An 83,078-nucleotide genomic window follows, 5' to 3' on the forward strand; every position below is an offset into this window, starting at 1 on the left:
TGTTTTGTGTCTTGCCAATGATTTAAAATTTAGCAAGCGCACCAAATATGGTGCCTCGAGGCGGAATCGAACCACCGACACGAGGATTTTCAATCCTCTGCTCTACCGACTGAGCTATCGAGGCAAAAGAATGGTGCCGACTACCGGAATCGAACTGGTGACCTACTGATTACAAGTCAGTTGCTCTACCTACTGAGCTAAGTCGGCACACTTTATTCTTTGTGCTTTTGTCCGTGTTATAACATTTCGTTAAGACACCAACAAATCAAATTGTGGTGCCCGGAGGCGGAATCGAACCACCGACACGAGGATTTTCAATCCTCTGCTCTACCGACTGAGCTATCCGGGCGACGGAGCGCTATTAAACGGATTTTCCCGCTTTGCGTCAACCACTTTTTTTAAATAATTTCAAAAAAGTGCTTGTTCGAACGCTTTTTATTCAACTATCACTACAAAGTTTGCTTTGAGTTAAATTCCTTTTTGAAATTTGTAACTTTTTCTAGGTAACGACGTGCTTCTGCGTTCGGATGTTTCTTAGTTAGTGCCCAATAAACTTGGTTGGGTTGCAACGAATTAAGATCTTGCATTGCGCGTTTGCGATCGCTGCGATGGAATGTGTTTAAAACACCTCCAGTACCACCATTGTAAGCGGAAATCATACTGTACTCGAGAGAGGTTGGGTGATGGACTTCTCTTAAATAACGATTTTTTAAGATGTAGAAATACGCAGTACCGGTATCGATGTTGTTTTCTGGATTAAACAAATATTCCGGGCTTGGCTGGCCTGAGCGCTTTTTCACGAGCTTGAATACGTCTCGACCGGCGGTTTTAGGTACAACTTGCATTAAGCCATACGCATTTGCCCAACTTACTGCGTACGGGTTGAAGCTGCTCTCGGTTTTAATAATGGCGTATATCAAATCTTCTGGAATATCGTATTTCTTGGAAGCTCGGCGCACGATATCGGCGTATTGGTAGCTGCGTGTTGAAAAATGGTCTTCAACCATGGGGATTTCGACGTAATACGCTTTCTTGAAATCTACGTCTTTGGTCTTGATCTTGTTTGCGATGAGATACTCCGCAAATCGGTTTGCCCGCCAAGACCACTGAATTGGCTTATTGTCTTGATCGACAACTTGTTTATACAGAAATGGTTGCCCCTCTAACGTGATACCTTTAGAGGAGAATAAGTCGACGTGCGCGGGATCGTCTGGTGTTAATAAGGTGGTGACAATCGCGTCTTTTAGGTGTTTTTGGGGCTCGGTCGGTGATACGGTCTCTATCGTGATCACGCCTTTGCGAAAGTCGACCTCGGCGCGGCTAAGATAGTTATCGATGTACTTAACGTAATTACTTTTGCCAGCGTACTTGATTTCTTTTTTACCCCAGCGCTTTTGAATATTGCCTGAAAAGCTATTGATTAAGGTATCTAGCGCCGCAGTATCTTTTTCAAATTGTCCTGGTAGCTCAGCTAAGTTATTGGCAAAACGGTTTGTTGGCTCGTAGTTGACGTCATAAATCTTTTCGACGAATTCACGGCTACAGCCAGCCATTAAAAGTGCGGCAGCAATAAAGACAATTTTTTTCATAAGTATCAGGGCTATTGAAGGTAATAGAAAAATGACACCACAAGTGGTTGTGATGTCATTGTTTTAACTCAAGCGACTTTATTCGCTCGGCGGTGTGTAACCTTCGATATGAACGTCTTTTCCTTCAAAGAGGAAGTTTACCATTTCTGTTTCGATCAGTTTTCGGTGCTCTGGATCCATCATGTTGAGTTTCTTTTCGTTGATCAACATGGTTTGTTTGTGTTGCCACTGAGCCCACGCTTCTTTCGAGATGTTGTCGAAAATACGTTTACCTAGTTCACCAGGGTAAAGTTGAAAGTCTAGACCTTCGCCTTCTTTTTTTAGTCGAGCACAAAATACAGTGCGGCTCATAATGACTCCTTGTATTCAATTAACGAAGTTCGTGGGGTAGCGCTTCCAGCAAGAGTTTTACTGGCGCGGCTAAACCGACTTCTTCAGGTTTAGATAAGTTATACCAAAGACCTTTGTTGCCTTCCATTATCACGTCCGGTTGCTTTGATAAATCAATCAAAATTGGCGTGATATCGAGGTGGTAATGGCTAAAGGTATGGCGAAAGGTAATCAGTGTTTGCTGCTGCTTGATATTGCTGGCTTGAATGCCACGTTGATCCAGTAGCAATTCAATGTCGCTTTCTACATCCACATGTTCGGTTTGCGGGAAGCAAAATAAGCCACCCCAAATGCCTGTTTGTGGTCTTTGTTCTAACCACACTTCATGACCATTCTCGGTGCTGTGGTGAAGCATTACAAAACGAGTTTGCTTGATTGGCTTGTCTTTTTTCGGTTTTTTACCCGGGTAGTCGAGCACATTGCCTTGTTGTTTTGCCACACACAGATCCGCAACAGGGCAGAGGCTACATTTGGGTTTGCTGCGTGTGCAGACCATTGCGCCCATGTCCATCATTGCCTGGTTATACTTATCTACGTCCGTTTGTGGGGTGTGCGTTTCGGCAATTTCCCACAGCTGGTTTTCAACCTTTTTTTGTCCTGGCCATCCTTCGACTGCGAAACAGCGGGATAGGGTGCGCTTCACGTTGCCATCAAGAATCGCATGTGGTTGTTTATACACAGACGATAAAACGGCGGCTGCGGTAGAGCGGCCAATCCCCGGTAAGGCGTTCATTTTCTCTATATCAAGAGGAAACTCACCATTGTATGTAGAGGCGACCTCTTGTGCTGCTTTGTGAAGGTTACGGGCTCGGGCGTAATACCCTAAGCCAGTCCAAAGGTGCAGGACTTCATCTTGCTCAGCATTGGCAAGATCGATCACGGTTGGAAAACGCTCCAAGAAACGTTGGTAATACGGAATAACCGTAGTGACCTGAGTTTGCTGAAGCATGATTTCAGACAACCAGACACTGTATGCGGTCTTATTTTGTTGCCACGGAAGATCTTTTCTTCCATATGCGTCATACCATTCTAGGATGGCACTGGCGAAAGGTGTCACGACTTGCTCTATATTCTATTATTGGTTAGGTGCAAAATTGCACCACATAATGGGCAAGAAGTACAACGGATAAACAGTAGGGATATAAAGAGGTGTGCTATTGCTTTTGGGCTGCCATAGGCCAAGAGCTCAACAAATACTTGCACCTCAGTAAATTCTTTGGATAATCCCCGCTTTGATTAATCAATGTGCAGGCAAAATCAATGAGTGAAGTAACCACTAACGAATACAACGAAGACGGAAAGCTGATCCGCAAAATCCGCAGCTTTGTGCGCCGTGAAGGGCGTTTGACTAAAGGTCAAGAGAGCGCGATGAATGAATGCTGGCCAACGATGGGTATTGACTTCAAAGCTGAACTTCTCGATTGGAAAGAAGTGTTTGGTAACGACAACCCCGTTGTACTAGAGATCGGTTTTGGTATGGGTGCTTCATTGGTTGAAATGGCAAAGAATGCACCAGAGAAGAACTTCATTGGTATCGAAGTACACAGCCCGGGTGTTGGTGCTTGTCTTGCGGATGCGCGTGAGGCGGGAGTTACTAACCTGCGTGTGATGTGCCATGACGCAGTGGAAGTGTTTGAGCATATGATTCCAAACGGCAGCCTATCGACACTGCAGTTGTTCTTCCCAGACCCTTGGCACAAGAAACGTCACCACAAGCGTCGCATCGTTCAATTAGGTTTTGCTGAAATGGTTCGTGAGAAGCTGATCCCTAATGAAGGTATTTTCCACATGGCGACAGACTGGGAAAACTACGCAGAGCACATGATTGAAGTTATGAACCAAGCGCCAGGTTTCGAAAACATTGCTAAAGATGGTGATTTCGTTCCTCGTCCAGACGACCGTCCTTTAACGAAGTTTGAAGCTCGTGGTCACCGTCTTGGTCACGGTGTGTGGGATATCAAATATAAGCGTATCGCGTAACTAGAGGAGTTCATGGGATGTACCATTACGCGATATTAGCGAATCCGGGTCATAACCGAATTTACTTTGATAGCGCAATGACCATTGCCTGTTCAGAGCTAAAAGCAATTTTAGCTTCACAAGGCGTGGATGTGACAGAAATTGGTAGTAAAGAGGTTGGCTTACCTGCAGCGTTGGTGTTTTCTTGTCAGGAAGCTCTAAGCGATGAGCAGACGCGAAGAATCGCAGCTTCTTCGATTTACTATGCACTATTTGAAGTGCGCGAAGATGGTTTACTTCGACCAATTCACGCGCCAGCGTTCAATACTTTCCCGGAAAGCATGAGTCAGATTCTGCGTTATACCGGGAAAACAAACGAGCAGTTTACTCGCTTGATGGTGAATATCGGCATTAGTGCGTCCAATACGGGAAGTGAGCAGCTGACCTTAATGGATCCAATGTGTGGTAAAGGTACAACCTTGTTTGAAGGCTTGATCCATGGTTTGAACGTGGTGGGGGTAGAGATCAATGCCAAGTGGGTGCAAGAGATCCAGACCTTTATCGTTAAGTTCATGAAGAATGGCCGCTTTAAGCACAAAGTGAGCAAAGAAAAGCGCACAGCGGGTGGCAAGAAAGTAGCGGATGGTTTCGTGGTTGAAGCAGCAGCAAATAAAGAAGATTACAACCAAGGCAATCTTCAGTTTATGAAGCTGTATTCGGCTGATACTCGTATCGCTGATCAAGTCGTGAAAAAGAACTCAGTTGATGTGATGGTGTCTGATCTGCCTTATGGTGTGCAGCACGGCAGCAAAAATGCCAAGGACAGCAAACTGAACCGCAGCCCACTAGAGCTTTTAAAAGAGGCTCTGCCTGCATGGAAAGTGGTAGTGAAAAAACAAGGTTCAGTGGTGTTGTCTTTCAATGAATTTACGTTGAAATGGAAAGACGTCGCGGCATTATTTGAAGAGCAAGGTTGGAAGGTACTTTCAGAAGAGCCTTACATCGGTTATCTTCACCGTGTTGATCAATCTATCAACCGCAATATTATTGTGGCAGTAAAACCATAATCGACTTGAGTCGAACGAACCCTATGGAAAAGCCAACGACACGTTGGCTTTTTTTACCTCTGAGCTCAACGAGTTCTCTTGTAAATAGAAGGTAGAGAATGAAACCGACAGTGGAAATTTTGACAGATATTTTGGCGGAAGTGCGCCCTTTAATCGGCCAAGGCAAAGTGGCTGATTACATTCCTGCTCTGGCAAAAGTACCCAGCAACAAGTTAGGTATTGCGGTATACACCAACGAAGGTGAGGTTATTAAGGCGGGCGATGCCGATGAACCTTTCTCTATCCAATCTATTTCAAAAGCATTGAGCTTGACGTTAGCGATGTGCTTGTACAAGCAAGAAGAAATTTGGTCTCGAGTGGGAAAAGAGCCTTCGGGGCAGGCATTTAATTCGCTAATCCAGCTAGAAATGGAGCAAGGTATTCCTCGCAATCCTTTTATTAATGCTGGAGCGATAGTTGTGGCGGATCTGTTGCAAACTCGCTTATCTGCACCTCGTCAGCGCCTATTGGAATTTGTACGTCAGCTTTCTGGTGATACTCATATTGTGTATGACAAAGTCGTCGCGGCATCCGAAATGATGCATGGTGATCGTAATGCGGCGATTGCATATCTCATGCGCTCGTTTGGCAACTTCGAAAATGAAGTGATTCCAGTGCTGCAAAACTACTTCCACGCTTGTGCGCTGAAGATGAGTTGCGTCGACTTGGCTAAAACGTTTAGCTATTTGGCAAATAAGGGCACATCGGTACAAACGGGTAAGCCCGTTGTTTCTCCCGTGCAAACCAAACAACTTAATGCACTGTTAGCAACGTGTGGCCTGTATGATGGCGCGGGCGAGTTTGCTTATCGTGTTGGCATGCCTGGTAAGTCTGGTGTCGGTGGTGGCATTATCGCGGTAGTACCTGGTGAAATGACCATTGCAGTATGGTCTCCAGAGCTTGACCCTTCAGGTAACTCCCTTGCTGGTACTAAGGCGCTTGAATTGCTATCGGAGCGAATTGGCCGTTCGATTTTCTAATATTGAATGTTCTATATAAAAAGCCTCTCAATTGAGAGGCTTTTTTGTTTTTGGGCTGCGTTACTCTTCGCTTTCTTCGGCCATAAAGGCTTCGAGCAAGTCATTAAGGAAGAGCTTCCCTTTTTCAGTAATTTGCCAATGAGTGGCGGTTTCACTCAAGTAGCCCATTTCTAACGCCCAATCAATAGTTTCTTGAATCGTACTGAGCGGCAAGCCTGTGGTGTCCACGTAATCTTGCTTCGGGCATGCTTCCATTAAGCGGAATCGGTTCATAAAGAACTCGAATGGACGATCTTCATCCGCGACGACATGTTCCGTATGCAGATAAGGTTTGACCATATTTTGATAAGCCGCTAAATAGCCACGCGGGTGTTTTACCTTTGTCGTTCGAATAATACGTCCGTCGGTAAAACTGAGTTTGCCATGAGAGCCACAACCGATACCAAGGTAATCGCCAAAGCGCCAGTAGTTGAGGTTGTGCTGACACTGATAGCCCGGCTTGCTGTAACCCGAGATTTCATATTGCACATAACCCGCGGCTGCAAGTTTTTGGTGTCCGAGCTCGAAAATATCCCACAAATCATCATCATCAGGTAGCGTTGGTGGCTTGTAGTAAAACATGGTGTTTGGCTCGATAGTGAGCTGATACCAAGAAAGATGCGGCGGTGCCAACTCAATCGCTTTGTCCAAATCTGCCAAGGCTTGTTCGATGCTTTGATCAGGTAAGCCGTGCATGAGATCGAGGTTAAAGCTGTTCAAACCGATTTGGTGCGCTAATTTAGCAGCATTGACGGCTTCGTCTTGGCCGTGAATGCGCCCCAAACGCTCAAGCTTCTGTTGCTCAAAGCTTTGCACGCCGATAGAGATACGCGTTACACCAGCTTTGCGGTAGCCAACAAAACGCTCTGCTTCGATGGTGCCTGGGTTAGCTTCCATGGTGATCTCAATTTCTGGCTTAAACGGAATACGCGCTTCAATGCCCTTAAGTAGACGCTCGATGCCTTCTGCCGAAATCAAACTCGGCGTACCACCACCAATGAAGACTGAATGCAGTGGACGTGGCACTTCGTTAAGGCGGTATTTCTGAATGTCAGTATCTAAATCTTCTAGAAGAGCACTGATGTACTCTTCTTCTGGAATCTCGGTTTTGAGCGCGTGAGAGTTAAAGTCGCAATACGGGCACTTTTGTACACACCAAGGGATGTGTACATACAAGCTGAGTGCTGGGGGCGTTAACATGGTCTAATTCGCTCGTGATTACTGAGACACTTGCTCAGACAGTTGAGCAAACAACGACTTGAGCGCTTTACCGCGGTGAGACAGTTGTTTTTTACGTGCAGGTTCAAGTTCGGCTGACGCACAGTTGTTTTCAGGAACAAAGAAGATTGGGTCGTAGCCAAAGCCATTTTCACCGTGCGCTTCAGTTAGAATGCGGCCTTCCCATTTTCCGTGGCAGACGATAGGCGTTGGGTCGTTCTCGTGGCGCATGAGGACTAATACGCAGTGGAAACGTGCTGTACGTTCTGCTTCTGGTACGCCTTCCATTGCCGATAGCAATTTTTCTAGATTCTCTTGATCAGATGCGTTCTCGCCTGCGTAACGTGCAGAGTAAATGCCCGGAGCGCCTTTTAAGAAATCGACTTCTAAGCCAGAGTCGTCTGCAATCGCAGGAAGCCCTGTTTCTTGTGCGGCATGGCGAGCTTTGATGATCGCGTTTTCAATGAAGGTTGTACCCGTTTCTGCTACTTCCGATACATTGAATTCACTTTGCGCTAATACTTCAAAACCGAAGTCAGACAATAAATCTGCCATTTCACGAACTTTGCCTTGGTTACCGGTTGCTAGCACAATTTTTTTCATGGGAATCTCTTTTAATAGTGATAGAGGAGAACAAATCGTTCTCCTCTAGATATTCTTTAACTAATAAATGGTTTTTAGCCTGCTTAGATCCAAAAGCTTTTGGATCATCACAACCCAATTACTCTTCAACATAAAACTTCTGGGTGAATTTAAGCTTACCTGAGCCTTTGTTTCCAGCTTTTACGTCAATATCGAAAGTAAAAGTTTCTTCGTGGGTAATTGGTAGTTCGGCTAAATAGTATATCGCATTGCCTTCTTTGACTTCACGAAAGGACAAGGTCTGAGTTTGGCCGATGAGGTTTTTCGCGCGTCCAGCAATTTTTGCTTCTAATGCAGGTTTACCCAATGAAGCTCTATCTAGCACGCTAATATTAACCACAGCGAGGTATCCATTACGCTTGATATCGTAGCTACGTGCGACTTTCGGTGTTAAGAATGTCGAGTTAAACGCGACATAGTGTACTTCGATATCTTTCATATTTTTAAACTGATCGGCGAAGCTTGGTAACGACAATAGGCTGATCAGTAATGCGGTAATCCATTTGCTCATTGTTACTTCCTCAAAGCACTTGTTATAAAACAACCATAGCTGCAATTTTACCTTGGTCACGGGGTAAAAATGCGAACTCAGTCATTGGTACTAGTAAGTGTGGTACAAAATTGTAAATAAAAAGCCATCATAAGATGGCTTTAATTTCTGTCGGTATCTGGGTAGGTGATTCTATCCGAATTTGTTTGTGCCGTCCTAATTCACCTTTTTCTATGTGAACCAAACCCTTAGCGATTTTAAACTGCTTGGCTAAGAACTTAGTTAGGTGCGCATTAGCTTTGCCATCGACAGGTGGAGCAGTAATGGCGATTTTGAGCTCTTCACCATGCAAGCCAACGATTTTATCGCGGCTTGCTTTAGGTTGAATATAGAGCTTTAGGATGATGTCCTCGCCATCTTGCCAAACTGCGGCTGACATTATAATTGGAACCAAATTGGACCAATGATATCACCCATCAAGAAGTTCGCGAACTGCAAGCCGATAAACAGCACCAGTACGCTCAAATCAAGACCACCAATAGCCGGAATAATACGACGGATTGGTGTGCACATTGGCTCGGTTAATTGATGGAATACGTACTCGATAGGACTGCGACCTTGGCTTACCCAGCTCAAAATTGCACGGATCAATAGTACCCAGAACAGCAGACCTCCAGCGGCTTTGATTAATGATAACAAGCCTAAGAACAAGAAATCAGCGCTGAAAGAGACGGAACCGTTCGAAGCTATCAGGATCAGAACGACAAATTTAAGCACACACAACACGTAGGCAAACAACACGGTTGCTAGGTCAATATTCCCCACGGAAGGGATAATGCGGCGCAGTGGACCAATGACCGGTTGAGTCGCTTTTACTATGAATTGCGAGAATGGGTTGTAGAAGTCTGCGCGTGCAGCTTGCAACCAAATTCGCAAAATTACGACCATGATGTACAGGTCAAATAGGGTTGAGATGAGAAAACTCATTGAATTCATAAGGTACCCTTAACAAGTGATGGATGATACTAAACGGAGTTCATCCAAATAATTAAAACAGTTTTTCCATTTCTTCCGCGCGAGCCACAGCAGCTTGCATGGCTTTAGCAACAATATCTGAAAGTTGATGTTCGTTGAATGTACGCAGTGCTTCTGCCGTTGTCCCACCTTTCGATGTCACGTTCTCACGCAGGGTCGATAGCTCAGTTTCTGGGTTGCTAACCACCATACTGGCCGCGCCCAATGCAGCTTGCTGAACCAATAGTCGAGCGGTGTCTTTATCAAAGCCTTGAGCAATCGCTTCTGCTTGCATCGCCTCCATAAACAGGAAGAAGTATGCCGGAGCACTGCCTGCAGCGGCAATCACATTATTGATGCCAGACTCTTGCTCAACCCAACATACTTTACCGACCGCTTCCATTAACTCTGCAGCAAAAGCTTTGTCTTGCTCAGTTACATGGGCTGGTGCGAATAAACCACTCATGCCCAACCCAAGTTGTGATGGCGTATTTGGCATAACACGAACCAAGTTCAATTTGGTGGCTAGCATATCATCCAATCGTGAACAGTTGATGCCTGCTGCAATAGAAATCACCAGTTTATTAGTGAAATCGATCGCTTGCAGTGGTTTACAAACATCCGCCATCATTTGCGGTTTCACAGACAATACCACCACATCCGCCTCGGTCGCCGCTTGGATGTTATCGCTGGTGGTACGGATGCCAAAATCTTGTTCTAGCGGAAGACGGCGAGCCTCTGAAGGAGCTGTCGCGGTAATGTTTTGCGCTGGGTATCCGTTAGCAACCAAGCCAGAAACAATGGCTCTCACCATGTTGCCAGCACCAATGAAGGCGATTTTTTTATGTTCCATTTGTCTGATTTCCATCATGATATTTAGAGTTTATTGTGCGCTCAGGTGTATAATGGCGCCGCTGTTACTTACTGCTCCTATTGGCGAGTAAGATGATTGCGCGATTTACTCTTTAATTTAACGACGAATTTATGTCGCTAGTGAGCGTTTTGTTGATTTAGCTGTAGTCTCGCACGCCGAAAATAGCGGTTCCAATACGAACCATTGTACTACCAGCTTCGATTGCAGCGGTCATATCACCACTCATTCCCATTGATAATGTATCGATTTCTGGGAACTGTGCTTCGAGTGTTTGCTTCAATGTGGCCAACTTCTGAAACTCATGAAGCTGTGATTCGTAGTCAGACACGTTGGCAGGAATCGACATCAACCCTCTTAAAGTGAGGTTGGGTAGGCGAGAAATCAACTCCGCCAGCTCGAATACTTCCGCCTCGGTGACACCAGACTTAGATGCTTCACCACTGGTGTTAACCTGAATCAGAACTTGTAGCGGTTTAAGTTCACTGGGACGCTGATCATTCAGGCGTTGAGCAATCTTGGTTCGATCGATGGTGTGAACCCAATCGAAATGTTCAGCAACAAGTCGCGATTTATTCGACTGAATCGGGCCAATGAAGTGCCATTCGATTCGATTATCTGGATAATGCTCGGCAAAGTGCTGAACTTTACTGACGCCCTCTTGGACGTAGTTTTCACCAAAGGCGGTTTGTCCCGCTTGGTAGGCTTCGAGAATTGCCTCGACAGGTTTAGTTTTGCTTACCGCTAGAAGTTGCACTGACTCTGGAGTTCGACCACATTTTTGCTCGTCATATCGAATTTGAGAGGTGATATGTTCAATATTTTGTTGAATACTACTCATAGCTGTACTTTAGACTTAAGGATTTTAAATGGATATCACTGAGTTACTGGATTTTAGTGTAAAACATAATGCCTCGGATCTACATCTTTCTGCAGGTGTCCCACCAATGGTTCGTATTGATGGGGATGTGAGAAAACTAGGCATTCCAGCGTTTACACACCAAGAAGTGCATCGTTTGGTTTTCGAAATCATGAACGATGCCCAACGCAGTGAGTTCGAAGAAAAACTCGAAGTCGACTTCTCTTTTGAGTTGCATAACGTTGGTCGTTTCCGTGTCAACGCTTTCAACCAATCTCGTGGCTGTGCGGCAGTATTCCGTACCATTCCAAGTAGCATTCCAACTTTGGAAGAGCTGGAAGCTCCCGAGATCTTCAAAAAAATTGCGAACGCTGAAAAAGGCTTAGTTCTGGTTACTGGCCCAACAGGTTCTGGTAAATCGACGACCTTAGCAGCCATTGTTGACTACATTAATCGTAATCACAACAAGCACGTACTCACAATTGAAGATCCGATTGAATTTGTTCACAACAACAATAAATGTTTGATCAACCAGCGTGAAGTACACCGTGATACGCATAGTTTCCAAAACGCACTGCGCAGCGCATTGCGTGAAGACCCGGATGTCATTCTGGTTGGTGAGATGCGTGACAAAGAAACCATCAGTCTTGCGTTAACGGCGGCGGAAACGGGGCACTTAGTGTTCGGCACGTTACACACCAGCTCGGCGGCAAAAACCATTGACCGTATTATCGATGTGTTCCCTGGTAGTGATAAAGACATGGTGCGCTCGATGCTTTCTGAATCCCTTCGTTCGGTTATCGCACAAAAATTATTGAAACGTAATGGTGGTGGCCGTATTGCATGCCATGAAATCATGATGGCAACGCCTGCGATTCGTAACTTGATCCGTGAAGACAAAGTCGCGCAGATGTATTCGATCATTCAAACTGGTGCGGCTCACGGCATGCAAACCATGGAGCAAAATGCTCGTCAGTTAATGGCACAAGGTATGGTCGCTCGTGAAGAGGTCGATAGTAAGATCGGGTTAGAAGTGCAGCAATTCTCGTAATACGTAGGTGAACACGGAAGATGGATCTAAATAAATTTCTCGAAGGTATGCTGGCGCTGAAAGCGTCGGATCTTTACATCACGGTTGGTGCGCCAATTTTGTTTCGCGTGGATGGCGAATTGCGACCACAGGGTGAAAAACTTACCGAGAGTGATGTGGCGGCATTACTCGACAGCGCTATGGAGCCAGATCGGCGTCAGGAATTTCGTAAAAGTCGTGAGTCGAATTTTGCCATTGTGAGAGATTGTGGCCGCTTCCGTGTTAGTGCCTTTTTTCAACGGGAATTACCGGGTGCGGTGATTCGTCGTATTGAAACCAATATTCCCACCTTTGAGCAATTAAAGTTACCGTTAGTGTTGCAAGATTTAGCGATAGCCAAGCGTGGTTTGGTGCTGGTGGTTGGTGCTACTGGGTCAGGTAAATCCACCACCATGGCGGCAATGACGGGCTATCGAAACAGCAACAAGACGGGACACATTTTGACGGTCGAAGATCCGATCGAATTCGTGCATGAGCACAAGCGCTGTATCGTGACTCAACGCGAAGTTGGGTTAGATACGGAAAGCTATGAAGTTGCGCTTAAAAACTCGCTGCGCCAAGCACCAGATATGATTTTGATTGGTGAGATCCGTAGCCGTGAAACAATGGAATACGCGATGACCTTCGCCGAAACGGGCCATTTGTGTATGGCAACGTTGCACGCCAACAATGCCAACCAAGCTTTAGAGCGCATTCTTCACTTGGTACCGAAAGATCAAAAAGAACAATTCTTGTTTGATTTGTCGATGAACCTAAAAGGTGTGGTTGGTCAGCAGCTGATCCGAGATAAGAATGGGCAGGGGCGCCATGGTGTATTTGAGATCTTGCTAAATAGCCCACGAGTATCTGATTTGATCCGTCGCGGAGATTTGCATGAGTTGAAGTCAACCATGGCTCGCTCAAATGAGTTTGGTATGCTGACGTTCGATCAATCTCTTTATAAGTTGGTGATGCAAGGTAAGATCAGCGAAGAGGATGCGCTGCACAGTGCCGATTCGGCGAATGATTTGCGCTTGATGTTGAAAACACAGCGTGGCGAAGCATTCTCTACGGGCAGTCTTGCTAACGTTAAGATCGATATGGATTAAGCGTGTTTAGACGAAAAAAGGTTGGCACTTGCCAACCTTTTCTTGTTTTGAGTATTGTGTTTTATTCACCCCAGAGGGCTTCAAACCAGCTTTCTAGAATCACCACCGCTGACTGGCAGTCCACATTCCCTTTCGATAGGGCTTTGTAGCCGCCCATGCTGAACAACTCCGCACGAGCTTCTGCTGTAGATAAACGCTCATCATGCAGTTCAACAGGTAAGCCGTATCGGCCTTGCAGACGCTTAGCAAATTTTCGTGCACGAGGGGTTATGGTCTCAAGGTCTTTGCCATGAAGATCAGTTGGTAAACCGACCACTAGCAAATCTGGCTGCCACTCTTTGATTTGCTTTTCGATATCGTCCCAATTTGGAATACCGTCATTGGCTTTAAAGGCTTTTAATGGGGAAGCCGTACCAGTAATTTCTTGGCCAATAGCGCTACCAATGCTTTTGGTTCCAAAGTCAAAAGCCATAATTGTGCGTGACATAAGGTGTCTCTATCTAATGTAACTGTATTTCGGACTAAGCATGTCCAGAGTCTGCTGAAAGGTGACTTGGGTCGATGCCCAGCTTTTCGACCGCTTTCTTCCAACGCTCGTTGATTGGTGTATTAAAGATAATTTCAGGCGTCGCTTCAATGGTGAGCCAAGAGTTTTCGACCAGTTCACTTTCTAATTGACCTGCACTCCAACCTGAATAGCCAAGTGCCACTAAGTAATCACTTGGTTCTGCTTCTGTTCCTAACACCGAAAGAATGTCACGTGAAGTGGTTACTGCGAGGTCATCGGTCATTTGGACGCTGGACTCGTAGTAATCTTTAGGTTTATGCAGAATAAAACCACGATCTTCCGAGATTGGGCCGCCATTGTAGACTGGTCTATCTAAACTGGCTTCAAATAGACGCGGGTGTACCGGCTGAACTTCCACCTGCTTGAGCATGTTGCCGACGGTGATATCAACAGGAGCATTGATCATCAACCCCATAGCGCCGTCTTCGTTGTGCTCACAAACGTAGATCACGCTGTTTTGAAAGTACGGATCTTTCATCCCAGGCATGGCAACTAAAAAGTGATTTGTGAGATTCATACTCATATTGACCCTTAACTCTCGTAAATGCCCCTAAGCAAACATCATACAGTTTACCATCTAGGTATGTGCATGAGTTTGCTTAAGTTAATGTACTACGCTCTCTATTAACTGTAATACAGTTTGAGTTATTCGCCTTTTACTCGACGCTCAATCGCATCCATCAGTTTGCCAGTGATTGAGATGTCAAAAGCCGCTTCAATTTCGCGAATACAGGTTGGGCTGGTGACGTTGATTTCCGTTAGCTTATCGCCAATTACGTCAAGGCCAACAAAGATAAGGCCTTTTTCTTTCAGTGTAGGAGCCACAGTTTGAGCAATCTTAATATCGGTCTCGCTTAGTGGTCGAGCCTCACCTGTGCCACCAGCCGCAAGGTTGCCGCGCGTTTCACCTTTTGCAGGAATACGAGCTAGACAGTAAGGCATTGGTTCACCATCTACGACTAAGATACGTTTGTCACCGTTGCTGATATCTGGCACGAAGGTTTGCGCCATTGCGTAGTTTTGACCGTGGTTGGTCAGTGTCTCGATGATTACAGAGACGTTAGGGTCGTTTTCTTTTACGCGAAAGATAGATGCGCCGCCCATACCATCAAGCGGTTTTAGGATGACATCACCATGTTTTTCACGAAACTCTTTAATTTTTTCTGCTTTTCGCGTCACGATTGTCGTTGGTGTCAGCTCAGGGAACCACGCTGTAAACAGTTTTTCATTACAATCACGTAGACTTTGAGGTTTGTTAACGATCAGTGCACCTTGTTCTTCTGCACGCTCAAGGATGTAAGTCGCGTAGATGTATTCTGTGTCAAACGGAGGATCTTTACGCATTAGTACAGCGTCTAGCTCAGACAGTTCGATCGTTTGCTCTGATTTGAACTCGTACCAACCGTTTGGATCTTCTTTTAGTTCCACCACTTTAGTATCTGCAATGGCAACGCCTTGATCGAGATGCAGATCATTCATTTCCATGTAGTGGATTTCATAGCCGCGTCGTTGCGCTTCAAGCATCATGGCAAAGCTAGAGTCTTTTTTGATGTTAATGGACGAAATTGGGTCCATCACAATGCCGAGTTTGATCATTATTTTTCTCCGTTTAACCAAGATCGCCGAAACGAACTTGTAAGGCTGTAATTGCTGTCAGAGCCGCTGTTTCGGTGCGCAGAACGCGAGGGCCGAGTAGCGTTTCTTCAAATTGATATTCTCGAGTCATCTCGATCTCTTCAGACGATAAACCGCCTTCAGGGCCGATCAGTAGGCGCACTTTCTCAACCGGTGTTGGCAGTGTGTTGATTGAGTAGTTAGCACGAGGATGAAGATTGAGCTTTAAGCCATCGTACTCTTCTTTACACCACTCTTCCAAGCTCATAATTGGACGAATTTCTGGAACGACATTGCGTCCACACTGCTCACAGGCACTGATGGCGATTTTTTGCCATTGCGCGAGTTTTTTCTCAAAGCGCTTTTGGTCAAGCTTGACGCCACAACGTTCGGAAATCAGAGGTGTGATGGTATTGACGCCAAGTTCCACTGACTTTTGGATAGTGAACTCCATCTTATCGCCACGTGAAATAACTTGACCAAGGTGCAGGTCTAAAGGGGATTCAATACTGTTTTCTACACGCTCGGTAATGTTAACCAAAACCGTCTTTTTGCTGACTTCACTGATAACCGCTGGGAATTCTGCGCCGCTGCCGTCAAATAGGAGAACGTCTTGGCCTTCTTTCATGCGAAGAACACGGCCGATATGGCCTGCTGCGTCGTCACTTAAAGCAAGTGAGCCAAGTTGATGAATGGTTTCTGGATGATAAATTCGAGGGATACGCATGAGATTTCCAGCAAGAGAATAAACTTAAACCCTAACATGGATGCTTTAAACCGAAAAAACAAGGGGCAAGAAGCGTTTCAATATCAGTTATTGAAACGCTTCAAGGTAGAGGAGCACTAGAGTGCGCGACAGGCTTTTTGAACAAATGGGTTATGATTGCCTTGTACTTTGGCAATGCGCTCGTCACGCTCACATTCCCATTTATCGACTGGGTAGGTTTTGTTCCAAGCACTCATCAACTGCGTTTGCTGTTTTGATAATTTAAAGCCGTACTCTTTGCTCATGTATAGGTAGGTACGAGCAATCGAACCTCGAGCACGGTCTGGTGGCATGACTTTACGCTGCTTAAAGTTCACTTGCATCTCACAGCGACCATAACTCACGCCATCGATACCGTTCCATTGGCTAAAGTTGTAGTTCGAACGGTCACCGTTTACTTCACCAATGGCAGGGGTTAGGTTGTGCAGGTCTGCTTCCATCAAGCGAAAGGTTTTGTCTTTTTTCTTGCAGTTTTTACGTCCACCATCTTGCCAGCATTGACGCTGGTGGCCAAATTGCCACGCAGGTACCACATGCTCCCATTCGATTCGTGCGGCCCGCTTTTCCTGTTTACGGACTTGGTAACCGCAAGAGGCTAAATCTGGGGAGCCTTTTTTGCCTTGCCATTGAATGTTGCAGCCACAGTAAAAGCTCGTTGGATGGTCTTGATAAATTTTTACCGCCTCACGTTTGGCGGCAGAGAATGAACTTGGTGGCGCGGCAACCGCAGTGCTAGAAAGCGCGATAAGTAACAGAGAGAATAGGTATTTCATGATTAAAGTCTTTATAAAGTATGACTTTATTCATGATAACACGCATAAAATAGCTTTAGTGATGAGTAAGTTAACAATAAATGGCGAAGGGAAGGTTTTGATAAACTCGATCTTTATTTTGGGAACGCAAGTAACACTATGAGATATAGATTACGATAACTGAACGCCCGTGAAGTTAAGTGGTTGGCGGCATTTTTGACAAGAGTACGTCGCCTCTTTGCGCAGCACTTTATTATGACGGCGAATCGATAGAGGGTAGGTCATACAGCCACAACGATACTCAAAGGTTTTACCTTGAACGGATTTTACTTCAAAGCTGTGAGTGGTTTTGGCTGGTACGTTAAATACGGCTTCCATGACGCCTTTCCATTCTTTGCCATGAGGCCTAACTCGCCCGTAAACCTGATAGGTAATCAGGTGCGCTACCTCATGAGGAATGACTTCATCTAAGAATGCTTGGGTGTTTTCACGAAATAAAACAGGGTTTAGGCGTACTTGATTTAATTGAAGGTAGGCTTTTCCTGCCGCTTTCCCACGGACGTCGAAGGTGATTGTTGGAATCGGGAAAGAACGTTTGAAAGCTTGCTCTGCCATCGCGATGCAGTCCGCCATCACTTGCTTGGCTTTATAGCTTAGTTCTATATCCACAATTCACCTCGATAAATCAAATAAAAAAGCCCCCGCATTTGCGAGGGCCAGATCATAGCATCAGTTAATTACGGAGTGTGTTTTTTCTTGATGGTGGCATGGTAAGCATGCCATGTACCGTAGCCTAGAATTGGCATGGTAAACAACATTCCGATCCCGTACGTTGCAAAGCCGATAAGAATACCTCCGCAGATGATCGCCGCCCAAACAATCATCGCTGGAATGTTGGATTTCACCGCATTAAAGCTGGTAAATACAGCGGTCATCATATCCACTCGACGCTCCATCATGAGCGGAATAGAAAAGGCTGAAATGCTAAACACCACACAAGCCAAAACAAAGCCAACTAAAGATCCTATGACAAGGAAGGGTAGGAACTCACTTAAAGGTGCCCCTTGAACAGAAGGGTAGAGCGCATGAAGTAGAGCGGCAATGCGCATCCAAAATATCATACACACTGCGAGTAACACGGCGAATGCCCATTGAGATGTTGAGTTACGACCGATCGCTTTCATGGAATGGAACAAGCTTGCTTTGTGTCCGCGCTCTCTCTCCCAACTGGCATCATACAAGCCGAGCGCGAGAAATGGACCGATTAACATGTAAACAATCAAACTGGGCATGACGACCAAGTGTGTGCCTTGCCACTGTACGAGCAAAACAATGCCTATCGCAGCCGCCATAAAACAGATGCCATAGAAAGCACTGATGAGGGGCATTCGCACGAAATCATGCAGACCTAATGCGAGCCAATGAAAAGGTGCAGAAAGATTGACCGTATTACACGGTATGGTTCTGGCGTATTCGTTATCTGGCACTTCCTTTCGCTTGTTGTGGAAGTCCGATGGATTAACAGTTCGAGGCATAACTCCTCCTTGATTTATTCCCACATTATCCGCTTATACCAACTGACAGCGGTTTTTGTTCAGTCAAACTTGAAGCGACTTTTTCAAGTTTACATCTGAGCATTGGCTTAGTTTGGTATCGGCCATAAAGATGCCTGACTTGTGTCTTTCGTAAGTGTTGTTGCCACAGTCGCCAGCATCCGACGTCTCTATTTAAATTGGAATTAACAATATTTTAACTATTGGCGGAGATGGGATAATTTACAAATAATTGCTGAAAATTTATTCGGTATAAAAGTGAGGGAAAAACACAACTACTTCGTGAGGCGGGGCGGTATTAGTCGAAATGGCTGGATAAAAGTTGCTGAAAATAAAAAGCCCCCGCCATAGGCGAGGGCTTGATTGATTCTTGCTTGGCTTGATTATTTGATGCCAGCGAAATCACGTAGAAGTGCAGCTTTGTCTGTCGCTTCCCACGGGAATTCTTCACGACCGAAGTGACCGTAAGCGGCTGTCTTCTTGTAGATAGGTTGAAGAAGGTTAAGCATTTCTTGTAGACCGTATGGACGTAGGTCGAAGAATTGACGAACCGCTTCAATGATGATGTCGTGAGATACTTTCTCAGTACCGAACGTTTCCACCATGATAGACGTTGGATCAGCAACACCGATTGCGTAAGAAAGTTGGATCTCACAACGGTCAGCCATGCCAGCCGCTACGATGTTTTTCGCTACGTAACGTGCTGCGTATGCTGCACTACGGTCAACTTTTGATGGATCTTTACCAGAGAACGCACCGCCACCGTGACGAGCTGCGCCGCCGTAAGTATCTACGATGATCTTACGACCTGTTAGACCACAGTCACCCATAGGACCACCGATTACGAAGCGACCCGTTGGGTTGATGAAGAAGTTTGTTTCTTTGTTGATCCACTCAGAAGGTAGCACTGGTTTAATGATCTCTTCCATTACCGCTTCACGCAGGTCTGAAGTTGAGATTGAATCACAGTGTTGAGTTGAAAGAACAACCGCGTCGATACCAACGATGTTACCTTGATCGTATTGGAATGTTACCTGAGATTTTGCATCAGGACGCAACCAAGGTAGTGTGCCGTTTTTACGAACTTCTGCTTGCTTTTGAACAAGACGGTGAGAGTAAGTAATTGGCGCTGGCATTAGTACTTCAGTTTCGTTACAAGCGTAACCAAACATGATGCCTTGGTCGCCTGCACCTTGTTCTTTAGGGTCAGCTTTATCAACACCTTGGTTGATATCTGGCGACTGTTTACCGATTGTGTTTAGTACCGCACAAGAATCTGCGTCAAAGCCCATATCTGAATGTACGTAGCCGATTTCACGAACGGTTTCACGAGTTAACTCTTCGATGTCTACCCATGCTGAAGTCGTGATTTCACCACCCACCATTACCATACCGGTTTTAACGTAAGTCTCACATGCAACACGAGCCTTTGGATCTTGCTCTAGAATCGCGTCAAGAACCGCATCAGAAATCTGGTCTGCAATTTTATCTGGATGACCTTCTGATACTGACTCAGAAGTAAACAGGTGCTTAGCCATGTTAGCTCCACTATATCTGGTTTAAAACTGGGGAATGATAAACTCTCCAGCGCAAATTAATACTAATTTTTGTAGGTGTATCTACATCTAGACGTCTATTCTAAATTTGATTGCTCGAATTACAAGCTCTTTTTTGGTTTTTGTTATAACCAAACGTTTGCCTGATTTATTGATAATTTTAAGAACTTCGAACGATTTGGCGCGAAAGGTGCAATATTTGTGAGGTTTTGGACTGGAAAACGTTTGCACACCCAACAGGGCTTTGAGAGAATTATGACCTACTTTTCGTTTCGCTTAATGTACTCAGGAGCAGACATGTCGTCTCGTAAACATCTTGCCAATGCAATTCGTGCTCTAAGCATGGATGGTGTTCAACAAGCTAACTCAGGCCACCCAGGCGCACCAATGGGTATGGCTGATATCGCTGAAGTTCTTTGGCGCTCTCACCTAAACCACAACCCATCAAACCCAGAGTGGGCCGACCGTGACCGCTTCGTGCTGTCAAACGGTCACGGCTCAATGCTAATTTACTCTCTACTGCACTTAAGCGGTTATGAGCTATCTATTGACGATCTGAAAAACTTCCGTCAATTGCACTCAAAAACCCCAGGTCACCCAGAGTACGGCTACGCGCCTGGTATCGAGACAACAACGGGTCCTCTTGGCCAAGGCATCACTAATGCTGTTGGTATGGCTATCGCAGAGAAAGCACTAGCGGCACAGTTCAACAAAGAAGGTCACGACATCGTTGACCACTTTACGTATGTGTTCATGGGTGACGGCTGTCTAATGGAAGGCATCTCGCATGAAGCATGTTCTCTAGCAGGTACGCTAGGTCTAGGCAAACTGATCGCGTTCTGGGATGACAACGGCATTTCTATCGACGGTCACGTTGAAGGTTGGTTCTCTGACGATACACCTAAGCGTTTTGAAGCTTACGGCTGGCACGTAATCCCAGCGGTAGACGGTCACGATCCTGAAGCAATCAACGCAGCGATTGAAGCGGCTAAAGCGGATCCTCGTCCGACTCTAATCTGTACTAAAACAATTATCGGTTTCGGTTCTCCTAACAAGTCTGGTTCGCACGACTGTCACGGTGCGCCATTAGGTCACGATGAGATTCAAGCGGCTCGCGAATACCTAGGTTGGGAGTACGGTCCATTTGAAATCCCTGCAGATGTTTACGCTGAGTGGGACGCAAAAGAAGCAGGTGCAGCGAAAGAAGCGGCTTGGAATGAAAAGTTTGAAGCATACGCAGCAGCTTACCCTGCAGAAGCAGCAGAGCTTAAACGTCGTCTAAACGGCGAACTTCCAGCGGAATGGGAAGAAAAAGCGAACCAAATCATTGCTGATCTTCAAGCAAACCCAGCGAACATTGCATCACGTAAAGCATCGCAAAATGCACTAGAAGCGTTTGGTCAAATGCTTCCTGAGTTTATGGGTGGTTCTGCTGACCTAGCGCCTTCTAACCTGACCATGTGGTCTGGTTCTAAGTCTCTAGAAACGGATGACTTCTCTGGCAACTACATCCACTACGGTGTACGTGAATTCGGTATGACCGCTATCATCAACGGTATCGCATTGCACGGTGGTTTCGTTCCTTACGGCGCAACATTCCTAATGTTCATGGAATACGCTCGTAACGCAATGCGTATGGCTGCGCTGATGAAAATTCAGAACATCCAAGTGTACACGCACGATTCGATTGGTCTTGGCGAAGATGGCCCAACTCACCAACCTGTTGAGCAAATGGCATCTCTACGCGTAACGCCAAACATGAGCACATGGCGTCCGTGTGACCAGGTTGAGTCTGCCGTAGCATGGAAACTAGCGATTGAACGTAAAGATGCACCAACAGCACTTATCTTCTCTCGTCAAAACTTAGCGCAACAAGATCGTACAGCTGAGCAAGTAGCGAACATCGCGAAAGGTGCTTACATCCTGAAAGATTGCGAAGGCAAGCCAGAGCTTATCCTTATCGCAACAGGCTCTGAAGTTGAGCTAGCAGTAGAAGCTGCGACTCAACTAACAGCAGAAGGTAAGAAAGTACGCGTGGTTTCAATGCCATCAACAGATGCATTCGACAAACAAGACGCCGCTTACCGTGAAGCAGTATTGCCATCAGACGTAACGGCACGCATCGCTATCGAAGCAGGTATTGCTGACTTCTGGTACAAGTACGTTGGTTTCGATGGTCGCATCATCGGCATGACGACATTTGGTGAATCTGCACCTGCTGGTCAACTATTCGAGATGTTTGGCTTCACGACTGAAAACGTAGTGAACACAGCAAAAGAATTGCTAGCGTAACTGCTAGATTGTCTCAATAGTCCGAACGTAAAGGACGACTGTTAGATACTAAAGTTGGAAAGGCCATCATTGCGATGGCCTTTTTGTTTTTTGTCAGGTTTTCCAACCTTGTGGAATGCTTTGGTGAATACAGTCTAAAAGTACGGATAAGCGCAGTGGTGGTCTTCCTGCAGGCGTATAGCAGTTAATGGAGATGGGCTCTGAAAGCCAACCTTCTAAGCAAGGTGTGATTCGACCCGGATGATGTTTCTCGTAGCCGCTTGCTGTCCAAGTTGGCAGCAGTCCAATACCATGACCATTCGCGATGCTGTCGATCTGCATTGCGATGTTGTCGCTGTATAAGCGACTCACAAATGGCTCTAAAAAGAACTCACCGTGTTGGGGGTGTGAGAGCATCAATCCATTTTCTTGTACCGAGCCAAAATCGATCCACGGATGCGCTTCAAGCTCTTTGGGGTGCAGGATCGAACCGTGTTGTTCAAGATAAGCTGGAGAGGCAAAGGGCGTGTAACGAAATGAGCCTAATACCTCTTTGCGCCAATCGAGATCTTTACGCTCACCGAGCCAGATGAACAAATCTGGGTCATGGTGCGCTTCAGAAAAGTCACTGGTAAGTTGAACCCTAACGTCAGGATTATCGGCAAGAAAACCGTTGAGCACACCACCTAGCCAACTTCTAACTAATGCTGTGTGACAAACAATATGTAGCGGCCCTGAAACTTGGTTTGTTAAACCTTGAAGCGCGTCATAACTCTCTTCACTTAGCTCAAGAATCTGGCGACTGTAGTGGGCAAAAATTTCTCCCGCTCTTGTCAGAACTAATCGGTTACCTTGTCTTGCGGTTAGAGCCTGACCGAAATCTTCTTCTAATTGTGCTAAGCGACGACTCAGCGTTGATTTAGGCTGGTTGAGGGCCTTGGCAGCGGCGGTCAAACTCTTATGCTGATTGAGCGCATCAAAGGCTCGAATTGATGCTAAGTCGTGCATATTTCATTAACTCCTTACTGCGTTATGCACGGGTTCCATAAATGGGAAGAACCGTTCCATAACTCTCACTATGCATCTCATTCTATTTGTGAATAATTCACTTTCGAAAATAATAATCATTATCAATTATGGAGATGTAGATGTCTACTCTTAGACTGCCAGTTATTACTGCAACTGGTATTTTAGCCTTCGTCAGTGTCCCTCATGTGTTTGCCAATGATGCGGTTTCTAAAATGGAAACAGTGGTTGTAACTGCATCAAGTTATGAGCAATCTCAAGCGGACGCGCCTGCAAGTATTAGTGTGATTTCGCGTGAGGAGTTGGACTCTCGTTATTACCGCGATGTGACTGATGCATTAAAAAGTGTGCCTGGTGTCGTCGTAACAGGTGGTGGTGACACTACCGATATCAGTATCCGTGGTATGGGTTCTAAATACACTTTGATACTGGTCGATGGTAAACGTCAAAGCACACGTGAAACTCGTCCAAATAGTGACGGTCCTGGTATCGAACAAGGTTGGTTGCCTCCTCTTCAAGCGATTGAGCGAATTGAAGTTATCCGTGGTCCAATGTCGACGCTTTATGGCTCTGATGCGATTGGTGGTGTAATTAACGTGATCACGCGAAAAGACGCGATGGAGTGGACAGGTAATGTTCAGCTAGGCACGGTTCTGCAAGAAAACAGTCGCTCGGGCGGAGAGCAGAGCGCGAATTTCTTCGTCAATGGGCCGCTAGCCGAAAATCTATCTCTCCAAGTATACGGTCAGTATACCGCAAGAGAAGAAGACGATATTGAATACGGTTATGAAGATAAAGATATGCAAAGTATCTCTTCAAAACTGACCTACCAGATTAATGACCGCCATTCTGTGCAACTAGAGGGTGGCACATCGGCACAAAGTCGTCGCGGTAACGTTGGCCTTTCCGTACCAACGACGGGTTGCCGAAGAGGTTGTGAGGATTCACTCAACGAATATCGTCGTAATTATGTAACGCTAAGTCACAATGGCGACTGGGACTCGGTTGGCATCTCAGATACTTACTTACAACGTGAAGAGAGCGAAAACAAATCTCGCGAGATGACGATCACCAACACCACATTCAAGTCGAGCTTAGTGACTGGAATTGGAAACCATACGCTGACGACCGGTGTGGATGCTACTCATGCCGAGCTTGAGGATTTCACCTCCAACAAAGCGTCATCGAAGACCGAAACATCGAATACGCAGTGGGCTGTTTTCATTGAAGATGAATGGAGAATCGCCGATCCGTTTAGCGTTACGCTTGGTGGTCGTCTAGATCATGACGAAAACTATGGCGCGCACTTTAGTCCGCGTGTCTATGGTGTATGGCGAGTTGACCCGTCTTGGACTGTGAAAGGCGGTGTGGCAACAGGTTTCCGTTCTCCGCAATTACGTGAAATTACTCCTGGTTGGGCGCAAGTCAGTGGCGGCGGTAATATCTACGGTAACCCAGACCTTGATCCTGAAACGTCGCTAAACAAAGAAATCAGTGTCTTGTATCAAGGTGACTCTGGTTTAGACGTCTCTTTGACTGCGTTCCATAATGAGTTCAAAGACAAGATCACACGTGTTGTTTGCCCAGATACCATCTGTACAGATGGACCAAACCAATGGGGTGCAGATCCAACGTACCGCATTAACGTGGACGAAGCGGTCACACAAGGTATTGAAGCGACCTTAGCATCGCCATTAACGGAAACCATTTACCTCAGCTCGAGCTACACATTTACTGACTCAGAGCAAAAAACAGGTGAATACAAAGGCATGCCGCTGCAGCAGCTACCAAAGCATCTGTTTAATGTGGATGTAACTTGGCAAACAACAACAGATCTAGAAAGTTGGGCTAAAGTAACTTACCGAGGTAAAGAAATGGATCCGGTTACTGGCCCATCAAGAAACAGTATCGTAGAGCCTGCTTATACCTTTGTGGACGCTGGTGTGACATACCAGTTAACCGATAATACTCGTATTAAAGGCGCGATCTATAACTTGCTGGATGAGGAAATCAGTTACGAAGAATACGGATATGTCGAAGATGGTCGTCGCTACTGGTTAGGTTTAGACGTCGCATTTTAATTATTGTTGTAATAAGGCCGAGCATTGTCTCGGCCTTTTTTAATCCTGCTTTACTATGATTCAACAGGTGCGTTTTTCAGCCTGATCAGGTAGTATCTGTGACACGAAATTTTTGGTAGGGCGAAGGATAAATGCTAAAGGTTGCGATCAATGGATTTGGACGTATAGGTCGTAATGTTCTGCGAGCCGTGTATGAAAGCGGAAAACATCAGCAGATCAAGGTTGTGGCGGTGAACGAATTAGCGCAGCCAGAAGCGATGGCGCACCTACTGCAATATGACACTAGCCATGGTCGCTTCGGTAAAAAAATCTCCCACGACCAAGAACACTTGCATGTTCATCATGACAGCGGCGAATATGACTCTATTCGCATTCTTCACCTCTCTGAACTCGAACTACTTCCTTGGCGCGATTTAGAAGTCGATATTGTCTTGGATTGCACTGGCGTGTTTGGTTCACAAGCTGATGGGCAAGCGCATATAGAAGCTGGCGCGAAGAAAGTGCTGTTTTCACACCCGGGCGCAAACGACATAGATAATACGATTATATATGGTGTGAACCACGAAACTCTGAAAGACGAACACCGTGTTGTCTCCAATGGCTCTTGCACCACCAACTGTATCGTTCCTATCATTAAAGTGTTAGACGAAGCCTTCGGTATTGAGTCCGGTACCATTACCACGATTCACTCTTCCATGAACGATCAGCAAGTAATCGATGCGTACCATAACGATCTACGCCGTACCCGCGCAGCGAGCCAATCTATTATTCCGGTTGACACCAAGTTGCATAAGGGGATTGAAAGAATCTTCCCGAAATTTTCCAACAAATTCGAAGCAATTTCTGTTCGTGTCCCAACCGTTAACGTCACCGCAATGGATTTAAGTGTCACAATTAATACAAATGTGAAAGTTAATGACGTAAATCAAACCATTGTTAACGCATCTCAGTGTACATTACGTAACATTGTTGACTATACTGAATCGCCACTCGTTTCCATCGACTTTAACCACGACCCCCATAGTGCGATTGTTGATGGAAGCCAGACTAGAGTGAGTAACGGGCAACTCGTAAAAATGCTCGTTTGGTGCGACAACGAATGGGGCTTTGCTAACCGGATGCTGGATACTGCCTTAGCAATGCAAGCTTCTTCTCAAGTGGAGCAGTAATGACGAAGAAGTAATGGAGAATTTTTATTTCAAGCCTTGAAATAAATCCATGATATCTCCATATCATCTATAACCAGTTTGAAGAATTAACAGGCTTGGCAGGGTTGCCGAGTTTTCAAAAACTTTAATTATCAATATTTGAGAGGACACATCATGTCTGTAATCAAGATGACTGACCTGGATCTTGCAGGTAAACGTGTATTTATCCGTGCTGACCTAAACGTGCCAGTAAAAGACGGTAAAGTAACTTCAGATGCACGTATCATCGCATCTCTTCCAACTATTAAGCACTGCCTAGAAGCAGGCGCTAAAGTAATGGTTACGTCTCACCTAGGTCGCCCAACTGAAGGTGAATACGCTGAAGAGTTCTCTCTACAACCAGTTGTTAACTACCTAAACGACGCACTAGATTGTGAAGTGAAGCTAGCAAAAGACTACCTAGATGGCCTAGAGCTAAACGCTGGTGAACTTGTTGTTCTAGAAAACGTTCGCTTTAACAAAGGCGAAAAGAAAAACGACGAAGAGCTATCTAAGAAATACGCAGCACTATGTGACGTATTCGTAATGGATGCATTCGGTACGGCTCACCGCGCTCAAGCGTCAACTCATGGTGTTGGTATGCACGCACCTATCGCTTGTGCTGGCCCTCTTCTAGCAAACGAGCTTGAAGCGCTAGGTAAAGCAATGGACAACCCAGCTCGTCCAATGGTTGCAATCGTAGGCGGTTCAAAAGTTTCTACTAAGTTAACTGTACTTGAGTCTCTATCTAAAATCGCTGACCAACTTGTTGTTGGTGGTGGTATTGCTAACACATTCATCGCAGCTGCTGGCCACAACGTTGGTAAGTCTCTATACGAAGCGGATCTAGTAGACACTGCTAAGAAACTAATGGATGAGTGTGCAATTCCAGTAGCAACTGACGTTGCATGTGCGAAAGCATTCGACGAAAACGCAGAAGCAGAAATTAAACACGTTTCTGAAGTACAAGACGACGACATGATCTTCGACCTTGGCCCAGATTCAACAGCTGAACTAGCAGAAATCCTTAAGAACGCGAAGACTATCCTATGGAACGGTCCAGTAGGCGTATTCGAATTCAAGAACTTCGAAGCAGGTACTAAAGGTATCTCAGAAGCTATTGCAGCATCTGAAGGCTTCTCTGTTGCAGGTGGTGGTGACACGCTAGCAGCTATCGACAAGTTCGGTATCAAAGCTGACGTTTCTTACATCTCTACAGGTGGCGGCGCTTTCCTTGAATTCGTAGAAGGTAAAGTTCTTCCAGCAGTAGAAATGCTAGAAGCACGCGCTAAGTAATTAAAGCAAAGCGGGGGAGTGATTCTCCCGCTTTCTTGTTTGCTGCAACGTGTGAGGAACTCTGCTAGAATAGCCTCAGTTGTGAGCAAACGTTTGCAAGATTTTCAACTTAACAAGTTTTGTTTAAAAACGACAGATAAATAGGATTACATCCATGTCTAAGATCTTCGACTTCGTAAAACCAGGTGTTATCTCTGGCGATGACGTTCAGAAAGTATTTGAAGTTGCAAAAGAAAACAGCTTTGCACTTCCAGCAGTAAACTGTGTGGGTACTGACTCTGTAAACGCAGTACTTGAAGCAGCTGCAAAAGTTAAAGCTCCAGTTATCGTTCAGTTCTCTAACGGTGGCGCTGCTTTCTTTGCTGGTAAAGGTCTAAAACTTGAAGGTCAAGAAGCTCAAATCCTAGGTGCTGTTGCTGGTGCGAAATACGTTCACGCTGTAGCTGAAGCTTACGGTGTTCCAGTAATCCTACACACTGACCACGCAGCTAAGAAACTACTTCCTTGGATCGACGGTCTACTAGACGCTGGTGAAGAGTACTTCGCGCAAACTGGTAAGCCACTATTCTCTTCTCACATGATCGACCTTTCTGAAGAGTCTCTAGAAGAGAACATCGAAATTTCTGCTAAGTACCTAGAGCGCATGGCTAAAATGAACATGACTCTAGAAATCGAACTAGGTTGTACTGGTGGTGAAGAAGACGGCGTTGACAACTCTGATATGGATGCGTCTGAGCTATACACTTCTCCAGAAGACGTTGCATACGCATACGAGAAACTAAGCGCAATCAGCCACCGTTTCACTATCGCAGCATCTTTCGGTAACGTACACGGCGTGTACAAGCCAGGTAACGTTGTTCTAACTCCAACTATCCTACGTGATTCTCAAGCGCACGTTTCTGAGAAATTCGGTCTTCCAGCGAACTCTCTAAACTTCGTATTCCACGGTGGTTCAGGTTCTTCTCTAGAAGAAATCCGTGAGTCTATCGGTTACGGTGTTATCAAAATGAACATCGATACTGATACACAGTGGGCAACTTGGGATGGTATCCGTAAGTTCGAAGCTGAAAACCACGATTACCTACAAGGTCAAATCGGTAACCCAACTGGTGAAGATGCACCAAACAAGAAGTACTACGATCCACGCGTATGGCTACGTGCTGGTCAAGCTTCAATGGTAGCTCGTCTAGAGCAAGCATTTGCTGACCTAAACGCAGTTGACGTACTATAATCGTTACTGATTAAGTTACTTAAAAACCCGCTTTTTGAGCGGGTTTTTTTATGTCTATCATTTTGCCCCTATGTTTCTTTCCCTGCTTTCCTATTGATATCTTTATGCGTCAGGTTGTATTTTCTGGTGGGATGTTCCCCCTTTAACGTTTTTAAATAAAAACATAGGAATATCAGTCATAGGAGTGGCGAAATAAGAGTGCATTGCGTAACCTGTAACAAGCCAATATCAGAAAACTCTGATAAAGTCTTGTTTTGCATATCTTTGCGAAACTCTGACTTTGAAAAAAGTCAAAGTTGGGATATTGTGCCAAAAATCTGACACTGTTCAGTGGGGCAATAGGGATGTTGTTTTAGAAAAGAGCCTTTAAAAAACAAGGTTCATAAATTAACGGCAATTGGATTTATATATCTTTATTTTTGAGGATAAGAATTATGGCAGGTGAATCGGTGGGTATCGATACCACTTTAACGGATGGTCTAACTCAGGCTGAAACTTGGCTGACAAACAACTCAGATCTACTGGTTCAGTACGGTGTGAACATTATCTCTGCGCTGCTTATTCTGTTTATCGGTAATATTATCGTTAAAGCAGTCGCTGGTAGTGTTTCTAAAGTACTAGAAAAGAAAAACATGGATAAGGCTGTCGTTGAATTTATTCACGGTCTTGTTCGTTACTTGCTATTTGTAATCGTACTTATCGCCGCTCTTGGTCGATTAGGCGTTCAAACCGCTTCAGTCGTGGCTGTAATCGGTGCGGCAGGTCTTGCTGTTGGTCTTGCGCTACAAGGTTCACTATCAAACTTTGCAGCTGGTGTACTCATTGTTGCGTTCCGTCCATTCAAATCTGGCGACTACGTAGAAATTGGCGGTGTAGCGGGTAGTGTTGAAGCAATTCAAATCTTCCAAACTGTTCTAAAAACACCAGACAACAAGATGGTTGTTGTGCCTAACTCGTCAGTAATCGGTGGTGCAATTACTAACTACTCTCGTCATGCAACGCGACGTGTCGACCTAGTGATTGGTGTGTCATACAAAGCGGATCTTAAACTAACGAAGAAAGTAATTCGCGAGACGCTAGAAAAAGATCCGCGTATCTTGAAAGATCCTGATATCACAATCGGTGTACTTACGCTGGCAGACTCTTCAGTAAACTTTGTGGTTCGCCCATGGGTGAAAACTGCAGATTACTGGGGCGTATACTTTGATGCAATGCAAGGTATTAAAGAAGCACTGGATGAAAATGGTATCGAAATTCCATTCCCACAAATGGATGTTCATCTGAACAAAATCGACGCTTAATAAAAGCGGTAGATATTCGAAAGCGAGGCCAATTGGCCTCGCTTTTTTATATCTCATAAAGAATGTGATTACCGGCAAGCAATAGACGTTTTAGATGTTTACCGGCAAAGCCAAAGGTGAATTCAGGCAACCCTGGCGTATAGAGCAACTCTTCGTGTAGATACAGGGTTGTATCAACAATGAGCGTGACATATTCAGGTAAGCCAATCGGACATACCGCTCCAGGCAAACAACCTAACACTTCGACCATTTCACCGTCGTCACAAATTGATGGGCGTTTACCTGTGACGGCTTTTATTTGTTTGGCATCGAGGCGAGAGTCTTTTTCTGTTAGATAAATTGCGTAGCCTTGTCCTTTAAGTTTTAAGAAGAGGCTTTTGGTGTGCGTGCCTGTCCATCCAAGCTCGGACGCAATTCTTATATCCGTGTCAAAGTCTAAGATGGCTTCATGCTGCCATTCCCGAAAAGGAATAGAGAGCGCGTTGAGTCGCTCTCTATTGATATCATAGATACGCTTTAGTGACTCCATGTCTTTGTTGTCCTGTTGATTACCAGTACTTTTCAATAAGTTCACTAGCTAAAATATACGCTATCGTGAACATCATTACTGCGACCGCGATGTCGATGCTTTTTTTCACTCTTGGCTTTGATAGGGTTGGGCCTAGTTTTGCGGCTCCTATCGACAAGGTATAGAACCAAACAAAGGAAGCCATCATCGTACCTAGTGCAAAAGCAATTCGGTCATGGCCTTCAAACTGCCCACCAATAGAGCCCAGAATAACGACGGTATCTAAGTACAAGTGTGGGTTAAGTACTGTGACGGCTAACGCACCTAATATGACCGTTCGACGACCACGAGCGACGACTTCACCTTTTGACTCTGAGTCACTGTCTGACTTAAACGCGCTCTTAAGTGACAGTAATCCATAAAAGCTCAGGAAGGCAATACCACCAAGCGTCACCGATGTTAGTAAGATTTCATTTTGAGACAGAATCGCACCACCACCAAAGATACCTAGAGAAATGAAGATCATATCTAGGATGCTACAAATAGTGGCAGTCGTCAGGTGATGATTGCGCTTTATGCCTTGATTTAAGACATACGCATTTTGTGCGCCGATCGGAATGATCATTGATGCCCCTAAACCAAACCCTTGCAATAGAACCCACAAGCTCACACTTCACCTCACTTCAAAATAACCAATAAATTCTCAGAAGAGTGAAAGATAAAGAGTTTATCTAAATAAGTATAATTAATGATTTTAATATTATATTAGCTAGGCTAATTTAAGGGTTGATGTTTTATCAGGAGAGGAAGAGCAGGATGAGAGGGTTGGACTATAAATGGATTGAGGCATTAGATGCCGTGGTTTATCAGGGGAGCTTTGAGCGTGCAGCCGAACATTTATTTGTCTCGCAATCAGCGATTTCTCAACGTATTAAACAATTAGAGAAGTTTCTCGCACAACCCGTTTTGGTTCGTAGTCAACCACCCAAGCCAACGCCGATTGGTAAAAAGTTATTAGGCCTTTATCGTCGAGTGCGCTTGCTCGAGCATGAAATTCTGCCCGAACTCAAGAATGATACCAGTACTCGACCTGTACAACTCTCTTTGGCGACCAATGCTGATAGCCTTGCTACTTGGCTACTGCCTGCACTGCAAGATGTCATGAAGCAGCGTCAGGTTGAACTCAAACTCACTATCTATGGTGAATCTCGTTCCATCGAAAAGCTAAAAAGTGGCGAAGTGACGGGGGCGATCAGCTTAGAATCCCAGCCGATACCTGGCTGTAGAGCGGATTACTTGGGACGTGTTGATTACGTTTGTGTCGCGAGTCCGGAGTTTTATCAGCGTTACTTTGCTCAAGGCGTCAATAACCAGACTTTGGCCAAGGCGCCGGCCGTTTCGTATGATCAATATGATGACCTACATAAAACCTTTCTTACCGAGCATTTCAATGTCAGCCCTGATAGCGTCATTCACCATAACATCAGCAGCTCTGAAGCGTTTCTAAAAGTGGCGTTAGCTGGTGTAGCCTATTGCTTAATCCCTCGTTTGCAAATTACCGACGAGCTAGAGCGTGGCGCGTTGGTTGATGTTACTCCCGGTTTTTTAATGTCCCATAGGATTTATTGGCATCATTGGCAACTGGAAACGGGGGTTCTACAAGAAATCTCACACGCGATAGTCGGGTATGCTCAGCGACACTTACCTCAATAAGTTCATTGTCGCAGCGATGGGTTCATTGCCGATAGAGTGTTTCGTTGAAAAATTACGCCAAGGTTACATAGTCAAAGTTGTGTTAGAAGTCATTCTGAGTGCTTGGATAATCGACAGAAGTTTCTATTATGAAACCATACACTTTCTCAGTAGTGATAGTTTTGTCTGAATCTTGAGCCTTTCTGCTGAGAGTAAGTACTTTATTTTGTATGGATGGATTTATTGAATGAGACTGTATTCATTTTTGCTGGCTTCTGCACTCAGCCTTACTAGTGCTTCAGTGTTGGCGAACTCGCCTGAATTTGCTCACGTAACGACGACAGGTTATGGTGAAGTTATTGCTACACCAGATATGGCGACGTTTTCTGTGAAAGTGGTAGACACGACAATGACTGCTGAACAGGCCAAGCAGTCAGTTGACAAAACCGTTGAGCAATTTCTGAAAAATCTGTCCGATGCTGGCTTATCAAAAGACAATGTTACCAGCTCGAATTTATACCTTGCGCCTCAATACCACTACCCTAAATCTGGTAAAGCAGAGCTCGTTGGTTATCGCGCTTCTCGTAGCGTTGATGTGACGGTTACGGATCTAAAAAACCTAAACCAGTACCTAGATATGGCGTTAGAAGCAGGGATTAATCAGGTTGATAATATTCAACTTAAGGTAAGCAACCAGGCTGAGTATCAGCAAAAGGCACGCATGGCGGCTATCCAAGATGCGCGAGAAAAAGCAGCGTCACTGGCTACTGGCTTTGAGAAAAAGTTGGGTGATGTCTGGCAGATCAATTACAGACAGATGCACGTTCAGCCAGTTCTAATGCGCTCGATGGCGATGGACAGTAAAGAAGGGGCAAACAGCTACCAGGATTCTACCATGATTATTCGCGATCAAGTTGACGTGATTTACAAGCTGAAATAAGGCTGGGTGCAAAAAGAAAAGGCAGGGTATTCCCTGCCTTTGTCATTTCTGCTTCACAAATTAGTGATTAGTGAAGGATACGAGCACGGATTGTGCCTTCAATACTTTTCAGTTTCGCTAGTGCTTCTTCTGAGCGCTCGGTTTCAACATCGATCACTACGTAGCCGATTTCAGCGGCTGTTTGTAGGTACTGTGCGGCAATGTTAATGCCGTCTTCCGCGAAGATGGTGTTGATCTGAGTAAGAATACCAGGACGGTTTTTATGGATGTGAAGCAAGCGAGAGCATTCACCACCGTGCTCTGGCAGTGACACCTCTGGGAAGTTTACGCTTGAAAGCGTAGAGCCGTTGTCAGAGTACTTCGCCAGTTTTCCTGCGACCTCAACACCGATGTTCTCTTGTGCTTCTTGCGTTGAACCACCAACGTGCGGAGTGAGAATGACATTATCGAACTTCTGCAAAGGAGATTCGAACGGGTCGGCATTCGTTTTCGGTTCTGTTGGGAATACATCAATCGCAGCGCCCGCAATATGACCTGCTTCTAAACTATGGCAAAGCGCTGGAATATCCACGACAGTGCCGCGTGCTGCATTAATAAAGATTGAGCCTGGCTTCATGCGAGCAAACTCAGCTTCACCCATCATATTTTTTGTTTCTGGCGTTTCAGGAACGTGCAGAGAAATTACGTCACACTTGTTTAGTAGTTCACTCATGGTATGTACTTGCGTCGCATTACCAAGGGACAATTTGTTCTCGATGTCGTAGTAGTAAACGCGCATACCTAAGTTTTCGGCAATAATACCTAGCTGCGTACCAATGTGGCCGTATCCGATAATGCCAAGACGTTTGCCACGTGCTTCGTAAGAGTTGTCAGCACTTTTCTTCCAAATACCGCGATGTGCAAGCGCATTCTTTTCAGGAATGCCACGCAGAAGTAGTAGGATTTGACCAAGCACTAGCTCAGCCACACTGCGTGTGTTAGAGAACGGTGCATTAAACACAGGAATGCCGCGTTTTGCTGCTGCGTCTAGGTTTACTTGGTTAGTACCGATACAAAAACAGCCAATTGCAACCAGTTTATTCGCCGCATTGATTACCTCTTCGGATAGGTTCGTACGGGAGCGAATACCGATGAAGTGCACGTCTTTAACCGCTTCAATCAATTCTTCTTCCGGAAGGGAACCTTTATGGTACTCAATGTTGGTATAACCAGCTGCTTGAAGAACTTCAACTGAAGAAGGGTGGAGTCCCTCTAACAAGAGGATCTTAATCTTTTCTTTTTCCAGTGAAACTTTGGCCATTTTTCTCGTCCTTAAAATGGAAAGGTGGGCTAATGTGGCGCACATTGGGCAAAACTATTAAAAAGGGGATAATTGATAGTTTTGTAGGAGGACAAACGTTTCCTTGTGCGTCTTCTGTTCAATAAAGTAACAAAAAAAAATTGCTTTGGGTAAGAAAATTACGGAATAAGAGATAATTTTCTTAGAGAAAGGAATAAAAAACGGTGCCTTGCAGCACCGTATGTAATGAAATAACAGAAAAGTGAACCAGATAGGTCGATTTGAGCTGTTATTTATTCTTCAATTTTTGCACCTTCTGGTGTACCTGTGATTACGACGTCAGCACCACGGTGAGCAAAAAGACCCACAGTCACCACACCCGCGATACCGTTGATCTTGTCTTCCATTTCTTTCGGGTTAGTAATCTGCATGTTGTGTACATCCAGAATTACGTTGCCGTTGTCAGTCACAACGCCTTCACGGTAAGCCGGGTCACCACCCAGTTTTACTAACTCGCGCGCAACGTAAGAGCGTGCCATTGGGATCACTTCTACAGGTAGTGGAAACTGACCTAGTACGTCAACTGCTTTGGTGCCGTCAACAATACATACAAACTTATCAGAGATTGCTGCGACAATTTTCTCACGAGTCAGAGCCGCGCCGCCGCCTTTGATCATTTCACGTGCTGGGTTAATTTCGTCTGCGCCATCAACATACACATCCAGCTTCATTACGTCGTTACACTCGTATACTTCAATACCAAGCTCTTTAAGGCGCTCAGTTGAAGCGACAGAGCTAGACACTGCACCTTTAATATCGTCTTTGATAGTGCCTAGTGCATCGATGAAGTGATTCACGGTAGAGCCAGTACCAACACCGACAATGCTGCCTTTCTCAACATATTTTAGTGCTGCCCAACCAGCCGCTTTTTTCATTTCATCTTGAGTCATGCCAATCTCCTGAATAGATGTTCGTTAACGTTTGCGGGCGTGATTATAGCGGCTTACTTGCCACTTTCCCATTGCCATATTCGGCTTGGGGTCACGATCTTAGGTAATGGAATGTCCCAGCTTTCAATTGGTAAGCGTTCTACATGTTGGCAGTCGTGAGCGATACCAACAGGCTTGGCACCTTCTCCGGTTGTAAACCAATGAGACAGGGTACGGTCATAATACCCTCCGCCCATGCCTAAGCGGTGGCCGATGCTGTCGAATCCAACCAAAGGTGTACAAATGATATCAAGTTGACGAACGGGCTTGAGGTGGCGGATGTCCAGTTTGGGTTCTAAGATGCCGTATTTGTTGTAGACCAATTGATCATCACTTACGTACAGAAGAAACAGTAACTGACCTTTGGAAAATGGATGGATGACAGGTAGATAAACCGATTTTCCCTGTTGCCACAACCACTCAATGAGCGGCTTGGTATCAAGTTCACCGTCAGCAGAAAGATAAATAGCAATATGCTGTACTTGCTGGATTTCAGGAATTTGAGAGAACTGAGTGACAAGGTCGATCCCCGCTTGGAATTGCGTATCGCTACACAATGCGTTGCGCTTTTCACGAATCAGTTTGCGAAAGTCTTGTCGAGAGAGGTCTGACATAGAGAGAATACCCCAGGGTGCCGTTGAGGATTGTGGCCCTTGAACCAGCTGGTTCAAGGCGGATCAGCAATGACAACCGTAGGCTTCTCGGTGCATGCCGAGCTTGCTCAATAGTTACCAAATACTAACCCTTAGGTATTGCTTATCGGCTCAGGGACTTAAATCCTGCTGACGCACACCCCAGGGTAAATTTTGTATTTACTGCTGTCCTTGCGTAACTTTGCTTAGTGCGTTCTCAAGAGACGCAGTGAGCTTTTCCATTCGCTCAGTAATTTCTTGCTGTTGACCGTTTGATTCGTATGACTTGGTGTGCAACTCATAACAAATATTCAATGCAGCGAAGGTCAGCAGTTGGATTTCATTGGTTACCTTAGTACGTTCGCTCATTTCTTTCAATCGGCGATCCAGATCTTTTGCCGCTGCAACAAGAGACTCTTCTTGTCCTGTCGGACAATTCACTCGTGTAACTTTGCCTAATATTTCAACGTCGATCGCTTGATTGCTCATGATGAATAAACTCTATATTCGCGCTATCTAAGGTGTTGCTTCATACAACTACCGAGGAGCAAACTATAGGAAAACCGCTATTAAGATTCAAGCATTTCCCATCACAGAAAGAGAAATGATGACGAGATCACACAGGAATTGGGCAAATTGAGCAAATGCTGTTCAAAATTGAATTTGATAGCCGTTTCAGACCACTAACCTTGATGGTAGGATATACCAATACATTATTATGCAAGAATGAGCCAAGTTATGAGTGAAATCACCCTTCCTGAATACCAATCTATTGCTGCTGAACTGCAATCTGCAAGCCTAGCAGTAACACCTGCGGAATTACATGGCTTATTTGTCGGCATGTTAAGTGGTGGATTGGCGATTAATGATCAAACTTGGCAGCCTATTCTGTTTGATTACACCAATGATGGTATGGGGTGGCCTTCTACCGCGCTAGCTTTTGCTCAAAGCGTATTCACCGTTACTGTCAATGAACTCACGGGCACGTCGATGGAGCTGTCTTTATTATTGCCAGATGAGCCGGGAGAAGAAGGCTTATTCGCGTTGGCTGACAGCGTGTCCGATTTCGTAAACCACTTTATTTCTGGGTTAGGTCTAGCAGGTGTTGCGCTAAATAAAGCGTCAGATGACGCTAAAGAAGCATTGGCTGACCTAGAAGAGATTGCCAAATTAGGCATTGATGAAGATGACGACCTCGGTGAACAAGCGCAATTGCTAGAACAAGTGATTGAACACATCAAAGCTTGCGTACTAACGATTCATGCTGAGTTTGGTGTTCGCCCTGAAAGTAGCGATAAAAAGCCTACTATTCATTAATCGTAGATGGTCCAGAGGTTAGCATGAAGCAATATGATGTAGTCATTGCTGGTGGTGCCATGGCTGGTGCAACGTTAGCATTGGCGATTGACCATTTGTCCCAGGGAAAGCTCCGCATTGCCGTCGTTGAGCCTTTTAAAGCGCAGTCAGATATGCACCCTGGTTTTGACTCTCGCTCAATCGCATTGTCTTACGGTACTGTCAATCTGTTGCGTCAACTACAGCTCTGGACCTCGATAGAGCCGTTTGTCACACCCATTGAACATATCCACGTTTCTGACCGCTCTCATGCTGGGATGACGGAAATTACCAAGCAAGAGATTGGCGTTGAAGCACTAGGGTATGTTGTCGAATTAGCCGATGTTGGTCGCGTATATCAAGAATTATTAGATAGCAGCGCATCCATTACGCTGTTTTGCCCTGACTCTGTTACCGATATCGAGCGCGAGCAAGACTGTACCCATATTACGTTGAAAAGCGGTGGGAAGCTTGAAGCAAAACTGTTGGTGGCAGCCGATGGTGCTGTTTCAACCTGCTGTCAGAAAATTGGTTTAGAGCTTTCTGAGCAAGATTTTGAACAAGTGGCTGTCATTGCCAATATTGTGACTCAAGAACCTCATCAAGGTAGAGCCTTTGAACGTTTTACTGAAAATGGCCCTGTTGCTTTATTGCCAATGAGTGACAATAGAATGTCTTTAGTTTGGTGTCTGCACCCTGAGGAAGCCCAAGCAGTTCTTGAGTTATCTGACCAAGCATTTCTCCAACGTTTACAACAAGATTTTGGCTGGCGTTTGGGCGCGATGAAAAAAGTGGGACGACGTGCGAGTTACCCATTGCTTCTTCGCCATCGAAAGCAAAATATTTCTCATCGTTTTGCGATTGTTGGGAATGCGGCGCAAACGCTGCATCCGATAGCTGGACAAGGTTTTAATCTTGGTATTCGCGACGTTGTCTCGCTAGCAGAAGAAATCGTGCAGCAAAGCGATGATGTTGGTCTTTATCAAGGCTTGATGCGCTTTAGTCAGCGTAGAGAGGCAGATCGAAGCGAAACGATCTGGCTAACCAGTGCCTTAGTGCATATTTTTTCAAATGATTTACCCGCGATGCGAATTGGGCGAAATACAGCCTTAGCAGCGATGGATAACCTTTCTATTTTTAAGCAGCCGCTACTGCGCCATACGCTTGGTTTGGTAAAACGATGAACGGCCGCACTGAATTAGGTAATAAAAAGCAATGATGCAAAGTGTAGATATCGCCATCATCGGCGGAGGGATGGTTGGGTTGGCACTTGCTGCCGCGTTCAAGGACAGCGATCTGCGTGTCGCCGTAATAGAAGGCAAGGTGCCAGATGAGTCGTTGAAAGAGTTACCTGATGTGCGTGTGTCTGCGTTGAGCCGTTCTAGTGAGACGATCTTGCGTAAGCTTGGCGCTTGGCAGGGAATAGAGCAACGCCGAGCTTCACCATACTACGGAATGGAAGTGTGGGAGCAAGATAGCTTCGCTAGTATTGAGTTCAATGCACAAAGCATGGCACAACCTGATTTAGGGCATATTGTTGAGAATCGAGTGATTCAACTCGCACTGCTCGAACAAGTCCAAAAGCTCGATAACGTCACTATGTTTATGCCTGCACGTTGCGCGACCTTAGCGGTGGGCGAACAAGAAAGTTGGTTGACGCTCGACAATGGTCAAGCCATGACGGCTAAGTTAGTGGTCGGAGCCGATGGGGCAAACTCGTGGCTTCGTCATCAAATGGATATTCCGTTAACGCATTGGGATTATGGACATCATGCTCTGGTCGCGAATGTTAAAACCGCTGCTCCGCACAATAGCATTGCACGACAGATTTTTACTCCTCAAGGTCCATTGGCGTTTTTGCCAATGTCGCAACCAGATATGTGCTCTATTGTTTGGTCCACTGAGCCAAATCGTGCAGAGCAGCTATTGGCAATGAGTGAGCATGATTTCAACAAAGCGTTGACGAGCGAATTTGATACACGACTTGGTCTATGTGAAGTAGTGGGAGAGCGTGCCGCGTTTCCTCTGAAAATGCGTTATGCGCGAGATTTTGTTGTGGAGCGAGTCGCGCTGGTTGGCGATGCAGCCCATACCATTCACCCACTAGCGGGCCAGGGGGTAAATTTAGGTTTATTAGATGCAGCAAGCCTTGCTCAAGAGGTGTTAGCGCTATGGAAGCAAGGCCAAGATATTGGCAGCAAACGCAATCTAAGAGGTTATGAGCGTTGGCGCAAAGCGGAAGCAGCAAAGATGATCGCTGCAATGCAAGGATTCCGAGACCTGTTTTCTGGAGAGAATCCTGCTAAGAAGCTGGTTCGTGGCATTGGTTTGAGTTTAGCGGGTCAACTGCCGGGAGCGAAAGATGAGATCATGAAGCGTGCGCTTGGTCTAAAAGGTCATCTGCCGGATCTGGCACGTCAGTAGGTGTAAAGCGAACTTCAAATACACAAAAGGCTGGTTAATCCAGCCTTTGTTTTATCAACGTTTTGCTAAGCATATGCGCATCGGAGTTTCATTATTTCTTGGTTGATCTCTTTGACCGCTCGGAAATGGCGTTGCTCTGCTTTCTCCGGCAGTATTAACTTGCCGTTATCAAACTCGAATCTACCGACCCCGTAAATATAAATTCTTCCTTTAAAAAGACGACTTATATGTTTAGCAATCATACTTGGTGTATAGCGCTTAAACAGTCTCATATTTACTTTCCTTTTATCTAACCTAGCCTAGGTATTCTACGTTTTGGACGCGAAAATTATTGTGACAGCCATAGTATTAAATACAGATGTAGGGTGTTGCGTCAGAGATTTGTGTTGTCTTAGACAATTTGACAGTGTCATCTCTTAAATAGCGTGAGGATTACCCCAAAAAATCACCGTTCAAGGAACCCTTACAACAATACACTCCTTTTTACGTGACGCATTAAGCAATAGTTTTGTTACAGAATTAAGAATAGAACGAAAATGATTGTTTGCTAATTGTTTCTATTGAGGTGGTATCCAACAGAACAAACTTTACGTCCTAACGGTTAGAGAAAGAGGAAGAGAAAAAAGTTCCGCACAAAAAAAAGCCCGCTTCAGCGGGCGAATAGTCACAGATGCATTACACAAAAGTGGACAGCTGACGGCATGAATACTGTCATTCAGTCAGCTGATTCACTTTATGTTGGTTAAGTGCTTGTTTGAAACTTAACCAACAAATTCAGCATATACGAGTTTTATCTTTGTGACTATTTATGTTTTATATGTGATTAAAAATTCTCTCGTCTATTTTTATAGATATGAGCGAGATCACGTGGTGATAGAAAAACTACGTGCTATTACATTATTTTTAGACGACTAACGACAGATCTCAGCTACGGTCGGCTGACACAATTGGATAAGATCTTGGATAGAAAGCGCCAGTCCAGCCATACGATCGCCACTGCTGATCGTGACTTCCTGTTCTTCTAGTAAGCTAGGATCGAACACGATCGGCATGTGTCGTTTGAGTAATAGTGGAGTGACAGTACCAATTTTGTAACCCGTGATGGCCTCAACGTCGGCTTGATCAACGCAAGTCATCCGGCGGCATTGCAGTAACGAGCGCACTTTTTTGGGATCGACACTACGATCACCAGGCGCACAGGCGAGAGCATATTGATTACCCATGTCTCGTAGCAAGATCGCTTTTACCATTTGAGAAGGGCGAATGCCGCGTTGTTGCGCGGCATCCTCAATAGTGGTTGCTGGTCTTTGATGCGGTAACAGACGAAACGGAATGTGTTGGTCTGTGAGAAATTGCATCAAAGGAGTATTGATTGTATTACTCATCATCAAGGCTGTAAGGCAGTGATTCGATTGTCCATTCACATTCTGGTTGAGCAACCAAACGAAGACGAGTGTCTTCATCGAGATTATTGGGCAGTACGATCAGGCCAATCGCTTGATTGTCGCTGAACTGGTAGTGGTTTAATAAAGCACCCACTGAACGCCAGTTTTCACCCACGCTGCGTTCGAGCTCAATTGGCTCGTCACTAAATGGAGCAGAAGTTGCCCCTTTTACGATGTACATCGCACGTTTATTTGTACCGCGATACTTAGCTCGTGCTACCGTTTCTTGTCCTGTGTAGCAGCCCTTTGTGAAGCTAATGCCTCCTAAAGCTTGCACGTTGAGTGCTTGTGGAATGTGAGCATTCTGCGCGGATGCAGAGACAAATGGTAAACCAGCTTCAATGTCGAAACGATTCCAAAGCTCATTTGTCGTAAGGGCAGCATCTGTATTTTCAACGACTTGTTGCGCAGCTGACGCACTTAATATCAGTAGCCAGCGGCTTTGTGAAACTTGTACCGCGGTGCCGCCTTCAACAGGGCGAACGCTGCCAGTCGTTTTGCTCATTGAAGAAATAAGCTCGTCGGCTTTGACGCCTGCAACACCTAAGATAACTTCATCAGAAGCTTCAATCGTTACTTTAGAGAAAATGGCGTATTTTTTTATTTCGCTAAGTTCTACGTCAATCGCCGATTTTGGTTGGATCATGCCGTAGCCATCATGATGATGGAAAAGGCGGAACACGCTCCACACTTTGCCTTTTGCATCACAATGTGCGCCCAATGTTGATTGGTCTTGTTCTAAAGAAACAACATCGCAGGTAACCTGACCTTGTAAGTATGATTTTTTATCGTCACCGACCATGGTGATCATGCCGAAATTGTCCAGCAGCGAGATAGATAACTCTGGAAGTGCGTCTTGAGTTGAGAGAGGTAGTGCTGAAAAACGAGTTTGCCATTCCATAATTACAATGCCTTTTGAAGATATTTTTCCGCTATGTTATACCCAAATAACCTTGAGATACTAGGGGAGCGATTTACGAATCAACATTTGTCTGCTTTCACTATCGTATTGTGACCCGCACACTAGTGACGTAGCACATCCCTTGTTACACTCCGCACTAACAACAAGACATCTATGAAGGAATAGTGAATGTACACTCCGGAAGAAAAAGCGCGTATTAAATGGGCTTGTCGTCGAGGCATGCTTGAGCTTGACGTAGTAATTATGCCGTTTTTTGAAGAGTGCTTTGATACTCTGAGTGAACAAGAGCAGCGTGACTTTGTTTCTTTACTTGAATGCGATGATCCTGATCTGTTTACTTGGATAATGGGGCATGGCCGCAGCGAAAACTTAGGTCATGCTGCAATGGTTGATAAAATTGTCGCCCATAACCTCAGCAAAGTTCGTTAATTTTACCGCTTCTCCCTCTCTGACTGCCCGAGTTCTCAATGTAATACTTTTCTTACTGATGACTTGGGCCGTTACCCTCTCTAGCATCCCTCTCGTATTATCGATTTATTTGTTATTAATGATTGTTAAGGCACTATTGAGCCAAGGCTTTGTTAAACCGACAAGTCAGGGTTATTGGTATGTGCATTGCGATGGCTCGGTTAGGTTTGAGGCCCTTGAGTATAGTGAATGTTCGGCGGCTCTTGAGTCTGAAAAGGATCAGTTACAACGAATCGATACATCGACATTGCCATTCAAGATAACATTTCGATTGCAGTCTGGCCGTAGCGTCACGATTTGGCGTGATAGCTGTGACGATGAGCAGTATCGTCAATTATCTTTAGTATTACGCCAGTGGGAAATGAAACAGGGAGCCAATGCTCCCTGTTGATGTAATAGTTTACTTGGTAAAGTTAAAGCTGTTTAGCTGGGACCAAAATCGTTGGTCCGCTGTTTTCCAGTTGGTTCGGATAATCAAGCGTGTAGTGCAAACCTCGACTCTCTTTACGCTGCATCGCACAACGAACCATCAGCTCTGCTACTTGTAAAAGGTTACGCAGTTCTAATAAGTTGTTCGACACGCGGAAATTGCTGTAGTACTCATGCGTTTCTTGTTGCAACAGCTGGATACGGCGTAATGCGCGCTCTAAACGCTTGTCAGTTCGTACAATGCCCATGTAGTCCCACATAAACAGACGAAGCTCGTGCCAGTTGTGCTGAATGATCACTTCTTCGTCACTGTTGGTCACTTTACTTTCATCCCAACATGGCACCTGTGAAGGAAGCTCCACGTTAGTGTGATGTTTTAGAATATCTTTCGCCGCAGACCAAGCATAAACCACGCATTCGAGAAGTGAATTTGATGCCATGCGGTTAGCACCATGCAGCCCTGTATAGCTGACTTCGCCAATCGCATACAAGTTTTTAAGATCGGTGCAGCCATTTCTATCCACCATGACACCGCCACAAGTGTAGTGCGCAGCAGGTACGATTGGGATTGGCTCTTTGGTCATATCAATGCCCAAGTCCATCAAGCGTGAGTAAATGGTTGGGAAGTGTTTCGTAATAAAGTCCGCAGGTTTGTGACTGATGTCGAGGTACATACAGTCGGCACCCAAACGCTTCATTTCGAAGTCGATAGCGCGAGCCACGACGTCACGCGGAGCAAGCTCTTTACGCTCATCGAAATCTGGCATAAAGCGAGAACCATCGGGACGACGCAGGTAAGCACCTTCGCCACGTAACGCTTCAGTCAACAAGAAGTTACGTGCTTCTGGGTGATATAAACACGTCGGGTGGAACTGGTTAAACTCCATATTTGCCACACGACACCCTGCACGCCAAGCAATGGCAATACCATCACCAGACGAAACATCTGGGTTAGAGGTGTATTGATAAACTTTTGAAGCGCCACCTGTAGCGAGAACCACAAATTTGGCCCGCACGGTTTCGACATGCTCTTCGTTGCGGTTCCAAATATAAGCACCGATAACTTTGTTTTTATCACCGCCAATTTTATCTTCGGTGATTAAGTCCAGCGCATTGTGACGTTCGAGAACATGAATGTTTGGATGGTTGTGAGCGTTATCTTGCAGAGAGGTTTGCATCGCCATACCTGTTGCATCTGCCGCGTGAAGAATACGACGACGGCTATGACCACCTTCACGAGTTAAGTGGTAGCGAGGTTCATCGTCAGAGTCATCCTCTTCACGATCAAATGGGACACCACCGTCGATCAACCACTGTACGCACTCTTTTGAATGTTCAGCAATGAACCTCACGGTATCTTCGTCACAAATACCATCGCCGGCGATTTGCGTGTCTTCAACGTGTGAATCAATGGTGTCTGACTCATCAAATACAGCAGCAATACCGCCCTGGGCATAATAGGTCGCCCCTTCGCTGCGTGGCCCTTTACTCAGCACCATCACTTTGCAGTGGTTAGCAACGCGCAAAGCCAACGACAAACCAGCCGCGCCACTCCCTACCACTAACACATCACACTCATGTTCACGATTTGTGTTCATATAACTTTTAAAATCCCAATCTAAGGTAACAAAGTCACCTTGTGTATTATTTGCACACCATGTGCATTCCATTATCGCGACACCTGTCGCTAAGGGCTAAGTTGGGAGACCTATCTACATCCGTGTTACTGCGGTGACTGAGCCACTCTTCTTTTTCATGCAGAGCATAAGCATGCTTCCTAAGTTATATTTGTAACGCGGTGTTCAGATAGCCATTAGCCATGCAAATGAAAAGTAATAGTTTGTCAATACCATTGCTTTTCCATGCTCGACCCAGCACAATCTGGGACAGAGATCATTCATTATACCCATTTCCCCTCAAGATGCTCGCTTGTCAAACTTAGACTAAAGTCAGGCAACGGTGGTCATTTGGGTATAGACATCACACTGTGAAAAAACAATGACAAAAAACTTGAGAAACCATGGAACTTTCTCATTCACGTTAGGGTCACAATAGTGCTCAAGTAAGCAGTGGTGTCAATACTACGTTTTGCATAATTAGTACCCATATCTGAGAAGAGTAGGGGCATAACAAATAGGAGTATCCGCTCGAATGAACGAGCAGCTGACCGATCAAGTATTGATTGAGCGAGTTCAGAATGGCGATAAGCAAGCATTCAACCTGCTGGTAACGAAGTACCAGAACAAGGTATGTAATCTTATTTCCAGATACGTTAGTAATCCTGGCGATGTACCAGATGTAGCACAAGAAGCGTTTATTAAAGCTTACCGAGCTATTCCCAGCTTTCGTGGGGAAAGTGCGTTTTATACGTGGCTGTATCGCATTGCAGTGAATACTGCGAAAAATCACATTGTTGCTCAAGGGCGTAGACCTCCAGCGACAGATGTCGATGCTGAAGATGCTGAATTTTACGAAACAGGTAGTGCACTTAAAGAAATATCGAACCCTGAGAACTTAACGTTGTCCAAAGAATTGCAACGGGTGGTGTTCAGTGCAATCGAAGCTTTACCTGAAGATTTAAAAACCGCAATGACATTACGAGAGCTCGATGGCTTGAGTTATGAAGAAATTGCAGAAGTGATGGATTGCCCGGTAGGAACGGTACGATCGCGTATCTTCCGTGCTCGTGAGGCGGTGGAAAAGAAAATCAGACCTCTTTTGCAACGCTAGTACAAGTAATAACTATGGTGAAAATAATGGCTGACAAAGAAAAACTTTCAGCTCTCATGGATGGAGAATTGGTCGATAAGGCTTTAATTCAAGAGTTAGAGCAAGACCAAGAGAGCCGTGATGCTTGGCAGAACTATCACCTGATTAGTGATGTGATGCGAGGCGAAGCGCCAGCAAAACCTGAGTGGAATATTGCTGAAAGCGTGGCGTTAGCGTTAGAAGATGAACCTGCACATCGTGCGTTTGATTCGCACGGTGCAAATGTTATCTCAATTGCGGATACGCCAAAAGAGTCACAACCAGAACCGCAAAAAGCAAAACGTCAGTTGCCAGGTTGGTTGACACAGTTTGGTCAAGTTGCTGTTGCTGCATGTGTATCGCTTGTCGTTATTTTAGGTGTACAGCAGTACGGTGGTAGCGATTCAATGTCGCCGCAAACAGATCAATTACCTGTGTTGCAGACAGTTCCGTTTGCTGGCAGCGCAGAGCCTGTGAGTTTAACTCGTGAGTCTGTTGAGCGTTCTGTAGGTGAAGCAAATATGCAAGAGCAACGTAAGCGTGTTCATGCTATGCTGCGAGACTATGAATTGCAGTTACGAATTAATAGTGATGCATCTCAACAAGATGCAAATCTGAATCCGGATATTGAATGAAAAAATTTCTGATCAGCGCTTGCGCTCTGTTCAGTATGATGTCTTCTCAAGCCTTTGCTGGTGATAAGTCAGCGGAGGCTTTATTGCATCAAATGAGCGAGGCGAGTAAGAATTTAAGTTACGAACTCTCTTATATCCTTATCAAAAAGAACAGCATTGAGCCGTTGCTGTATCGTCATGCGACGCATGGTGACGATCAATATGCTCATCTTGTTTATTTAAGTGGCCCTGTGCGCGAAGTGATTCGTCGTGGCACAGAAGTAAGCTATATCGAAACGGGTTTAGAACCATTCACCATCGAGTCAGGTAAAATGGTCGCTCCGACCATGCCTATGCTCAACACCAATATCGATGAGCTAAACTTGTATTACGACTATGTAAAAGTGGGTAGAGCTCGTGAAGCAGGTGTAGCAACACAAGTGCTGCGTGTCGTCCCTAAAGACGGTCTGCGCTATTCATACGTACTATGGATCGATGAAAAGAGTAAATTGCCGTTACGTGCTGACCTTGTGGACCGTGATGGTGAGATGCTTGAACAATATCGCACTATTTCTTACACAGTGAATCCAAAAATCGCAGAGTTAATGAGTGGCCTACAAGATGTTCAATTACCAGCTGTTCTCACCATGCCAAAAGGCGATATTGGAACCAGCAATTGGCAGGTAGGTTGGATCCCTGAAGGTTTCGAGCCGAACGAGCTCAACCGCTATCGTATGGCCGTTACTAACCAAATGGTGGAGAGTCAGCTGTATTCTGATGGTCTGTTTAGCTTCTCTGTTTACGTAGCAAACAAGGATGAGCATTCGTTAAAAGGGCAGTTGGTTCGCCAAGGCAGAAGAACGCTACACAGTTTTGTGAGCGGTCAACATGAAATCTCCGTAGTTGGAGACATTCCGCCGACCACAGCACAGCGTATCGCTCAATCTGTCACATTTAATGTAACAAAGAGTAAACAACAATGATGACCGCGTTGGCTACTGTGACAGACGTACATCGTCGCGGTAAACAATACGAAATTGATTTAAGCTGCGAACAGCAGACCAGTTGCAGTAGTTGCTCTTCACAGAAAAGCTGTGGAACGGGCGTTGTGACTAAAGCCATTGGTAACAAGAGTTTATCTTGGCACCTGCGCACGGATAAATCAGTGAAGATAGGTCAAGTCGTCGAGATAGGCTTTCCTGAGTCGAGCCTGATAAAGTCAGCAATGGCGGTTTATTTACTGCCGTTGTTTGGTTTGATTATCGGTGCGATGTTTGGTCACTTCCTATTAGCGCCGCTGACCGCGGGCGGGGAAGGTATCATCATATTGGCATCAGTATTATTTGCAGCTGGTGGAATGTGGATCGCAAAACGTGTTTCTCGTCCGTTAGAGGATGAATCCAAGCGCCAAGTTACCCTTGTTCGGGTACTTGGAGAGCCAATCCAGTAAGCGCCGTCCCCCCTCCACTAAAGGTTATTTGGGTATGTACTTTAAATTACGTGCGCCCGTTAACGAAATTCGGTAGAATCTGCCAACTTGATTGAAATGCCGTCAGTGGATGGCGTTTCTTACTGTCCCTATTTGTAAAGAGTTAGTCACCCTAAATCTATGAAGCACATTCGTAACTTTTCGATTATCGCCCACATCGACCATGGTAAGTCGACCCTATCAGACCGTCTAATCCAAGTTTGTGGCGGGTTAACCGATCGTGAAATGGCCGCACAGGTTCTGGATTCTATGGATCTTGAACGTGAGCGTGGTATCACCATTAAATCTCAGAGTGTGACGCTAAACTACACCGCTAAAGACGGTGAGACGTATCAGCTGAACTTCATCGATACTCCGGGGCACGTTGACTTTGCATATGAAGTATCACGTTCTCTAGCGGCTTGTGAAGGTGCGCTATTGGTTGTAGATGCGGGTCAAGGTGTTGAAGCTCAAACACTGGCTAACTGTTACACCGCGATCGAGATGGATTTGGAAGTCGTGCCAATCCTCAACAAGATCGATTTGCCAGCAGCCGATCCTGAGCGCGTGGCAGAAGAAATTGAAGAAATCGTTGGTATCGATGCAATGGAAGCAACCCGCTGTTCTGCGAAGACAGGCATCGGTGTTGATGACGTTCTAGAGAACATTGTGTCAGCGATTCCAGCACCGGAAGGTGACCCAGATGCGCCACTACAAGCGCTGATCATTGACTCATGGTTTGATAACTACCTTGGCGTTGTTTCTCTAGTACGTATTAAAAACGGCGAACTGAAGAAGAACGACAAGATCAAAGTGATGAGCACGGGGCAAGTTTGGGGTGTAGACCGTCTTGGTATTTTTACACCAAAACAAGTAGATACCGACATCCTTCGTACTGGTGAAGTAGGTTGGGTGGTTTGTGGTATTAAAGACATCCTTGGCGCACCAGTTGGTGATACGCTGACTATGGCTAAGAATGGCTGTGAAAAACCGCTACCAGGTTTTAAGAAAGTAAAACCTCAGGTTTACGCAGGTCTGTTCCCGGTATCGTCTGACGATTACGAGAACTTCCGTGATGCGCTGGGCAAATTAAGCCTAAACGACGCATCGCTATTCTACGAGCCAGAAAACTCAGCGGCACTTGGCTTTGGTTTCCGTTGTGGTTTCCTTGGCATGCTGCACATGGAAATTATCCAAGAGCGTCTAGAGCGTGAATACGACTTAGATCTTATCACCACGGCACCAACGGTAGTTTACGAAGTTGAAAAGACCGATGGTGAACTGCTGTACGTTGATAGCCCTGCCAAACTACCAGCGATCAATGATATTGAAGAAATTCGTGAACCGATCGCTCGTTGTAATATCCTAGTACCTTCAGAGTACCTAGGTAACGTGATCACGCTGTGTGTTGAAAAGCGTGGTACTCAGGTCGATATGGTTTACCACGGTAACCAGGTTGCCGTGACTTACGATATTCCAATGGCAGAAGTGGTACTGGATTTCTTCGACCGTCTGAAATCGACCTCTCGTGGTTATGCGTCTTTGGATTACAACTTCCAGCGCTTTGAAGCTTCGAATATGGTACGTGTAGACGTTCTTCTGAACGGTGACACCGTTGATGCATTGGCGATGATCACACACAAAGACCAGTCTCAGACTCGCGGTCGTCAGCTGGTAGAGAAGATGAAAGAATTTATCCCTCGCCAAATGTTTGATATCGCAATCCAAGCAGCGATTGGTAACCACATTATCGCACGTTCAACTGTAAAACAGCTGCGTAAGAACGTAATCGCGAAATGTTACGGCGGTGACGTAAGTCGTAAGAAGAAACTTCTGAAGAAACAGAAAGAAGGTAAGAAGCGCATGAAGCAGATCGGTAACGTTGAGCTGCCTCAAGAAGCGTTCCTAGCCATCCTTCACGTAGGTAAAGACTAAAGTTGAACTTTGTCTCACACTTGTCGGTCTTAAGACGTTAGATATTAAAATAAGTGAAAGGGTTTCGGCTCTTTCACTTTCGTATTTTTAGATAAGGGAATTTAATGGCGAATACATTCTCACTGATGCTGGTTATTGCGACTTTGGTAACTGGCGTGGTTTGGCTATTGGAAAAGCTGGTTTTCGCGAAAAAGCGTCAGGAAAAACTGGCGGAGATTCAAGCTCAGACGTCTAATGGTTTGGATGCAGTGACCTTGCAAAAAGTTGAGCGTCAGCCTTGGTGGGTTGAAAATAGCGTCTCAATTTTTCCTGTGATTGCGTTCGTTTTAGTATTACGTTCTTTTATCTACGAACCATTTCAAATCCCATCAGGCTCAATGATGCCGACTTTGTTGGTGGGTGACTTTATCTTGGTAGAAAAATACGCCTATGGCTTGAAAGATCCGGTATGGCGCACGCAGTTAGTTGAAACAGGTAAACCTGAGCGTGGTGATATCGTGGTATTCAAATACCCGCCACAACCAAGTGTGGATTACATTAAGCGTGTTGTTGGTTTGCCTGGTGATATCGTGCGTTATTCAAGTGATAAGCAGCTTTGCGTGCAAAGCCAAGGTGAATCGGCGTGTAAACCAGTTAAACTGAGCAATGTTGAAGAAAGTCAGTTTAGCTCGAACGGTATTCCAATGATCCAACTGGATGAAAAATTGGGTAACGTGGAGCACAATATTTTGGTTAACCCTCTTGTTCGTAACCGTGTGGAGCAATACTTCCCACGTAGCGGCACGACAGAGTGGGTTGTACCACAAGGTCAGTACTTTGTGATGGGTGATAACCGTGACAACAGTGCTGACAGCCGTTACTGGGGCTTCGTTCCTGAAGCAAACTTAGTCGGCAAAGCTGTCGCCATTTGGATCAGCTTCGAGTTTGATCGTGGCGCAGATAGCGTTCTACCTTCATGGATTCCAACTGGTGTGCGTTTTAACCGCATCGGTGGTATTCACTAACCATTTTATATCGAGAGAGTATGAATTCTCCAATTGATAAACTAGAGAGAAAGCTCGGCTACCAGTTTCAAGATGCCGGGCTTATCAACTTGGCGCTGACTCACCGCAGCGCCAACAGTAAGCATAATGAACGTCTTGAGTTTCTGGGCGATTCAATTTTAAGTTTTGTCATCGCTGATGATCTGTACCATCGTTTCCCGAAAGTGAACGAGGGTGACATGAGCCGTATGCGTGCTACTTTGGTTCGCGGACATACATTGGCGGAACTGGGTCGTGAATTCGATCTAGGAGATTATTTAAAATTAGGTCCAGGTGAATTGAAGAGTGGCGGTTTCCGCCGAGACTCTATTTTAGCCGATGCGGTTGAAGCCATTATTGGCGCAATTTACCTAGACAGTGATCTTGAAGTTGTGCGAGGCATTGTACTGAGTTGGTATCAGTCACGCCTTGAAGCCATTAAACCAGGCGTTTCACAGAAAGATCCGAAAACTCGCCTACAAGAGTTCCTACAAGGCAGAAGAAAACCGCTGCCTGTCTACACAGTGACTAATATTAAAGGTGAAGCGCACAACCAAGAGTTCACGGTTGAGTGCGAAGTAGCAGGTGTGGATAAGCCTGTAATCGGTAAAGGCACCAGCCGCCGCAAGGCAGAACAAGCGGCTGCTGAAACAGCACTTGAGCAATTAACAAATGGCTGATAACGAATTCGATATCGATGCATTTTTTGCATCCAATGGTGAAGTAAGTTCACCAGAAAACCAGCACTGTGGCTTTATTGCTATTGTTGGTCGTCCAAACGTAGGTAAGTCGACACTTTTGAACAAGATTTTGGGTCAGAAGATTTCGATCACCTCTCGTAAGCCGCAAACGACACGCCACCGTATTATGGGTGTGGATACGGACGGCGATTACCAAGCGATTTACGTTGACACGCCTGGACTTCACATTGAAGAAAAGCGTGCGATTAACCGTTTGATGAACCGTGCAGCTAACTCGTCATTGAGTGATGTAAACCTTGTGTTCTTCTTAGTCGATGGTACGCATTGGACTAAAGACGATGAGATGGTGCTGACCAAACTTCAAAAATCGAACTTCCCAGTTGTGCTTTGTGTAAACAAAGTCGACAACGTACAAGATCGTAATGACGTGATGCTACACATGGCGGAGATGTCTAAGAAGATGGACTTCGTGGATGTTGTGCCAATCTCTGCCAAGCAAGGTAAGAACATTGACGTACTGCGTAAGCACGTGCGTAATCACTTACCTAAAGCAACGCATCACTTCCCAGAAGAATACGTGACTGACCGTTCTCAGCGTTTTATGGCGTCTGAGATTGTGCGTGAAAAGCTGATGCGCTTTACTGGTGAAGAGCTGCCATACTCAGTAACGGTTGAAATTGAACGTTTTGATTATAACCCCGAAACCGACGGTTTCCACATCAATGCCTTGATTCTTGTTGAGCGTAATGGTCAGAAGAAAATGGTGATTGGCAAAGGCGGCGAGAAGATTAAAACCATTGGTCGCGAAGCGCGTTTAGATATGGAAGAATTGTTCGGTCGTAAAGTTTACCTAGAAACCTGGGTTAAAGTGAAATCTGGCTGGGCAGACGACGAACGAGCGTTGCGATCGTTGGGTTATATAGACGATTTATAATCTTGGCTGCGAAGGTGCTTCGCTCCAACATCGATGAAAAATCAGTATCGATTAAAATAAGGAGCCGCTCGGCTCCTTATTTTTTATTTCACACTTTTTAGGCACAATGACTTAGATGAGTAATCTGTCTTCCGAAGGTTTACAGCGCTGTTTTGTATTGCACCGACGCCCTTACAGTGAATCGAGCTTAATCCTTGATGTATTTAGTGAGGAATATGGCCGAATGACTTTAATGGCCAAAGGCGCGCGCAGTAAGCGTTCGAACTTAAAAGGCGCATTGCAACCTTTTACCCCGCTATTACTTAAATGGTCGGGGAAAGGCTCAATGAAAACTTTGCGTCAAGCCGAGCCGATAAGTCTAGGTTTGCCGTTAACGGGCATTAATCTCTACTCAGCCATGTACGTCAATGAACTGATTGGCCGTATTTTGATGGCTGAAGTGCCGATGCCTGCACTATTTCATGATTATTTGCATGCGTTAACCGAGTTGGCGCACAACGAGAACCCTGAGCCTGCACTGCGTCGTTTTGAGTTAGCCTTGCTGTCTGCGATGGGGTATGGCGTGGATTTTTTGCATTGTGCAGGTACCGGCGAGCCCGTCGATCCAGAAATGACCTATCGTTACCGGGAACAGAAAGGGTTTATTGCTTCGGTTAGGCGCGATAACCTCACGTTTTTAGGGAATGAACTGATTGCTATCAGTGAGCGGCGGTTCGTCACTAAAGAGCAGCTAAAAGCGGCAAAACGCTTTACACGTATAGCCTTAAAGCCGTATCTTGGCGGCAAACCTTTAAAAAGTCGTGAATTTTTCATTCAGACCCCCAGAGCACGGAGTAACGGAAAATGAGCTCAATTTATTTAGGCGTCAATATCGACCATATTGCCACTCTACGTAATGCACGTGGTACAAAATACCCAGATCCTGTTCACGCTGCTGAAATTGCTGAGCGTGCAGGCGCGGACGGTATCACTATCCACTTACGTGAAGACCGTCGCCATATTTTGGATCGTGATGTACGTATTCTGCGTGAAACCATTCAAACGCGTATGAATCTAGAGATGGCAGTGACGGACGAAATGGTTGAGATTGCGCTGCAAACTAAACCAGAGTTTGTGTGTCTAGTGCCTGAAAAGCGTGAAGAACTGACGACGGAAGGTGGCTTAGATGTAGTAGGGCAGCTTGAAAAAATTAAAGCTGCGACGAAAAAGCTGACAGATGCGGGAATTAAAGTTTCGCTCTTTATTGATGCTGACCGTCAACAGATTGAAGCTGCGAAAAAGTGTGGTGCTCCGTTTATTGAGCTACATACTGGCCACTATGCAGATGCGACGACAGAAGACGAACAACAAGCTGAACTGAAGAAGATTGCCGCTGGTGCGAGTTATGCACATGATCTAGGTATTATTGTTAATGCCGGGCATGGCCTGACTTATCACAATGTCGCACCAATTGCTGCATTACCAGAAGTTTACGAACTCAACATTGGTCACTCAATCATTGGTCGCGCGGTATTTGATGGTTTAAATAAAGCGGTTGCTGACATGAAAGCACTGATGATTGAGGCTCGCCAGTCATAGGGCTATCTAGATGGCGATTATAGGGTTAGGGACCGACATTGCAGAAATTGAGCGTATTGAAAAAGCGTTAGCTCGTAGTGGTGAACCTTTTGCTCAGCGGATTCTTTCAGAAGAAGAAATGGCCAAATTCTCACAGCTTAAGCTGCAAGGTCGTTATCTTGCTAAGCGCTTTGCTGTTAAAGAAGCTGCCTCAAAAGCATTGGGAACGGGGATCGCAAAAGGGGTCACGTTTCACGACTTTTCCATCTCGAACGATGAGCTTGGAAAACCAGTACTCGCATTGACGGGCACAGCCAAGCAAATAGCGGATGCGATGGGTGTTAACCACATTCACCTGTCCATTTCCGATGAGCGTCATTACGCTGTGGCGACGGTCATTTTTGAATCCTAGCTTGTAAGTCTTAAACAAAATACTAAAAAGCCAGAGCATTTGCTCTGGCTTTTGTTTCTCTTCAATAGATCACTGTTCAAGGTATAACTTTGCGGTTGTTGTTACTTTAATCATTTCATCTTGCAGCTCGAACATTTCAGGCTCAACCTCCTCAATACTGATCCCTGAGCGCAGTGCTTGCTCAAGCGTCGCACAGAGTGACTTCAGCCTTGGAACGCCACAATATGAACTACTGCCGTGCAGCTTATGGATGACATGAATTAGGTCATCACGAGAGATATCTTCTTGCTCCAGAGCTTGGTCAACGACTGCTTCTACTTCAGGGATGAACTCAATCAACATGCGCAGCATATCTTTGGCGAGATCCTCTTTATTCGCGCTCTGTTTCAAGGCCGCTTGCCAATCAATAATCACATCCTGTTGAGGTGAAGAGACGGATTGTGGTGCGCTTCCTTCAGGTTCATCAACGTATGAAGGGGCGACTTTGCCAATGCTCTCTGTACAAGCATTTGGGTTCCAGTGAACCAAAACCTGTTGTAGCACATGCTCTTCAATAGGTTTGGTCAAGTAGTCATCCATTCCTGCCGAGAGCAAGCGGTCTCGTTCCCCTGCCATGGCATGCGCCGTTACCGCAATCACTGGCGTGTCTTTATTTAGCTCCAACTCTTTAATGTGCTTACAAGCGGTCACACCATCCATTTGTGGCATTTGAATATCCATGAAGATTAAATCGTACTTTTTCTCTGTCGCCAGGTTCACCGCTTGCTGGCCATTGCTACAGGCGGTGACGGTTTCTACTCGTTCGCGGAGTAGTGCAGAGATCAGCTTCAAGTTTGCAGGGTTGTCATCCACTGCTAGTACAGTGAGAGGTAAACGGTCCCCTTCGCTTGGCGTAATTGGAGCGCTTAATACCGGTGGCGATTCTACATGTTCGCTAATCAGGCTTTGTAGCAACTTACGGCGAGACAATGGTTTCGTCAGGCACTGGACGTGATGCTCTGTCATAATTTGGTCGGCAAGTGCCAGTTCGGTACTCGGCGTCCCTAGGATCACACTCGGAGCCATGCGTTTCGCTTGCTCTATCCAAGGTGTAATGACGTCTGTATCATGCGTTTGATTCGCAGCTAAATTCAGTAATACATAGTCATATTGTTCTTCGTTTTTCGGTAGCGAAGAACGGTAGGTCACTAAGATACCTTCTTGACTTAGAATCTGCTGGGTGACGGACGCGGCTTGCATGTTTGGTTCAATCAACAGCAACTGCTTGCCCGTTAGAAGTTCCACTTCAATCAGTTCGCTCATCGGCATTTCGGTTGAGTGCAAGCGCACCGTAAACCAGAACGTCGAACCTTGGTGTAGACGGCTGGTTAAACTGATTTCGCCGCCCATCTGGCTCACCAGTTTCTGAGTGATAACCAGACCAAGGCCAGTACCGCCGTAACGACGTGAAATACTGGCATCCGCTTGGCTAAAGGCTTGGAACAACTGCGCTTGCTGACGCTCAGAGATACCAATACCTGTATCGCGCACCATGAACTGTAACTCGACGGAGTCCCCAGATTGAGAGCGCATTTCAACACTAACATCAATGTTGCCTCGCTCGGTAAACTTGATTGAGTTACCGACTAAGTTCGTCAAAATTTGCTGGATACGTAGTGGATCCCCAACTAAACCCGGTGGAATTTTAGGGTCCACTTTTAGGGTGATTTCTAACCCTTTCTCATGTGCACTCGTGGCTTGTAGGTTAATCACTTCTTCTAAACTTTCTCGGAAATCAAACGGAATGTTTTCCAGCGCCAGCTTACCCGCCTCAAGTTTCGAGAAGTCGAGAATGTCATTGATGATGTTCAGTAGATTGTTCGCCGACTTCTCAATCGTCTGTAGGTAATCAGTTTGGCTGTTAGAAAGCTGCGTTTTAAGCATTTGACGAGTAAAGCCAATCACCCCATTGAGCGGAGTACGCAGTTCGTGCGACATGTTCGCCAAGAACTCAGATTTAACCCTGGCCGCTTCTTGCGCGCGTTTCTTCGCGATATCTAACTCAACGTTCTGAATCTCTAGCTGCTCAAGCGTTTCACGCAAGTCTGATGTGGCTTGGTCTATACTGTGCTGCATCTCCACGTGATATTCCGATAGCGATACCGCCATGGCGTTAATACCGTTTTTCAGTTGGTCTAACTCACCGTGCATTTTACCTTCGATACGCACGTCTAAGTGACCACGGCGAATGCGGTCAACGACATTCTTCATGTGGGTGATAGGCTGGGTAACATCGTGCATCAGACGTGAAGCAAACACACTTGCCAAGCCAAGACCGAGTATAAGAACTAAAAAAGCAGAGAAAACTTCTTGATACTGTTGCAGCCTTAAAGAGGAGAGATCTAACTCAACGGCAATATAACCAATTGCTTTAGTTCCTTGGCTTTCGTTCGACAACTCCGCTAAATAGTGACCCTCGGATAAAATAGGTACGCGCAATATCAGTGAGTTTTCGTAGATTTCCGAATTGCCCAGTTGCGGGATCGGTTTATCTTTAGGGAACATCAAGGCTTCGAAATTAGGGTGAAAGTTAGATGTCACGAAGAGCTCATGATGTTCATCAAACACCGCGATACTACGAACCAGTTTAGAGTTTTTGCGATGGGCGTAGCTTATCAAACGACGTACCGCCTCTCGGCTTTCTGATAGTAGATGAGTTTCACTGGCAATTGCTAACGGCTCAATGATGCTGTTACCAGTGGTGATAACTTGTTTCTCAAGGTCTTGGTAGCGATTAAATGAGAAAAAGCCGCTCAGTAATAAACCAATGATGAGAGTGGGAGCGAGAGTCAGTGTAATTACACGTGCTCGTAAGCCATATCTGGTCATGTTATCTAATTACATCGGAGTCTGGATATGGGAAAATAACGCATTATTTCTCAAGCGCACGATAAGGCGTTGAGCAAAGAAGTGACGTCACCTAATAAACGGTAAGCATAATCAAGTCACTCGAATCACACAACGGCTGCAATCAAGAATAGTGAAGCCGAAGAGCAATTAGACATAAATCAGGCATAGAGCATGGCACGCATCTTTCAACCGAAAAAGAAAACCCAACTCAATACTCGTCATCAAGCGGTGCAAGTGGAGCGTTTAGATCACCACGGCGCAGGTATTGCTTACCTAAAGAAAAAACCGCTGTTTATTGATGGCGCATTGCCGGGAGAAGAAGTCGTCACACAATTAGTGGAAGAAAAAAGTAAATTTGCTCGCGGTAAACTGATTAAGATTCTCAAGCCGAGTGACACTCGCGTGGAGCCATTTTGTCCGCATTACCACGAGTGTGGTGGCTGTGATTTGCAACATCTAGATTATGACCAACAATTGACGTACAAACAGCAAACACTGCGTCAGCTGATGCGAAAATTTTCAGGCAATGATATCGAGCTTGATGCGCCATTATTAGGGGATTCACTGGCCTATCGTCGTCGTGCGCGAGTGAGCTTATTTGTCGATAAAAAAACACGTCAGCTACATTTTGGTTTCCGTAAAAAGCAGAGTAAGCAAATCGCGCAAGTGACCGACTGCCCAGTGCTGGCGCCGGAACTGAACGTTCTGCTTCCAGAGATTTATTCAGCACTAAAAGCGTTTAAAAAGCCGGAGCAATTGGGCCATGTAGAGCTGGTACTTGGTGATAATGGGCCGTGTATTACGTTGCGTCACTTGAGTGCTCTGACAGCGAGTGAAACTCAATCTCTAACGGAGCTGGCAAAACGTCGTAATGCATCGCTGTACTTAATGCCAGCAACAGATCAGCTAAACCTTGTTGAAGGTGATATGCCTTTTTATCAAGAAGTTGGCGTGAAAATTCCTTTTGCGCCAAATAATTTCATTCAAGTGAACCAAGCCGTAAACCAAAAAATGGTCAAGCAAGCGGTTGAGTGGTTAGACCCGCAAAAGAGTGACCGAGTGTTAGATTTGTTCTGCGGCGTAGGCAACTTCAGTTTACCGATTGCGAAGTTAGCTAAGCACGTGGTTGGGGTTGAAGGTGTTGCAGAGATGGTCGAAAAAGCCACAAATAATGCATCCTTGAACCAAATCAATAATGCGCAATTTTATCACGCTAACCTTGAGCAAGATTTTGAAGGGCAGGTCTGGGCGGCAGAACGGTTTGATAAAGTGCTGTTAGACCCAGCACGCGCGGGGGCAAGTGGGATCATCGATCAAGTTTCTGAGCTTGGCGCACAGCGTGTAGTTTATGTTTCTTGTAATCCTGCTACCCTTGCTAGGGATAGTCAAAGCTTGATAGAGCAAGGCTATAAATTAACTAAATTAGGTATGTTGGACATGTTCCCTCATACCAGTCATCTAGAATCGATGGCATTGTTTGAAAAGTCCTAACTTTAGGACTTTGACCCCTTATTTGTGGTGGGTGGTCATAAAGCCAGCGTGTACGCGCGGTAAAAAGAACTAACCTGGACGGTGTTAGTCAAACCACACGAATATAATAATTAGGATGATGAGATGGTTGCGGTAAGAAGCGCGCATTTAAACCAAGATGAACAGTTTGAACTCGAAAACTGGGTGGCTAGCCTAGGACAAGAGAAAAACACAGCCTCACGCTTAATCGAAGTATATCGAGATTGCCAGACGGTATTAGCTGATAACGAGCAAGCGGAGCTGTTGTTGTGGCGTGGACGAGAAATGATCGAAATTTTGATCACCTTGTCTATGGATCAAGCCACTTTAGTGGCTGCTCAACTGTTTCCTTTGGTTTCAAGTGGTGCTTTTAACAGAGAAATTCTGGAAGAGAAATACAGCAAAGAAATCATAAAATTAATCGACGGCGTTGAAGAAATGGCTGCTATTGGCCAACTCAACGTCAACATGGAAGGCAGTGCAGCGTCATCTCAGGTAGATAACGTACGCCGCATGCTGCTTGCCATGGTGGATGACTTCCGCTGCGTGGTTATCAAGCTCGCGGAACGAATTTGTAATCTTATTGAAGTTAAAAAAGCGCCTGATGAGGTTCGACGTGCGGCGGCAAAAGAGTGTGCCAACATCTATGCGCCGCTAGCAAACCGATTAGGCATCGGTCAGCTGAAATGGGAAATTGAAGATTACGCTTTCCGCTACCAACAGCCGGAAACTTACAAACAAATTGCCAAGCAGCTTTCTGAGCGACGCATCGTTCGTGAGCAGTACATCAAAGACTTTGTTGAAGACCTCACGCACGAAATGGAAGTGTCAGGTATTAATGCCGAAGTGAGTGGGCGACCTAAGCACATCTACAGCATTTGGCGAAAAATGCAGAAGAAGAGTTTGGCATTCGATGAGCTGTTTGATGTTCGAGCAGTACGTATCATCGCAGACAAACTGCAAGATTGTTACGCGGCTTTAGGCGTAGTTCACACCAAATACAAGCACCTACCGAGCGAGTTTGATGACTACGTTGCTAACCCTAAACCAAACGGTTATCAATCGATCCATACAGTAATTCTAGGGCCAGAAGGCAAAACCATCGAGATCCAGATTCGTACCAAGCAAATGCATGAAGAGTCGGAACTGGGGGTTGCAGCGCACTGGAAATATAAAGAAGGGGCAAGCAGCCGAAGCGGTTATGATGAGAAGATCACGTGGCTGCGTAAGCTACTGGATTGGCAAGAAGAAATGTCTGACTCTGGCGAAATGCTCGATGAGCTGCGCAGCCAAGTCTTTGATGATCGCGTCTATGCCTTTACACCTCGCGGCGATGTTGTCGATTTACCAATGGGGGCAACGCCGCTAGATTTTGCCTACCATATTCACTCCGAAGTGGGACACCGTTGTATCGGCGCCAAAGTCGGAGGCCGCATCGTACCGTTTACTCATAAACTACATATGGGGGATCAGGTTGAGATTATCACTCAGAAAGAGCCTAACCCATCACGTGACTGGTTAAACCCATCATTAGGCTTCGTTCATTCTGGCCGCGCGCGTGCCAAAATTAACGCCTGGTTCCGAAAGCAAAGCCGTGAGAAGAACCTCGAAGCGGGTCGTGAAATTCTTGAACATGAGTTAGCAAAAATTGGCGCAACGTTAAAAGATGCTGAGCATTACGCTCTCAAACGGTTTAACGTCAAAACACCAGATGAGCTTTACGTTGGTGTTGGTAGCGGTGATTTGCGTATCAACCAAATCATTAACCATATTAATGCGCTCGTTAACAAGCCAACGGCAGAAGAAGAAGACCAGCAAGCACTGGAAAAACTGCAAGAAGCAGAGCACAAATCACCAGCGCAAAGCCGACCGAAAAAAGACGCCGTCGTTGTAGAAGGCGTTGATAACCTAATGACGCACCTAGCGCGTTGCTGTCAGCCAATTCCAGGTGACGATATCTGTGGCTACATCACGCAAGGCCGCGGGATTTCAGTACACCGTAGTGACTGTGAACAGCTAGAAGAACTGCGCCATCACGCGCCAGAGCGTATCATCGATACTGTCTGGGGCAGCGGCTTCGTCGGGTCATACATCCTCACCGTCCGTGTTGAAGCGATGGAGCGAGGTGGTCTACTCAAAGACATTACGACACTGTTCGCCAACGAAAAGATCAAAGTGACCAGTATGAAGAACCGAGTCGATTACAGACGTCAACTTGCCATCATGGACTTTGACCTAGAAGTCACCAATATTGAGGTGCTTTCTCGTGTTTCGAAGCGGGTAGAACAAATAAAGGATGTCATGACGGTGAAACGCCTCGGCTAGTTTTTACGTCACATTTGGCTTTTTATCTGCGTTAGCTGCACTTAGTCGCTCCATCACATAGCTGGCTATGCTCAGGAGGCTCATAAGTTTGCTGCCTTGCTAAAAGAGCTAACTGTTTAGTAAAAACCGACCAATGAAATAACTTAAGGTGAGTGGTTTTGGCTGCTCACCTTTTTCTTTAGTAGAAAGGTTTAAAGGAACAAAAAATGAGTCATCCAATTGAACAGTTAGAACAAATCATGGCGAAGTTGCGTGACCCAGAAAACGGTTGCCCTTGGGACTTAAAACAAACCTTTGACACCATCGTTCCGCACACCATCGAAGAAACTTACGAAGTGGTGGACGCGATTCAAAATCGAGACTGGACCAATCTAAAAGAAGAGCTAGGGGATTTGTTGTTTCAGGTGATTTTTTACAGTCAGCTAGCGAAAGAGCAAGAGCTGTTCGACTTTTCGGATGTCGTCGAAACCGTGAATGAAAAACTGACTCGTCGCCATCCGCATGTTTTTTCAGATGTTGAGTTTGAATCGGACGAGGAAATCAACGCCAACTGGGAAGCGGAAAAAGCAAAAGAAAAAGCGCAGGTAGGCAAAGCGGAAGAAAGTATCCTAGACTCAATACCAAACTCTTTGCCAGCACTTTCTCGTGCTACAAAGATACAGAAAAAATGTGCGAAATATGGATTTGACTGGGACTCTCTTGGCCCGGTCGTCGATAAGGTGCGAGAAGAAATTGATGAAGTCATGGAAGAAGCACTACAAGTTCAGCCTGATGAAGAAAAAGTGGAGTTGGAACTCGGCGATTTGCTATTTGCGACCGTCAATTTGGCACGCCATCTTGATAAAAACCCAGAAGTCGCACTAGGTAAAGCAAACTTAAAGTTTGCGAGACGTTTTAAGCAAGTTGAAGGAAAGGTCCAGCAGTCAGGCAAAGCGCTTACAGATTGTTCTTTATCAGAGCTCGACGATTTCTGGGATGAAGTAAAGCGAGAAGAGTCTATATAGGGGAAAATAAGCGGAATATACAATATGAGGCCAGTTTGCCTCTTAACACGAAAACGGACTTTGGTTTGTCTTTGCTCACTTTGATTTGAAGCAAAAAATAAAAAATTACGGTGTGATAGATTTCACGTTGTGGCGGTAAGGAGCTTCTGGTATATTTATCTCCCGTCCAGAAGCACTCCATTTCCCTCATTCAACCAATTTCAGGTTAAACATGACGACAAATTACATTTTTGTTACTGGCGGGGTTGTATCCTCTCTAGGTAAAGGTATTGCAGCAGCATCTCTTGCGGCTATTCTAGAAGCTCGTGGTCTTAAAGTGACTATGATGAAGCTTGACCCTTACATCAACGTTGACCCGGGCACAATGAGCCCTACTCAGCACGGTGAAGTGTTCGTTACAGAAGATGGCGCAGAGACTGACCTTGACCTTGGTCACTACGAGCGTTTCATCCGTACCAAGATGACCAAGCGTAACAACTTCACTGCAGGTCGTGTTTATGCCGACGTACTTCGTAAAGAACGTCGTGGTGACTACCTAGGCGCAACTATTCAAGTTATCCCTCACATCACTAACGCGATCAAAGACCGTGTAATTGCTGGCTCTGAAGGCCATGATGTGGCTATCGTTGAAGTTGGCGGTACCGTTGGTGATATCGAATCACTACCATTTATGGAAGCGATTCGTCAGCTAGCCGTTGAACTAGGCCGTGAGCGCGCAATGTTCATGCACCTAACACTTGTTCCTTACCTAGCGGCAGCGGGCGAAGTGAAAACTAAGCCAACTCAACACTCTGTAAAAGAACTTCTATCTATCGGTATTCAGCCAGATATCCTGGTTTGCCGTAGCGACCGCGTTATTCCAGCGAATGAACGTAAGAAAATCGCACTATTCTGTAACGTTCCAGAAAAAGCAGTAATTTCAATGAAGGACGTAGATTCTATCTACAAGATTCCTCAATTGATCAAGTCTCAAGGTCTAGATGATCTTGTGTGTGCTCGCTTTGGCATCACAGCTCCTGAAGCTGACCTTTCTGAGTGGGAACAGGTTATTTACGAAGAAGCAAATCCTACTGGTGAAGTAACCATCGGTATGGTTGGTAAATACACTGAATTGCCAGATGCATACAAGTCTGTGAACGAAGCGCTTAAACACGCTGGCTTGAAAAACCGTCTAAGTGTCACAATTAAGTATGTAGACTCACAAGATATCGAAACAAAAGGCGTTGAGCTGCTAGAAGGCTTAGACGCGATCCTAGTTCCAGGTGGCTTCGGCGATCGTGGTATTGAAGGCAAGATCCGTGCGGCTCAATATGCACGTGAAAACAATGTGCCTTACCTAGGTATTTGTTTGGGTATGCAAGTTGCACTAATTGAATACGCGCGTAACGTTGCGGGTATGGAAGGTGCACATTCAACAGAATTTAACAAAGAGACTAAGTACCCTGTGGTAGGTTTGATCACAGAGTGGGTAGACGAGTCAGGTAACGTAGAAGAGCGTACTGAAAAGTCTGACCTAGGTGGTACGATGCGTCTTGGTTCACAGCTATGTCACCTAGAGAAAGGTACGAAAGCTCGTGAACTTTACGGTAGCGCGACGATCCATGAACGTCACCGTCACCGTTACGAAGTGAATAATGTGCTTCGTCCGCAAATCGAAAAAGCAGGTCTGAAAGTTTCTGGCCTATCAGCGGACAAGAAGTTAGTGGAAATGATTGAGAACCCAGCTCACCCATGGTTTGTAGCGGCTCAGTTCCACCCAGAATTCACATCGACTCCTCGCGATGGCCACCCATTGTTTGCAGGTTTCGTTAAGGCTGCGGGCCAAAACGCACGCGGCGAATTCGAGAAGTAAAAGGATACGGGCGGCGGCGAAGGTTGTGCTGCTGCCCTTTAAAATTGACATTTATATTTGAAACGAGAGGAAACATTAATGTCTAAGATCGTTAAAGTTCTAGGTCGTGAAATCATCGACTCACGTGGTAACCCAACTGTAGAAGCTGAAGTACACCTAGAAGGCGGTTTCGTAGGTATGGCGGCAGCTCCATCTGGCGCATCTACTGGTTCTCGCGAAGCTCTTGAGCTACGTGACGGTGACAAAGCCCGTTTCCTAGGTAAAGGTGTTCTTAAAGCAGTTGAAGCTGTAAACGGCCCAATCGCTGAAGCTCTAGTTGGCAAAGACGCTAAAGACCAAGCTGCAATCGACGCAGTAATGATCGAACTAGACGGCACTGAAAACAAATCTAAATTCGGTGCTAACGCTATCCTAGCTGTTTCTCTAGCAAACGCTAAAGCTGCTGCAGCAGCGAAAGGCATGCCTCTATACGAGCACATCGCTGAACTAAACGGTACAGCTGGTCAGTTCTCTATGCCTCTACCAATGATGAACATCATCAACGGTGGTGAGCACGCAGACAACAACGTTGACATCCAAGAGTTCATGATCCAACCAGTTGGTGCTAAGACTCTTAAAGAAGGTCTACGTATCGGTGCAGAAGTATTCCACAACCTAGCTAAAGTTCTTAAGTCTAAAGGCTACAGCACTGCAGTTGGTGACGAAGGTGGTTTCGCTCCTAACCTTAAATCTAACGCTGAAGCTCTAGAAGTTATCGCAGAAGCTGTTGCAGCTGCTGGTTACGAACTAGGTAAAGACGTTACTCTAGCTATGGACTGTGCAGCATCTGAGTTCTTCGACAAAGAAGCAGGCATCTACAACATGAAAGGCGAAGGTAAAACTTTCACTTCTGAAGAGTTCAACCACTACCTAGCTGAGCTAGCTAACCAATTCCCAATCGTTTCTATCGAAGACGGTCTAGACGAGTCTGACTGGGATGGCTTCAAGCACCAAACTGAACTACTAGGTGACAAACTTCAACTAGTAGGTGACGACCTATTCGTTACTAACACTAAGATCCTTGCTGAAGGTATCGAGAAAGGCGTAGCTAACTCTATCCTTATCAAGTTCAACCAAATCGGTTCTCTAACTGAGACTCTAGCTGCAATCAAGATGGCTAAAGACGCAGGTTACACAGCAGTAATCTCTCACCGTTCTGGCGAAACTGAAGATGCAACTATCGCTGATCTAGCGGTAGGTACTGCTGCAGGTCAAATCAAAACTGGTTCTATGAGCCGTTCTGACCGTGTTGCTAAGTACAACCAACTAATCCGTATCGAGGAAGCTCTAGGTGAGCGCGCTCCTTTCAACGGTCTTAAAGAAGTTAAAGGTCAAGCTTAATTCTTAATTGAATAAGTTTAGCTAAATAGCTTTCTAGAAACGCTCCACTTCGGTGGGGCGTTTTTTATTTAAGAGCGATGAGCCGTTCTGGCCGTGTTGCTGCCATACCTAAAGAAAGCAACCCATTTATCTGCATCGAGGAAGCTCTAGGTGAGCACGCTCCTCCATGTTTCAAAGAAGCGGTCTTAAAGAAGCTCAAGCTTAGTTCTTCATTGGATTAACCGCTTAGGTTGAAGCTTTGAAATACCCTGATTTTGCGGGGTGTTTTTGTATCTATAGGCTTGTATTTCTTGGTCTTACTTTGGTGAGTGCTAAGAATAGCTTCATATGTCTTTGTTTCATTTTGCTGCTTATTTCTTGTAAGGAGCGTGTGAGTCTCCCTTTCTCCCCTAGAGGCAACCTCGCATTTATGCTATATATGTCACCTTATCTAATTCCTTCCGGTACAGAATGTTAGCAGCGATATGCGAATCTTTGTTATAGCCCTTACGCTACTGTTTGGCTTGCTTCAATACACTCTATGGTTTGGTAAAAACGGAGTGTCTGACTACTACACAGTAAAAGATGAAATTGAAGTTCAGCAACAAGTGAACAGCAAGCTACAAGCTCGCAATAATGAAATGTTTGCTGAGATTGATGACTTAAGGCAAGGTCTTGATGCGATTGAAGAACGTGCGCGTCATGAGCTTGGTTTAGTTAAAGATGGCGAGACTTTCTACCGCATTATAGGTGAGGAAAACCATTAAAATGTTGGATGTGAACTCATCGCATGTCGCAATTGTTCCTGCTGCCGGTGTCGGTAGTCGAATGAAGGCTGACCGCCCTAAGCAATATTTATTGATCGACGGAAAAGCGGTGCTGGAACACACTGTAGAAAAGTTGCTGTCGCACCCACGAATTTCGAAAGTGGTTGTCGCCATTACCGAAGGTGACCCTTATTTCCCTGAGTTAACCATCGCGAACCATCCCGATGTAATTCAAGTCGCGGGTGGCAAAGAGCGCGCTGATTCCGTACTTTCAGGGCTAAACTATGTCAATGAACATCTGGAAAGCGAGTGGGTATTGGTCCACGACGCTGCAAGGCCATGTGTATTAACATCCGACATTGACCGTTTGATTGATGTTTGCTGCGCTCACCCAACGGGTGGCATCCTCGCATCTCCAGTGAGAGACACAATGAAGCGAGCAAATGCAGCACAAGATATCGGTCATACGGTAGAGAGAGAAGCATTGTGGCATGCATTAACTCCACAAATGTTTAAAACTCAACAACTGACTCGAGCACTGGCTGACGCATTAGAACAAGGCGTAGCCATCACGGATGAAGCATCGGCTTTAGAGTGGTTGGGCGAAACGCCTGCTTTAGTCCAGGGTAATGCGAATAACATAAAAATTACTCAGCCAGAAGATCTCGCGTTAGCCGAGTTTTATCTGAGCCGTGAGCGCGGCTAAAAAAGAAAGGATAAAAAATGATTCGAATTGGTCACGGTTTTGACGTGCATAAATTTGGTGGTGAAGGCCCGGTCATTATCGGTGGTGTTGCTATCCCTTACGAGCAGGGCTTAGTAGCCCACTCAGATGGTGATGTTGCACTTCATGCTTTGACTGATGCGCTACTCGGGGCGATTGCTGCGGGTGATATTGGTCGTCACTTCCCGGATACCGACGATAAATGGAAAGGGGCTAATAGCCGCGAATTGTTGAAAGACGTTTATCGTCGTGTCAAAGAGCAAGGCTACCGCCTTGGTAATGCCGATGTCACCATCATGGCACAAGCACCTAAGATGGCACCTCATATTGACGCGATGTGTGCGGCGATTGCGGAAGACCTAGAAACCGATATTAGTAACATTAACGTAAAAGCGACGACGACAGAGCGTCTCGGTTTTACTGGACGCAAAGAAGGCATTGCAACGGAAGCCGTGGTGCTTCTGTTCAAGCAATAATTAACCAACTTGCTCCTTAATGCTGTGTAAACAGCGGAAAAACATCATGTCAGATATTTTATCTTCATTGGCTTATCTAACGGGTAAGCCTGTTGCATCGGCAAAAATCAAAGCGCAACCAGAACATTTTCAGGTTCGTGAGGATTTAGGTTTTGCCTTTACGGGCGAAGGCGAGCACCTAATGGTGCGCATTCGGAAAACTGGAGAAAATACCAGTTTTGTTGCGAATGAGTTGGCGAAAGCTTGTGGCGTAAAGTCGAAAGACGTTAGCTGGGCAGGCCTTAAAGACCGCCATGCCGTGACGGAACAATGGCTGAGTGTCCATTTACCGAAAGGGGAAACGCCGGACTTCTCGGCATTCCTAGCTCAATATCCGAGTATTGAGATCTTAGCGACTGATCGACACAACAAAAAACTGCGTCCAGGAGACTTAATAGGGAACGAGTTTGTTGTCACTTTGTCTGAAGTGACTGACGTTGAAGATGTAGAGCAACGCCTTGAAAAAGTGAAACAAGTTGGTGTGCCAAACTACTTTGGTAGTCAGCGTTTTGGCAATGATGGCAACAACCTTGAAGAAGCACGTCGATGGGGACGCGAAAACGTTCGTACCCGTAATCAAAATAAGCGCAGCATGTATTTATCAGCGGCGCGTTCGTGGATCTTCAACCGTATCGTTTCTGCTCGTCTAGAAAATGGTGTGTTTGATAAATTCATCGATGGTGATATTGCACAGACAAGTTCTGGCACTCAGTTGATTGATGCAAGCAATATCGCAGATCTACAAGCACAATTTGCTGCAGGTGAAGTGACAATTACCGCTGCGCTTGCTGGCGATAATGCACTGCCTACTCAAGCTGAGGCTTTGGCATTAGAGCAACCGTTTTTAGATGAAGAGCCTGATCTCATGGCATTGATTCGCGGGAATCGTATGCGCCATGACCGTCGAGATATTGCACTTAAACCAAAAGACTTAGCTTGGGCGGTTGAAGGTAATAATATTACGCTGACTTTCTCACTGGATGCAGGATCTTTTGCAACCTCTATCGTTCGTGAGTTAGTTAATGAGGTTGAAGTAGAAAGAGAATACTAATGGAACAGGATTCACTAAACGCGAAGCCCCTAAGAGTCTTAATCAGCAACGACGATGGCGTACATGCGCAAGGGATTCATGCACTTGCTGATGAGTTGCGAGATATCGCTGAAGTGACCATTGTTGCACCCGATCGAAACCGTTCAGGTGCTTCGAACTCACTGACACTAGAGCAACCATTACGCGTAACTGAAATTGCCCCAAATATCTATTCAGTGCAAGGAACGCCTACAGATTGTGTACATTTCGCACTGAATGAGCTGATGAAAGATGATTTGCCCGATCTTGTTTTATCAGGCATCAACCATGGTGCAAATTTGGGTGATGACGTTCTTTACTCAGGAACGGTAGCTGCAGCAATGGAAGGGCATTTCCTTGGTGTTCAGTCGGTTGCTTTTTCGCTAGTGGGTAAGCGTCATTTCGAATCTGCCGCAAAAATTGCACGTCAAATTGTGCAACAGCATTTAGCGTCTCCGATTCCAACGAATCGGTTATTGAACGTAAACGTGCCTGACTTACCAGCGGAAAACCTGGGCGAAATCGAAGTCACGCGTTTAGGTGCGCGTCATCACGCAGAGAATATGATTAAGCAGAAAGATCCGAGAGGTCATGATATTTATTGGTTAGGGCCTCCAGGAAAAGAGCAAGATGCGGGTGAGGGCACCGACTTTTATGCGATTGAACATGGTCGAGTTTCAATGACGCCTCTGCAAGTTGATCTCACTGCTCATGAATCGCTGCGTGCAATGGATAGTTGGTTAAAGGAAGAGAAGTAATGAGTAACCCACATGCTGACAGGTTGATAGCGTTTCTTATCTCCAGTGGCATCAAAGACCAAAGAGTTCTGGATGCTATCCAACGCTTACCACGAGAAAGCTTTGTCTCTCAAGCGATGATGCACCAAGCCTACGATAACAATGCGTTACCGATTGGTCAGGGACAAACTATTTCTCAACCTTATATTGTTGCTCGTATGACCGAGTTACTCGAACTAGAGCCAACGAGTCACGTACTGGAAATCGGAACGGGTTCCGGTTATCAAACCGCAGTACTGGCGAAAATTGTTGACCATGTATACTCCGTTGAGCGAATTAAATCGTTGCAATGGGAAGCAAAACGCCGTCTGAAGCAATTGGATATCTACAATGTTTCAACCAAGCATGCTGATGGGTGGCAAGGCTGGGAAGCTCGTGGTCCTTTCGATGCCATCATTGTTACTGCTGCTGCAGAAGTGATCCCCCAAGCACTTCTCGCACAATTAAAAGATGGCGGTAAGATGGTGATTCCTGTTGGAGATACGGAGCAACAGTTACTAAAAATTGAACGTAAGGGAGATGAATATCTCTCTACTGTTGTGGAAATGGTTCGATTTGTACCTCTGGTTGCGGGTGATTTAGCTTAAGGGTTAGGGATAGGTGAGTAAGTTATTACGTCATATTGGTATTAGCTTTGTGTTTGCTGCAGGACTAGTTGGTTGTGCAGCGCATTCTCCTGCACCTGTCTCTAGCTTAAAGAAAGACTATTCAAGCCTTGAAAGAGGAAGTTACAGAGGGAGTTATTATGAGGTAAAAAAAGGCGATACACTTTACTTCATAGCTTATGTCACAGATAAAGATGTAAATGATCTTGTCCGTTACAATGAGTTAACTCAGCCTTACACCATCTACCCTGGACAGAGGCTAAAACTTTGGGCTCCGAAATATGTCGCCCCTAAATATGGCCAAAAAGTTGAACCCGTTGTGGTTCCTGTTGTTACGACGCCACCAGCCCCAGTGACGAAAACATCAGCAGCCTCTAAACCGAAAACTTCAAGTAAAAACTCTAGTCAAAAACCTACAGAGACTAAGCCTAAAGTCGTACAAAAACAGCCTCCAAAGAAGGTTGAACAATCGAAAACAAAGGAGTATGTTGGTTCAAAAGATAACCAAAAAGTGAAGCAAAAAGCGCCAGTTACCACGGCGAAGAGTGATAAAGTTTCTAAGTGGTTGTGGCCAACAAAAGGGAGAGTAATCAAGAACTTTTCGGCGGGAGAACAGGGAAATAAAGGTATCGACATCGCAGGACAGCGTGGTCAACCTATCGTTTCAACCGCAGCCGGCACCGTTGTTTATTCAGGCAATGCGCTACGAGGTTATGGCAACTTAATTATAGTAAAGCATAACGACAATTATTTAAGCGCCTATGCACATAATGACAAACTGCTGGTATCAGAAGGACAAAGTGTAAAAAGCGGACAGAAAATCGCCACCATGGGTAGTTCCGGTGCTAAATCAGTCAAGCTACACTTTGAAATTCGCTATCAAGGTAAATCGGTGAATCCAAAACGCTATTTGCCTTAAAACTTTGAAAAACAACTTGCGACATCATTTAGCGACATATTGAGTTGTCATGTCTTGCTAACTCGCCAGGGGGAGGCGTTATGAGTATCAGCAACACAGTAACCAAAGTTGAAGAGTTTGCATTTGACAATGCGTCAGTGAAGACCATTGATAACGAACTCGAAAAATCATCATCCACAGAAAGCAAAACGGCTGCGCGTGAAGAATTTGACGCGAGCAGTAAAAGCTTAGACGCAACTCAGTTGTATCTAGGTGAAATTGGCTTCTCACCTCTACTTACTGCCGAAGAAGAAGTGCTTTATGCTCGACGAGCCCTGCGTGGCGACGAAGCGGCACGTAAACGTATGATCGAAAGTAACCTACGTTTGGTGGTCAAGATCTCTCGTCGATACAGTAATCGAGGTCTAGCACTACTCGATCTGATTGAAGAAGGTAACCTTGGTTTGATCCGTGCGGTCGAGAAGTTCGATCCAGAGCGTGGTTTCCGCTTCTCTACTTATGCGACCTGGTGGATCCGACAAACGATCGAACGTGCGTTGATGAACCAAACTCGTACGATCCGTCTACCTATTCATGTCGTGAAAGAGCTGAACATTTATCTGCGTACTGCGCGTGAACTTTCTCAGAAGCTCGATCACGAACCTACCGCAGAAGAAATTGCTGCTCAGTTAGATATTCCAGTCGAAGATGTAAGCAAAATGCTACGTCTCAATGAGCGTATCAGTTCTGTCGACACACCAATCGGTGGTGACGGTGAAAAAGCGCTGTTGGATATTATTCCCGACGCAAACAACTCCGATCCAGAAGTCTCGACTCAAGATGACGATATCAAATCATCGCTGATTCATTGGTTAGAAGAGTTGAATCCAAAACAGAAAGAAGTACTTGCACGACGTTTTGGTCTTTTAGGTTATGAGCCTTCGACGCTTGAAGAAGTTGGTCGAGAGATTGGTTTGACACGTGAGCGCGTACGTCAAATACAAGTGGAAGGTTTACGTCGTCTTCGTGAAGTTTTAATCAAGCAAGGTTTGAATATGGAAAACTTATTTAACGTCGAAGATGATTAAATAATCCGTACTTCAGTAGATATGTAAAAGGCTATGGTTATCCATAGCCTTTTTTCTTTTGCGCTCGCTTAAGTGAATCGATTTAAAGCATCTTCTTCAAACGATACAACTCTTCAAGTGCTTGGCGTGGAGTCAAATCATCAGGATCAATACCAGATAAGGCTTGTTCGATCTCGCTAGGTTCTGGAATTAGACTCAATTGGTTAGCCACATCTACTGCACTTGGACGTGGTGCGTCACTGTTTTGCCCTAGTTGCTCTAGCTGAGATAGCTTGTTACGCGCATTTTTGATAACCGTTTTTGGTACACCTGCTAAGCCCGCAACAGCTAGGCCGTAAGACTTACTTGCCGCACCTTCTTGAACTGCGTGCATAAAGGCAATGCTGTCTCCATGCTCTACGGCATCCAAGTGAACGTTCGCTAAGTTTGGCAGTTGGTTTGGCAACTCTGTCAATTCGAAGTAGTGAGTTGCAAATAGTGTCATCGCACCAATTTGTGTTGCGAGCCATTCCGCACTTGCCCAAGCTAAAGAGAGGCCATCGTAAGTACTGGTACCGCGACCGATTTCATCCATTAGCACTAAACTGTTTTTAGTCGCATTGTGCAGAATATTAGCGGTTTCCGTCATTTCTACCATGAAGGTTGAACGACCAGATGCAAGATCATCTGACGCACCAATACGAGTAAATATACGATCTAAAGAACCAATTTGTGCAGATTCTGCAGGTACATAAGAGCCGATATGCGCCATCAATGCAATCAGCGCAGTTTGACGCATGTAGGTGGATTTACCACCCATGTTTGGACCGGTGATGATCAACATCTTACGAGCTGGGTTAAGCTCAATTGGGTTCGCGATGAACGGTTCTGTTGTTACTTGCTCTACGACTGGGTGACGACCCGCTTGAATGTGAATGCCAGCGTCTTTCACAAGCGTTGGTCGGCAGTAATCCAACGAATCTGCACGCTCTGCTAGGTTCTGTAGTACATCCAGTTGAGACAGAGCAGAAGCTAAATTCTGCAGCTTCTCCAGATTTGGCATCAATAGATCAAACAGTTCTTCCCACAGCTGTTTCTCAAGTGCCAGCGCTTTCGATTTCGAGTTAAGTACTTTGTCTTCGTGCTCTTTGAGCTCTGGGATGATATAGCGTTCGGCATTTTTGAGTGTTTGGCGACGCACATAGTGCGGTGGAACCAAATGGCTCTGGCCACGGCTCACTTGAATAAAGAAGCCATGTACGTTGTTGTAGCCGACTTTAAGCGTATCGATGCCGTGTCGTTCACGCTCATCTCGCTCAAGCTGCTCAAGGTATTCTGTTGCACCGTCTGCTAATTTGCGCCATTCATCGAGCTCGGCATTATAGCCTTCAGCGATCACACCACCATCACGAATAACAACTGGCGGATTTTCTTTAATTGCACGCTCTAACAGATCACATACTTCGTCAATCGGAGCTGCGTATTGCGCCAGTTTTGCTAGATATGGATGGGTCAAAGAAGCGGTGACAGATTCTAGCTCTGGTAGCTGCTGCATGGCATTGCGAAGTCTAGCCATATCGCGAGGGCGAGCAGAGCGTAGTGCAAGGCGTGCTAAGATACGTTCAATATCACCAATTTGTTTTAACGTTGGTTGAAGATCGGCAAACAGCGCTTGTTCTTTAATCTCACCAATCGCATCAAGACGATTGTTTAACGTTTCAATGCAACGCATAGGCTGATGTAACCAACGCTTCAGCATTCGGCTGCCCATCGGCGTCGCACAATGGTCGAGTACCGCAGCGAGCGTGTTATCGGTTCCGCCTGCTAGATTTTGAGTAATTTCCAGGTTGCGTCGGGTAGCGGCATCAAGGATGACGGATTGATCCTGATGATCAAACGTTAAAGAGCGAATATGAGGTAAAGCCGTACGTTGAGTATCTTTTACGTACTGGATCAAACAACCAGCAGCACATAACCCTAAGGACGCATGTTCTACGCCAAAACCAACCAGATCTTTGGTGCCAAACTGTTGATTGAGTTGTTGCTTAGCCGTATCAAGCTCAAACTCCCATACTGGGCGACGACGGTTACCGTTGCGGCTCGCCATTAAATGTACAGGTTCAAAATCTTCTGGGAATAGTAGCTCACGTGGTGCGGTACGCTGAAGCTCGGCTGTCATCGCTTCTTCGGTTTCTGGTTCTGTCAGTTGGAAGCGACCAGAAGTGACATCCAGCGTCGCATAACCGAACTTACCGTTGTGATGGTAAATGGCTGCGATTAAGTTATCGACACGCTCAGAAAGTAATGCTTCATCAGTAACAGTGCCTGGTGTCACGATACGCACAACTTTACGTTCTACCGGACCTTTGCTGGTGGCTGGATCGCCAATTTGTTCGCAGATTGCGACTGATTCACCAAGCTGAACAAGTTTTGCTAGATAGCCTTCTACTGCGTGAAATGGCACTCCCGCCATAGGAATAGGCTCTCCAGCTGACGAACCGCGCTTAGTTAGCGAAATATCAAGCAGTTGGGACGCTCGCTTTGCATCATCGTAAAAGAGTTCGTAGAAATCGCCCATGCGGTAGAACAGCAAAATCTCAGGGTTCTCAGCTTTTAGCTTGAGGTATTGCTGCATCATCGGAGTGTGTTTTTGTTCAGCTTTCACAGGTAAATTCTTTTGTTTATTTCCGTAGCGGCTTAGGATACGTGAATCCCTATCAAGTAAAAAGAGACAAAGGGCATTTTGGCTATGGAAAAAACAACAAAATTGAGCGCAGATTTAGGCGCATTATTGGCAAAGTATGGTCATGTTTTAACGACGGCAGAATCGTGCACGGGTGGCGGTGTTGCGACCGCTATTACTGATATTGCAGGCAGCTCAGGTTGGTTAGATAGAGCTTTTGTCACTTACAGCAACGAAGCCAAAATGGAAATGCTGGGTGTGAGAGCGGAAACCTTAGAGGAACATGGTGCCGTGAGTGAGCCCGTTGTGATTGAAATGGTGCAAGGTGCGCTTCAACACTCGAATGCTACTATTGGGGTTTCCATCAGTGGTGTTGCTGGACCGGGAGGAGGCAGTGATGAAAAGCCGGTTGGAACCGTCTGCTTTGCTTTTGCGGATAAGCACGACTGGCTCTTTGTTGAGACCATGCATTTTTATGGTGACAGGGCGGAAGTTCGTCAACAAGCGGTGATGCATGCATTGACTCGATTGCATCAACATTTAATTTAGAATTTCTTACACTGTCTTAGCCCAGAATTGATAAGGGCTAGAGCAAATCCTTAGAAGCAGTGAACTAAATTTTTTCTATACAGGTATAGACACTGTATGAATCAACAGTATAATAACTTTCATTGCTGAGCAGGTTAGCTGCTTAAGAAAAATGAATTACTATTCGTCGCCCAAAGAAGATGAATAAATCGGAGAAAGTAATGGACGAGAACAAACAGAAAGCGCTCGCCGCTGCGCTAGGTCAAATTGAAAAGCAATTCGGTAAAGGCTCTATCATGCGCCTTGGTGATAACCGCGCAATGGACGTAGAAACGATTTCAACAGGCTCTCTTTCTCTTGATATCGCTTTGGGTGCAGGTGGTCTGCCAATGGGTCGTATCGTAGAAGTCTACGGTCCAGAATCTTCAGGTAAAACAACACTAACGCTTGAGCTTATCGCTGCTGCGCAACGTGAAGGTAAAACTTGTGCGTTTATCGATGCAGAGCACGCTTTGGACCCTGTCTACGCGAAGAAACTTGGTGTAGATATCGATGCGCTCTTGGTTTCTCAGCCAGACACTGGTGAGCAAGCACTAGAGATTTGTGATGCACTAGCTCGCTCTGGCGCTATCGACGTTATGGTTGTTGACTCAGTTGCGGCGCTAACACCAAAAGCAGAAATTGAAGGCGAAATGGGCGACAGCCACATGGGTCTACAAGCACGTATGCTTTCTCAAGCGATGCGTAAGCTAACAGGTAACCTAAAACAGTCTAACTGTATGTGTATCTTCATCAACCAAATCCGTATGAAGATTGGTGTGATGTTCGGTAACCCAGAAACGACCACGGGTGGTAACGCACTTAAATTCTACGCTTCTGTTCGTCTTGATATTCGTCGTACTGGCGCAATCAAAGAAGGTGACGAAGTCGTTGGTAACGAAACGCGCATCAAAGTGGTTAAGAACAAGATTGCTGCACCGTTTAAAGAAGCCAATACGCAAATCATGTACGGCCAAGGCTTTAACCGCGAAGGTGAACTAGTAGATCTAGGCGTGAAGCACAAACTGGTTGAAAAAGCTGGTGCTTGGTACAGCTACCAAGGCGATAAGATTGGTCAAGGTAAAGCGAACGCGTGCAACTACCTACGTGAGCATCCTGAAGTGGCTAAAACCATCGATACTAAATTGCGTGAAATGTTGTTAGCGCCAGCCCTTGCGGAAGCTCCTGAAGCAGGCGAGGCGCCTGAGCAAGCTGAAGAGTTTTAATCCCTTCACAGATTAAAAAGTGATAAAGCCCTGCAATGCGGGGCTTTGTTGTATCTATTGACATCAAAAATCGAATCATCACAAAGGCCATTGAGAGTCTGTACAGCAAAAATACTTTTAGGATCACCATGTACCAAAAGCGCCAGACACCAACATTATCGAGCAAAGAGGCGGCTATCCAACTGCTTAGCCGTCGCGATCATGGTCAGTATGAGCTGTACCAAAAACTGTCGATGAAAGGCTATGAAGCATCAGACATCGAAATCGCGATTAATTTTTGCTTAGACCATAACTATTTAGATGATTTACGTTATGCGAAGAGCCAAATTCGGCAGCATGTATACAAAGGACATGGAGAGCGTCGAATTCGCCAAGAATTAAACCAGAAACGTGTTGCGGAATCGGTGATTGAGCAAGCTATGGTTGAAGAACCACAAGACTGGTTTGAACTTGCTAAGCAGGCGGCAGAAAAGAAATTCAAAGGCGTCAAAGCCAAGGACCAAAAAGAATACGCAAAACAAGTCCGTTTTCTACAATACCGAGGCTACAGTTTCGACCAAATTAGCTATGCGCTTGCCTTTGAAGACCACGATTAGCGTTGATCCAATTGCGCTGATTTTTGTTTTGCTTCAAATTTTTTCTTCTACTCCCTCTTTTCCTCAAGAAAACTAGTCTCAGCTGTTTGCATGATCTACAATACGGCAAAATTCTAACTCGACTATTTTCAGGAAGAGCTGCATGTACATGAGCACTGACGAGGTTCGTAACGCGTTCCTCAAGTTCTTTGAAAGCAAAGGACACCAAATCGTAGAAAGTTCATCGTTAGTTCCACATAACGACCCAACCCTGCTGTTCACAAACGCAGGCATGAACCAATTTAAAGATTGTTTCTTAGGCTTAGAAAAACGAGCCTATACTCGAGCGACTACGGCTCAACGTTGTGTACGTGCTGGTGGTAAACACAACGACCTGGAAAATGTTGGCTTTACCGCTCGTCACCACACATTCTTTGAAATGCTAGGCAACTTCAGCTTTGGCGACTACTTCAAAGAAGATGCGATTTCATTTGCTTGGGAATTCCTAACCGAAGTTCTTAAACTGCCTGCGGATCGTCTATTGGTAACCGTTTACGAAACCGATGACGAAGCATTCGACATCTGGAACAAAAAAGTTGGCGTGCCTGCTGATCGTATCGTGCGCATTGGTGACAAAGAAGGTGGCAAGCCTTACGAGTCTGATAACTTCTGGCAAATGGGCGACACTGGTCCTTGTGGTCCATGTACTGAAATCTTCTACGATCACGGTGAACACATCTGGGGTGGTCGTCCTGGCACACCTGAAGAAGATGGTGACCGTTTCATCGAGATCTGGAACAACGTATTCATGCAGTTCAACCGTCACGCAGACGGCACTATGGAACCGCTACCAAAACCATCGGTAGATACTGGTATGGGTATCGAGCGTATCTCTGCAATCATGCAAGGCGTTCACTCAAACTACGAAATCGATGTATTCCAAACTCTTATCAAAGCAGCGGCTGAAGTTATTGGTTATGAAGATCTATCGAACCAATCGCTACGCGTTATTGCTGACCACATCCGTTCATGTTCATTCTTGATTGTTGATGGTGTGATGCCTTCAAACGAAGGTCGTGGTTACGTACTACGTCGTATCATTCGTCGTGCCGTACGTCATGGTAACAAGCTAGGTGCACAAGGTGCATTCTTCTATAAGCTTGTTGGCGTATTAGCAGAAGTAATGGGTACAGCAGGCGAAGAGCTGAAGCGTCAACAAGCAGTGGTTGAAAAAGTACTGCGTATCGAAGAAGAAAACTTCGGTCGTACACTTGAGCGCGGTATGGTAATTCTTAACGAAGCATTAGATAACCTAGATGGCAAAGTGCTAGACGGCGAAACGGTATTCAAGCTTTACGATACTTACGGCTTCCCAGCAGATCTCACTAACGACGTTGCACGTGAGCGTGAGTTCGCGATTGACGAAGAGGGTTTCGAAAAAGCGATGGAAGAGCAGCGTCAACGTGCGCGTGAAGCTGGTCAATTCGGTACAGATTATAACGCAGCAATCAAAGTTGATACGCAAACAGAATTCTGTGGTTACACAGGTACAAAAGGTTCTAGCTCAGTCGCAGCGATGTTCGTTGAAGGCAACGAAGTAGATTCACTATCTGCGGGCGACAAAGCCATCATCGTACTTGGTGAAACACCATTCTACGCAGAGTCAGGCGGTCAGTGTGGTGACGCGGGTGAAATCCGTACTGAGTCTGGTGTATTCCGCGTTGAAGACACTCAAAAACTCGGTAACGCAATCGCACACCACGGTGTAATGGCAGAAGGCGTGCTAGCGAAAGGTGACGAAGTGGCAACTATCGTTGACGCAGAGCGTCGCGCAGCTATCTCTCTTAACCACTCAGCGACGCACTTGCTACACGCAGCACTACGCCAAGTTCTTGGTGAGCACGTAACGCAGAAAGGCTCACTAGTGAAAGCTGACAGCCTACGTTTCGACTTCTCACACCTAGAGGCAGTAACTGCAGCAGAACTGAAAGAAGTTGAGCGTCTAGTAAACGCACAAATTCGTCGTAACCACACGATTGAAACCAATGTGATGGATATTGAGTCTGCTAAGAAGAAAGGCGCAATGGCATTGTTTGGTGAGAAGTACGATGACGAAGTTCGCGTGTTGTCTATGGGTGACTTCTCTACTGAGCTTTGTGGTGGTATTCACGCATCAAGCACGGGTGATATTGGTCTATTCAAAATCACATCAGAAAGCGGTATTGCAGCTGGTATTCGTCGTATTGAAGCGGTAACAGGCGAGGCGGCATTAGACGCTATTGAAGCTCAAAATGCGAAGTACGAAGAGAAACTGGCAGAGTCTGCACAGAAAGCAAAAGCACTAGAAAAAGAAGTGCAGAAGCTAAAAGATAAGATGGCAGCCGCAGAAAGCGCTAACATCATGGGCAAAGCGGTTGAAGTAAATGGCACAAAAGTTCTAGTTGCGGCCCTTGAAGGTGCTGATAGCAAGAACCTACGTACCATGGTTGATGACATCAAGAATCAAATGGGTTCTGGTGTTGTACTGCTTGCAAACGTAACGGGTGACAAGGTTGGCTTGATTGCTGGTGTGACTAAAGATCTCACTGGTAAAGTAAAAGCAGGTGATCTGGTTAAAATGGTTGCAGAGCAAGTCGGTGGTAAGGGCGGTGGTCGTCCAGACATGGCTCAAGCCGGTGGTACTGATGTTTCAGCACTACCAGAGGCAATCAAAACAGTTCAGCCTTGGCTAGAAGAGCGTTTATAAGCTCTTAACTAATAAAATTACGCTCAATCAAGTTTTTTGATTGAGCGTAATTTTTTTTAGCAACCAAGTGGTTTAATTGACCAAAAGTTAACCGAGTCATTTAAGCTGCTTGGTTTTTGTTGTAACTACTGCTTATATAATTTTTCTCAAAGGAAATATTTAAGATGTAAGCAGTTCTAAAGAGACTTCGGTCTTGGGAAGGTGAAGACTGGTGAAAAAGCCCCTTATCGTGCAAAAGTTTGGCGGAACCTCTGTGGGTTCAATTGAAAGAATCCACCAAGTCGCTGAACACATCATTAAGGCGAAAAATGATGGCAATCAAGTTGTTGTTGTCGTGTCTGCAATGTCAGGCGAAACAAACAGACTGATGGATCTCGCTAAACAGATAGATAGCGTACCTACAGCTCGAGAACTTGATGTTTTGCTCTCTGCTGGTGAGCAAGTGTCAATGGCACTGTTAGCCATGACTTTGAATAAAATGGGTCATGCTGCGCGCTCGCTTACCGGAGCACAGGCGAATATTGTGACGGATAATCAACACAATGACGCAACGATTAAACACATTGATACCACGACAATTATGGGATTGCTTGAGCAAGACCAAATCGTGATTGTTGCGGGCTTTCAAGGTGTGAATGAGAACGGGGATATCACCACATTAGGTCGAGGTGGCTCAGATACGAGCGCTGTGGCACTGGCGGGCGCATTGCGCGCTGACGAGTGTCAAATCTTTACCGACGTTGATGGTATTTATACTTGTGACCCACGTGTAGTGAAAAATGCGCGCAAATTGGCGGTTATCGATTTTCCTTCAATGGAAGCGATGGCAAGCCGAGGCGCAAAAGTATTACATTTACCTTCAGTGCAATTTGCATGGAAGAATAATGTGCCACTACGCGTGCTTTCGACATTTGATGTTAATGAAGGCAGTTTGGTAAAGGGGGAGTCAGGCAATCAAGCCGTCTCTGGTATAGCCATTCAACGTGACCTTGCCATTATCGAAGTCGATAAAGAACATTTATCTAGTGCTACAAAACAATGTCAGATGTTGGGTATAGACATTTGGAATGTGATCGAGGAAGCAGAACGGGCAGGTATCATGATAAAACAAGATGCATGTGCCAAGTTCGATCTGGTGTTCAGCGACAAAATCCGTAATAGTGAAGTGGTAAGCCTGTTGACCGCAGTGGGGCTTGAGGCCAATGGAATGGTAGAGCACGCATGCGATTTGTTGGCAAAGCGAGATATTGAGATCAATTTCAGCGCAACGAATGCACTCACTATGATGCTAGTTTTAGCACCCGAATGTGTGGATACAGCAGCAAACATTCTGCATGATGCTTACATTACGTCTAGTGAAGCATTAAACATTCAACAAAAACATGCCTTTTTAGGCTGATTTTCGCTAACAAGGTAGTTTACGAAAATATAACTTTTGTTGGATAATAGCTTTGTAGCAAGAAAATTTAGAGATTACTCAAGGAGCAAAGAATGCTAATTTTGACTCGCCGCGTAGGCGAAACACTGATGATTGGTGATGAAGTGACTGTAACTGTACTAGGTGTGAAAGGTAACCAAGTACGTATCGGCGTTAACGCTCCGAAAGAGGTTTCAGTTCACCGTGAAGAAATCTACATGCGCATTCAAGCTGAAAAAGGCAATGGCAACGTTGCTTCAGGTAACTACTAAGTCGCTCCTGTTTACAGAGCTTAGTTTGAATGAAAAAGGCTAACCGAAGGGTTGGCCTTTTTAGTCTTTAATGTTTTTGAAGATTTGCGGAAACCATTGTGTTGAGTGTGGCCGTGAATCCGTCAATATTGTTGAATCGAACACCAGGAAGTTGTTTGAAAATAAATGTCTTTTTTTCAGAGAAGACTCTCTTTTTTTCATCATAATAGAGTGGTAAAGTTCGTTTAATAGTCACTTTGATTAAATCAGCAACGGTTAAGTTAGTTTCGTGGATTTTTTCAAAGAAAGTGTTTGACATATTTTCGGTAAAACGTAATATGTGCCTCCGCAAGACGGTGAGGTGGCCGAGAGGCTGAAGGCGCTCCCCTGCTAAGGGAGTATACGGTTTATCCCGTATCGAGGGTTCGAATCCCTCCCTCACCGCCATTCTTGCAATGTTGAGAAATCAACAAAAAAGTGCGTCCTTAGCTCAGCTGGATAGAGTACCTGGCTACGAACCAGGCGGTCGGAGGTTCGAATCCTCCAGGACGCGCCATATCTCTTCTGAGATATAACAATGAAAACGGTGAGGTGGCCGAGAGGCTGAAGGCGCTCCCCTGCTAAGGGAGTATACGGTTTATCCCGTATCGAGGGTTCGAATCCCTCCTTCACCGCCATTCATTGACTGGCCCGATGGCCTTTTTTTTGTTTCGTAAGAAATGAATGTGATTTGCTTCACAACTTCCTAGCAAGAAGATCTGCGCGTCCTTAGCTCAGCTGGATAGAGTACCTGGCTACGAACCAGGCGGTCGGAGGTTCGAATCCTCCAGGACGCGCCACTATTTAATAATTCGTTTGATAAACGGGTTATACAAAGTAAAATAAGATTATTGCGCGTCCTTAGCTCAGCTGGATAGAGTACCTGGCTACGAACCAGGCGGTCGGAGGTTCGAATCCTCCAGGACGCGCCACTTATTAAAGGGTAATGCCCTGATGTTGACGAAAGTTGATATCAAAAACTGCGCGTCCTTAGCTCAGCTGGATAGAGTACCTGGCTACGAACCAGGCGGTCGGAGGTTCGAATCCTCCAGGACGCGCCACTTATTAAAGGGTAATGCCCTGATGTTGACGAAAGTTGATATCGAAAACTGCGCGTCCTTAGCTCAGCTGGATAGAGTACCTGGCTACGAACCAGGCGGTCGGAGGTTCGAATCCTCCAGGACGCGCCACTTATTGAAGGGT

At 45.5% G+C, this 83,078-nt stretch carries 79 protein-coding genes, 10 tRNA genes and 1 other RNA gene; 55 read left to right on the plus strand and 35 right to left on the minus strand.

The features are described 5' to 3' along the window. Window positions 1-48: 48 nt before the first annotated feature. The 6 genes from NB463_RS19970 to mutY all read right to left on the minus strand — a co-directional run bounded on the left by NB463_RS19970 (window position 49) and on the right by mutY (window position 3,036). Window positions 49-124: transfer RNA gene (locus NB463_RS19970), tRNA-Phe, on the minus strand. A gap of 7 nt (window positions 125-131) precedes the next feature. Continuing rightward, window positions 132-207, minus strand: a tRNA-Thr gene (locus NB463_RS19975). Window positions 208-273: 66 nt separating this feature from the next. Then, a tRNA-Phe gene (locus NB463_RS19980) sits at window positions 274-349 on the minus strand. A gap of 100 nt (window positions 350-449) precedes the next feature. Beyond that, complete coding sequence (mltC, locus tag NB463_RS19985) at window positions 450-1,589, minus strand: membrane-bound lytic murein transglycosylase MltC (protein ID WP_258432124.1); 1,140 nt, start codon at window positions 1,587-1,589, stop codon at window positions 450-452. Between the two features lie 78 nt (window positions 1,590-1,667). After that, the gene (locus NB463_RS19990) at window positions 1,668-1,940 is read right to left on the minus strand and encodes an oxidative damage protection protein (protein WP_005381002.1); all 273 of its coding nucleotides are present in this window, start codon (window positions 1,938-1,940) and stop codon (window positions 1,668-1,670) included. A 19-nt stretch (window positions 1,941-1,959) separates the two neighbouring features. Next, window positions 1,960-3,036 carry an A/G-specific adenine glycosylase gene (gene mutY / locus NB463_RS19995; protein ID WP_145473477.1) on the minus strand — a complete coding sequence of 359 codons (1,077 nt, stop codon included), beginning with the start codon at window positions 3,034-3,036 and terminating at the stop codon, window positions 1,960-1,962. A gap of 203 nt (window positions 3,037-3,239) precedes the next feature. Here mutY and trmB point away from each other — a divergent pair, with 203 nt between their 5' ends. The 3 genes from trmB (at window position 3,240) to glsB (ending at window position 6,024) form a co-directional block, all read left to right on the plus strand. Further along, window positions 3,240-3,959: a tRNA (guanosine(46)-N7)-methyltransferase TrmB gene (trmB, locus tag NB463_RS20000; protein WP_006743099.1), complete on the plus strand. Its 720-nt coding sequence runs from the start codon at window positions 3,240-3,242 to the stop codon at window positions 3,957-3,959. A gap of 17 nt (window positions 3,960-3,976) precedes the next feature. Then, window positions 3,977-5,005: a TRM11 family SAM-dependent methyltransferase gene (locus tag NB463_RS20005; protein ID WP_258432127.1), complete on the plus strand. Its 1,029-nt coding sequence runs from the start codon at window positions 3,977-3,979 to the stop codon at window positions 5,003-5,005. 98 nt (window positions 5,006-5,103) lie between these two features. Beyond that, window positions 5,104-6,024 (plus strand): glutaminase B, encoded by a 921-nt coding sequence (glsB, locus tag NB463_RS20010; protein WP_005393987.1) that lies wholly within the window; start codon window positions 5,104-5,106, stop codon window positions 6,022-6,024. A gap of 60 nt (window positions 6,025-6,084) precedes the next feature. On the opposite strand, the gene hemW is transcribed toward glsB, so the two are convergent. From hemW to NB463_RS20045, 7 genes are all read right to left on the minus strand, one after another. Further along, the gene (gene hemW / locus NB463_RS20015) at window positions 6,085-7,263 is read right to left on the minus strand and encodes a radical SAM family heme chaperone HemW (protein ID WP_258432129.1); all 1,179 of its coding nucleotides are present in this window, start codon (window positions 7,261-7,263) and stop codon (window positions 6,085-6,087) included. A gap of 18 nt (window positions 7,264-7,281) precedes the next feature. After that, window positions 7,282-7,884: an XTP/dITP diphosphatase gene (locus NB463_RS20020; RefSeq protein ID WP_046875112.1), complete on the minus strand. Its 603-nt coding sequence runs from the start codon at window positions 7,882-7,884 to the stop codon at window positions 7,282-7,284. A 118-nt stretch (window positions 7,885-8,002) separates the two neighbouring features. After that, window positions 8,003-8,434 carry a DUF4426 domain-containing protein gene (locus NB463_RS20025; protein WP_005393982.1) on the minus strand — a complete coding sequence of 144 codons (432 nt, stop codon included), beginning with the start codon at window positions 8,432-8,434 and terminating at the stop codon, window positions 8,003-8,005. A 127-nt stretch (window positions 8,435-8,561) separates the two neighbouring features. Beyond that, window positions 8,562-8,852, minus strand: coding sequence for a DUF167 family protein YggU (gene yggU / locus NB463_RS20030; protein ID WP_005393980.1), 291 nt, complete (start codon window positions 8,850-8,852; stop codon window positions 8,562-8,564). Then, complete coding sequence (locus NB463_RS20035; RefSeq protein WP_258432130.1) at window positions 8,852-9,409, minus strand: YggT family protein; 558 nt, start codon at window positions 9,407-9,409, stop codon at window positions 8,852-8,854. Before NB463_RS20035 ends, yggU begins: the two co-directional genes overlap by 1 nt. 52 nt (window positions 9,410-9,461) lie before the next feature. Then, complete coding sequence (gene proC, locus NB463_RS20040; protein WP_047008834.1) at window positions 9,462-10,280, minus strand: pyrroline-5-carboxylate reductase; 819 nt, start codon at window positions 10,278-10,280, stop codon at window positions 9,462-9,464. A 157-nt stretch (window positions 10,281-10,437) separates the two neighbouring features. Beyond that, window positions 10,438-11,139: a YggS family pyridoxal phosphate-dependent enzyme gene (locus tag NB463_RS20045; RefSeq protein ID WP_053807738.1), complete on the minus strand. Its 702-nt coding sequence runs from the start codon at window positions 11,137-11,139 to the stop codon at window positions 10,438-10,440. A 28-nt stretch (window positions 11,140-11,167) separates the two neighbouring features. Between NB463_RS20045 and NB463_RS20050 the strand changes: the two genes are divergently transcribed. Beyond that, window positions 11,168-12,208, plus strand: a complete 1,041-nt coding sequence (locus NB463_RS20050; RefSeq protein WP_005381015.1) for a type IV pilus twitching motility protein PilT — start codon at window positions 11,168-11,170, stop codon at window positions 12,206-12,208. Window positions 12,209-12,228: 20 nt separating this feature from the next. Next, entirely contained in the window at window positions 12,229-13,335 is a 1,107-nt protein-coding gene (locus NB463_RS20055) for a PilT/PilU family type 4a pilus ATPase (protein WP_006743091.1), read from the plus strand. A gap of 61 nt (window positions 13,336-13,396) precedes the next feature. Here the strand turns inward: NB463_RS20055 and ruvX are convergent, their stop codons facing one another. The 8 genes from ruvX to metK form a co-directional block, all read right to left on the minus strand. Further along, window positions 13,397-13,822 (minus strand): Holliday junction resolvase RuvX, encoded by a 426-nt coding sequence (ruvX, locus tag NB463_RS20060; RefSeq protein ID WP_005381017.1) that lies wholly within the window; start codon window positions 13,820-13,822, stop codon window positions 13,397-13,399. Between the two features lie 34 nt (window positions 13,823-13,856). Continuing rightward, window positions 13,857-14,420, minus strand: a complete 564-nt coding sequence (locus NB463_RS20065; protein WP_005381020.1) for a YqgE/AlgH family protein — start codon at window positions 14,418-14,420, stop codon at window positions 13,857-13,859. A gap of 128 nt (window positions 14,421-14,548) precedes the next feature. Next, window positions 14,549-15,499, minus strand: a complete 951-nt coding sequence (gene gshB, locus NB463_RS20070) for a glutathione synthase (RefSeq protein ID WP_006743090.1) — start codon at window positions 15,497-15,499, stop codon at window positions 14,549-14,551. A 13-nt stretch (window positions 15,500-15,512) separates the two neighbouring features. Continuing rightward, window positions 15,513-16,244, minus strand: a complete 732-nt coding sequence (rsmE, locus tag NB463_RS20075) for a 16S rRNA (uracil(1498)-N(3))-methyltransferase (RefSeq protein ID WP_005393970.1) — start codon at window positions 16,242-16,244, stop codon at window positions 15,513-15,515. Window positions 16,245-16,360: 116 nt separating this feature from the next. Beyond that, window positions 16,361-17,056 (minus strand): deoxyribonuclease I, encoded by a 696-nt coding sequence (gene endA / locus NB463_RS20080; protein WP_047008832.1) that lies wholly within the window; start codon window positions 17,054-17,056, stop codon window positions 16,361-16,363. 150 nt (window positions 17,057-17,206) lie between these two features. Continuing rightward, complete coding sequence (locus NB463_RS20085) at window positions 17,207-17,704, minus strand: SprT family zinc-dependent metalloprotease (protein ID WP_258432131.1); 498 nt, start codon at window positions 17,702-17,704, stop codon at window positions 17,207-17,209. 68 nt (window positions 17,705-17,772) lie between these two features. Next, window positions 17,773-18,570, minus strand: a complete 798-nt coding sequence (locus NB463_RS20090; protein WP_005381026.1) for a DUF2189 domain-containing protein — start codon at window positions 18,568-18,570, stop codon at window positions 17,773-17,775. Window positions 18,571-18,971: 401 nt separating this feature from the next. Then, the gene (gene metK / locus NB463_RS20095; RefSeq protein WP_005381027.1) at window positions 18,972-20,126 is read right to left on the minus strand and encodes a methionine adenosyltransferase; all 1,155 of its coding nucleotides are present in this window, start codon (window positions 20,124-20,126) and stop codon (window positions 18,972-18,974) included. Window positions 20,127-20,441: 315 nt separating this feature from the next. Here metK and tkt point away from each other — a divergent pair, with 315 nt between their 5' ends. Further along, complete coding sequence (gene tkt, locus NB463_RS20100; RefSeq protein WP_005393956.1) at window positions 20,442-22,436, plus strand: transketolase; 1,995 nt, start codon at window positions 20,442-20,444, stop codon at window positions 22,434-22,436. Window positions 22,437-22,529: 93 nt separating this feature from the next. Here tkt and NB463_RS20105 read toward each other — a convergent pair whose 3' ends face one another. Further along, window positions 22,530-23,423, minus strand: a complete 894-nt coding sequence (locus tag NB463_RS20105) for a LysR family transcriptional regulator (protein WP_005393954.1) — start codon at window positions 23,421-23,423, stop codon at window positions 22,530-22,532. 140 nt (window positions 23,424-23,563) lie between these two features. Between NB463_RS20105 and NB463_RS20110 the strand changes: the two genes are divergently transcribed. The 5 genes from NB463_RS20110 (at window position 23,564) to mscS (ending at window position 30,537) form a co-directional block, all read left to right on the plus strand. Next, window positions 23,564-25,522, plus strand: coding sequence for a ligand-gated channel protein (locus tag NB463_RS20110; RefSeq protein WP_005393952.1), 1,959 nt, complete (start codon window positions 23,564-23,566; stop codon window positions 25,520-25,522). 131 nt (window positions 25,523-25,653) lie between these two features. Continuing rightward, window positions 25,654-26,691, plus strand: coding sequence for an erythrose-4-phosphate dehydrogenase (gene epd / locus NB463_RS20115; RefSeq protein ID WP_006743084.1), 1,038 nt, complete (start codon window positions 25,654-25,656; stop codon window positions 26,689-26,691). A gap of 153 nt (window positions 26,692-26,844) precedes the next feature. Next, the gene (locus NB463_RS20120; protein ID WP_005393948.1) at window positions 26,845-28,005 is read left to right on the plus strand and encodes a phosphoglycerate kinase; all 1,161 of its coding nucleotides are present in this window, start codon (window positions 26,845-26,847) and stop codon (window positions 28,003-28,005) included. 154 nt (window positions 28,006-28,159) lie between these two features. After that, window positions 28,160-29,236: a class II fructose-bisphosphate aldolase gene (gene fbaA / locus NB463_RS20125; protein ID WP_005393947.1), complete on the plus strand. Its 1,077-nt coding sequence runs from the start codon at window positions 28,160-28,162 to the stop codon at window positions 29,234-29,236. Window positions 29,237-29,670: 434 nt separating this feature from the next. Further along, complete coding sequence (mscS, locus tag NB463_RS20130) at window positions 29,671-30,537, plus strand: small-conductance mechanosensitive channel MscS (protein WP_005393946.1); 867 nt, start codon at window positions 29,671-29,673, stop codon at window positions 30,535-30,537. A gap of 46 nt (window positions 30,538-30,583) precedes the next feature. Here mscS and NB463_RS20135 read toward each other — a convergent pair whose 3' ends face one another. Both NB463_RS20135 and NB463_RS20140 read right to left on the minus strand, forming a co-directional pair. After that, window positions 30,584-31,066, minus strand: coding sequence for a YbaK/EbsC family protein (locus tag NB463_RS20135; RefSeq protein ID WP_161444047.1), 483 nt, complete (start codon window positions 31,064-31,066; stop codon window positions 30,584-30,586). A gap of 19 nt (window positions 31,067-31,085) precedes the next feature. Beyond that, a complete protein-coding gene (locus tag NB463_RS20140; protein ID WP_258432133.1) occupies window positions 31,086-31,715 on the minus strand; it encodes a LysE/ArgO family amino acid transporter in 630 nt (209 codons plus the stop codon). Window positions 31,716-31,861: 146 nt separating this feature from the next. Here NB463_RS20140 and NB463_RS20145 point away from each other — a divergent pair, with 146 nt between their 5' ends. Continuing rightward, a complete protein-coding gene (locus tag NB463_RS20145) occupies window positions 31,862-32,758 on the plus strand; it encodes a LysR family transcriptional regulator ArgP (protein ID WP_046875104.1) in 897 nt (298 codons plus the stop codon). 226 nt (window positions 32,759-32,984) lie between these two features. Continuing rightward, a complete protein-coding gene (locus tag NB463_RS20150; protein WP_258432134.1) occupies window positions 32,985-33,677 on the plus strand; it encodes an oxidative stress defense protein in 693 nt (230 codons plus the stop codon). A gap of 67 nt (window positions 33,678-33,744) precedes the next feature. On the opposite strand, the gene serA is transcribed toward NB463_RS20150, so the two are convergent. The 5 genes from serA to NB463_RS20175 form a co-directional block, all read right to left on the minus strand. Continuing rightward, window positions 33,745-34,977, minus strand: coding sequence for a phosphoglycerate dehydrogenase (serA, locus tag NB463_RS20155; RefSeq protein WP_005393937.1), 1,233 nt, complete (start codon window positions 34,975-34,977; stop codon window positions 33,745-33,747). Window positions 34,978-35,249: 272 nt separating this feature from the next. Beyond that, entirely contained in the window at window positions 35,250-35,906 is a 657-nt protein-coding gene (gene rpiA / locus NB463_RS20160) for a ribose-5-phosphate isomerase RpiA (protein ID WP_005380982.1), read from the minus strand. A gap of 53 nt (window positions 35,907-35,959) precedes the next feature. Then, a complete protein-coding gene (locus NB463_RS20165) occupies window positions 35,960-36,559 on the minus strand; it encodes a 5-formyltetrahydrofolate cyclo-ligase (RefSeq protein WP_258432135.1) in 600 nt (199 codons plus the stop codon). Window positions 36,560-36,564: 5 nt separating this feature from the next. Continuing rightward, window positions 36,565-36,749: non-coding RNA, 6S RNA (gene ssrS / locus NB463_RS20170), on the minus strand. An 8-nt stretch (window positions 36,750-36,757) separates the two neighbouring features. Continuing rightward, window positions 36,758-37,066 (minus strand): cell division protein ZapA, encoded by a 309-nt coding sequence (locus NB463_RS20175; protein ID WP_005393932.1) that lies wholly within the window; start codon window positions 37,064-37,066, stop codon window positions 36,758-36,760. A 249-nt stretch (window positions 37,067-37,315) separates the two neighbouring features. Between NB463_RS20175 and NB463_RS20180 the strand changes: the two genes are divergently transcribed. Genes NB463_RS20180 through NB463_RS20190 form a run of 3 tightly spaced genes read left to right on the plus strand, consistent with a single transcriptional unit; the run spans window position 37,316 to window position 40,336 of the window. Further along, on the plus strand, window positions 37,316-37,894 hold the full coding sequence (locus NB463_RS20180) for a YecA/YgfB family protein (RefSeq protein ID WP_033907447.1): 579 nt from the start codon (window positions 37,316-37,318) through the stop codon (window positions 37,892-37,894). A gap of 23 nt (window positions 37,895-37,917) precedes the next feature. After that, window positions 37,918-39,096: a 2-octaprenyl-6-methoxyphenyl hydroxylase gene (ubiH, locus tag NB463_RS20185; protein ID WP_047008827.1), complete on the plus strand. Its 1,179-nt coding sequence runs from the start codon at window positions 37,918-37,920 to the stop codon at window positions 39,094-39,096. Window positions 39,097-39,127: 31 nt separating this feature from the next. Continuing rightward, entirely contained in the window at window positions 39,128-40,336 is a 1,209-nt protein-coding gene (locus tag NB463_RS20190; RefSeq protein WP_005393929.1) for an FAD-dependent 2-octaprenylphenol hydroxylase, read from the plus strand. A gap of 65 nt (window positions 40,337-40,401) precedes the next feature. On the opposite strand, the gene NB463_RS20195 is transcribed toward NB463_RS20190, so the two are convergent. The 3 genes from NB463_RS20195 to ygfZ all read right to left on the minus strand — a co-directional run bounded on the left by NB463_RS20195 (window position 40,402) and on the right by ygfZ (window position 42,682). After that, complete coding sequence (locus NB463_RS20195; protein WP_005380970.1) at window positions 40,402-40,608, minus strand: DUF1107 domain-containing protein; 207 nt, start codon at window positions 40,606-40,608, stop codon at window positions 40,402-40,404. Window positions 40,609-41,247: 639 nt separating this feature from the next. Then, window positions 41,248-41,721 carry an aminoacyl-tRNA deacylase gene (locus NB463_RS20200; protein ID WP_031780369.1) on the minus strand — a complete coding sequence of 158 codons (474 nt, stop codon included), beginning with the start codon at window positions 41,719-41,721 and terminating at the stop codon, window positions 41,248-41,250. After that, window positions 41,714-42,682 carry a tRNA-modifying protein YgfZ gene (gene ygfZ, locus NB463_RS20205; protein WP_104974800.1) on the minus strand — a complete coding sequence of 323 codons (969 nt, stop codon included), beginning with the start codon at window positions 42,680-42,682 and terminating at the stop codon, window positions 41,714-41,716. Before ygfZ ends, NB463_RS20200 begins: the two co-directional genes overlap by 8 nt. A 189-nt stretch (window positions 42,683-42,871) precedes the next feature. Between ygfZ and NB463_RS20210 the strand changes: the two genes are divergently transcribed. Together NB463_RS20210 and NB463_RS23935 are read left to right on the plus strand one after the other, a co-directional pair. After that, window positions 42,872-43,132: an FAD assembly factor SdhE gene (locus NB463_RS20210; RefSeq protein WP_005393925.1), complete on the plus strand. Its 261-nt coding sequence runs from the start codon at window positions 42,872-42,874 to the stop codon at window positions 43,130-43,132. After that, entirely contained in the window at window positions 43,080-43,562 is a 483-nt protein-coding gene (locus tag NB463_RS23935) for a protein YgfX (RefSeq protein ID WP_308400457.1), read from the plus strand. Before NB463_RS20210 ends, NB463_RS23935 begins: the two co-directional genes overlap by 53 nt. Window positions 43,563-43,584: 22 nt before the next feature. Here the strand turns inward: NB463_RS23935 and nadB are convergent, their stop codons facing one another. Further along, window positions 43,585-45,198 (minus strand): L-aspartate oxidase, encoded by a 1,614-nt coding sequence (nadB, locus tag NB463_RS20215; protein ID WP_031780368.1) that lies wholly within the window; start codon window positions 45,196-45,198, stop codon window positions 43,585-43,587. Window positions 45,199-45,751: 553 nt separating this feature from the next. Between nadB and rpoE the strand changes: the two genes are divergently transcribed. The 11 genes from rpoE (at window position 45,752) to acpS (ending at window position 54,991) form a co-directional block, all read left to right on the plus strand. Then, window positions 45,752-46,330 carry an RNA polymerase sigma factor RpoE gene (gene rpoE / locus NB463_RS20220; protein WP_005380946.1) on the plus strand — a complete coding sequence of 193 codons (579 nt, stop codon included), beginning with the start codon at window positions 45,752-45,754 and terminating at the stop codon, window positions 46,328-46,330. Between the two features lie 26 nt (window positions 46,331-46,356). Then, window positions 46,357-46,983 (plus strand): sigma-E factor negative regulatory protein, encoded by a 627-nt coding sequence (locus tag NB463_RS20225; RefSeq protein ID WP_192943658.1) that lies wholly within the window; start codon window positions 46,357-46,359, stop codon window positions 46,981-46,983. Beyond that, complete coding sequence (gene rseB / locus NB463_RS20230) at window positions 46,980-47,945, plus strand: sigma-E factor regulatory protein RseB (RefSeq protein ID WP_258432141.1); 966 nt, start codon at window positions 46,980-46,982, stop codon at window positions 47,943-47,945. The genes NB463_RS20225 and rseB overlap by 4 nt, the downstream gene beginning before the upstream one ends. Beyond that, a complete protein-coding gene (locus NB463_RS20235) occupies window positions 47,942-48,412 on the plus strand; it encodes a SoxR reducing system RseC family protein (protein ID WP_005384575.1) in 471 nt (156 codons plus the stop codon). The genes rseB and NB463_RS20235 overlap by 4 nt, the downstream gene beginning before the upstream one ends. A 159-nt stretch (window positions 48,413-48,571) precedes the next feature. Beyond that, a complete protein-coding gene (lepA, locus tag NB463_RS20240; RefSeq protein WP_005393909.1) occupies window positions 48,572-50,365 on the plus strand; it encodes a translation elongation factor 4 in 1,794 nt (597 codons plus the stop codon). A gap of 104 nt (window positions 50,366-50,469) precedes the next feature. Beyond that, window positions 50,470-51,369 (plus strand): signal peptidase I, encoded by a 900-nt coding sequence (gene lepB / locus NB463_RS20245; RefSeq protein WP_005380933.1) that lies wholly within the window; start codon window positions 50,470-50,472, stop codon window positions 51,367-51,369. Between the two features lie 20 nt (window positions 51,370-51,389). Beyond that, window positions 51,390-52,067, plus strand: coding sequence for a ribonuclease III (gene rnc / locus NB463_RS20250; protein ID WP_005380932.1), 678 nt, complete (start codon window positions 51,390-51,392; stop codon window positions 52,065-52,067). Continuing rightward, a complete protein-coding gene (gene era / locus NB463_RS20255; RefSeq protein WP_054575403.1) occupies window positions 52,060-53,022 on the plus strand; it encodes a GTPase Era in 963 nt (320 codons plus the stop codon). Before rnc ends, era begins: the two co-directional genes overlap by 8 nt. A 115-nt stretch (window positions 53,023-53,137) precedes the next feature. Beyond that, window positions 53,138-53,869, plus strand: coding sequence for a DNA repair protein RecO (gene recO / locus NB463_RS20260; RefSeq protein WP_005384578.1), 732 nt, complete (start codon window positions 53,138-53,140; stop codon window positions 53,867-53,869). Then, window positions 53,866-54,600: a pyridoxine 5'-phosphate synthase gene (pdxJ, locus tag NB463_RS20265; RefSeq protein ID WP_258432145.1), complete on the plus strand. Its 735-nt coding sequence runs from the start codon at window positions 53,866-53,868 to the stop codon at window positions 54,598-54,600. The genes recO and pdxJ overlap by 4 nt, the downstream gene beginning before the upstream one ends. A 10-nt stretch (window positions 54,601-54,610) precedes the next feature. Beyond that, window positions 54,611-54,991, plus strand: a complete 381-nt coding sequence (gene acpS, locus NB463_RS20270; protein ID WP_005380927.1) for a holo-ACP synthase — start codon at window positions 54,611-54,613, stop codon at window positions 54,989-54,991. A gap of 69 nt (window positions 54,992-55,060) precedes the next feature. On the opposite strand, the gene barA is transcribed toward acpS, so the two are convergent. Next, on the minus strand, window positions 55,061-57,859 hold the full coding sequence (gene barA, locus NB463_RS20275) for a two-component sensor histidine kinase BarA (protein WP_258432146.1): 2,799 nt from the start codon (window positions 57,857-57,859) through the stop codon (window positions 55,061-55,063). A gap of 192 nt (window positions 57,860-58,051) precedes the next feature. Here barA and rlmD point away from each other — a divergent pair, with 192 nt between their 5' ends. The 13 genes from rlmD to rpoS all read left to right on the plus strand — a co-directional run bounded on the left by rlmD (window position 58,052) and on the right by rpoS (window position 72,392). Then, a complete protein-coding gene (gene rlmD / locus NB463_RS20280; RefSeq protein ID WP_258432147.1) occupies window positions 58,052-59,371 on the plus strand; it encodes a 23S rRNA (uracil(1939)-C(5))-methyltransferase RlmD in 1,320 nt (439 codons plus the stop codon). Window positions 59,372-59,494: 123 nt separating this feature from the next. Continuing rightward, on the plus strand, window positions 59,495-61,714 hold the full coding sequence (relA, locus tag NB463_RS20285) for a GTP diphosphokinase (RefSeq protein WP_005393896.1): 2,220 nt from the start codon (window positions 59,495-59,497) through the stop codon (window positions 61,712-61,714). 206 nt (window positions 61,715-61,920) lie between these two features. Further along, window positions 61,921-62,718, plus strand: a complete 798-nt coding sequence (mazG, locus tag NB463_RS20290) for a nucleoside triphosphate pyrophosphohydrolase (protein ID WP_257889247.1) — start codon at window positions 61,921-61,923, stop codon at window positions 62,716-62,718. Between the two features lie 211 nt (window positions 62,719-62,929). Then, on the plus strand, window positions 62,930-64,570 hold the full coding sequence (locus NB463_RS20295) for a CTP synthase (protein WP_005393892.1): 1,641 nt from the start codon (window positions 62,930-62,932) through the stop codon (window positions 64,568-64,570). A gap of 78 nt (window positions 64,571-64,648) precedes the next feature. Continuing rightward, on the plus strand, window positions 64,649-65,950 hold the full coding sequence (eno, locus tag NB463_RS20300) for a phosphopyruvate hydratase (RefSeq protein WP_005383785.1): 1,302 nt from the start codon (window positions 64,649-64,651) through the stop codon (window positions 65,948-65,950). A gap of 464 nt (window positions 65,951-66,414) precedes the next feature. Further along, window positions 66,415-66,696 (plus strand): cell division protein FtsB, encoded by a 282-nt coding sequence (gene ftsB, locus NB463_RS20305; protein ID WP_005380907.1) that lies wholly within the window; start codon window positions 66,415-66,417, stop codon window positions 66,694-66,696. A 1-nt stretch (window position 66,697) separates the two neighbouring features. After that, window positions 66,698-67,402, plus strand: coding sequence for a 2-C-methyl-D-erythritol 4-phosphate cytidylyltransferase (ispD, locus tag NB463_RS20310; RefSeq protein ID WP_065646112.1), 705 nt, complete (start codon window positions 66,698-66,700; stop codon window positions 67,400-67,402). A gap of 17 nt (window positions 67,403-67,419) precedes the next feature. Continuing rightward, on the plus strand, window positions 67,420-67,896 hold the full coding sequence (ispF, locus tag NB463_RS20315; protein WP_005393886.1) for a 2-C-methyl-D-erythritol 2,4-cyclodiphosphate synthase: 477 nt from the start codon (window positions 67,420-67,422) through the stop codon (window positions 67,894-67,896). Between the two features lie 46 nt (window positions 67,897-67,942). Next, entirely contained in the window at window positions 67,943-68,986 is a 1,044-nt protein-coding gene (gene truD / locus NB463_RS20320; RefSeq protein ID WP_258432149.1) for a tRNA pseudouridine(13) synthase TruD, read from the plus strand. Beyond that, complete coding sequence (gene surE, locus NB463_RS20325) at window positions 68,986-69,762, plus strand: 5'/3'-nucleotidase SurE (RefSeq protein ID WP_005393882.1); 777 nt, start codon at window positions 68,986-68,988, stop codon at window positions 69,760-69,762. The genes truD and surE overlap by 1 nt, the downstream gene beginning before the upstream one ends. Further along, window positions 69,762-70,388, plus strand: coding sequence for a protein-L-isoaspartate(D-aspartate) O-methyltransferase (locus NB463_RS20330; protein ID WP_074191789.1), 627 nt, complete (start codon window positions 69,762-69,764; stop codon window positions 70,386-70,388). Before surE ends, NB463_RS20330 begins: the two co-directional genes overlap by 1 nt. A gap of 13 nt (window positions 70,389-70,401) precedes the next feature. After that, window positions 70,402-71,325: a peptidoglycan DD-metalloendopeptidase family protein gene (locus tag NB463_RS20335; protein WP_258432150.1), complete on the plus strand. Its 924-nt coding sequence runs from the start codon at window positions 70,402-70,404 to the stop codon at window positions 71,323-71,325. Between the two features lie 80 nt (window positions 71,326-71,405). Next, window positions 71,406-72,392 (plus strand): RNA polymerase sigma factor RpoS, encoded by a 987-nt coding sequence (gene rpoS, locus NB463_RS20340; protein ID WP_005393877.1) that lies wholly within the window; start codon window positions 71,406-71,408, stop codon window positions 72,390-72,392. Window positions 72,393-72,474: 82 nt separating this feature from the next. Here rpoS and mutS read toward each other — a convergent pair whose 3' ends face one another. Next, window positions 72,475-75,036 (minus strand): DNA mismatch repair protein MutS, encoded by a 2,562-nt coding sequence (gene mutS, locus NB463_RS20345; protein ID WP_006743294.1) that lies wholly within the window; start codon window positions 75,034-75,036, stop codon window positions 72,475-72,477. 84 nt (window positions 75,037-75,120) lie between these two features. Here mutS and pncC point away from each other — a divergent pair, with 84 nt between their 5' ends. From pncC to NB463_RS20410, 13 genes are all read left to right on the plus strand, one after another. Further along, window positions 75,121-75,603 carry a nicotinamide-nucleotide amidase gene (gene pncC / locus NB463_RS20350; RefSeq protein WP_258432151.1) on the plus strand — a complete coding sequence of 161 codons (483 nt, stop codon included), beginning with the start codon at window positions 75,121-75,123 and terminating at the stop codon, window positions 75,601-75,603. Between the two features lie 200 nt (window positions 75,604-75,803). Next, a complete protein-coding gene (gene recA / locus NB463_RS20355) occupies window positions 75,804-76,847 on the plus strand; it encodes a recombinase RecA (RefSeq protein ID WP_005393872.1) in 1,044 nt (347 codons plus the stop codon). 128 nt (window positions 76,848-76,975) lie between these two features. Next, entirely contained in the window at window positions 76,976-77,443 is a 468-nt protein-coding gene (gene recX / locus NB463_RS20360) for a recombination regulator RecX (protein WP_074191787.1), read from the plus strand. Window positions 77,444-77,585: 142 nt separating this feature from the next. After that, entirely contained in the window at window positions 77,586-80,168 is a 2,583-nt protein-coding gene (gene alaS / locus NB463_RS20365; protein ID WP_005393870.1) for an alanine--tRNA ligase, read from the plus strand. A gap of 211 nt (window positions 80,169-80,379) precedes the next feature. Continuing rightward, complete coding sequence (locus NB463_RS20370) at window positions 80,380-81,567, plus strand: aspartate kinase (protein ID WP_005393869.1); 1,188 nt, start codon at window positions 80,380-80,382, stop codon at window positions 81,565-81,567. 92 nt (window positions 81,568-81,659) lie between these two features. Further along, window positions 81,660-81,857 carry a carbon storage regulator CsrA gene (csrA, locus tag NB463_RS20375; protein WP_004415691.1) on the plus strand — a complete coding sequence of 66 codons (198 nt, stop codon included), beginning with the start codon at window positions 81,660-81,662 and terminating at the stop codon, window positions 81,855-81,857. Window positions 81,858-82,191: 334 nt separating this feature from the next. Then, window positions 82,192-82,283, plus strand: a tRNA-Ser gene (locus tag NB463_RS20380). A gap of 32 nt (window positions 82,284-82,315) precedes the next feature. Beyond that, window positions 82,316-82,392: transfer RNA gene (locus NB463_RS20385), tRNA-Arg, on the plus strand. Between the two features lie 29 nt (window positions 82,393-82,421). Continuing rightward, window positions 82,422-82,513 (plus strand) — tRNA-Ser (locus NB463_RS20390). An 85-nt stretch (window positions 82,514-82,598) separates the two neighbouring features. After that, window positions 82,599-82,675: transfer RNA gene (locus NB463_RS20395), tRNA-Arg, on the plus strand. 55 nt (window positions 82,676-82,730) lie between these two features. Further along, window positions 82,731-82,807, plus strand: a tRNA-Arg gene (locus NB463_RS20400). Window positions 82,808-82,859: 52 nt separating this feature from the next. Further along, window positions 82,860-82,936: transfer RNA gene (locus NB463_RS20405), tRNA-Arg, on the plus strand. A gap of 52 nt (window positions 82,937-82,988) precedes the next feature. Beyond that, window positions 82,989-83,065, plus strand: a tRNA-Arg gene (locus tag NB463_RS20410). Window positions 83,066-83,078 lie beyond the last annotated feature (13 nt).

Source organism: Vibrio sp. RM-41-2B, assembly GCF_024744415.1.
Lineage (GTDB): Bacteria > Pseudomonadota > Gammaproteobacteria > Enterobacterales > Vibrionaceae > Vibrio > Vibrio diabolicus.

Excerpts from the sequence above, each read along its gene's own strand:
- NB463_RS20035 (WP_258432130.1), bottom strand. The coding sequence starts at position 9,409 with ATGAATTCAATGAGTTTTCTCATCTCAACCCTATTTGACCTGTACATC.
- NB463_RS20055 (WP_006743091.1), top strand. The coding sequence starts at position 12,229 with ATGGATCTAAATAAATTTCTCGAAGGTATGCTGGCGCTGAAAGCGTCG.
- fbaA (WP_005393947.1), top strand. The coding sequence starts at position 28,160 with ATGTCTAAGATCTTCGACTTCGTAAAACCAGGTGTTATCTCTGGCGAT.
- ispD (WP_065646112.1), top strand. The coding sequence starts at position 66,698 with ATGTTGGATGTGAACTCATCGCATGTCGCAATTGTTCCTGCTGCCGGT.
- NB463_RS20135 (WP_161444047.1), bottom strand. The coding sequence starts at position 31,066 with ATGGAGTCACTAAAGCGTATCTATGATATCAATAGAGAGCGACTCAAC.
- eno (WP_005383785.1), top strand. The coding sequence starts at position 64,649 with ATGTCTAAGATCGTTAAAGTTCTAGGTCGTGAAATCATCGACTCACGT.
- NB463_RS20120 (WP_005393948.1), top strand. The coding sequence starts at position 26,845 with ATGTCTGTAATCAAGATGACTGACCTGGATCTTGCAGGTAAACGTGTA.
- NB463_RS20180 (WP_033907447.1), top strand. The coding sequence starts at position 37,316 with ATGAGTGAAATCACCCTTCCTGAATACCAATCTATTGCTGCTGAACTG.
- recA (WP_005393872.1), top strand. The coding sequence starts at position 75,804 with ATGGACGAGAACAAACAGAAAGCGCTCGCCGCTGCGCTAGGTCAAATT.
- hemW (WP_258432129.1), bottom strand. The coding sequence starts at position 7,263 with ATGTTAACGCCCCCAGCACTCAGCTTGTATGTACACATCCCTTGGTGT.
- glsB (WP_005393987.1), top strand. The coding sequence starts at position 5,104 with ATGAAACCGACAGTGGAAATTTTGACAGATATTTTGGCGGAAGTGCGC.
- NB463_RS20330 (WP_074191789.1), top strand. The coding sequence starts at position 69,762 with ATGAGTAACCCACATGCTGACAGGTTGATAGCGTTTCTTATCTCCAGT.
- NB463_RS20225 (WP_192943658.1), top strand. The coding sequence starts at position 46,357 with ATGGCTGACAAAGAAAAACTTTCAGCTCTCATGGATGGAGAATTGGTC.
- lepB (WP_005380933.1), top strand. The coding sequence starts at position 50,470 with ATGGCGAATACATTCTCACTGATGCTGGTTATTGCGACTTTGGTAACT.
- NB463_RS20045 (WP_053807738.1), bottom strand. The coding sequence starts at position 11,139 with ATGAGTAGTATTCAACAAAATATTGAACATATCACCTCTCAAATTCGA.
- gshB (WP_006743090.1), bottom strand. The coding sequence starts at position 15,499 with ATGATCAAACTCGGCATTGTGATGGACCCAATTTCGTCCATTAACATC.
- NB463_RS20005 (WP_258432127.1), top strand. The coding sequence starts at position 3,977 with ATGTACCATTACGCGATATTAGCGAATCCGGGTCATAACCGAATTTAC.
- NB463_RS23935 (WP_308400457.1), top strand. The coding sequence starts at position 43,080 with ATGCTGCAATGGTTGATAAAATTGTCGCCCATAACCTCAGCAAAGTTC.
- trmB (WP_006743099.1), top strand. The coding sequence starts at position 3,240 with ATGAGTGAAGTAACCACTAACGAATACAACGAAGACGGAAAGCTGATC.
- recX (WP_074191787.1), top strand. The coding sequence starts at position 76,976 with ATGTACCAAAAGCGCCAGACACCAACATTATCGAGCAAAGAGGCGGCT.
- ubiH (WP_047008827.1), top strand. The coding sequence starts at position 37,918 with ATGAAGCAATATGATGTAGTCATTGCTGGTGGTGCCATGGCTGGTGCA.
- rnc (WP_005380932.1), top strand. The coding sequence starts at position 51,390 with ATGAATTCTCCAATTGATAAACTAGAGAGAAAGCTCGGCTACCAGTTT.
- NB463_RS20190 (WP_005393929.1), top strand. The coding sequence starts at position 39,128 with ATGATGCAAAGTGTAGATATCGCCATCATCGGCGGAGGGATGGTTGGG.
- NB463_RS20195 (WP_005380970.1), bottom strand. The coding sequence starts at position 40,608 with ATGAGACTGTTTAAGCGCTATACACCAAGTATGATTGCTAAACATATA.
- NB463_RS20090 (WP_005381026.1), bottom strand. The coding sequence starts at position 18,570 with ATGCCTCGAACTGTTAATCCATCGGACTTCCACAACAAGCGAAAGGAA.
- NB463_RS19990 (WP_005381002.1), bottom strand. The coding sequence starts at position 1,940 with ATGAGCCGCACTGTATTTTGTGCTCGACTAAAAAAAGAAGGCGAAGGT.
- truD (WP_258432149.1), top strand. The coding sequence starts at position 67,943 with ATGTCAGATATTTTATCTTCATTGGCTTATCTAACGGGTAAGCCTGTT.
- NB463_RS20165 (WP_258432135.1), bottom strand. The coding sequence starts at position 36,559 with ATGTCAGACCTCTCTCGACAAGACTTTCGCAAACTGATTCGTGAAAAG.
- rlmD (WP_258432147.1), top strand. The coding sequence starts at position 58,052 with ATGGCACGCATCTTTCAACCGAAAAAGAAAACCCAACTCAATACTCGT.
- NB463_RS20200 (WP_031780369.1), bottom strand. The coding sequence starts at position 41,721 with ATGAGTAATACAATCAATACTCCTTTGATGCAATTTCTCACAGACCAA.
- NB463_RS20110 (WP_005393952.1), top strand. The coding sequence starts at position 23,564 with ATGTCTACTCTTAGACTGCCAGTTATTACTGCAACTGGTATTTTAGCC.
- NB463_RS20025 (WP_005393982.1), bottom strand. The coding sequence starts at position 8,434 with ATGAGCAAATGGATTACCGCATTACTGATCAGCCTATTGTCGTTACCA.
- lepA (WP_005393909.1), top strand. The coding sequence starts at position 48,572 with ATGAAGCACATTCGTAACTTTTCGATTATCGCCCACATCGACCATGGT.
- ruvX (WP_005381017.1), bottom strand. The coding sequence starts at position 13,822 with ATGTCACGCACAATTATGGCTTTTGACTTTGGAACCAAAAGCATTGGT.
- NB463_RS20210 (WP_005393925.1), top strand. The coding sequence starts at position 42,872 with ATGTACACTCCGGAAGAAAAAGCGCGTATTAAATGGGCTTGTCGTCGA.
- mazG (WP_257889247.1), top strand. The coding sequence starts at position 61,921 with ATGAGTCATCCAATTGAACAGTTAGAACAAATCATGGCGAAGTTGCGT.
- NB463_RS20020 (WP_046875112.1), bottom strand. The coding sequence starts at position 7,884 with ATGAAAAAAATTGTGCTAGCAACCGGTAACCAAGGCAAAGTTCGTGAA.
- endA (WP_047008832.1), bottom strand. The coding sequence starts at position 17,056 with ATGAAATACCTATTCTCTCTGTTACTTATCGCGCTTTCTAGCACTGCG.
- pncC (WP_258432151.1), top strand. The coding sequence starts at position 75,121 with ATGGAAAAAACAACAAAATTGAGCGCAGATTTAGGCGCATTATTGGCA.
- relA (WP_005393896.1), top strand. The coding sequence starts at position 59,495 with ATGGTTGCGGTAAGAAGCGCGCATTTAAACCAAGATGAACAGTTTGAA.
- recO (WP_005384578.1), top strand. The coding sequence starts at position 53,138 with ATGAGTAATCTGTCTTCCGAAGGTTTACAGCGCTGTTTTGTATTGCAC.
- acpS (WP_005380927.1), top strand. The coding sequence starts at position 54,611 with ATGGCGATTATAGGGTTAGGGACCGACATTGCAGAAATTGAGCGTATT.
- NB463_RS20295 (WP_005393892.1), top strand. The coding sequence starts at position 62,930 with ATGACGACAAATTACATTTTTGTTACTGGCGGGGTTGTATCCTCTCTA.
- epd (WP_006743084.1), top strand. The coding sequence starts at position 25,654 with ATGCTAAAGGTTGCGATCAATGGATTTGGACGTATAGGTCGTAATGTT.
- rsmE (WP_005393970.1), bottom strand. The coding sequence starts at position 16,244 with ATGCGTATCCCTCGAATTTATCATCCAGAAACCATTCATCAACTTGGC.
- NB463_RS20145 (WP_046875104.1), top strand. The coding sequence starts at position 31,862 with ATGAGAGGGTTGGACTATAAATGGATTGAGGCATTAGATGCCGTGGTT.
- alaS (WP_005393870.1), top strand. The coding sequence starts at position 77,586 with ATGTACATGAGCACTGACGAGGTTCGTAACGCGTTCCTCAAGTTCTTT.
- NB463_RS20175 (WP_005393932.1), bottom strand. The coding sequence starts at position 37,066 with ATGAGCAATCAAGCGATCGACGTTGAAATATTAGGCAAAGTTACACGA.
- ygfZ (WP_104974800.1), bottom strand. The coding sequence starts at position 42,682 with ATGGAATGGCAAACTCGTTTTTCAGCACTACCTCTCTCAACTCAAGAC.
- rseB (WP_258432141.1), top strand. The coding sequence starts at position 46,980 with ATGAAAAAATTTCTGATCAGCGCTTGCGCTCTGTTCAGTATGATGTCT.
- serA (WP_005393937.1), bottom strand. The coding sequence starts at position 34,977 with ATGGCCAAAGTTTCACTGGAAAAAGAAAAGATTAAGATCCTCTTGTTA.
- yggU (WP_005393980.1), bottom strand. The coding sequence starts at position 8,852 with ATGTCAGCCGCAGTTTGGCAAGATGGCGAGGACATCATCCTAAAGCTC.
- metK (WP_005381027.1), bottom strand. The coding sequence starts at position 20,126 with ATGGCTAAGCACCTGTTTACTTCTGAGTCAGTATCAGAAGGTCATCCA.
- rpiA (WP_005380982.1), bottom strand. The coding sequence starts at position 35,906 with ATGACTCAAGATGAAATGAAAAAAGCGGCTGGTTGGGCAGCACTAAAA.
- era (WP_054575403.1), top strand. The coding sequence starts at position 52,060 with ATGGCTGATAACGAATTCGATATCGATGCATTTTTTGCATCCAATGGT.
- rpoS (WP_005393877.1), top strand. The coding sequence starts at position 71,406 with ATGAGTATCAGCAACACAGTAACCAAAGTTGAAGAGTTTGCATTTGAC.
- pdxJ (WP_258432145.1), top strand. The coding sequence starts at position 53,866 with ATGAGCTCAATTTATTTAGGCGTCAATATCGACCATATTGCCACTCTA.
- surE (WP_005393882.1), top strand. The coding sequence starts at position 68,986 with ATGGAACAGGATTCACTAAACGCGAAGCCCCTAAGAGTCTTAATCAGC.
- mltC (WP_258432124.1), bottom strand. The coding sequence starts at position 1,589 with ATGAAAAAAATTGTCTTTATTGCTGCCGCACTTTTAATGGCTGGCTGT.
- proC (WP_047008834.1), bottom strand. The coding sequence starts at position 10,280 with ATGGAACATAAAAAAATCGCCTTCATTGGTGCTGGCAACATGGTGAGA.
- NB463_RS20235 (WP_005384575.1), top strand. The coding sequence starts at position 47,942 with ATGATGACCGCGTTGGCTACTGTGACAGACGTACATCGTCGCGGTAAA.
- NB463_RS20065 (WP_005381020.1), bottom strand. The coding sequence starts at position 14,420 with ATGAATCTCACAAATCACTTTTTAGTTGCCATGCCTGGGATGAAAGAT.
- NB463_RS20050 (WP_005381015.1), top strand. The coding sequence starts at position 11,168 with ATGGATATCACTGAGTTACTGGATTTTAGTGTAAAACATAATGCCTCG.
- mscS (WP_005393946.1), top strand. The coding sequence starts at position 29,671 with ATGGCAGGTGAATCGGTGGGTATCGATACCACTTTAACGGATGGTCTA.
- NB463_RS20150 (WP_258432134.1), top strand. The coding sequence starts at position 32,985 with ATGAGACTGTATTCATTTTTGCTGGCTTCTGCACTCAGCCTTACTAGT.
- barA (WP_258432146.1), bottom strand. The coding sequence starts at position 57,859 with ATGACCAGATATGGCTTACGAGCACGTGTAATTACACTGACTCTCGCT.
- NB463_RS20105 (WP_005393954.1), bottom strand. The coding sequence starts at position 23,423 with ATGCACGACTTAGCATCAATTCGAGCCTTTGATGCGCTCAATCAGCAT.
- nadB (WP_031780368.1), bottom strand. The coding sequence starts at position 45,198 with ATGAACACAAATCGTGAACATGAGTGTGATGTGTTAGTGGTAGGGAGT.
- ftsB (WP_005380907.1), top strand. The coding sequence starts at position 66,415 with ATGCGAATCTTTGTTATAGCCCTTACGCTACTGTTTGGCTTGCTTCAA.
- tkt (WP_005393956.1), top strand. The coding sequence starts at position 20,442 with ATGTCGTCTCGTAAACATCTTGCCAATGCAATTCGTGCTCTAAGCATG.
- ispF (WP_005393886.1), top strand. The coding sequence starts at position 67,420 with ATGATTCGAATTGGTCACGGTTTTGACGTGCATAAATTTGGTGGTGAA.
- rpoE (WP_005380946.1), top strand. The coding sequence starts at position 45,752 with ATGAACGAGCAGCTGACCGATCAAGTATTGATTGAGCGAGTTCAGAAT.
- csrA (WP_004415691.1), top strand. The coding sequence starts at position 81,660 with ATGCTAATTTTGACTCGCCGCGTAGGCGAAACACTGATGATTGGTGAT.